This window comes from Streptomyces sp. NPDC048248, from assembly GCF_043201875.1.
Classification (GTDB): Bacteria; Actinomycetota; Actinomycetes; order Streptomycetales; family Streptomycetaceae; genus Streptomyces.
Window position 1 is genome coordinate 141,250 of the sequence record NZ_JBICZL010000012.1, and the last position, 114,586, is coordinate 255,835.

The 114,586-nt window shown below is 71.1% G+C and carries 96 protein-coding genes, 5 tRNA genes and 1 pseudogene (1 of these 102 cut by a window edge); 27 read left to right on the top strand and 75 right to left on the bottom strand.

Features of this window, described 5'->3' with window-relative positions; genetic code table 11:
• On the bottom strand, positions 1-250 hold the start of the coding sequence (locus ACGFZW_RS26280; protein WP_393895681.1) for a helicase-related protein. 2,915 nt of this gene lie to the left of the window's left edge; 250 of the gene's 3,165 nt are visible here — the first part of the coding sequence; its start codon is at positions 248-250; its stop codon lies beyond the left edge, outside the window.
• A 160-nt stretch (positions 251-410) separates the two neighbouring features.
• A complete protein-coding gene (locus ACGFZW_RS26285; protein WP_393895682.1) occupies positions 411-2,078 on the bottom strand; it encodes a DAK2 domain-containing protein in 1,668 nt (555 codons plus the stop codon).
• A 233-nt stretch (positions 2,079-2,311) separates the two neighbouring features.
• Between ACGFZW_RS26285 and rpmB the strand changes: the two genes are divergently transcribed.
• Positions 2,312-2,497, top strand: coding sequence for a 50S ribosomal protein L28 (rpmB, locus tag ACGFZW_RS26290; protein ID WP_018087178.1), 186 nt, complete (start codon positions 2,312-2,314; stop codon positions 2,495-2,497).
• A gap of 126 nt (positions 2,498-2,623) precedes the next feature.
• Here the strand turns inward: rpmB and thiD are convergent, their stop codons facing one another.
• Together thiD and ACGFZW_RS26300 are read right to left on the bottom strand one after the other, a co-directional pair.
• The gene (gene thiD / locus ACGFZW_RS26295) at positions 2,624-3,445 is read right to left on the bottom strand and encodes a bifunctional hydroxymethylpyrimidine kinase/phosphomethylpyrimidine kinase (RefSeq protein WP_393895683.1); all 822 of its coding nucleotides are present in this window, start codon (positions 3,443-3,445) and stop codon (positions 2,624-2,626) included.
• Positions 3,446-3,519: 74 nt separating this feature from the next.
• The gene (locus ACGFZW_RS26300) at positions 3,520-4,488 is read right to left on the bottom strand and encodes a thiamine-phosphate kinase (RefSeq protein WP_393895684.1); all 969 of its coding nucleotides are present in this window, start codon (positions 4,486-4,488) and stop codon (positions 3,520-3,522) included.
• 161 nt (positions 4,489-4,649) lie between these two features.
• On the opposite strand from ACGFZW_RS26300, the gene ACGFZW_RS26305 reads away from it, so the two are divergent.
• Positions 4,650-4,883, top strand: a complete 234-nt coding sequence (locus ACGFZW_RS26305) for an Lrp/AsnC ligand binding domain-containing protein (protein WP_393895685.1) — start codon at positions 4,650-4,652, stop codon at positions 4,881-4,883.
• Between the two features lie 9 nt (positions 4,884-4,892).
• Positions 4,893-5,381, top strand: coding sequence for a DUF3515 family protein (locus ACGFZW_RS26310; protein WP_393895686.1), 489 nt, complete (start codon positions 4,893-4,895; stop codon positions 5,379-5,381).
• Between the two features lie 30 nt (positions 5,382-5,411).
• Here the strand turns inward: ACGFZW_RS26310 and ACGFZW_RS26315 are convergent, their stop codons facing one another.
• The 3 genes from ACGFZW_RS26315 to ACGFZW_RS26325 form a co-directional block, all read right to left on the bottom strand.
• Positions 5,412-6,548 carry a D-alanine--D-alanine ligase family protein gene (locus tag ACGFZW_RS26315; RefSeq protein ID WP_393895687.1) on the bottom strand — a complete coding sequence of 379 codons (1,137 nt, stop codon included), beginning with the start codon at positions 6,546-6,548 and terminating at the stop codon, positions 5,412-5,414.
• Positions 6,549-6,700: 152 nt separating this feature from the next.
• Complete coding sequence (locus tag ACGFZW_RS26320) at positions 6,701-7,702, bottom strand: NAD(P)H-dependent glycerol-3-phosphate dehydrogenase (RefSeq protein WP_393895688.1); 1,002 nt, start codon at positions 7,700-7,702, stop codon at positions 6,701-6,703.
• Positions 7,699-8,583: a lysophospholipid acyltransferase family protein gene (locus ACGFZW_RS26325; RefSeq protein WP_393895689.1), complete on the bottom strand. Its 885-nt coding sequence runs from the start codon at positions 8,581-8,583 to the stop codon at positions 7,699-7,701. Before ACGFZW_RS26325 ends, ACGFZW_RS26320 begins: the two co-directional genes overlap by 4 nt.
• Positions 8,584-8,722: 139 nt before the next feature.
• Between ACGFZW_RS26325 and cofC the strand changes: the two genes are divergently transcribed.
• Positions 8,723-9,448 carry a 2-phospho-L-lactate guanylyltransferase gene (gene cofC / locus ACGFZW_RS26330; RefSeq protein WP_393895690.1) on the top strand — a complete coding sequence of 242 codons (726 nt, stop codon included), beginning with the start codon at positions 8,723-8,725 and terminating at the stop codon, positions 9,446-9,448.
• Here cofC and ACGFZW_RS26335 read toward each other — a convergent pair.
• The 5 genes from ACGFZW_RS26335 to leuC form a co-directional block, all read right to left on the bottom strand.
• Entirely contained in the window at positions 9,429-9,632 is a 204-nt protein-coding gene (locus ACGFZW_RS26335; protein ID WP_393895691.1) for a hypothetical protein, read from the bottom strand. The genes cofC and ACGFZW_RS26335 overlap by 20 nt on opposite strands.
• Positions 9,633-9,746: 114 nt before the next feature.
• Complete coding sequence (locus tag ACGFZW_RS26340) at positions 9,747-10,418, bottom strand: HU family DNA-binding protein (RefSeq protein WP_393895692.1); 672 nt, start codon at positions 10,416-10,418, stop codon at positions 9,747-9,749.
• 125 nt (positions 10,419-10,543) lie between these two features.
• Entirely contained in the window at positions 10,544-10,789 is a 246-nt protein-coding gene (locus tag ACGFZW_RS26345) for a hypothetical protein (protein ID WP_393895693.1), read from the bottom strand.
• A 135-nt stretch (positions 10,790-10,924) separates the two neighbouring features.
• On the bottom strand, positions 10,925-11,518 hold the full coding sequence (leuD, locus tag ACGFZW_RS26350) for a 3-isopropylmalate dehydratase small subunit (protein ID WP_393895694.1): 594 nt from the start codon (positions 11,516-11,518) through the stop codon (positions 10,925-10,927).
• 5 nt (positions 11,519-11,523) lie between these two features.
• Positions 11,524-12,954 (bottom strand): 3-isopropylmalate dehydratase large subunit, encoded by a 1,431-nt coding sequence (gene leuC, locus ACGFZW_RS26355; protein WP_393895695.1) that lies wholly within the window; start codon positions 12,952-12,954, stop codon positions 11,524-11,526.
• Positions 12,955-13,126: 172 nt separating this feature from the next.
• On the opposite strand from leuC, the gene ndgR reads away from it, so the two are divergent.
• Positions 13,127-13,843 (top strand): IclR family transcriptional regulator NdgR, encoded by a 717-nt coding sequence (ndgR, locus tag ACGFZW_RS26360; RefSeq protein WP_393895696.1) that lies wholly within the window; start codon positions 13,127-13,129, stop codon positions 13,841-13,843.
• Positions 13,844-13,909: 66 nt separating this feature from the next.
• On the opposite strand, the gene ACGFZW_RS26365 is transcribed toward ndgR, so the two are convergent.
• Positions 13,910-14,389, bottom strand: a complete 480-nt coding sequence (locus tag ACGFZW_RS26365; RefSeq protein ID WP_393895697.1) for a DUF4188 domain-containing protein — start codon at positions 14,387-14,389, stop codon at positions 13,910-13,912.
• 77 nt (positions 14,390-14,466) lie between these two features.
• Here ACGFZW_RS26365 and ACGFZW_RS26370 point away from each other — a divergent pair, with 77 nt between their 5' ends.
• Complete coding sequence (locus tag ACGFZW_RS26370) at positions 14,467-15,108, top strand: MerR family transcriptional regulator (protein WP_393895698.1); 642 nt, start codon at positions 14,467-14,469, stop codon at positions 15,106-15,108.
• 70 nt (positions 15,109-15,178) lie between these two features.
• Here ACGFZW_RS26370 and ACGFZW_RS26375 read toward each other — a convergent pair.
• From ACGFZW_RS26375 to ACGFZW_RS26415, 9 genes are all read right to left on the bottom strand, one after another.
• Positions 15,179-15,251: transfer RNA gene (locus ACGFZW_RS26375), tRNA-Glu, on the bottom strand.
• Between the two features lie 42 nt (positions 15,252-15,293).
• Positions 15,294-15,365 (bottom strand) — tRNA-Gln (locus tag ACGFZW_RS26380).
• A gap of 16 nt (positions 15,366-15,381) precedes the next feature.
• A tRNA-Glu gene (locus ACGFZW_RS26385) sits at positions 15,382-15,454 on the bottom strand.
• Between the two features lie 63 nt (positions 15,455-15,517).
• Positions 15,518-15,590 (bottom strand) — tRNA-Glu (locus ACGFZW_RS26390).
• A 49-nt stretch (positions 15,591-15,639) separates the two neighbouring features.
• Positions 15,640-15,711 (bottom strand) — tRNA-Gln (locus ACGFZW_RS26395).
• Between the two features lie 87 nt (positions 15,712-15,798).
• The gene (locus ACGFZW_RS26400; RefSeq protein WP_393895699.1) at positions 15,799-16,524 is read right to left on the bottom strand and encodes an HAD family hydrolase; all 726 of its coding nucleotides are present in this window, start codon (positions 16,522-16,524) and stop codon (positions 15,799-15,801) included.
• A gap of 142 nt (positions 16,525-16,666) precedes the next feature.
• Complete coding sequence (gltX, locus tag ACGFZW_RS26405) at positions 16,667-18,154, bottom strand: glutamate--tRNA ligase (protein ID WP_393895700.1); 1,488 nt, start codon at positions 18,152-18,154, stop codon at positions 16,667-16,669.
• Entirely contained in the window at positions 18,147-18,920 is a 774-nt protein-coding gene (locus tag ACGFZW_RS26410; RefSeq protein WP_393895701.1) for a fumarylacetoacetate hydrolase family protein, read from the bottom strand. The genes gltX and ACGFZW_RS26410 overlap by 8 nt, the downstream gene beginning before the upstream one ends.
• A 79-nt stretch (positions 18,921-18,999) precedes the next feature.
• Entirely contained in the window at positions 19,000-19,194 is a 195-nt protein-coding gene (locus ACGFZW_RS26415; RefSeq protein ID WP_393895702.1) for a hypothetical protein, read from the bottom strand.
• Between the two features lie 607 nt (positions 19,195-19,801).
• Between ACGFZW_RS26415 and ACGFZW_RS26420 the strand changes: the two genes are divergently transcribed.
• From ACGFZW_RS26420 to ACGFZW_RS26455, 8 genes are all read left to right on the top strand, one after another.
• Entirely contained in the window at positions 19,802-23,482 is a 3,681-nt protein-coding gene (locus ACGFZW_RS26420) for a nitrate- and nitrite sensing domain-containing protein (RefSeq protein ID WP_393895703.1), read from the top strand.
• A gap of 9 nt (positions 23,483-23,491) precedes the next feature.
• Entirely contained in the window at positions 23,492-23,905 is a 414-nt protein-coding gene (locus ACGFZW_RS26425) for a roadblock/LC7 domain-containing protein (protein WP_249636908.1), read from the top strand.
• A gap of 100 nt (positions 23,906-24,005) precedes the next feature.
• The gene (locus ACGFZW_RS26430; RefSeq protein WP_030087818.1) at positions 24,006-24,416 is read left to right on the top strand and encodes a DUF742 domain-containing protein; all 411 of its coding nucleotides are present in this window, start codon (positions 24,006-24,008) and stop codon (positions 24,414-24,416) included.
• Complete coding sequence (locus ACGFZW_RS26435) at positions 24,397-24,981, top strand: ATP/GTP-binding protein (RefSeq protein ID WP_393895704.1); 585 nt, start codon at positions 24,397-24,399, stop codon at positions 24,979-24,981. Before ACGFZW_RS26430 ends, ACGFZW_RS26435 begins: the two co-directional genes overlap by 20 nt.
• A 401-nt stretch (positions 24,982-25,382) precedes the next feature.
• The gene (locus ACGFZW_RS26440) at positions 25,383-28,487 is read left to right on the top strand and encodes a nitrate- and nitrite sensing domain-containing protein (protein ID WP_393895705.1); all 3,105 of its coding nucleotides are present in this window, start codon (positions 25,383-25,385) and stop codon (positions 28,485-28,487) included.
• Positions 28,488-28,497: 10 nt separating this feature from the next.
• Positions 28,498-28,911 (top strand): roadblock/LC7 domain-containing protein, encoded by a 414-nt coding sequence (locus ACGFZW_RS26445; RefSeq protein WP_098749732.1) that lies wholly within the window; start codon positions 28,498-28,500, stop codon positions 28,909-28,911.
• 84 nt (positions 28,912-28,995) lie between these two features.
• On the top strand, positions 28,996-29,610 hold the full coding sequence (locus tag ACGFZW_RS26450) for a DUF742 domain-containing protein (protein ID WP_393895706.1): 615 nt from the start codon (positions 28,996-28,998) through the stop codon (positions 29,608-29,610).
• Positions 29,591-30,169 carry an ATP/GTP-binding protein gene (locus ACGFZW_RS26455; protein WP_073760799.1) on the top strand — a complete coding sequence of 193 codons (579 nt, stop codon included), beginning with the start codon at positions 29,591-29,593 and terminating at the stop codon, positions 30,167-30,169. The genes ACGFZW_RS26450 and ACGFZW_RS26455 overlap by 20 nt, the downstream gene beginning before the upstream one ends.
• A 782-nt stretch (positions 30,170-30,951) precedes the next feature.
• Here the strand turns inward: ACGFZW_RS26455 and ACGFZW_RS26460 are convergent.
• The 4 genes from ACGFZW_RS26460 to ACGFZW_RS26475 all read right to left on the bottom strand — a co-directional run bounded on the left by ACGFZW_RS26460 (position 30,952) and on the right by ACGFZW_RS26475 (position 36,346).
• Positions 30,952-31,605, bottom strand: coding sequence for a DUF4360 domain-containing protein (locus ACGFZW_RS26460; RefSeq protein WP_393895707.1), 654 nt, complete (start codon positions 31,603-31,605; stop codon positions 30,952-30,954).
• Positions 31,606-31,845: 240 nt separating this feature from the next.
• A complete protein-coding gene (locus ACGFZW_RS26465) occupies positions 31,846-32,055 on the bottom strand; it encodes an acyl-CoA carboxylase epsilon subunit (RefSeq protein ID WP_393895708.1) in 210 nt (69 codons plus the stop codon).
• A gap of 56 nt (positions 32,056-32,111) precedes the next feature.
• Entirely contained in the window at positions 32,112-33,695 is a 1,584-nt protein-coding gene (locus ACGFZW_RS26470) for an acyl-CoA carboxylase subunit beta (protein ID WP_393895709.1), read from the bottom strand.
• Between the two features lie 194 nt (positions 33,696-33,889).
• Positions 33,890-36,346: a polysaccharide lyase 8 family protein gene (locus ACGFZW_RS26475; RefSeq protein ID WP_393895710.1), complete on the bottom strand. Its 2,457-nt coding sequence runs from the start codon at positions 36,344-36,346 to the stop codon at positions 33,890-33,892.
• A 204-nt stretch (positions 36,347-36,550) separates the two neighbouring features.
• On the opposite strand from ACGFZW_RS26475, the gene ACGFZW_RS26480 reads away from it, so the two are divergent.
• The gene (locus tag ACGFZW_RS26480) at positions 36,551-37,174 is read left to right on the top strand and encodes a YceI family protein (protein WP_393895711.1); all 624 of its coding nucleotides are present in this window, start codon (positions 36,551-36,553) and stop codon (positions 37,172-37,174) included.
• Positions 37,175-37,266: 92 nt separating this feature from the next.
• On the opposite strand, the gene cimA is transcribed toward ACGFZW_RS26480, so the two are convergent.
• Together cimA and ACGFZW_RS26490 are read right to left on the bottom strand one after the other, a co-directional pair.
• Positions 37,267-38,907: a citramalate synthase gene (cimA, locus tag ACGFZW_RS26485; RefSeq protein WP_393895712.1), complete on the bottom strand. Its 1,641-nt coding sequence runs from the start codon at positions 38,905-38,907 to the stop codon at positions 37,267-37,269.
• A gap of 415 nt (positions 38,908-39,322) precedes the next feature.
• Entirely contained in the window at positions 39,323-40,663 is a 1,341-nt protein-coding gene (locus ACGFZW_RS26490; protein ID WP_393895713.1) for an MFS transporter, read from the bottom strand.
• Between the two features lie 157 nt (positions 40,664-40,820).
• Between ACGFZW_RS26490 and ACGFZW_RS26495 the strand changes: the two genes are divergently transcribed.
• Positions 40,821-41,849, top strand: coding sequence for a HEAT repeat domain-containing protein (locus ACGFZW_RS26495; RefSeq protein ID WP_393895714.1), 1,029 nt, complete (start codon positions 40,821-40,823; stop codon positions 41,847-41,849).
• Positions 41,850-41,898: 49 nt separating this feature from the next.
• Here ACGFZW_RS26495 and ACGFZW_RS26500 read toward each other — a convergent pair whose 3' ends face one another.
• Positions 41,899-42,903 carry a nucleic acid/nucleotide deaminase domain-containing protein gene (locus ACGFZW_RS26500; protein ID WP_393895715.1) on the bottom strand — a complete coding sequence of 335 codons (1,005 nt, stop codon included), beginning with the start codon at positions 42,901-42,903 and terminating at the stop codon, positions 41,899-41,901.
• Positions 42,904-43,310: 407 nt separating this feature from the next.
• Here ACGFZW_RS26500 and ACGFZW_RS26505 point away from each other — a divergent pair, with 407 nt between their 5' ends.
• A complete protein-coding gene (locus ACGFZW_RS26505) occupies positions 43,311-43,628 on the top strand; it encodes a hypothetical protein (RefSeq protein WP_393895716.1) in 318 nt (105 codons plus the stop codon).
• 167 nt (positions 43,629-43,795) lie between these two features.
• Here the strand turns inward: ACGFZW_RS26505 and ACGFZW_RS26510 are convergent, their stop codons facing one another.
• From ACGFZW_RS26510 to ureA, 4 genes are all read right to left on the bottom strand, one after another.
• Complete coding sequence (locus ACGFZW_RS26510; RefSeq protein WP_393895717.1) at positions 43,796-44,413, bottom strand: TetR/AcrR family transcriptional regulator; 618 nt, start codon at positions 44,411-44,413, stop codon at positions 43,796-43,798.
• Between the two features lie 32 nt (positions 44,414-44,445).
• The gene (locus ACGFZW_RS26515) at positions 44,446-45,486 is read right to left on the bottom strand and encodes an agmatine/peptidylarginine deiminase (RefSeq protein WP_393895718.1); all 1,041 of its coding nucleotides are present in this window, start codon (positions 45,484-45,486) and stop codon (positions 44,446-44,448) included.
• 160 nt (positions 45,487-45,646) lie between these two features.
• Positions 45,647-47,341 carry an urease subunit alpha gene (locus ACGFZW_RS26520; protein WP_393895719.1) on the bottom strand — a complete coding sequence of 565 codons (1,695 nt, stop codon included), beginning with the start codon at positions 47,339-47,341 and terminating at the stop codon, positions 45,647-45,649.
• The gene (ureA, locus tag ACGFZW_RS26525) at positions 47,338-48,048 is read right to left on the bottom strand and encodes an urease subunit gamma (RefSeq protein WP_393895720.1); all 711 of its coding nucleotides are present in this window, start codon (positions 48,046-48,048) and stop codon (positions 47,338-47,340) included. The genes ACGFZW_RS26520 and ureA overlap by 4 nt, the downstream gene beginning before the upstream one ends.
• 229 nt (positions 48,049-48,277) lie before the next feature.
• On the opposite strand from ureA, the gene ACGFZW_RS26530 reads away from it, so the two are divergent.
• Positions 48,278-49,753, top strand: a complete 1,476-nt coding sequence (locus tag ACGFZW_RS26530; protein ID WP_393895721.1) for a cytosine permease — start codon at positions 48,278-48,280, stop codon at positions 49,751-49,753.
• Positions 49,754-49,832: 79 nt separating this feature from the next.
• Here ACGFZW_RS26530 and ACGFZW_RS26535 read toward each other — a convergent pair whose 3' ends face one another.
• Together ACGFZW_RS26535 and ACGFZW_RS26540 are read right to left on the bottom strand one after the other, a co-directional pair.
• Entirely contained in the window at positions 49,833-50,918 is a 1,086-nt protein-coding gene (locus ACGFZW_RS26535; RefSeq protein ID WP_393895722.1) for a branched-chain amino acid aminotransferase, read from the bottom strand.
• A gap of 360 nt (positions 50,919-51,278) precedes the next feature.
• Entirely contained in the window at positions 51,279-52,319 is a 1,041-nt protein-coding gene (locus tag ACGFZW_RS26540; protein ID WP_393895723.1) for a 3-isopropylmalate dehydrogenase, read from the bottom strand.
• 129 nt (positions 52,320-52,448) lie between these two features.
• Between ACGFZW_RS26540 and ACGFZW_RS26545 the strand changes: the two genes are divergently transcribed.
• Complete coding sequence (locus ACGFZW_RS26545; RefSeq protein ID WP_393895724.1) at positions 52,449-54,056, top strand: fibronectin type III domain-containing protein; 1,608 nt, start codon at positions 52,449-52,451, stop codon at positions 54,054-54,056.
• Between the two features lie 98 nt (positions 54,057-54,154).
• Here ACGFZW_RS26545 and ACGFZW_RS26550 read toward each other — a convergent pair whose 3' ends face one another.
• From ACGFZW_RS26550 to ACGFZW_RS26560, 3 genes are all read right to left on the bottom strand, one after another.
• Positions 54,155-54,286 (bottom strand): hypothetical protein, encoded by a 132-nt coding sequence (locus ACGFZW_RS26550; RefSeq protein WP_099055466.1) that lies wholly within the window; start codon positions 54,284-54,286, stop codon positions 54,155-54,157.
• 370 nt (positions 54,287-54,656) lie between these two features.
• Positions 54,657-56,288 carry an L-glutamate gamma-semialdehyde dehydrogenase gene (pruA, locus tag ACGFZW_RS26555; protein WP_393895725.1) on the bottom strand — a complete coding sequence of 544 codons (1,632 nt, stop codon included), beginning with the start codon at positions 56,286-56,288 and terminating at the stop codon, positions 54,657-54,659.
• A gap of 149 nt (positions 56,289-56,437) precedes the next feature.
• The gene (locus ACGFZW_RS26560) at positions 56,438-57,364 is read right to left on the bottom strand and encodes a proline dehydrogenase family protein (RefSeq protein WP_393895726.1); all 927 of its coding nucleotides are present in this window, start codon (positions 57,362-57,364) and stop codon (positions 56,438-56,440) included.
• A gap of 320 nt (positions 57,365-57,684) precedes the next feature.
• On the opposite strand from ACGFZW_RS26560, the gene ACGFZW_RS26565 reads away from it, so the two are divergent.
• Positions 57,685-59,100, top strand: coding sequence for a PucR family transcriptional regulator (locus tag ACGFZW_RS26565; protein WP_393895727.1), 1,416 nt, complete (start codon positions 57,685-57,687; stop codon positions 59,098-59,100).
• A gap of 31 nt (positions 59,101-59,131) precedes the next feature.
• Here ACGFZW_RS26565 and ACGFZW_RS26570 read toward each other — a convergent pair whose 3' ends face one another.
• The 8 genes from ACGFZW_RS26570 to ACGFZW_RS26605 form a co-directional block, all read right to left on the bottom strand.
• Positions 59,132-59,743, bottom strand: a complete 612-nt coding sequence (locus tag ACGFZW_RS26570; RefSeq protein WP_393895728.1) for a TetR/AcrR family transcriptional regulator — start codon at positions 59,741-59,743, stop codon at positions 59,132-59,134.
• A gap of 162 nt (positions 59,744-59,905) precedes the next feature.
• Positions 59,906-60,898, bottom strand: coding sequence for a PRC and DUF2382 domain-containing protein (locus tag ACGFZW_RS26575; RefSeq protein WP_393895729.1), 993 nt, complete (start codon positions 60,896-60,898; stop codon positions 59,906-59,908).
• A 302-nt stretch (positions 60,899-61,200) separates the two neighbouring features.
• Positions 61,201-62,793, bottom strand: a complete 1,593-nt coding sequence (gene serA / locus ACGFZW_RS26580; protein WP_393895730.1) for a phosphoglycerate dehydrogenase — start codon at positions 62,791-62,793, stop codon at positions 61,201-61,203.
• A gap of 254 nt (positions 62,794-63,047) precedes the next feature.
• Entirely contained in the window at positions 63,048-64,046 is a 999-nt protein-coding gene (gene ilvC, locus ACGFZW_RS26585; protein WP_393895731.1) for a ketol-acid reductoisomerase, read from the bottom strand.
• A 147-nt stretch (positions 64,047-64,193) separates the two neighbouring features.
• Positions 64,194-64,718 (bottom strand): acetolactate synthase small subunit, encoded by a 525-nt coding sequence (gene ilvN / locus ACGFZW_RS26590; protein WP_393895732.1) that lies wholly within the window; start codon positions 64,716-64,718, stop codon positions 64,194-64,196.
• A gap of 44 nt (positions 64,719-64,762) precedes the next feature.
• A complete protein-coding gene (locus ACGFZW_RS26595) occupies positions 64,763-66,634 on the bottom strand; it encodes an acetolactate synthase large subunit (RefSeq protein ID WP_393895733.1) in 1,872 nt (623 codons plus the stop codon).
• 208 nt (positions 66,635-66,842) lie between these two features.
• Positions 66,843-69,770 (bottom strand): putative bifunctional diguanylate cyclase/phosphodiesterase, encoded by a 2,928-nt coding sequence (locus tag ACGFZW_RS26600; protein WP_393895734.1) that lies wholly within the window; start codon positions 69,768-69,770, stop codon positions 66,843-66,845.
• Between the two features lie 292 nt (positions 69,771-70,062).
• A complete protein-coding gene (locus tag ACGFZW_RS26605) occupies positions 70,063-71,040 on the bottom strand; it encodes a 2-hydroxyacid dehydrogenase (RefSeq protein ID WP_393895735.1) in 978 nt (325 codons plus the stop codon).
• Positions 71,041-71,128: 88 nt separating this feature from the next.
• Between ACGFZW_RS26605 and ACGFZW_RS26610 the strand changes: the two genes are divergently transcribed.
• The 3 genes and pseudogenes from ACGFZW_RS26610 to ACGFZW_RS26620 all read left to right on the top strand — a co-directional run bounded on the left by ACGFZW_RS26610 (position 71,129) and on the right by ACGFZW_RS26620 (position 73,798).
• Complete coding sequence (locus ACGFZW_RS26610) at positions 71,129-72,163, top strand: aldo/keto reductase (protein WP_393895736.1); 1,035 nt, start codon at positions 71,129-71,131, stop codon at positions 72,161-72,163.
• A gap of 201 nt (positions 72,164-72,364) precedes the next feature.
• Positions 72,365-73,546, top strand: coding sequence for a PQQ-dependent sugar dehydrogenase (locus ACGFZW_RS26615; RefSeq protein ID WP_393895737.1), 1,182 nt, complete (start codon positions 72,365-72,367; stop codon positions 73,544-73,546).
• Positions 73,547-73,609: 63 nt separating this feature from the next.
• A pseudogene (locus tag ACGFZW_RS26620) lies at positions 73,610-73,798 on the top strand (DUF6191 domain-containing protein).
• A gap of 48 nt (positions 73,799-73,846) precedes the next feature.
• Here the strand turns inward: ACGFZW_RS26620 and ACGFZW_RS26625 are convergent.
• From ACGFZW_RS26625 to ACGFZW_RS26645, 5 genes are all read right to left on the bottom strand, one after another.
• Positions 73,847-77,032, bottom strand: a complete 3,186-nt coding sequence (locus ACGFZW_RS26625) for an AAA family ATPase (protein ID WP_393895839.1) — start codon at positions 77,030-77,032, stop codon at positions 73,847-73,849.
• Positions 77,033-77,161: 129 nt separating this feature from the next.
• A complete protein-coding gene (locus ACGFZW_RS26630) occupies positions 77,162-77,362 on the bottom strand; it encodes a hypothetical protein (protein WP_393895738.1) in 201 nt (66 codons plus the stop codon).
• 207 nt (positions 77,363-77,569) lie between these two features.
• The gene (locus ACGFZW_RS26635) at positions 77,570-78,235 is read right to left on the bottom strand and encodes a hypothetical protein (RefSeq protein ID WP_393895739.1); all 666 of its coding nucleotides are present in this window, start codon (positions 78,233-78,235) and stop codon (positions 77,570-77,572) included.
• A gap of 96 nt (positions 78,236-78,331) precedes the next feature.
• The gene (locus ACGFZW_RS26640; protein WP_393895740.1) at positions 78,332-80,557 is read right to left on the bottom strand and encodes an MMPL family transporter; all 2,226 of its coding nucleotides are present in this window, start codon (positions 80,555-80,557) and stop codon (positions 78,332-78,334) included.
• A gap of 237 nt (positions 80,558-80,794) precedes the next feature.
• Entirely contained in the window at positions 80,795-82,906 is a 2,112-nt protein-coding gene (locus ACGFZW_RS26645) for a phosphocholine-specific phospholipase C (RefSeq protein ID WP_393895741.1), read from the bottom strand.
• A gap of 234 nt (positions 82,907-83,140) precedes the next feature.
• Between ACGFZW_RS26645 and ACGFZW_RS26650 the strand changes: the two genes are divergently transcribed.
• From ACGFZW_RS26650 to ACGFZW_RS26660, 3 genes are all read left to right on the top strand, one after another.
• Positions 83,141-83,416, top strand: coding sequence for a DUF2087 domain-containing protein (locus tag ACGFZW_RS26650; protein ID WP_393895742.1), 276 nt, complete (start codon positions 83,141-83,143; stop codon positions 83,414-83,416).
• Between the two features lie 269 nt (positions 83,417-83,685).
• Positions 83,686-84,345, top strand: coding sequence for an LPXTG cell wall anchor domain-containing protein (locus ACGFZW_RS26655; RefSeq protein WP_393895743.1), 660 nt, complete (start codon positions 83,686-83,688; stop codon positions 84,343-84,345).
• Positions 84,346-84,607: 262 nt separating this feature from the next.
• Positions 84,608-86,341 (top strand): chitinase, encoded by a 1,734-nt coding sequence (locus ACGFZW_RS26660; protein ID WP_393895744.1) that lies wholly within the window; start codon positions 84,608-84,610, stop codon positions 86,339-86,341.
• Between the two features lie 87 nt (positions 86,342-86,428).
• On the opposite strand, the gene ACGFZW_RS26665 is transcribed toward ACGFZW_RS26660, so the two are convergent.
• The 14 genes from ACGFZW_RS26665 to gdhA all read right to left on the bottom strand — a co-directional run bounded on the left by ACGFZW_RS26665 (position 86,429) and on the right by gdhA (position 102,590).
• On the bottom strand, positions 86,429-87,334 hold the full coding sequence (locus ACGFZW_RS26665) for an LLM class F420-dependent oxidoreductase (protein ID WP_393895745.1): 906 nt from the start codon (positions 87,332-87,334) through the stop codon (positions 86,429-86,431).
• A 173-nt stretch (positions 87,335-87,507) separates the two neighbouring features.
• Positions 87,508-89,016: an Asp-tRNA(Asn)/Glu-tRNA(Gln) amidotransferase subunit GatB gene (gene gatB / locus ACGFZW_RS26670; protein ID WP_393895746.1), complete on the bottom strand. Its 1,509-nt coding sequence runs from the start codon at positions 89,014-89,016 to the stop codon at positions 87,508-87,510.
• Between the two features lie 16 nt (positions 89,017-89,032).
• Positions 89,033-89,266, bottom strand: a complete 234-nt coding sequence (locus tag ACGFZW_RS26675; protein ID WP_393895840.1) for a hypothetical protein — start codon at positions 89,264-89,266, stop codon at positions 89,033-89,035.
• An 11-nt stretch (positions 89,267-89,277) separates the two neighbouring features.
• Positions 89,278-90,771 (bottom strand): Asp-tRNA(Asn)/Glu-tRNA(Gln) amidotransferase subunit GatA, encoded by a 1,494-nt coding sequence (gatA, locus tag ACGFZW_RS26680; protein WP_393895747.1) that lies wholly within the window; start codon positions 90,769-90,771, stop codon positions 89,278-89,280.
• Between the two features lie 5 nt (positions 90,772-90,776).
• On the bottom strand, positions 90,777-91,073 hold the full coding sequence (gatC, locus tag ACGFZW_RS26685; RefSeq protein WP_393895748.1) for an Asp-tRNA(Asn)/Glu-tRNA(Gln) amidotransferase subunit GatC: 297 nt from the start codon (positions 91,071-91,073) through the stop codon (positions 90,777-90,779).
• A gap of 397 nt (positions 91,074-91,470) precedes the next feature.
• Positions 91,471-91,824, bottom strand: a complete 354-nt coding sequence (locus ACGFZW_RS26690; protein ID WP_393895749.1) for a hypothetical protein — start codon at positions 91,822-91,824, stop codon at positions 91,471-91,473.
• Positions 91,825-92,048: 224 nt separating this feature from the next.
• The gene (locus tag ACGFZW_RS26695; RefSeq protein WP_393895750.1) at positions 92,049-94,157 is read right to left on the bottom strand and encodes a putative bifunctional diguanylate cyclase/phosphodiesterase; all 2,109 of its coding nucleotides are present in this window, start codon (positions 94,155-94,157) and stop codon (positions 92,049-92,051) included.
• Between the two features lie 156 nt (positions 94,158-94,313).
• On the bottom strand, positions 94,314-96,530 hold the full coding sequence (gene ligA, locus ACGFZW_RS26700) for an NAD-dependent DNA ligase LigA (RefSeq protein ID WP_393895751.1): 2,217 nt from the start codon (positions 96,528-96,530) through the stop codon (positions 94,314-94,316).
• A gap of 31 nt (positions 96,531-96,561) precedes the next feature.
• Positions 96,562-97,575, bottom strand: a complete 1,014-nt coding sequence (locus ACGFZW_RS26705; protein ID WP_393895752.1) for a methionine synthase — start codon at positions 97,573-97,575, stop codon at positions 96,562-96,564.
• A gap of 122 nt (positions 97,576-97,697) precedes the next feature.
• On the bottom strand, positions 97,698-99,116 hold the full coding sequence (locus ACGFZW_RS26710) for an MFS transporter (protein ID WP_393895753.1): 1,419 nt from the start codon (positions 99,114-99,116) through the stop codon (positions 97,698-97,700).
• Between the two features lie 151 nt (positions 99,117-99,267).
• Positions 99,268-99,708 (bottom strand): MarR family winged helix-turn-helix transcriptional regulator, encoded by a 441-nt coding sequence (locus tag ACGFZW_RS26715; RefSeq protein ID WP_393895754.1) that lies wholly within the window; start codon positions 99,706-99,708, stop codon positions 99,268-99,270.
• A gap of 58 nt (positions 99,709-99,766) precedes the next feature.
• The gene (locus ACGFZW_RS26720; RefSeq protein ID WP_393895755.1) at positions 99,767-100,456 is read right to left on the bottom strand and encodes an SDR family oxidoreductase; all 690 of its coding nucleotides are present in this window, start codon (positions 100,454-100,456) and stop codon (positions 99,767-99,769) included.
• 68 nt (positions 100,457-100,524) lie between these two features.
• Positions 100,525-101,067, bottom strand: coding sequence for a TIGR00730 family Rossman fold protein (locus tag ACGFZW_RS26725; protein ID WP_393895756.1), 543 nt, complete (start codon positions 101,065-101,067; stop codon positions 100,525-100,527).
• A gap of 146 nt (positions 101,068-101,213) precedes the next feature.
• Positions 101,214-102,590 (bottom strand): NADP-specific glutamate dehydrogenase, encoded by a 1,377-nt coding sequence (gene gdhA, locus ACGFZW_RS26730; RefSeq protein WP_393895757.1) that lies wholly within the window; start codon positions 102,588-102,590, stop codon positions 101,214-101,216.
• Between the two features lie 217 nt (positions 102,591-102,807).
• Here gdhA and ACGFZW_RS26735 point away from each other — a divergent pair, with 217 nt between their 5' ends.
• Complete coding sequence (locus ACGFZW_RS26735; protein WP_393895758.1) at positions 102,808-103,527, top strand: hypothetical protein; 720 nt, start codon at positions 102,808-102,810, stop codon at positions 103,525-103,527.
• A 29-nt stretch (positions 103,528-103,556) separates the two neighbouring features.
• Here the strand turns inward: ACGFZW_RS26735 and ACGFZW_RS26740 are convergent, their stop codons facing one another.
• The 10 genes from ACGFZW_RS26740 to ACGFZW_RS26785 form a co-directional block, all read right to left on the bottom strand.
• Complete coding sequence (locus ACGFZW_RS26740) at positions 103,557-104,096, bottom strand: shikimate kinase (protein WP_393895759.1); 540 nt, start codon at positions 104,094-104,096, stop codon at positions 103,557-103,559.
• A complete protein-coding gene (aroC, locus tag ACGFZW_RS26745) occupies positions 104,093-105,277 on the bottom strand; it encodes a chorismate synthase (RefSeq protein ID WP_393895760.1) in 1,185 nt (394 codons plus the stop codon). Before aroC ends, ACGFZW_RS26740 begins: the two co-directional genes overlap by 4 nt.
• Positions 105,274-106,461: a 3-hydroxybenzoate 6-monooxygenase gene (locus tag ACGFZW_RS26750; RefSeq protein ID WP_393895761.1), complete on the bottom strand. Its 1,188-nt coding sequence runs from the start codon at positions 106,459-106,461 to the stop codon at positions 105,274-105,276. Before ACGFZW_RS26750 ends, aroC begins: the two co-directional genes overlap by 4 nt.
• Before the next feature lies 1 nt (position 106,462).
• The gene (gene aroA, locus ACGFZW_RS26755; protein ID WP_393895762.1) at positions 106,463-107,806 is read right to left on the bottom strand and encodes a 3-phosphoshikimate 1-carboxyvinyltransferase; all 1,344 of its coding nucleotides are present in this window, start codon (positions 107,804-107,806) and stop codon (positions 106,463-106,465) included.
• Entirely contained in the window at positions 107,803-109,968 is a 2,166-nt protein-coding gene (tkt, locus tag ACGFZW_RS26760; RefSeq protein WP_393895763.1) for a transketolase, read from the bottom strand. Before tkt ends, aroA begins: the two co-directional genes overlap by 4 nt.
• A complete protein-coding gene (locus tag ACGFZW_RS26765) occupies positions 109,968-110,696 on the bottom strand; it encodes an SDR family NAD(P)-dependent oxidoreductase (RefSeq protein ID WP_393895764.1) in 729 nt (242 codons plus the stop codon). The genes tkt and ACGFZW_RS26765 overlap by 1 nt, the downstream gene beginning before the upstream one ends.
• A 213-nt stretch (positions 110,697-110,909) precedes the next feature.
• Positions 110,910-111,245, bottom strand: a complete 336-nt coding sequence (locus ACGFZW_RS26770; RefSeq protein WP_393895765.1) for a hypothetical protein — start codon at positions 111,243-111,245, stop codon at positions 110,910-110,912.
• On the bottom strand, positions 111,242-113,134 hold the full coding sequence (locus ACGFZW_RS26775; protein ID WP_393895766.1) for an anthranilate synthase family protein: 1,893 nt from the start codon (positions 113,132-113,134) through the stop codon (positions 111,242-111,244). The genes ACGFZW_RS26770 and ACGFZW_RS26775 overlap by 4 nt, the downstream gene beginning before the upstream one ends.
• Positions 113,127-113,774 (bottom strand): isochorismatase family protein, encoded by a 648-nt coding sequence (locus tag ACGFZW_RS26780; RefSeq protein ID WP_393895767.1) that lies wholly within the window; start codon positions 113,772-113,774, stop codon positions 113,127-113,129. The genes ACGFZW_RS26775 and ACGFZW_RS26780 overlap by 8 nt, the downstream gene beginning before the upstream one ends.
• A 30-nt stretch (positions 113,775-113,804) precedes the next feature.
• The gene (locus ACGFZW_RS26785; RefSeq protein ID WP_393895841.1) at positions 113,805-114,578 is read right to left on the bottom strand and encodes a 2,3-dihydro-2,3-dihydroxybenzoate dehydrogenase; all 774 of its coding nucleotides are present in this window, start codon (positions 114,576-114,578) and stop codon (positions 113,805-113,807) included.
• Positions 114,579-114,586: the final 8 nt, after the last annotated feature.

A 114,586-nucleotide genomic window follows, 5' to 3' on the forward strand; every position in this document is an offset into this window, starting at 1 on the left:
CCAGGCGCTGCCCTCTGCCGTGGTTGAACTTCAGCACCCTGGCGTCCGCGACCTGGGCGACGACGGTGACGTGTTCGTCCAGCGGCAGGTCCGCGAGCCGGGTCAGCTCACCGCGCTCGGCATAGCGCCGGGGGTAGTGGTGCAACAGGTCCCCGACCGTGTGCAGGTCGAGATGCTCGGCCATCACCTTCGCGGTGGTGCCACCGAGGATTTTCTTCAGGGGTTCGTCGAGCGCTGCCACGCCGTCCATTGCACACCACACCACTGACAACGGGCGACAATCGCCGCCTTGCCGCCTCGGCTGTTCGGCGGCGTCCTTCACCTTTCACCGCCCGGCGCGAAGAAGTGAGGAAGTTCGGCTTCCCCGCGCCCCGCTCGGCTCGTTCGGGCTTTCCGGCGCCGGGCAGGCGCTATTCGACGCCGATGAGCAGCGGAGCCGCGTACTGCCCGCCCTCGTAGACGACGGTGTCCACGGCGAGATGCCGCTCGCGCACATGCCGCTCCAGCCGCTCCCCGAGCGCCTCGGGGGCCTCGGCCCCCAGGACGAGGGTCACCATCTCCCCGCCCGCGGAGAGCATCCGGTCGAGCACCGTCATCGCGATCTGTGCCAGGTCGGCTCCGATGACCGCGACATCGCCGTCGATCAGGCCGAGGACGTCCCCGGCCTGGCAGACGCCCGCCATCGTCCAGGACTGCCGCTCGGCGACGGCCAGCTCGGCGTAGCGGGTGGCCCCCGCGGCGGACGTCATCGCCACCGCGTCCTCGTCGAAGCTGCGGCCCGGCTCGTGCACGGCCAGCGCCGCGAGGCCCTGGACGGCGGAGCGGGTGGGGATCAGCGCGACGCGTACGCCCTCGGTGCGGGCCTCCTCCGCCGCCGCGGCTGCGGTGTGCCGCAGGTCGGCGTCGTTGGGCAGCAGCAGCACCTCGCGGGCGTGCGCCTGGCGGATGGCCTGGACGAGTTCACCGCTGGCCGGCGGCTCCCCCGGACGCACGGACACCGTGGTGGCGCCGGCCTCCGCGCAGAGGCCGGCCAGTCCGTCACCGGGCACCACCGCGACGACCGCCCGGGCGGCCATCACGGGCTCCTTGACCCGGGAGGCGCCGCCGAAGTGGGTGATGCGGATGCGGTAGGGGCGACCGGCCTCGATGCCGGCTTCGACGGCGGCGCCCGCGTCGTCGACGTGCACATGGACGTTCCACAGGCCGTCGCCGCCGACCACCACGAGCGAGTCGCCGAGGTCGTCGAGCCGGGTGCGCAGACGTGCGACGGCGCTGTCGTCGGCCTCCAGGAGGTAGATCACCTCGAATGCGGGCCCGCCGTCGTCAGGAGCCGCGCAGCCGCCGGCGCCCCCTGCGTCGGGCACCTCGCAACCGGCCGCTTCCGGGAGCGGGGCGTCGGCCCGTACGACGACGGGCGCGGCGGACACCTCTCCCGACAGGGCATCGGCGAGGGCTCCCAGTACGGCGACCAGGCCGCAGCCGCCGGCGTCCACGACGCCGGCCCGGCCCAGGACCGCGAGCTGCCCCGGGGTGGCCCGCAGCGCGGCGCGGGCGCCTTCGTGGGCGGCCCGTGCGATGTCCGCGGCGTCGCCGTCGGCCCGCTCCGCGGCGTCTGCGGCGGCCGTCGCGACGGTCAGTACGGTGCCTTCGACCGGGTGCGCGACCGCCTCGTACGTCGAGGCCGCGGCCCGGCGCAGGGCCTTGCGCAGCGCCTCGGGTGAGGTGTCAGGTCCCTTGCCCCCGGTGGTGTCCGCGGCAGCGAGGACTTCCGTCATGCCGCGCAGCAGCTGGGCGAGGATGGTGCCGGAGTTGCCTCGGGCGCCGATCAGCGCGCCGTGTGCCATGGCGCCGATGGCGTCGGCGAGACGGGGCGCGGTGCCGGTGGAGGCGTGCCCGTCGAAGGCGGCTTCCACCGCGCGGGCGGCGGATTCGAGGGTGAGATAGAGGTTGGTGCCGGTGTCACCGTCGGCGACCGGGTACACATTGATCGCGTCGATGCGCTCGCGTTCCCGGCCGAGGGACTCCAGGGCCAGCCCGCACCAGGCGCGTACCGCGGTGGCGTCGAGCGGGTACGGCACGTTCGTCCTCCTGAGTCACGGGATGCACCGCACAGTAGCCGCGCTCCGCCTGGGAGGCCGGGGCGGGGCCCGGGGCGCTCATGGTAGTTTCGTTGTACGCGAGCGGTCGTTGTATGCTGCTCCGGTTGCCCGATGGAAATCGGGCCATTCCTCTCCTGGCGAAGCCGGTCGGTCAATGCACTCGGCTCGTCGGGATTTCACCGTAAGTGCATCTGAAGTCTTTGGAGTGACCCGTGGCTGCCAACTGCGACGTCTGTGGCAAGGGGCCGGGCTTCGGCAAGAGTGTCTCGCACTCGCATCGCCGTACCAACCGTCGTTGGAACCCCAACATCCAGACGGTGCGTGCAGTGATCGGGCGCACGCCGAAGCGGCTGAACGCCTGCACCTCGTGCATCAAGGCCGGCAAGGTCTCGCGCTGACGTCTTAGCCGTAGCGCAGCCCAGCCGGTTGCTTGGGAAAGCCGGTCCATCGAGAGATGGACCGGCTTTTGCCTTTCCCGGTGCGGGCGCACGCCGGGAGCGCCCGCACCGTTCCGCGCCCGGCCGTCAGTGCGCGTCGCGGGTGCGCCAGCCGTGGTCGACGGGGCCGATGCCCGCGCCCAGCCGGAAGCCGGCCGCGATGGCGCCGGTGACGTAGTCCTTGGCGGCTGCGACCGCCTGCGGGACGGTCTCTCCCTTGGCGAGCTGCGAGGCGATGGCCGCGGCGAGGGTGCAGCCGGTGCCGTGGGTGTGCCGGTTGTCGTGGCGAGGCGCGCGCAGCCAGTGCTCCTCGGTTCCGTCGGTGAGCAGGTCCACGGCGCTGCCGCCGTCCTCCTGCCCAGGGCCGGGCGGCAGGTGTCCGCCCTTGATGAGGGCCCAGCGCGGCCCGAGCTCCAGGATCGCGGTGGCCGCCTGCCTCATGTCGGCCTCCTGCGCGACCTGGACGCCGGTCAGCTGGGCGACCTCGTCGAGATTGGGCGTGGCGACCGTGGCCGTCGGCAGCAGTGCGGTGCGCACGGCGTCGAGGGCGCTTTCGGCCAGCAGCGCGTCGCCGTGCTTGGAGACCCCGACGGGGTCGACGACGACCGGCACCCGCAAGGCGGCGAGAAGTTCCGCCACGGTCTCGACCAGCACGGCCGAGGAGAGCATTCCGGTCTTCACCGCCTGGACGCCGATGTCGTCGACGACGCTGCGGAACTGCGCCCGTACCGCCTCGGCGGGCAACTCCCACGCGCCTTGGACGCCGAGCGAGTTCTGCGCGGTGACGGCGGTGAGCGCGCTCATGCCGTGGGCGCCCAGCGCCATCATCGTCTTGAGGTCGGCCTGGATTCCCGCGCCGCCGCCCGAGTCGGAACCGGCGACGGTCAGGACGCGTGGAGGTATCTGCATGCCGTCGAATCTACTCGGCGGCATACCGCCGCCCGACGGCCGCCCGGAGGGCCGGACGCCGCCGCGGCGGCGGGCTACTCGGCTTCCCCGTTGTCGCCGAAGTGGTCCCAGCCGGCCTTCGCCCAAGGTGCGCCGTCCACCGTCACCTGGGGCAGCGCGGAGGGGTTGAGCACCTCTCCGATGACCTTCCACCGGGCGGGCAGCTTCACATCGGGCGGGAAGGTGGCCACGATCGCGTGGTCCTCACCGCCGTTGAGCACCCACTGCATCGGGTCCACACCGCAGGCCGTGCCGATGTCGGACATCTGCGAGGGGATGTCGATCTGGGCGGAGCGCAGGTCGATCCGGACCTTGCTGGCCTCGGCGATGTGCCCGAGGTCCGCGACCAGTCCGTCGCTGACGTCCGTCATGGCGGTGGCGCCGAGTCCGGCGGCCGCGGGGCCCGCGTGGTACGGCGGTTCCGGCCTGCGGTGGGCCTCCACGAACGCCCGCGGTGAACGGAACCCGCGCGAGAGGACGGCGTGCCCGGCGGCGGACCAGCCGAGCCAGCCGGTCACCGCGACGACATCGCCGGGCTGGGCGCCGGCCCGCGTGACCGGCTCCTGGTTGCGCAGATCGCCGAGCGCGGTGATGGCCACGGTGATGGTGTCGCCGCGTACGACGTCGCCGCCGACCACAGCGGCGCCCGCCACCTGGCATTCGTCGCGCAGCCCGTCCATCAGCTCGGAGGCCCAGGTCGCGGGAAGTTCCGCGGGGACGACCAGGCCGAGGAGGATCGCGGTGGGCACCGCACCCATCGCCGCGATGTCGGCGAGGTTCTGCGCGGCCGCCTTGCGGCCGACGTCGTAGGCGGTGGACCAGTCGCGGCGGAAGTGCCGGCCCTCCAGGAGGATGTCGGTGCTGGCCACGACCCTTCGGTCGGGCGCGGTGACCACCGCGGCGTCGTCTCCCGGCCCGATCCGTACGGCCGGAGTGGTGGTGAGCCGGGAGGTGAGCTCCCTGATCAGCCCGAACTCCCCCAACTCGCCCACGGTGCCCTTCATGCTGTTGCCCTTCCCACGCGTACGGACGGTCCGTACTCCGCTGACGCCGGTGCCGCACTTGCCGTGTTCACCGCGCGGGTCTCCCCGCTCCGCTCGGTGACGCGGTACCGTGGCGTCCCTTCTTCCCACATGATCCTCGTAGCCGCCGCCCTGGAGGTCCCGTGGTACAGGCGTACATCCTGATCCAGACCGAGGTCGGCAAGGCCTCGGCGGTGGCAGAAGTGATCGCGCGGATCCACGGCGTGCTCCAGGCCGAGGATGTGACCGGTCCCTACGACGTCATCGTGCGCGCGCAGGCCGACACGGTCGACGAGCTGGGTCGCATGGTGGTCGCCAAGGTCCAGCAAGTGGAGGGCATCACGCGCACCCTGACCTGCCCGGTCGTCCATATCTAGCTCCCCCGTATGCTCGGCCGGGTGATCTCTTCGCGCCGCCGGTATGTGGCTTGGCCCCTGCTCACCGTCCTGTTCGCGGCGGTGGGCTGTTCCTCTTCGGACGTCTCCGTCCCCTCCCCCGAGGGTGAGGCCGCGCGGCACTGCAAGGCCCTGCACAAGGAGTTGCCCTCGGCTGTGAACGGCCTGGAGCGCGGTACCGCGGAGCCCGTCTCCGACTTCACTGCCATCTGGGGCGATCCTGCCGTGCAATTGCGGTGCGGTGTGCCGAAGCCCGACGTGTTGACGTACGGGAGTGAACATTACAACCCTCGCGCCGACGCCGCGGAAGTCGACGGCGTCGAATGGCTCTTCGAGAAGCAGGCCGACGGATATCGCTTCACGACGGTGTTGCGAAAGGCTTTCGTCGAGGTGACCGTTCCGGGAAAGTACGCCCCCGAGGTGAATGTGCTCACCGCGTTCGCGCCCGCCGTGAAGAAGAGCATCCCCAAGGGCGTGTAGGCCGGCGCCCTGACGGCGCCGGCACCGCGATCAGCGCAGGCCCGTGGAACGCTGCAGCGCCGCCTGGATGAGCCGGTCGATCAGCTCCGGGTAGCTCACACCGCTCTCCTGCCACATCCGCGGGTACATCGAGATGGGCGTGAAGCCGGGGAGCGTGTTGATCTCGTTGATCACGAACTCGCCGTTGTCCTGGAGGAAGAAGTCCGCGCGGACCAGGCCCTCGCAGGAGGCCGCCTCGAAAGCCGCGACCGCCAGCTCCTGGACCCGGGCGGTCTCCTCGGCGCTCAGCGGCGCCGGCACGATACCGGCGGCGGAGTCGATGTACTTCGCCTCGAAGTCGTAGAAGTCGTGCGCGGTGACCGGCGGGATCTCGGCCGGCACGCTGGCCCGCGGGCCGTCCTCGAACTCCAGCACCCCGCACTCGATCTCGCGGCCGCGCAGCAGCGACTCCACGAGGATCTTGGGATCGTGGCGCCGTGCCTCCTCGATGGCGTCGTCCAGGCCGGAGAGGTCGTCGACCTTGGTGATGCCCATCGACGAACCGGCACGGGCGGGCTTGACGAACAGCGGCCAGCCGTGTTCCCCGGCGAAGTCGATGATCTTCTTGCGGGCGGCGGCGGGGTCCTGCTCCCACTCCCGCGGGCGGACGACCTCGTACGGGCCGACCGGCAGCCCGAAGGAGGCGAACACCCTCTTCATGTAGTCCTTGTCCTGGCCGACCGCGGAGGCGAGCACGCCCGAGCCGACATAGGGCACTCCGGAGAGCTCCAGCAGCCCCTGGAGGGTGCCGTCCTCGCCGTACGGACCGTGCAGCACGGGGAAGACCACGTCGACCTCGCCCAGCGCCTTGGGCACCGAACCGGGCTCGCTGTAGACGATCTCGCGGTTGGTCGGGTCGACCGGGAGCACGACGCCGCCCTCGGTGGACTCGGCCAGCTCGGCCACATTGGGCAGCCGACGGTCCGAGATGGCCATCCGCGCGGGGTCGTCGGCGGTCAGCGCCCAGCGGCCGTCGGACGTGATGCCGATGGGCAGCACGTCGTACTTCTCACGGTCGATGGCGGCCAGCACGGCTCCGGCGGTGACCACGGAGATGGCGTGCTCGGAGCTGCGTCCGCCGAACACGACGGCGACGCGGGGCTTGTGGGAGAAGGTCTCGCTGCTCATATCGGGTCGAGGGTACCTGCTGACCGGCCCGGAGTCAGTGCTGCGGCGGCCGTTGGTGGCGCCGTGCCGCCGGCCGGGGGGCCAGGAGGGTGGGAACGCCGCTCCTCGGCTGCCCCTCCCGTGCGCTCCCCTGTCCATTCCGGACCGACGGCTCAGTGCCGCTCCGGCTTGGCGGTGCGCGACATCAGGTCCTTGAGAGCCACCATCGGCGGCTTGCCCTCGTGGACGATGTCCACGACGGTCTCGGTGAGCGGCATGTCGACGCCGTGCCTGCGGGCCAGGTCCAGCACGGACTCACAGGACTTGACGCCTTCCGCGGTCTGCTTGGTGACCGCGATGGTCTCCTCCAGCGTCATCCCCCGGCCGAGGTTCATGCCGAAGGTGTTGTTGCGCGACAGCGGCGAGGAGCAGGTGGCGACGAGGTCACCCATCCCGGCCAGGCCGGCGAAGGTGTGCGCGTCGGCGCCCATCGCCAGACCGAGTCGGGTGGTCTCGGCGAGGCCGCGAGTGATCAAGGAGGCCTTGGCGTTGTCGCCCAGGCCCATGCCGTTGGCGATGCCCACGGCCAGCGCGATGACGTTCTTCACCGCGCCGCCCAGTTCGCAGCCGACCACGTCGGTGTTGGTGTACGGGCGGAAGTACGGGGTGTGGCAGGCGGTCTGCAGACGGCGGGCGACCGCTTCGTCGACGCACGCGACGACGGCGGCGGCGGGCTGCCGGGCGGCGATCTCCTTGGACAGGTTGGGCCCGGTCAGTACCGCGACGCGCTCCGGCGGGACCTTGGCGACCTCTTCGATGACCTCGCTCATGCGCTTGGCGGTGCCCAGTTCGACGCCCTTCATCAGGGAGACCAGGACTGTGTCGGCGGGCAGCAGGGGCGCCCATTCGGCGAGGTTGGCACGCAGCGTCTGGGACGGCACGGCGAGCACGGTGAACTCCGCGCCGCGGGCCGCTTCAGCCGGGTCGGTGGTCGCCCGTACCGACTCAGGAAGCTCGACGCCGGGCAGGTAGTCCGGGTTGGTGCGGCCGTTGTTGACGGCGTCGACGAGGGCCGCGCGGCGTGCCCACAGGGTCACCTCGCATCCCGCGTCGGCGAGCACCATCGCGAATGCGGTGCCCCAGGACCCCGTGCCGTAGACGGCGCAGCGCGTCACTTGCCTTCATCCTCCTGTGCCTGCTGGGTGCTTCGGTTCTGCGATCCGGCGGGCGGTTCGGCGGCGCTCGCCGGCGTCGCGGCCCGCACTCCCCCGGCGGCTTCCGCTGCCCCGGCCTCCGCCGCGGTGGCGGCCTTGGCGGCCGCGCGGGCGGCCCGCCGCTCCCGGGCGATCGCCTTGCGGTGGTCGTACACCTCGGCGGGGACCGGCTCGCCGCGGATCTCGGCCAGCTGCTGGGTGACCGCGGCCATGATCGTCTCCGTGACGGCGCGCAGCACCTCGGCGGTGGGCTCCTGGCCGTAGAACTCGCTCAGGTCGACGGGCGGTCCCGCCTTCACCCGCAGCGTCTTGCGCGGCAGGAGCCGGAGCTTGTTCTCCTTGGCGTACGGCGGCATGGCGTCGTTGGCGCCCCACTGGGCGACGGGGATGACCGGCGCCTTGGTCAGCAAAGCGACCCGGGCGGCACCGGTCTTGCCCTGCATGGGCCACATCTCGGGGTCGCGGGTGAGGGTGCCTTCCGGGTAGAAGGCGACGCATTCGCCCCGGTCGATCGCGGTGACGGCGGCCCGGAAGGCCGTCGCGGCGTCGGTGGTTTCCCGGTAGACCGGGATCTGGCCGGTGCCGCGCATCATCACACCGACAAAGCCGCTCTTGAAGAGTCCGGCCTTGGCGAGGAATCGCGGGACCCTCCCGGTGTTGTACTGATAGTGCGCATAGGAGAGCGGGTCGAGATACGAGTTGTGGTTGACCGCGGTGATAAATCCGCCGTCGGCCGGAATGTGCTCCATTCCCTGCCAGTCCCGCTTGAACAGAACCAAGAGCGGCGGTTTGCAGATGACCGCGGCCAAGCGGTACCAGAAGCCGATTCTGCGGCGGGACACTGGGACACCCTCCTTGTGGGACTGCTGCGCTGCTGCGAGCCGGCAGCCGCACAAGTGTCGCCCCAGGTACCCGCTATGTCGAGAACACCGTAACCCCGCCGCTCCCGAACGGCGGCGGCAGCGGGTCAGAATGATGCCGATGCGAAGAGACGGAGCGGATGTGGGCTGGAGTCTGGTGGTGCCGTTGAAACCGCTGGTGCGAGCCAAGAGCAGGCTCTCCCGGGCCACCGGGGAGGAGTTTCGGCCCCGGCTGGCGCTCGCCTTCGCCCTGGACACCGTCACCGCGGCGCTGGCCTGCACGGACGTCCGCGATGTGGCGGTTGTCACGGACGATCCGCTGGCCGGTGAGCGGCTCGCGGCCCTGGGGGCGCGCGTCCTGCCCGACACCCCGGCCCGGGGCCTCAACGCCGCGCTGGCACACGGCGCCGCCGCCGTACGGGCGCGTCGGCCCGGCGCCGCCGTGGCCGCCCTGAACGCCGATCTGCCCGCGTTGCGCCCCGCCGAGCTGGAACTGGTGCTCCATTCCGCCGCGCTATTTCCGCGCGCATTTCTCGCAGATGCCGCGAATATCGGAACAACGCTTCTGACCGCGACTTCCGGGAAGGAATTGGAACCGGCATTCGGAGGGCCATCCCGGGCACGTCACCTCGCATCCGGGGCGCGGGAGATCGTCGCGGCGGGGGTGCCGTCGGTCCGTCGGGACGTGGACACCGGCGAGGATCTGCGCGCCGCACTGGCGCTGGGCGTGGGCCCCCACACCGCGCGTCAGACCTCGCAGCTGGGGGGCGGGGCGGCCACCGGGGCGGACGGCACGGCCGTGGCCGACGGGCAGCCGCCGTCGCGGCTCAGAACGTCTGGAGCGTGACGAGGACGACGCGTCGTCCGTCCCCTTCGCCCGCGACGTCGATACGGACCCGCTGGCCGGGCCGGAGCAGCCGCAGGCCGCCGGCGTCGAAGGCCGCCGCGTCGAAGGGCAGCGGGGTCCCGTCGTCCAGCAGCACGCTGCCGGAGTGGGTCTCGGAGTCGTAGGTGTACGCGGTGGCCTGCATGGGCCAAAGCCTAGACGCCGGGCCCGCCACGGGCCCCGCCCGGCCCCCGAACGCACCGCGGGCCGGGCTCCCCGAAGGGAGACCGGCCCGACGCGTGGCGTCGCCGCTGCCGCATTACCGCTTGCGGGCGGTGGTCTTCTTGGCGGTGGTCTTGCGCGCCGTGGTCTTCTTGGCGGGGGCCTTCTTCGCCGTCGCCTTCTTGGCGGGGGCGGTCTTCTTGGCGGTGGCCTTCTTCGTGGCCGTGGCCTTCTTGGCCGGGGTCGCCTTCTTGGCGGTGGTCTTCTTCGCCGTGGCCTTCTTCGCCGTGGTCTTCTTGGCGGGGGCCTTCTTCGCCGTCGCCTTCTTCGCGGTGGCGGTGGTCTTCTTCGCCGTGGTCGCCTTCTTCGTGGCGGCCTTCTTGGCGGTGGCCTTCTTGGCCGCGGCCTTCTTGACCGTCGTACGGGTGGAAGTTCCACCCGAGAGGCTGCCCTTGGGGGCCTTCTTGACGGCCACGTCGTTCTTGGGGAGCTTCTTCGAGCCGCTGACCAGGTCCTTGAAGCCCTGTCCGGCGCGGAAACGCGGCACCGAGGTCTTCTTGACCCGGACGCGCTCACCCGTCTGCGGGTTGCGGGCGTAGCGGGCCGGACGGTCGACCTTCTCGAACGAGCCGAATCCGGTGACCGAAACGCGGTCGCCGGAGACAACGGAACGAACGATTGCGTCCAGAACCGCGTCCACGGCGTCCGCGGCGTTCTGACGGCCGCCGAGCTTGTCGGCAATGGCTTCTACGAGCTGCGCCTTGTTCACGTCTTCCCCTTCGGAGACATTGCTGGAACGAAAGTGTCCAAGCTTTTTCGCACGTTAGGCAGATATATACCGCAAATCAAACACGAAACGGGCTAATCACCCTTGTGCCGCAACGAACTCGACCTTCACGGACTTCCGTCGGGGCGCACATCTTCGGGATAACGACCTTCGTCGAGGTCTGCCATGAACCACTCCAGACGCCTTGCCGCGTCCGCAAGATCGTGTTTAGCCGCGGCCGTGATGACGAGCAGCTTCCGGGTCAGCGCCATCCGTACGCCCTCCGGGACTTGCAGTGTCCGCACTCTTGCGTGTGCGACCTTGAGGCGGTCGGCGACGTCACCGTAGAGCTCGAGTTGGTCGTCGCGTTCCATGCGCTAATTGTGCCATCTGCGGCGAGTTGTCGCTTCACGGGGCCTCAACAGCCGCCTCCACAAGCGGATGCGCCCCCTGCCAACTGCACAGGGGGCGCATCGTACGCAATAACGCTTTGAGCCAAAAACCCGAGGTCAGACCTCTACCGTACGCGGCTTGAACGACGGCCTGTTCGCCTCGTACTCCACGATGGACGACTCCTCCCGAAGGGTGAGGCTGATGTCGTCCAGCCCCTCCAGCAGCCGCCAGCGGGCGTTCGCGTCCAACTCGAAGTCGGCGCTGACGCCCTCGGCGCGCACCTGCCGGTCGACCAGGTCCACCGTCACCTCGGCGGTCGGGTCGGCCTCCAGCAGCTTCTGCAGCGTGTCGACGGTCTCCTGCGGCAGGACCACCGTCAGCAGCCCGTTCTTGAGGGAGTTACCCCGGAAGATGTCCGCGAAGCGCGAGGAGATGACGGCCTTGAAGCCGTAGTTCTGCAGGGCCCAGACGGCGTGCTCACGCGAGGAGCCGGTACCGAAGTCGGGGCCGGCGACCAGCACCGTGGCGCCCTTGTACTGCTCCTGGTTGAGGACGAACCCGGGGTCCTTGCGCCAGGCCTCGAACAGCCCGTCCTCGAAACCGTCGCGGGTGACCTTCTTCAGCCAGTGCGCGGGAATGATCTGGTCGGTGTCCACGTTGCTGCGGCGCAGCGGGACGGCCCGGCCGGTGTGGGTGGTGAAAGCTTCCATGGTTCTCAGACTCCCGCGGGCACAGAGACGTCGGCGTCGGACAGGTCGGCCGGTGAGGCCAGATGGCCGAGAACCGCCGTTGCGGCGGCGACCTGCGGCGAGACCAGGTGTGTACGCCCGCCCTTGCCCTGCCGGCCCTCGAAGTTGCGGTTGGAGGTGGACGCGGCGCGCTCACCGGGGGCCAGCTGGTCGGGGTTCATACCCAGGCACATCGAGCAGCCCGCGTGCCGCCATTCGGCCCCGGCCGCGGTGAAGACCTTGTCCAGGCCCTCGGCCACGGCCTGGAGGGAGACCCGGACCGAGCCGGGAACGACCAGCATCCGCATTCCCTCGGCGACCGAACGGCCCTGCAGGATCTCAGCGGCGGCGCGCAGGTCCTCGATGCGGCCGTTGGTGCACGAACCTACGAAGACGGTGTCCACCTTGATCTCGCGCAGCGGCTGACCCGCCGTCAACCCCATGTATTCCAGGGCCTTTTCAGCGGCGTAGCGCTCCGAGGCGTCCTCGTACGAAGCCGGGTCGGGGACGTTCGCCGAAAGCGGCGCACCCTGGCCGGGGTTGGTGCCCCAGGTGACGAACGGCGCCAGCGCGGAGGCGTCGATGACGACCTCGGCGTCGAAGACCGCGTCGTCGTCGCTGCGCAGCGTCTCCCAGTACGAGACCGCCGCGTCCCAGTCCGCATCCTTGGGAGCGTGGTCGCGCCCCTGCAGGTAGTCGAAGGTGGTCCGGTCGGGGGCGATCATGCCGGCCCGGGCGCCCGCCTCGATCGACATGTTGCAGATGGTCATCCGGGCTTCCATCGACAGTTTCTCGATGGCCGAGCCGCGGTATTCCAGGACGTATCCCTGGCCGCCGCCGGTGCCGATCTTCGCGATGATCGCCAGGATCAGGTCCTTGGCCGTCACGCCGTCGGGCAGCTCACCGTCGACGGTGATGGCCATGGTCTTGAAGGGGGCCAGCGGCAGCGTCTGGGTGGCCAGGACGTGCTCGACCTGGCTGGTGCCGATACCGAACGCCAGGGCACCGAAGGCGCCGTGGGTGGAGGTGTGGCTGTCACCGCAGACCACGGTGGTGCCGGGCTGGGTCAGTCCCAACTGCGGTCCCACGACGTGGACAACACCCTGCTCGACGTCGCCGAGCGGGTGCAGCCGGACGCCGAATTCCGCGCAGTTCTTGCGCAGCGTCTCCAGCTGGGTACGCGAGACCGGGTCGGCGATCGGCTTGTCGATGTCGAGGGTGGGGGTGTTGTGGTCCTCGGTGGCGATGGTGAGGTCCGTGCGGCGCACCTGGCGACCGGCCTTGCGCAGGCCGTCGAACGCCTGCGGGCTGGTGACCTCGTGCAGCAGGTGGAGATCGATGAAGAGGAGGTCGGGCTCGCCTTCCGCGCGCCGGACGACATGGTCGTCCCAGACCTTCTCCGCGAGTGTCCGTCCCATCGCTTTCCCTCCGGCCGGCCGCATTGCCGGCCTAACTCGACTGTGCGCGTGCTGCCCGCAACCCCTTGCCGGGCCTTACGCCGGGCCCTGGTCGAGGGCCACACCTACAGATTGACGACTTCCCCGGAAAATTGAACTTGCGTTTCACACTGTGAGACGCGAGTATCGTTGCATGGACAACTCTAGCGGCGTCGGCGTTCTCGACAAGGCAGCTCTGGTATTGAGCGCTCTGGAGTCCGGTCCGGCCACCCTCGCCGGGCTGGTCGCGGCGACCGGGCTTGCACGACCCACGGCACACAGACTGGCCGTGGCTCTGGAACACCACCGGATGGTGGCGAGGGACATGCAGGGCCGGTTCATCCTCGGTCCGCGGCTCTCCGAGCTCGCGGCGGCAGCAGGCGAGGACCGCCTGCTGGCGACGGCCGGACCGGTGCTCACCCACCTGCGCGATGTGACGGGCGAGAGCGCCCAGCTCTATCGCCGGCAGGGCGACATGCGTATTTGCGTGGCAGCGGCGGAACGGCTGTCCGGACTGCGGGACACCGTTCCGGTCGGCTCCACGCTCCCGATGAAGGCGGGCTCCGCCGCGCAGATCCTGATGGCCTGGGAGGAGCCCGAGCGGCTGCACCGCGGCCTGCAGGGCGCGCGCTTCACGGCCACGGCGCTCTCGGGCGTACGGCGCCGCGGCTGGGCCCAGTCGATCGGCGAGCGCGAACCGGGCGTCGCGTCGGTCTCCGCGCCCGTACGGGGCCCCTCGAACCGCGTGGTGGCCTCCGTGTCGGTCTCCGGCCCGATCGAGCGGCTGACCCGCCACCCGGGCCGGATGCACGCCCAGGCGGTCATCGACGCCGCTGCGCGCCTCTCCGAGGGACTGCGCCGCAGCAGCTGAACCCACGGCCGGGCCCTGTCCGGCCGGCCCCCACGGGCCGGCTCGACAGGGCCCGGGCGCGTCCGCTCAGGCGGCCAGCCGGTCGGCGGCCTGTACCCCGTCCCGCAGCGGGACGACGCCATGGGCCTTGCCCAGTCCGTGGGGCGGCATGTCGCCGTAGATCGACTCGTAGGACCCCTCGGGCACCACATAGGTCTCGTGCCAGATGCCCACGTGCTGCTTGCTGTCGCGGGCGTGGCGGTTGAACTTGGCCCAGGCGGGCCGGTGCAGCTTGTCCGGCGCCGCGGCGTAGGCGAGCAACTTCTCCTTGGACTCCCAGTACTGGACGACGTAGTAGGTCCTGGGCGACCCGGACAGCAGCTGGTGGCCGAGCAGCCCCGCGGAGGGGTCGCGCGACAATTCCCGCAGCATCCGCGGCATGGCGAGGAAGACGGGCAGCCATCGGTGCACCGCCCAGAAGTGGTTGATCCGCATCCCGATGTGAAAGACCACGACATCGCCGCGTGCGGCCGCCGTGCTCCGGCCGGGTTGGGTCCTGCTGCGCATGACGACTCCCTGGCTTATTGGATAGTGGAGCTATCCGGTGGTTGGATAGTGACACTCTCCCAGCAGGAGGACAAGGGATGCGACTTTCCGAACTCAGCGCACGCAGCGGTATCCCCACCGCCACGATCAAGTACTACCTGCGCGAGCAACTCCTGCCGCAGGGACGGCGGATCACCGCGACGCAGGCCGAGTACGACGAGTCCCATCTGCGCCGGCTACGGCTGGTGCGCGCCCTGACCCAGGTCGGCAAGGTCCCGGTGGCGGCCGCCCGTGAGGTCCTCGCGGCCGTCGACGACGAGAGCCTGAGCCGCACCATCCGGCTCGGCGCGGCCCTGTGGGCGCTGCCGCAGCCCCCGGAGGCCGACCCCGAGGATCCGGCGACGACACAGGCGGACGAGGAGGCCCGGCACCTGCTGGGCGAACTCGGCTGGGACAACGCCCTGGAGATCGGCCCGCTCTCCCCCGCCTACCGCACCCTGGTCACCGCGATGGCGAGCCTGCAGCAACTGGGGTACGTCACCGGTGTCGCCGAACTCACCCCGTACGCACGGAAGATGGAGGAGGTGGCGGGCCACGATCTCGATGTCCTCGAAGCACTGCCGGAGGAGGTCGAGCAGGTCGAGGCGGCCGTCGCCGCGGCGGTGCTCTACGAGCCGGTGCTGCTCAGCCTGCGCAGGCTGGCCCAGGAGGAACTGGCCACCCGCCGCTACGGGCTGTGAGCCGAACGCTCGGGAAGGGCCGCCGCGAATGACAAAGGCCCCCGCCGAAGCGAGGGCCTTGCCGTTCACGTACCCCCGACCGGATTCGAACCGGCGCTACCGCCTTGAGAGGGCGGCGTGCTAGGCCGCTACACAACGGGGGCCTGTTTTCTTGCAGTTGAGTCGTGCCCTGAGGACACTCTGCGCTGGGCTACCAGGACTCGAACCTAGACTAACGGAACCAGAAACCGTCGTGCTGCCAATTACACCATAGCCCATGGTGGTTTAGACCAGTACCCCCGACCGGATTCGAACCGGCGCTACCGCCTTGAGAGGGCGGCGTGCTAGGCCGCTACACAACGGGGGCCCTAGCGATCCTTGCGTCGTTGCATCCGGGAGCGACCCGAAGGAAACGGAGAGAAAGGATCTGTACCCCCGACCGGATTCGAACCGGCGCTACCGCCTTGAGAGGGCGGCGTGCTAGGCCGCTACACAACGGGGGCCTGATACTGCGATCAAGAAAACTTCCGCGCTTGCGAAGAAGACTTCTTGCTGGGCTACCAGGACTCGAACCTAGACTAACGGAACCAGAAACCGTCGTGCTGCCAATTACACCATAGCCCACCAAAACTCAACCCCCGAGCGGGGGTTTGTTTGGTTTACGCTGTCCGGCCGGGCCTTTCGGCCCTCTCGGGCGGCGCAGGAAGAACATTACCCGATGGGAGACGGCGCACCAAAACCGATAAGCCCGCGCAGCAGGTCGGGCAGTTCCGCCAGACTCGCGATGCGGCGCACACCGTCGGGCAGGTCAGCGCCGGTGCCCGCGCGGTCCAGCCACACGGCGGCCAGACCGGCGTCCCGGGCGCCGAGCGCGTCGATGTCGAGCTTGTCGCCGACGTAGACGACCTCGGCGGGTGCCAGGCGGAGCGTCTCGCAGGCCACCAGGAAGGCCTCGGGCGCCGGTTTGGCGTGTCCCAGGGTGTCGGCGCACAGCACGGCTTCGAAGCGGGCGCGGATGCCCAGGGTGGTCAGCTTGCGCTCCTGGTTGGCCGTCGAGGAGTTGGAGAGCACGGCCTGGCGGACCAGTGGGGCGAGCGTTTCCAGGACCGGTCCGGCGTCCGGGAAGAGGGTCCAGGCCGCTTCGTACCGGGCGACGTAGCGGCCGAACCAGGCGTCCGCTTCGGCGTCGGAGAGCGGGGCGCCCAGGAACGTCCGGGCGCGGCCACGGCGGTGGTCGAGGAAACCGACCTCCCCGGCCAGGAAGCGGCCGAACTCGCTCTCCATGGCCGCGCGCCACCGCTCCAGGGCCGACTCCGCGCCGCCGTAGGTCTCCAGCAGGCCCTCAGCATGGAAGTGCCGCAGGGCGCCGGCGCGGTCGGAGCCGGTGTAGTCGAAGAGGGTGTCGTCGACGTCCCACAGGACGGCGTGGACGGGCATGGCGGTCTCCTCAGGATGTCCTGCCCATTGTGACGTTCGGGCTTCGCACGCGCCGCGTGTTTTTCCGGTGATCGCCCCGGCCGGGGAACGGCCGAGGGGGCGACCGCCGGATCGGCGGTCGCCCCCTGCGGGCGTCGGAACCTCAGGCGGTCAGCTTGGCCAGCGCCGCGTCGATACGGGCCAGGGTGCGCTCCTTGCCCAGGATCTCCAGGGACTCGAAGAGCGGCAGGCCGACCGTGCGGCCGGTGACGGCGACCCGGACCGGGGCCTGCGCCTTACCGAGCTTGAGGCCGTGCTCCTCACCGGCGGCCAGGACGGCCTCCTTGAGGGACTCGGGGCTGGACCAGTCCGCGCCCTCGAGCTTCTCGCGGGCCGTCCTCAGCAGGGCGTCGGAGCCCTCCTTCATCGCCTTGCTCCAGGACGCCTCGTCCTCCACCGGGGTGTCGAGGAAGAGGAAGTCGACATTGGGGGTGATGTCGGAGAGGACCGTCAGGCGGGTCTGCGCGTGCGGGGCGATGGCCTCGAACCGGGCGCGGTCGAACTTCTCCGGCGCCCAGGGGGCGTGCGGGGCCTGCAGCCAGGGCTCGCAGGCGGCGATGAAGTCCTTGACGTCCAGCATGCGCAGGTGCGTGCCGTTGATGGCCTCGCACTTCTTGAGGTCGAAGCGCGCCGGGTTGGCGTTGACGGCCTCGATGTCGAAGGCCGCGACCATCTCGTCCATGGTGAAGATGTCGCGGTCCTCGGACAGCGACCAGCCCAGCAGGGAGAGGTAGTTGAGCAGTCCCGCGGGGAGGAACCCGCGCTCGCGGTAGAGGTTGAGGGACGCCTGCGGGTCGCGCTTGGAGAGCTTCTTGTTGCCCTCGCCCATGACGTAGGGGAGGTGGCCGAAGGCGGGGGTCTCCTTGGCCACACCCAGCTCGATCAGCGCCTTGTAGAGGGCGATCTGCCGGGGGGTGGAGGAGAGCAGGTCCTCGCCGCGCAGGACGTGGGTGATCTCCATCAGCGCGTCGTCGACAGGGTTGACGAGCGTGTAGAGCGGCGCGCCGTTGGCACGGACGATGCCGTAGTCCGGGACGTTCTCCGGGGTGAAGGTCAGCTCGCCGCGGACCAGGTCGGTGAAGGTGATCGGCTCGTCCGGCATCCGGAAGCGGACGATCGAGGTGCGGCCCTCGGCCTCGTAGGCGGCCTTCTGCTCGGTGGTCACCACGCGGCACTTGCCGTCGTAGCCGGAGGGCTTGCCGGCCTTGCGGGCGGCGTCGCGGCGGGCGTCCAGCTCCTCGGTGGTGCAGTAGCAGCGGTAGGCGTGCCCGGCGGTGAGGAGCTTGTCGGCGATGTCCTTGTAGAGGTCCATCCGCTGCGACTGGCGGTAGGGGGCGTGCGGGCCGCCTACCTCCGGTCCCTCGTCCCAGTCGAAGCCCAGCCAGCGCATGGCGTCCAGCAGCTGGCCGTAGGACTCCTCGGAGTCGCGGGCCGCGTCGGTGTCCTCGATACGGAAGACGAGGGTGCCCTGGTGGTGCCGGGCGAAGGCCCAGTTGAACAGGGCGGTGCGGACCAGGCCCACGTGGGGGTTGCCGGTCGGGGAGGGACAGAAACGTACGCGGACGGGGGAGCCGGGGGTCGCGTTAGCCACGCTTGATCACCTTGTTGGTGAGAGTGCCGATGCCTTCGATGGTGACGGCGACCTCGTCGCCGACGTTGAGCGGGCCGACCCCGGCCGGGGTGCCCGTGAGGACGACGTCGCCGGGGAGCAGCGTCATCGCCTCGGTGATGTGGACGATGAGGTCCTCGACGGGGCGGACCATCTCGCTGGTGCGGCCGAGCTGGCGCTGTTCGCCGTTGACGGTGCACTGGACGGCGAGGCCGCCGCTGATGTCGGAGAGGTCCAGGCCGGTCTCGACCCAGGGGCCGAGCGGGCAGGAGCTGTCGAAGCCCTTGGCCCGCGCCCACTGCTTCTCCCGCTGCTGGACGTCCCGCGCGGTGATGTCGTTGGCGCAGGTGTAGCCGAGGATGACGTCCTTGACGCGCTCGCGCGGCACCTCGCGGCACATGCGGCCGATGACGACCGCGAGCTCCGCTTCGTGGTGCACCTCCTGGGAGAAGGAGGGGTACGCGACGGGGTCGCCGGGGCCGACCACCGAGGTGGAGGGCTTGAAGAAGGTGACCGGCGCGTCCGGGACGGTGTTGCCCAGCTCGGCGGCGTGGTCGGCGTAGTTGCGCCCGATCGCCACGACCTTGTTGGGCAGTACCGGCGGCAGGAGGCGGACCTTGTCGAGGGGGACCTTCTGGCCCGAGCGCTCGAATTCCGCGAAGGGATGCCCCTTGATGACGTCGAGTTCGTCGCCTTCGACGACGCCGAAGCCGACGTTGCCGTCGATGGAGAATCTGGCGATGCGCACGGGTTGCCGCTGCCCCTCATTGATCATTGGCCGGAGTTGACACTCCAGGCTATCGCGGGGGCGCGGCCGGTCCGCCGCGTTACGAGGCCGGGGCGCTCTGCTCGGGCGCGTCCATCAGGACGGTGCGGCGGGGGTTGGCGGTCTGGGCAGGCAGTTCGAGACCGTGTTCCGGCGCCTGGAGGGCCTCGGTGCCGAGCTCGTCGGCGTCCTTGAGGTGGGCCAGGGTGGTGCGCCGCGGGTTGGCTATGTTGCGGAACATCATCGTGGTCTTCACTGCGTCACGCCTCGCGTTGGTGAGATGGGGCCGGACCGCTTCGGGAAGGCAAAGCGGTGTCGCCTTGTCGTTTCAGGCAACTGTGTAAAGCGTCAGGCTAAGCGCGCTATTCCCCGTGACACGCTGCGAATCTCGATGATCTCCCTGTGAGTTTGCTCACGAAGTGTGTGACAAATGCCGCATTTCCCATGATCAACAACCATGGGCGAAAGGGACATTGGCGTATTGAAGCGCACGTTCCGCTCCCGATCACCGCACCTGGGACAGGGCCCGTGGGGGAACGACTCGCGGGCAAAAGTCCGTTATCTGGGGCGCAATCCTCTACGTGTCGTCACACGTTCCGTACATTGCGTCACCCATGTCACAGCCATTGGCTCCGCTCTTGTTGGAGATCCTGCACTGTGCTGGAATTCCACGGACCGCCGCACGTTTCAGCCGGCGCGCAGGGCGTTGAGAACAACGCCGCGCGGTGGTGCCGCTCTCTCGGCCAGAGAGGGCAGCCCGCCGGTCACTCACGACCGCCATGGGGGACTTAGCGGTCCCCTACGACTCGACACCGTCCCGCCGTTCACGCGGAGGGACGCCTGGTCCAGAGGTTGCGACGCTAGTGCAGGGACGTTTCAAGAGGGATGGCAGCGCTGCGGCGGACCCGGAGCTGCGCGGCGGGACCGACCGCGCCTCCTCGCCCCAGCGCGCCCAGGGCAACAAGCCGGTGGGCGGCAGCAACGTGCCGTCCGGCCGCAACAGCCAGGCGCCGGGCGACGGCTCCACGGAGAGCCCGACGCCCAAGCTGCCCAAGGGCAGTGGGCCGGGCAACCGCATGGCGCTACGCAATTGGCGCATCAGCACCCGCCTGGTCTCCCTGCTGGCGCTCCCTGTCGTCGCCGCCACCACCCTCGGCGGCATGCGCATCACCAGTTCGCTGGAGAACATCGACCAGCTCGACAAGATGCAGCTGCTCACCGAGATGACGCGGCAGGCGACCGAGCTCGCCGACGCACTCCAGGTGGAGCGGGACAAGTCGGCCGGTCCGCTGGCCGGCAGCGGCAACACCAAGGACGACGCGAACGTCGTCGCCCCGCGTGAGGCGACCGACCGCGCCAAGATCTCGTTCAACCAGGCCACCGGCGACATCCAGGGCGAGGACGCCACGATGGCCGGTGTCCGGGCCACCGTCCTGGAGATCGGTCGCCAGCTCAACACCCTCAACGAGATCCGCAGCAACGCCTACGAGGACGACGACAACACCGCGCGGACGGTCAACAGCTACAACCAGCTGATCACCTCGCTGCTGTCGCTCTCCCAGGACATGGCGCAGGCGACCAGCAGCCCCGAGATGATCCGCAGTACCCGTGCGCTGGCGGCGTTCTCGTCCGCCAAGGAGTACGCGTCGATCCAGCGGGCCATGGTCAGCGCCGGACTCGCCCACAAGGGCGGCCCCGAGCTCTCCGCCAACGACCGGGTCGCCGGCCACACCGCGGAGGAGAACGAGAAGGCCGCCCGGGACCGCTTCTCGCAGATCTACACCAACAACGCCGGCGCGCTCACCCGCGGCCTGGACGGCAACAACGACGAGATCAAGGCCGCGGTCGCGTTCGCGCACCGCGCCTTCGCAAGCGGCAGCGGCATCCGCAGCCAGGAGTACAAGTACCTCGACTGGTACGACTCCGACACCGTCAAGATCGACGAGATGTCGCGCATCGAGACGACGCTGCTGTCCGAGATGGAGCAGAAGTCCCGCGAGCTGCGCAACGACGCCACGCAGGACGCCATCCTCAACGGTGCGCTGATCCTGCTCGTCCTCGGTGTCTCGCTGGTCGGCGCCTTCGTCGTGGCCCGGTCCATGGTCCGCTCGCTGCGCCGGCTGCAGGACACCGCGCAGAAGGTCGCCCAGGACCGGCTGCCCGAGCTGGTCAAGCAGCTCTCCGACGCCGACCCGCAGGACGTGGACACCTCCGTCGAGTCCGTCGGTGTGCACAGCCGGGACGAGATCGGACGGGTGGCCGCGGCGTTCGACGACGTCCACCGCGAGGCCGTCCGGCTGGCGTCCGAGCAGGCGCTGCTGCGGGGCAACGTCAACGCGATGTTCACCAACCTCTCGCGCCGCAGCCAGGGCCTGATCCAGCGCCAGCTGTCGCTGATCTCCGAGCTGGAGTCCCGCGAGGCCGACCCGGACCAGCTGTCCTCCCTCTTCAAGCTCGACCACCTCGCCACGCGTATGCGCCGGAACGGTGAGAACCTCCTCGTCCTCGCGGGTGAGGAGCCCGGGCGCCGGTGGACGCGGCCGGTTCCGCTGGTCGACGTCCTGCGTGCCGCCGCCTCCGAGGTGGAGCAGTACGAGCGGATCGAGCTGAACGCCGTACCGCAGACCGAGGTCGCCGGCCGGGTCGTCAACGACCTCGTGCACCTCCTCGCCGAGCTGCTGGAGAACGCCACGTCGTTCTCCTCGCCGCAGACCAAGGTCAAGGTGACCGGCCACGCGCTGCCCGACGGGCGGGTGCTGGTCGAGATCCACGACACCGGTATCGGGCTGTCGCCCGAGGACCTTTCGGCGATCAACGAGCGGCTCGCAAGCCCGCCCACCGTGGATGTCTCGGTGTCGCGGCGGATGGGTCTGTTCGTGGTCGGCCGGCTGTCGCTGCGTCACGGCATCCGTATCCAGCTGCGCCCCTCCGACTCCGGCGGCACCACCGCGCTGGTCATGCTTCCGGTCGATGTCGCCCAGGGCGGCAAGAAGCCGGCACCCAGCAGCGCCAAGAGCAGTTCGTCCGACGTCGGTGGCGCACCCTCCAGCCGACTCGCCGGCCTCCAGCCGCGCGGTCAGGTCGGTGCGGGCCCCGGCCCCGGCGGGCGCCCCGCGCTGCCAGGTCGAGGCGGCCCCGGTGGCGGCGCGCCCAACGCCTTCGGTGCCCAGGCACCGGCAGGACGCGGCCAGGCCCCCGGCGCTCCGGCGCAGGGCGGCGGCTCCCGTCCGCCCGCCGGGCGCCCCGGCGGCGGCGACGGCCGTCCCTCTCTTCCCACCCGTGGCGCCGAGAACGCGCAGTCCCCGACCGTGGCGCCGCCCACCGGCGCGCCCCGGCGTGAGGACCGGCCGCAGCTGCCGCCGCGGGGACCCGCGGCGGAGCTGACCGGCGGTTCCGGTCCGGCCGGCGGTTCCGGCGACCAGAGCGATCCGGGCAACCAGCAGGGCACCACGAGCTGGGGTGCGCGCCGCGAGCGCGGCGCCGCCGACGACTGGCCGCTGGCCCCGCGCGACGCCCAGGACCGGCCGCGTGGTCACGAGGACCCGGAGACCTCCGGCAGCTTCGACCGGCCCGCCCCCGCCGGCGGCCCCGGCGACACCGCGGCGTTCGCCCGCCCCGACTTCGACGGCCCGCCGCCCGGCGCGGACGGCCCCCAGGGTGGACGCGAGCAGTCCGGCACCGGCGGCTACGGCCGCGGTGCGGGCAGCGGGTCCGCGGACACCGGCCAGTACGACACCGACCGGTCCCCGCAGCCCGACAGCGACACCGGGCAGTACGAGACCGGGCAGTTCCGGCAGGTCGACAGCGACACCGGCCAGTACGACACCGGGCAGTTCCCGCAGCCCGACAGCGACACCGGCCAGTACGACACCGGCCGGTTCCCTCAGCAGGACGCCGCGCGCGGTGCGTACGGCGAGGACTCCAGGGGCACCGGTCAGTACCCGTCGCGTCAGGACAGCGGTGCGCCGGCCCCCGACGTGCTCGGCAGCGGGGACGCGGGCCCCGGTGACGGCCGTACGCCGATCTTCGACACCATCGAGTCGAACTGGTTCAGCCACCCGGCAGCTGCCGCGGCCGGTGTGCCGCCGCAGCAGAGCGACGAGGCCGCGACGCCGCGTCTGCCGCGCCGCGGGTCCGCGCAGGACAACGCCGGGCGCGACGACACCGGGCGCACCGGCGCTCCGGCCAACGGCGCCCGCAACGGTGCGATGGCCGGCGGCGGCGCGGCCGAGAGCACGCCGCAGTGGCGTACCTCGCCGAACGATGAGCGATGGCGGCAGGCGGAGCAGGTCCGTCAGCCCGCCGCGGGCGGAGTCACCACCTCCGGACTGCCCCGGCGTGTCCCGCGCGCGAATCTCGTCGCGGGCACCGCGCAACAGCAGCAGTCCACCCAGACCGGTCCGCAGGTCTCGCGTGCGCCCAGTGACGTGCGCGGGCGGCTGACCAATCTCCGTCGGGGCATCCAGCAGGGCCGGCAGGCCGGAGGGACTTCCTCCACCGGCAATCACCACATTGTCGACCCCACTCACCAGCAGGAGCGTTAGTTGAGTCCGATGAGCCAGGCGGCGCAGAATCTGAACTGGTTGATCACCAACTTCGTGGACAACACCCCTGGGGTGTCCCACACGGTGGTGGTCTCCGCGGACGGGCTGCTCCTCGCGATGTCCGAGGGCTTCCCTCGTGACAGGGCCGACCAGTTGGCGGCGGTGGCCTCCGGCCTCACCTCGCTGACGGCCGGCGCTTCCCGCATCTTCGAGGGCGGGAGCGTCAACCAGACCGTGGTGGAGATGGAACGCGGTTTCCTCTTCATCATGTCCGTCTCCGACGGCTCCTCGCTGGCCGTTCTCGCACACCCCGAGTGCGACATCGGCCTCGTCGGTTACGAGATGGCCCTGCTGGTCGACCGCGCAGGCACCGTCCTGACGCCCGATCTGCGGGCCGAACTGCAGGGCAGCCTGCTGCACTGAGGCGGTCCCCAGCGTCTCGCCGCACACCGCCCACCGCCCACTACGCCGCACCCCCCACCGGCCCAACCCGACAACATCCGTTGTCCCGCCCGGAGGATCAATGACCCCGCCACCTGCCACTTCCGGCCCGTACGGCGCCTACAGCCAGGCGCCGTACGGGAGCGAAGGTGATCAGCCGCTGGTGCGTCCGTACGCCATGACCGGAGGCCGGACCAGGCCGCGCTACCAGCTCGCCATAGAGGCGCTGGTCAGCACGACCGCCGACCCCTCCCAGCTGCCCGGGCTGCTGCCCGAGCACCAGCGCATCTGCCACCTGTGCCGTGAGGTCAAGTCGGTGGCGGAGGTCTCGGCGCTGCTGCACATACCGCTGGGTGTGGCACGGATTCTCGTGGCGGACCTGGCAGAGGCCGGGATGGTGGCGATCCATCAGCCCGGCGGCAGCGGCGAGGCCGGTGGCACGCCGGACGTGACCTTGCTGGAGAGGGTGCTCAGTGGACTTCGCAAGCTCTGACGGCGGCTCCCAGGGCCGCGCGACGACCTCCGCCAAGATCGTGGTGGCGGGCGGCTTCGGCGTGGGCAAGACCACGTTCGTCGGTGCGGTCTCGGAAATCAACCCCCTGCGCACGGAAGCCGTGATGACTTCCGCGTCGGCGGGTGTCGACGACCTCAGCCACGTCCAGGACAAGACCACGACGACCGTGGCGATGGACTTCGGACGTATCACCCTGGACCAGGACCTGATCCTGTACCTCTTCGGTACGCCCGGTCAGGACCGCTTCTGGTTCATGTGGGACGACCTGGTCCGTGGTGCGATCGGCGCCGTCGTGCTGGTGGACACCCGCCGGCTCGCCGACTGCTTCCCGGCCGTCGACTACTTCGAGAACAGCGGCCTGCCCTTCGTGGTCGCGCTCAACGGCTTCGAGGGGCACCAGCCCCACACGCCGGAGGAGGTCCGCGAGGCACTGCAGATCGGCCCCGGGACACCGATCATCACCACCGACGCCCGGCACCGCAGCGAGGCCAAGAGCGCGCTCATCACGCTCGTCGAGCACGCCCTGATGGCCCGCCTGAAGTAGTCGCCGACGACGGCCCGCTGCGCCACGGCGCGGGCCGTCGGGCCCTCGGCTCCGGGCGGGCGCGTTCCCCCGCCCCGGGCCGGTTCCCCTTTGCCGCGAGTGGATCTGTGTCCTTCGACACGCCCGCGGAAGGCGTTCATAACGTTTCGACAGTGAATCAGGGCGCTTTCGACACCCCTCGCGCATGCCTGGCTTCGCTGTGCGCACATTTCGCTTGGCTTTTGGCGGGGCTCGCCCTTAACGCCCCTTTTATCTCGCGCATTTCCGTGCCCTCCCCAGCTTTAGCCAGTGTTTGGAGGGCACCGCCCTGACGTGCTGAAATTCGCTGAACTCCGGAGTAGTAACGCTCAGAAGAAACGGCACAGCAGGTCAGGTGCCGGCGCCGAGAGGTTGTTGGTCGAGTGAGGCGAAGCAAGTCGAGCCCCGAGCCGCAGGAACCGCGGCGGGGCAACTTCACCCCGCCGCCGCGAGGTGGCGTACCGGCTTTCGACGCGCCCGAGGATACGGTCGCGACGCCTCCGGTCAGTGGTGGGAAATGGTCCCCCGGCAACTGGCGGGTCGCCACCCGCCTGAACGCAATCCTGCTGATCCCCGTCCTGGTCGCGCTGGTATTCGGCGGCCTCCGGGTGAACAGCTCCTTCGCCACCTGGCAGGACGCGAAGGACGCGGAGGACACCGCGAAGCTCGTGCGGGCCGCCCTCTCCTACGGCAACGCCCTGATCGACGAGCGTGACCGCACCGCCGAGCCCCTTTTGAAGGGCCAGCGGAACGACCCGGTCGTCGAGGAGGCGCGCAACACCACCGACGACGCCGCGGACGCGTTCCGCAAGGCCGTCACGGCGATGCCGGACAAGGAGGGCCTCAAGCGCCGCCTCGCGGCGTTCGAGAAGGCCGAGCCCAAGCTGGAGGGTCTGCGCAAGGCCGCGTACACCTCGAAGCTGCGCGGCGCGCAGACCGAAGAGGGTTACGTCCAGATCCAGCACCCGCTGATGGAGTTTGCGAACGAACTCGGTCTGGGCACCGGCAACATCACGTCGTACGGCCGCACCGTCTACGCCGTCTCGCTGGCCAAGGCCGCCGTGTCGCTGCAGCGGGCCATCGGCTCCCACCTCCTGATCGACCCGGCGGCCCCGCAGGGCGGCCGGGAGCACAAGCTCCAGCTGACCGCGTTCGCGTCGTACCGCTACCTGGAGGGCATCGCCATCGGCGAGTACACCTCCGGTGGTACGCCCGAGGATGTGGCGCGGCTGAACCAGGACGCGGCCGCGCTGAAGAAGTCGGCGCAGCAGAAGGTCGCCCGGGCCAAGGAGCAGGCGCGAGCCGCGGGCCAGCCGTTCCGCACCCCGCCGTCCATCGACTCCATGTCCACCGCGATCGCCTCCGGCGCCGCACCCGAGCGACTGGGCCTCAAGGGCGTCACCTCCGAGACCTGGTTTGCTGCTGCGACGGCCAAGTTCGACATGTACCGGTCGATCGAGAGCGACCTGGCGGACAAGGCCGTGAACGAGGCGGCGCACATCTCCGCCGACGCCAGGCGGTCCACCTTCACCGACTCCGGCATCGTGCTGGCGGCGCTGATCATCGCCTTCCTCGTGGCCGGCATGATGGCCCGCCGGATGAGCCGCAACATGCGCCAGCTGCGCAACGCCGCCTTCGGTATCGCCGAGCAGCGGCTGCCGATGTTGGTCGACCAGCTCTCGCGTACCGACCCGGGCCGGGTGGACACGCGGGTCCAGCCGATCGACATCTCCACCACGGACGAGATCGGCGAGGTCGCCCGCGCCTTCGACCAGGTGCACCGCGAGGCCGTCCGGCTCGCCGCCGAGCAGGCGCTGCTGCGGGGCAACGTCAACGCGATCTTCACCAACCTCTCGCAGCGCAACCAGGGCCTCATCGAGCGCCAGCTGACGCTGATCACCGACCTGGAGAACAACGAGGCGGATCCGGATCAGCTGGAGAACCTCTTCAAGATGGACCACCTCGCCACGCGTATGCGGCGCAACGGCGAGAACCTCCTGATCCTCGCGGGCGAGGAGCCCGGCCGCCGCTGGAACCAGCCGGTGCCGCTGATCGACGTCCTGCGGGCGGCGACCTCCGAGGTGGAGTCGTACGAGCGAATAGAACTCACCGGCGTCCCCGAGAGCGAGATCCACGGCACCGCCGTGACCGACCTCGTGCACCTGCTCTCCGAGCTGCTGGAGAACGCCACCACGTTCTCCTCCCCGCAGACGAAGGTGCGGGTCGCCGCGACGCGGCTGCCGGACGGCCGCGTGATGATCGAGATCCATGACAAGGGCATCGGGCTCACTCCCGAGGACTTCGCGGACATCAACCACAAGCTGGCCAATCCGCCGAGCGTGGACGCCGCGATCTCCCAGCGCATGGGCCTGTTCGTGGTCGGCCGGCTGGCCGACCGGCACGGCATCCGGGTGCAGCTGCGCCCCTCCGGCGAGCAGGCGGGCACCACCTCGCTCGTCATGCTGCCCGAGGCGATCACCCATGGTGGTGGCGGCGAGGAGCAGTACGACGACGACTTCACGGTGTCGCGGATCGTGCCCGAGCATCAGCAGACGGCGTACGAGAGCAGCCCCCGCACCGCCGCGGAGCTGGGCTTCGACGACCACGGCTACGGCCAGTCAGCGGACGCCGCGGACCTGGACCCGGTGGGCCGCTCGCTGTTCCGTGAGGAGCGCCGTGCGGCACTGGAAGCGCAGGCAGGCGGCGAGCAGCAGGCCGAGCGCCCGCCCTTCCCGGGCGACCGGCAGTCCTTCGGTGGCTACCAGGACTACCCCGACCAGGCATATGCGGAAGCCGATCAACCGCTCTACGACGATCGGTCCTTCGGTGCCGATGCCTTCCAGCAGCCGGGCATCTCGGAGACAACTGGCCAGCAGCCGTACGTCTCGCACGATTCCGCCCGCCAGGACGACTGGTCCGAACGCCCCGCGTACAACAGCTACTTCGGGACCGAAGCGGAATCTGACCGGAATGCAACTGCGGCTCCCGCAGATGCGTCCGAGCGCGTAACATTCGAGCGTCCGGGCCCCTTCACGAGTGACTCCCGCTCGCGGACCGACGCCGGCCTTCCGCGCCGCGGAGGCGGCTCGCCGCAGGCTCAGCAGGAGTGGCAGCAGCACGAGGAGCCGGCGGCGCCCCCGCAACAGCGGAGCACGCCGGAGAACGGCCAGGACGGCTCCGCATGGCGCACGTCCAACGACGAGCGCTGGGAGCGCGCGGAGCGGCTGCGTGAGCCGGCGGCGGGCGGAATCACTTCTTCCGGCCTCCCCCGGCGGGTGCCCAAGGCCAACCTGGTCGAGGGCGCAGCGGAGCAGACCCCGCAGGGTGGCCCCCAGGTCTCCCGCGCCCCGGAGGACGTCCGCGGCAGGCTGAGCAATCTCCGCCGCGGTGTCCAGCAGGGACGCAGCGCCGGTTCCGATACCTCCGGAGCCCCCCAGAATGACCAGCAGGGCTTCGGCCCCGGCAGCACCTACGATCAGGAGCGTTAGTGTGAGCCCGATGAGCCAGGCGGCGCAGAATCTGAACTGGTTGATCACCAACTTCGTGGACAACACCCCTGGGGTGTCCCACACGGTCGTGGTCTCCGCGGACGGTCTCCTCCTCGCCATGTCCGAGGGCTTCCCTCGTGACAGAGCCGATCAGTTGGCGGCGGTGGCCTCCGGCCTCACCTCGCTGACGGCCGGCGCTTCCCGCATCTTCGAGGGCGGGAGCGTCAACCAGACCGTGGTGGAGATGGAACGCGGTTTCCTCTTCATCATGTCCGTCTCCGACGGCTCCTCGCTGGCCGTTCTCGCACACCCCGAGTGCGACATCGGTCTCGTGGGTTACGAGATGGCCCTGCTGGTCGACCGCGCAGGCAGTGTTCTCACGCCGGACCTGCGGGCCGAACTGCAGGGCAGCCTGCTCAACTAGCAGACAGGCAGTGCGTTTCCCGCCACCGCGCCATAGGGTGCGGTGGCGCGACCGGCGTCAGACAGGCAAGTTGGAGGAGGAGACGTGGCAACGCCCCCGAGCGGATACCCGTACGGTTCCGGACAGCAGTCCGAGCCCCAGGGCGAGACCCATAACAACCGCTTCAACTTCCCGTCTGCGCCGAGCCGCCGGCCGCAGCGGCCCCAGTCGCCGCATCCGCAGCAGCAACAGCAGCCCCGGCCCTACGGCTCCCAGCCGTACGAGCCGCCGGTGTACGACCAGCCGCAGCCGCCCCGCATCCAGCCGGTGCAGCCCCAGCGGCGCCAGCCCGAGCCGTCCGCCCCCACCGGGGGCGCGCACAACCCGCTCGTGCGGCCGTACGCCATGACCGGAGGCCGGACCAGGCCGCGCTACCAGCTCGCCATCGAGGCGCTGGTCAGCACGACCGCCGACCCCTCCAAGCTGCAGGGGCAACTGCCGGAGCACCAGCGCATCTGCCACCTCTGCCGCGAGATCAAGTCAGTTGCCGAGATCTCCGCTCTCCTCTCCATCCCCCTCGGCGTCGCCCGGATCCTCGTCGCCGACCTGGCAGAGGCCGGACTCGTCGCCATCCACCAGCCCGGCGGGGACGAGTCCGCCGGCGGACAGCCAGATGTGACACTGCTCGAAAGGGTGCTCAGTGGACTTCGCAAGCTCTAGCGGTGCAGCCCGCTCCACCACCTCCGCGAAAATCGTGGTGGCGGGCGGCTTCGGCGTGGGCAAGACCACGTTCGTCGGGGCCGTCTCAGAGATCAACCCGCTGCGCACCGAAGCCGTGATGACCTCCGCCTCGGCGGGCATCGACGACCTCACGCACGCGCCGGACAAGACCACGACGACCGTGGCGATGGACTTCGGACGTATCACCCTGGACCAGGACCTGATCCTGTACCTCTTCGGTACGCCCGGTCAGGACCGCTTCTGGTTCATGTGGGACGACCTCGTGCGCGGTGCGATCGGCGCCGTCGTGCTGGTGGACACCCGCCGGCTCGCCGACTGCTTCCCGGCCGTCGACTACTTCGAGAACAGCGGCCTGCCGTTCGTCATCGCCCTCAACGGCTTCGACGGTCACCAGCCGTACACGCCGGACGAGGTGCGTGAGGCGCTGCAGATCGGTCCTGACGCGCCGATCATCATCACCGACGCCCGGCACCGCAGCGAGGCCAAGAGCGCGCTCATCACGCTCGTCGAGCACGCCTTGATGGCCCGCCTGCGCTAGCCCATGTACGGGCTCCCCGTGCCCGTACGTGTCGCTTCACGACGAAAGGCCCCCACGCCGGTCCGGTGCGGGGGCCTTCGTCATGCGCGCGGGCGGGGGCACGGCTTGGGCGCGGGCGTGGCCGTTGGCGTGGGCACGGCACGGGCGGGGGCGGGGCCGCTTGGCGCGCGACCGCCGTGGGTAGCCCCCCGGTGGGGGGACCGCCACCCCGTACGGACCCGGCGCCCACCTCCCGTAGGGGCGCAGGCGCGCCTGGCACGCCCACCACGGAGCCGTCGGCGTCCGCCACGGAGCTGCTGGGGGCGCCACGGAGTCGCCGGACACGTACCGCAGGCGGTTACGGAGCCGCCGGCCACTCCCCCTGCGGAGCCGCCGGGCGTCCGCCACAGAGCTGCTGCGCGCGCCAAGGAGCCGCCGGGCACGTTCCGTCGCAAGCCGGCACGGAGCCGCTGCCGCCCCTGAGTCCCCGGTCCCACCACCGAGCCCCGCTCCCCGCCACGGAGCCCCCGATCCGCCGCTCAGTCGCCAGGCGCACCCCGCCGCAAGCCCGCCCGTCCCCCTCCCTCGCGTGCCTCCCCGCATGTCCTCCGACGCCGCCGCCGCAGCACACACCGGAGGAAACTCCGCGAAGGCTGAACACGGCGCGGGCGAGCAGAGCATGGCGAACACGGCCGGTAGTCGTCCGTAGCCACCCTCCCCCGTGCGGCCGGGATCGCGGCAGGGCCCGCACGCATGAAGCGTGCGGGCCCCTCTCTCAGCGGTCCATCAGCTCAGCCGCCCGCTCAGCGCCGTTCGGGACATTCCTTCCAGGCGAAGTGGTACAGCGTGTTGATGCTGCCGTCCGTGGAGTCCATGGCCATGTAGCTCGTGGCCCTGGGGTCCGCGGCCTTGGCGTCGACCCGCAGCTCGGTGTTGATGTTGAAGTAGCGCTCCTCGCCGCATGGCGCGTAGACCAGCGACTCCACATCGGTCTCGTCCGACGCCTGCCAGTTGGTGTCGTAGGGACCGGTGAAGGTGTGGCTCTTGCGGGCCGTCTCCGTCTGGCCCTGGAAGTAGTAACTCGCCTGTTCCAGGCCCTTGGCGCCGGTGGCCAGCGATGCGTAGCCGCGGTAGTCGGCTTTGGCGATCGCGTAGGTGAAGCCTTGCGGCACATGGACGTTCAGCGCGATCTGACAGTTCTTGCGGGAGTCGGTGGGTCTGCTTCCGGCCCCCGCCTGGGCGAGGTATTCGCTGTAGGTGACGGTGAACGCGGTGTTGTCGGGCGCGATGGCCACTGCCGCGCTGCCGGGCCGGCAGCCCGAGCCGTTGACGGTGGCGACGGTGATGGTGATCTTTCCGGTCGGCGGTTCGTCACCGATCCGTGCCGATGTGGGGGATGCCGATCCGGCGAGGAGCAACGATGCGACCGCGACACCAGCACTGAGGGTGCTGAGCATGGGCATTTCCTTCCGGTCGTCCTAGGGCCCGTCGTCCGGGAACCAGGAGAGGATGACCAGCGCATGCCAGCACGGGGATCTTCCGTTGAACAGCTGTTCGCCCACGGGTTGGGGCGAACCTACGCCTTGATCCGGCCGCCGACGGCACCCTGTGCCACCGTCGGGCGGCTAGGGCGCCCACGGACGTCGAAAGGTCCCGCACCCGCCCGGGTACGGGACCTTTCGACGTCGGTCAGCGGCTCAGCGCTGCCAGCTGGTGGCGCCGTGGAAGCCGTTCTGCCGCTCCAGGCGGCGCCAGCGGGCGGCGGTGGCGCGCGGGCCGACCGGGGCTGCGGCCGGCTGATGGGCGGCGCGGGCCAGGAGTACGGCGGTCAGGGCGGCCAGCTCTTCCTCGCTGGCCTGGCCCTTCTCCACGCGGATGGGGTCGGTGAGGCGGTCGGCAGAATTCACGGTGTCTTCTTCTCCGTCGTCGCGGTGGCGCGTGGCCGGGTGCGGGTGCGGTGGGACTACTGGGGCGGGTTGCCGTGCTTACGGGCGGGCAGGTCCGCGTGCTTGGTGCGGAGCATGTCCAGGGAGCGGATCAGCGTGTGCCGCGTCTCGGCGGGGTCGATGACGTCGTCGACCAGGCCGCGCTCGGCCGCGTAGTACGGGTGCATCAGCTCGGACTTGTACTCCTTGACCATGCGCACCCGCATGGCCTCGGGGTCGTCCGCCTCGCCGATCTGCTTGCGGAAGATGACGTTGGCCGCGCCCTCGGCGCCCATCACGGCGATCTCGTTGGTGGGCCAGGCGTAGGTCAGGTCGGCGCCGATGGACTGCGAGTCCATGACGATGTAGGCGCCGCCGTAGGCCTTGCGCAGCACGATGGAGATGCGCGGCACGGTGGCGTTGCAGTACGCGTACAGCAGCTTGGCGCCGTGGCGGATGATGCCGCCGTGCTCCTGGTCGACGCCGGGCAGGAAGCCGGGGACGTCCAGGAGGGTGATGATCGGGATGTTGAAGGCGTCGCAGAGCTGGACGAAGCGGGCGGCCTTCTCGGACGCCTCGATGTCCAGGACACCGGCCAGCGACTGCGGCTGGTTGGCGACGATGCCCACCACGCGGCCGTTCAGCCGGGACAGCGCGCAGATGATGTTGGTCGCCCAGCGCTCGTGGACCTCGAGGTATTCGCCGTCGTCGACGATCTCCTCGATGACCTTGCGCATGTCGTAGGGGCGGTTGCCGTCGGCCGGGACGAGGTCCAGCAGGGCGTCGCCGGAGCGGTCGGCGGGGTCCTCGCACTCGACCGTCGGCGGGTTCTCGCGGTTGTTGGCCGGCAGCAGGGAGAGGAGGTAGCGGACCTCCTCCAGGCAGGTCACCTCGTCGTCGTAGGCGAAGTGGGCCACACCGGAGGTCTCGGCGTGCACGTCGGCACCGCCCAGTCCGTTCTGGGTGATCTCCTCACCGGTGACCGCGCGGACGACGTCCGGGCCGGTGATGAACATCTGCGAGGTCTCGCGGACCATGAACACGAAGTCCGTCAGGGCGGGGCTGTAGGCGGCGCCGCCCGCGCAGGGGCCGAGCATCACCGAGATCTGCGGGATGACACCCGAGGCCTTGGTGTTGCGCTGGAAGATGCCGCCGTAGCCGGCGAGCGCCGAGACGCCTTCCTGGATACGGGCGCCGGCGCCGTCGTTGAGCGACACCAGGGGCGCGCCGGCCTGGATGGCCATGTCCATGATCTTGTGGATCTTGGTGGCGTGGGCCTCGCCCAGCGCGCCGCCGAAGATCCGGAAGTCGTGGGCGTAGACGAACACGGTCCGGCCGTGGACGGTGCCCCAGCCGGTGATCACACCGTCGGTGTAGGGCTTCTTCGCCTCCAGGCCGAAGCCGGTGGCCCGGTGCCGCCGCAGCGGCTCGACCTCGTTGAACGAACCCTCGTCCAGCAGCAGCTCGATCCGCTCGCGGGCCGTCAGCTTGCCCTTCGCACGCTGAGCTTCGGTGGCACGCTCGCTGGGGCCTCGCCGAGCCTGCTCGCGGATGGCATGCAGTTCGGCGACGCGCCCGCGGGCGTCGTTGGAGCCGGCGGGCACATCTTCGACAGTGGTCATGCATCGACGGTACGTGGGTCGGGGCCCGAGGACCGATGTCGGTTTCGTACAACGTCAAGTGCGATTTGGTGGGCAAGCAGCACAGATTCGTCCTGTGGGCTGCCTGCGCCCGAGGCTCCATACGGGTGGTTGGGCGCTGCCGGATCTGTGAGAGCCCGACAAACGAGCGGCCGGAGGTGCCCGGCGCGGGCGGGTCAGGGCAGGGCGACGGTGCAGCTGTGGGTGGCGCAGCCGGTGCCGGGGGTGACGCGCAGTCGCAGGGTGCGCCCGGTCGCCAGGACCGCTACGGAGGGGTCGTGCTCCAGGACCGCGCGTACCGGCCGGTTCCAGGTGATCTCCACCAAATCGCCGGTGCGTTCCGGAGCGGACACGCACAGTCGTGCCGTCCGGGCGTGTCCGCGCGGGTGGGCCGCCCCGCCGGGCGTGGCCCGGCGCTCGCGGAGGAGGACGCTCGCCGGGCCGCTGCTGGTGAGGGGGCCCGCGCTGCCGGCCCGCCAGAAGTTGGCGGCGATCACTCCGAGGGAGGCGACGGCGACGGCCTGGCGGTCGCCGTCGTTGGCCAGCAGGGTCAGCCAGTGCCGGTCGGCGGCGCGGGCGGCGAGGGTACGCGGTCCGGCGCCCGGCATGAGGAGGTAGGCGTAGCCGGCGTCGGTGGGGTCGGTGCCGTGGTCGTGCCAGAGGGTGAGGTAGCGGCGGGTGAGCGGCTCCGGGGAGGAGCCGGTGTTGATGTCGTGCCAGGAGCCGGTGCGGGCCTCGCGGAGCGCTTTCAGTGGCGCGCCGCCGGGGAAGACGTAGCCGCCGTGGCCGGCGAGGTGGGCCCAGTGGGCGCGTCTGAAGCTGGTGGTCGCGCCGAGCGCGCCGGGCTGTCGTACGCCGTCGACGGTGAGGGCGGCGGTGCCCGTCTCCCCCAGGGCGCGGTTGTCGACGATGGTCTCGGCGGGGACGCCGTCGGTGGCGGTGATGCCGGCACCGAGGCAGATGACGGTGTCCGCGAGGCAGAACCACGACTTCTTGGCGGTGAGGGTGGAGGCGAGGCCGCGTACGCCCTGTCCGATGGCGGCGAATTCGCCGTCGGTGGTGCCGCCGACCCAGCGTGCGGCGGGTTTCGGTTCGCCCCAGCCGCCGCCTTCGTTGTCGGCGAGCGGTGTGGTGGAGACGGTGGTGCCGGGGAGGCGGTAGGGGTCGACGGTGGGCCAGAAGGCGTCGGTGTACTGGTCGCCGCCGAAGTCGGCGCCCCACCAATAGAGCATTCCGGCGCCGGTGTGCCAGCCGCGTGGGTTCTCCCCGTTGCCGTTCTCGTAGTACGTGATCCGGTCCGAGGACATGGCCAGGCCCGCGGCCCATCCGGGGCGGCGGTGCACGGCGCGGTCCATGGCCGGGAAGAGGCGGTGGCCGACGGGTTCGGGGGCGGCGGGTGTGTCGCTGTCCGCGATGGCGCCGATCCGGGCGAGGTCGGCGACGGTGTACTGGCGGTCGGTGCGTACCGGCAGCGTGCGGTCGCGCTCGATCCAGCCTTTGACCATGGCGTTCCAGCGGGTGCGTTCGGCGGCGCTCGCGCCCTGGCCGAGCAGGGCGACGGCGGCGATCAGCGCGTGGCCGTGGAAGTGGTCGCTGCGCATGATGCGTCGTTCGTCGTTGCGCAGATATCCGCGGCTGACGGCGCGTCCGTTGACGCTGTCCATCATCAGGCCGTTGTGGAGCAGCGGTGCGTACGCGTGCTCGACGCTGTCGAAGATGACCTGGCGTGCGGGGTCGGTGACCTCCCAGTCCGAGCCGCGGAGCAGGGTGAACAGCCGGCCGAGTCCGTCGAGCAGGACGTAGCCGTAGGTGCCCGAGTAGGCGACCCAGGTGTGCTGGACGAAGGAGCCGTCGGCGTAGAGGCCGTCGCCCTTGGTGACGTAGGGGAAGACCGGGGAGAGGGCGTCGCGGGCGAGCGCGATCTTGGCGGGGGCGCGGCCGAGGACGCCGCGGAGCGCGACGACGCGGCAGAGGTCGACGCGGTTGGCGCCGGTGCTGGTGCCGGTGTAGTCGCCGAGCGCGGTGTCGGGCACGAAGTGGTCGACCGCGGCGAGGAAGCGGGCGCGCATGTCGTCGGTGAGTCCGCCCTCGGGCAGGCGCTCGTCAAGGATGGCGACGGTGTCCAGGAGGAGTCTGGGGCTGCCGATCTGCCACTCCCACCAGTTTCCGTAGCGGGTGGTGGTGGGGTTGTAGACGGTGGTGGCGAGGTGGTCGAGGCCGGTGATGATGTCGGCCGCCAGGCCGGCGTCGCCGGTGAGGCCGGTGCCGGGCTGGGCGTAGGCCTCGGCCATGGTGTTCAGCCGGTGGTAGCTCCGCGTGATGCCGGCGGGCGGGTCGTAGGCACAGTCCGGCCAGAGCGATCCGGCGGCCGGCCGCATGCCGGCGCGGAAGGTGGCGGCGAGGGTGCCGGTCTCCCGGAGGGCGGCGGCGTAGGGCGGGGCGGTGGGGTCGAAGCCGGTGCCGAGGGTGAGGTCGACCCAGCGGCCGCGCAGGTCGGCATAGGTGTCCGCGGGGGCGGCTCGTGCAGCCGCGGAGGCGGCGCCGGCGCCGAGCCCGAGGCCGAGCGCGCTAGCCGTCGAGGCGGTGAGGAATCCCCTGCGGGACCAGGCGGACGAGGCGGGCTCGGTCGGCACGGGCGGTCCTCTCGTTGACGTCAACCGGCTTGTGGCGCAGTTCACTTGAGGGCGTGCGGATGGTCTAGCACGGCGTCGCGCGCAGCGGCAATGACCGTGCGGGGGCCATTCACCACACTCCCCGGATGCACAGAGGTTGAAACTTGAACTAAAAGTGCTACGCTCAATCTCGTTGAACGTTAAACAACAACTCGAGGAGGAGCCATGGCTCTGTTCACCCGCAAGCGCACCGAGTCCGCCGACCGCACCGCGACCGCCGTGCTCCCGGCGGACCCCGCGCTGACCGCGCTGACCGGCGACTACGCGATCGACCCCGCCCACAGCAGCATCGGCTTCACCGTCCGCCACGCGATGGTCACCAACGTCCGCGGCGCGTTCGCCGGGCATGAGGGCACCCTGCACCTCGACGGCGCCGACCCGGCCCGCTCCACCGCCTCCCTCGACGTCACGATCGCGAGCATCGACACCGGGATCGCCGACCGCGACGCCCACCTGCGCGGCGCCGACTTCTTCGACGCCGAGACGTTCCCGCTGATGACCTTCCGCAGCACCGCCGCCGAGCGGCTGGACGGCGACCGCTACCGCATCACCGGCGACCTGACCCTCAAGGACGTCACCAGGCCGCTCACCATCGGCCTGGAGTTCCACGGCGCGGCCACCGACGTCTACGGCGCCGAGCGGGTCGGCTTCGAGGGCAGCGCCGAGATACTGCGCTCCGACTGGGGCCTGACCTGGAACGCGGCGCTGGAGACCGGCGGCGTGATGGTCAGCGACAAGGTCAAGCTCACCTTCGACATCTCCGCGGTCAAGGCGGCCCCGCAGGACTGAGGCCGCAGCGGTCCAGGACGCGACGACGGCCCCGCGCCGGCCCCTCCCCCGAGGGCCGTGCGGGGCCGCGGTCATGCCGTCCCTGCGGTGAGTTACTCCTGCGGTTCGACGCCGGCCCGCAGCAGGCCGTACGCGTAGGCGTCGTCCAGCGCCTGCCAGGACGCGGCGATGACGTTCTCCGCGACGCCGACCGTGGACCATTCGGCCCGGCCGTCGCTGGTGGAGACCAGTACGCGGGTGATCGAGCCGGTGCCCTGGGTGCCCTCCAGGATGCGGACCTTGTAGTCCACCAGCTCCATGTGGGCCAGCTGCGGGTAGATCCGCTCCAGGCCGACCCGCAGCGCCCGGTCCAGCGCGTTGACCGGTCCGTTGCCCTCCGCGGTGGTGACGATCCGCTCGCCCTTCGCCCACAGCTTCACGGTCGCCTCGTTGGCGTGCGTACCGTCCGGCCGGTCCTCGACGATCGCCCGCCAGGACTCGACCCGGAAGTAGCTGGGCCGCCGTCCGTCGACCTCGGCGCGCAGCAGCAGTTCGAAGGACGCGTCGGCGGCCTCGTAGGTGTAGCCCGCGAGCTCGCGTTCCTTGACCCGCTCGACGACGCGGCCGACCACCTCGCGGTCGCCGCTCAGGTCGATGCCGAGCTCCTTGCCCTTCAGCTCGATGGAGGCCCGGCCGGCCATGTCGGAGACCAGCATCCGCATGGAGTTGCCGACCAGCGCGGGGTCGATGTGCTGGTACAGGTCCGGGTCGACCTTGATGGCGGACGCGTGCAGTCCGGCCTTGTGGGCGAAGGCGGAGACGCCGACGTAGGGCTGGTGGGTGGAGGGGGTGAGGTTGACGACCTCGGCGATGGCGTGCGAGATCCGGGTGGTCTCGGCCAGCTTGCCCTCGGGCAGGACCCGGCGTCCGTACTTCAGCTCCAGCGCCGCGACGACCGGGAAGAGGTTGGAGTTGCCCACCCGCTCGCCGTAGCCGTTGGCGGTGCACTGGACGTGCGTGGCACCGGCGTCGACGGCGGCCAGGGTGTTCGCCACGGCACAGCCGGTGTCGTCCTGGGCGTGGATGCCCAGACGCGCCCCGGTGTCCGCGAGGACCGTCCGCACCACGGCCGTGATCTGCGCGGGAAGCATGCCGCCGTTGGTGTCGCAGAGCACCACGACATCGGCGCCCGCCTCACTGGCGGTCCGCACTACCTGCTTGGCGTAGGCGGGGTCCAGTGCGTAGCCGTCGAAGAAGTGCTCGCAGTCCAGGAAGACCCGGCGGCCCTGGGACCGCAGATACGCGACGGTGTCCCGCACCATCGCCAGGTTCTCCTCCGGCGTGGTGCGCAGGGCGAGCTCGACATGCCCGACGTGGGACTTGGCGACGAGCGTGATGACCGGGGCCTGGGATTCCAGGAGCCCGGCGACCTGCGGGTCGTCCTCGACGCGTACGCCGGCCTTGCGGGTGGCGCCGAAGGCGACCAGCTCTGCGTGGCGGAAGTCGATCTCCTCGCGGGCGCGCTGGAAGAACTCGGTGTCCCGGGGGTTGGCGCCGGGCCAGCCGCCCTCGATGAACCCCACGCCGAAGTCGTCCAGGTGCCGGGCGATGGTCAGCTTGTCGGCGACGGTGAGGTTGATGCCCTCGCGCTGGGCGCCGTCGCGCAGCGTCGTGTCGAAGACGTGGAAGGTGTCGGACACCGGGCCGTCGGACCGGGGGCTCGGGGACGGTGAGGGTTCGTGTGCGTCCGTCATGCTGGTCTGGCTCCTGTCGGGATCTCGGTCTACCGGAATGACCGGCTCCACCGTCCCTCCATGATCCCTCGCGCTCCGCCTCCGGTGACGGGTGGGCCGGAAACGAAAAAACCTCTCGCGGGTGCGAGAGGTCTGCGCGCGGGTCTGGGACGACGATGGCCGCGCCGTACTCGGTTCGTACGGGGCGGTCACTGCGGACCGGCGCGCCTGCTGCCAATAATCATGGCGAACGAGAGCACGGGGGCAGTCTGGCACGGGGGTGCGCCGCGGGGGTAACCGGTCTCACGATGCGGGCGGCGTTGTCCGGCGGCGGCTCCCCGAAGGGGCCGCCACCGGGCCCGCCGTGTCCGGAGCCGGCGGCTCATCCGCTCCGGACACGGCGGTCACTCACCCGGTCGTCTTCCCCTCGGGCAGCTCAGACCTTGGCTTCGCTCGCCGAGCCGGAACCGGCCGCCCGCGCGCCCGCCCCGGCAACCTCGTCCTTGCCGACCCGGTGCAGGTCGATGGTGCGCGTCTCGCGCATCGTGACGTAGACGATCAGCGAGACTGCGGCGCAGCCGGCGACGTACCAGTAGTAGCCGGACTCGATGCCACCCTCCTTGAACCACAGGGCGACGTACTCCGCGGTGCCGCCGAACAGGGCGTTGGCGATGGCGTACGGCAGGGCGACGCCCAGTGCGCGGATGCCGGTCGGGAACAGCTCGGCCTTCACACAGGCGTTGATCGAGGTGTAGCCGGTGACGATGACCAGGGCCAGCAGCGACAGGCCCAGCGCGGGCCAGAAGCTGCCGGCATGCTGCAGCAGCGTCATGATCGGCACGGTCAGGAACGTCGAGCCGACCGCGAAGGTGATCAGCAGCGGGCGGCGGCCGATCCGGTCGGAGAGCTTGCCCGCGAGCGGCTGGAGGCACATGAAGACGAACAGCGCGCAGAAGCTGACCAGCGACGCGGTCGGCTTCTCCATACCGGCGCTGTTGGAGAGGTACTTGGTGAGGTAGGTCGTGTACGTGTAGTACGCGACCGTGCCGCCCATGGTCAGCGCGATGACCAGGAACGCCTCGCGCTTGTGGGCGAGCAGCGCCTTGATCGTGCCGCGGTCCGGGTCGGTCCTTGCGCTGTCGTCCTCGGCGTAGACCTCGGTCTCCAGCATGTTGCGGCGCAGGTAGAAGACAATGCCGGCGCCCAGTGCGCCGACGATGAACGGGATACGCCAGGCCCAGCTGTGCAGCGCGTCCTCGGACAGGGTGCGCTGGAGCCCGATCTGCAGACCGAGTCCGAGCAGCTGCCCCGCGGTCATGGACACGTACTGGAAGCTGGAGGCGAAGCCCCGCTGACCGGGCGCCGAGGCCTCGGTGAGGTACGTCGCGCTGGCCGCGTACTCGCCGCCGACGGAGAGCCCTTGCAGCATCCGGGCGACCAGCAGGACCGCCACACCGCCGTAGCCCGCGACCGCGTAGGTCGGCGCGACGGCGATCAGGATCGCCGAGGCGGACATCAGCGTGACGGTCAGCGTGAGCGCCGCCTTACGGCCCTTGCGGTCCCCCACCCGGCCCAGCACCCAGCCGCCCACCGGCCGCATGAAGAAGCCCACCGCGAAGATCCCCATGGTGTTCATGAGGTTCGCGGTGTCATTCCCCTCGGGAAAGAACGAATCCGCGAAATACACCGCAAAGCTGGCATAAACAAACCAGTCAAACCACTCGACCATGTTGCCGGCCGAGCCGACCCAGATCTTTTTCCATTGCTCTCGTCCCATAGCCGCTCACGGTCTCCGACCCCGGGTCACACGGCAAGAGGCACCGGGGCAACGATCGCGATTACTTGCGTACGTTGTGGTCACGGGGTGGCCGGACCCGGAACCCGCTACGAGATCCGCGTCCTTGCCGCGCAGTCGAACGGCATAGGGTTTTTTCATGAACGACCGCATCGCAGACCTTGTGCAACAGATCCGCACGGGTGACCACGCTCAACGCCACGCAGCGGAAGAGCAGTTGACGGCTCTCGGCACTCCCGCGGTGGAGTACCTGCTACCCCTGTTCGAAGGTGCGAAGCCACCCCACGCGGCGCGTGCCGCTCGCTGCCTCACCGAGGTCGGTGAGCCCGCACTGGACGCGTTGCGGGATATCCGCCGCCACGGGCCGGGCCGACTGCGCCGCCCCGCACTGCACGCCCTCACAGAAGTGGGCGGCGGCGACGCGCTGAGCCCCGAGGACCGGCTGGCCGTCGAGCGACTGATCCGGATCAAGCTGATTGACGAAGAGAAGATCCGGCTGCCCGCCGGAAGCTGGATCGCCATCCCCGCCGATCAGGTCCCCGGCGCCGTCCGCGCCTTGGGCCTGCACGACCTCCGCCCCGCGACGTTGGCAATGGGCATCTCGGCCGCGCACAGCCATCACCAGGACGCGGTGACATACCGGGTACCGGACGGTGCGAAGAAAACCGCCTACCGAATCTTCATCACACCGGATATCGAGGGCTGGCGCCTGATATACGGCCGTCAGTTCCTCCACGACAGCAATGGCGTCGATATCGCCATCCAACTCAGCGCACAATGCGAACAAGCGCATTTCTTCGACATCGACGACGGCAACGACTCTCGCGTCTGGTGGGTTGCCGAAAACGGTGAAACCCGTCGCGGATACAGCAATCACTGGCACCCCGAAGGGGTCGGCGATCCGCTGCCGTTCGAGACCGGCTCTTCCATCTCCTGGGCCTGGGACGAGGAGGAGGATCCGGAAGACTGGGAAGAGGACGAGGAAGAGTCCGCAGAAGAAGCAGAGGAGGAAGAGGTGGTTCTGGAGACCGATCCGCACGAAGTGGCCATGAAGATCTCCGCCCATCCTGCTGAGCTGAGGAACGTCACGCTTCACGACCATGGCTGGCTGGCCACCACCCAGGCCGACTGCCCCAACTCCCGCTTCAAAGGAGCACTTTCACTCTGAGCGGGAGTTTCCGTGAGCCCCGAGGAGCGCCTTTACGGCACTCCCGGCATCAGGAAAGCTGACTCAGCAGGTCACCCTTCCAGACGCCTTCAAGGAAGCTGACGTGCCTGTTGAATTCGGCGGCCATGGCAGCTTCCTTCCTACTTCTGGTTTGCTCGACTCGCGCCTTGTATTCCTTCTCGATGATTTCAACCAGCGCGCTCTTGACCGCAGCTTCGTCCTTTTTGGCGAGCTTGGCCAGCTCACCTGCCGCACGCGTCGTATTTTCTCCAAATCGATCCTGGAGACGACGTACGATTTCCTCTTCGGCCTGCTGGCGAGTCAGCCCCGGAACTTGTGCGACCACTTCCTTCCGTTCGGCGCGGACACTATCCCTGAGATCCAGGCCGAATTCGTCTGTGCGATACGTCGTGCTGTAGTAGACCGGAACATTCTCGCCGAGCCGCGCCAGCTCATTGGCGCATCGTGCGTGCCCTTCGCCCTCGCCACACGGCTCTCGCTCCGTGTACAGCCCCAGAGGCTTGTAGCGCGGCTCCTTCCCGTCTTTCCCCTCGTCATCTCCCGTTTTGCCATTGGCTCGGTCAAGCCAATCGAGAAGATGCCTCTCGGAGTGCCGGGGGGAGACTTTCGGGTCGCCCGAAGGCACTGAGGAGTCGATGACGTACGTGATGCCGTCCGGTCCTGACACCTCAAGCACCGCGAAGTTCTTGCCCGTGAAGTCAGGCATATGCTTCTGTGCCCCGGCGGACGCCGCCCGAGTGTCTCCTTCCTTCAGGAGACTCTCCAGATAGTTCTTCCCATACTTCTCGTGCCCCTTTGCACCGAGAGACCTCTCCGCATTTTTTGCGTTGCTGTCCCTGGTGCCGGCTGCCGCAGGCTGCTCGCCCTCCGCACGGTACGGATGCGTGACCGCCAGAGGATTACGCCCCACCGAGTGTTGCTCGTGGACCCCGAGGCTGAGCCGGGCGAGGGACGACACCACAGCCATCTGCTCACCGCGCTCGAGCTGACCGAATCCGGGCAGGGCATCGCTGAGGCTCTGCCGCGAGAACACGACCGGTCCGTTCGGAGTGCCATCGGGCCTCGGCTCGCCGACCGCATCGCGCAATACGTTGGCCAGACTCCACGTCCGTCTGCAATCCACCTGACCGGCCCACAACATCCCCCGAACCACGAATGGTTACCCACAGCCATATGCACCCCCGAGCTTAACTCCGGAGGGCCGAGAGACAGACACAGCCCCCCGGAATGGCAGGAACATTCCGCGGCCCGGCCCTCCAACTGAGCGGTGTCCCGGCCACTGTGGTGTGACCCCTACCGCGACCGCCCTGTCATGGCACTCCACGAGTACCTTCAGCGCGGCAGCCTCACCCGGTGTCGTACCGTCAGGGCTGCCGGAGACGCGCCATCACCCCGGCCCGTTTCATGCCCGGGTGATGCGAGAAAAGAGAGAGAAGCGACATGTCAGAACCGCAACCGCAAGAAGGCCAACGCCCGATTCCCACCACCGCCGACGAGGCGCTGGAAATCGGGCGGGGTCATTTTCCGAGCGTCTGGCCGGACGGAGAAGAACCCACGCTGCATGTCCATGAGTTCGACATCGGCTATGTGGTGTACCCCGTATTCCCTCCCCGTGAGGACCCCACCGCATATCCGCGCGATCCGGGCGGCTCCCACATCGTGATCTCCAAGGCGGACGGGGAGGTCAGCGCGCTGCCCAACTATCCGCCCGAGCAGGCGGTCGAGCTGTACCGCAGCCATTTCCGCCGGGATGCCTGAGGCCACGACGAACCGGTCGCGCGCCGGGGCCCCTTCGTCGACGGAGCCCCGGCGCGGCTTGCTGTGATGAGTCGCACCGCAATGGCGCGGTCCGCATGGATGCTCCGGGCGCAGGGCGGGCCCCCGGGTACACAACAGGCGCGGCCCGGCGAGGGGCAGCGCAGGGGTCAGCCCTGCGAGACGGACAGCGACTCGTCCAGGAACTCCCGTACATGGCCGCGTACTTCCTCGCGGTCGGTTCCCGGCAGGCCGACGACGAGCTGGGAGCCGAAGCCGTCGAGCAGGGCGCGGGTGCGGGTGGCGAAGCGTTCGGCGTTGACGGGGCGGAACTCGCCCTTCGAGATGCCCTCGACGAGCAGGGCCACCAGGTCGCGGTGCCAGGCCAACTCCAGTTCGAGTTGGCGTTCGCGGGTTTCGTCGTCGGCGTTCTGCGAGCGGTTCCAGACCTCGAGCCACAGGGTCCAGCGCGGGTCGCGATGGCCTTCGGGGAGGTAGAGGTCGACGAGGGCGTCGAGGCGTTCGCGGGCCGGGACGCGGCGGGAGAGAGCGGCCCGGCGCTCGGCGCCGAGCTGCTCCTCGCTCCACTGCAGGGTCTGGAGCAGCAGCTCGTCCTTCGTACCGAAGTAGTACAGGATGTGGCCGCTGCTCATGCCGACCTCGCGGCCGAGCCCCGCCATGGTCAGCCGGTCCAGGCCCTCCGCGGCGATGGTGGTCATCGCGGCGGCGAGGACCTGTTCGCGGGGCTGGGTGAGCCGCCGCCGGGGGCGGCGCACGGGACCGGACACGGTGACCTCCGGGGTCGGCGGGGCCTGCTGGGTCAGACCTTGGGCTGCTGCTGGGTGATGCAGTGGATACCGCCACCCGCTGCGAAGATCGTACGGGCGTCCACAAGGGTCACGGTGCGGTCGGGGAAGAGCCGGCGGAAGATCCCTGCGGCGTGCTCGTCGCGGGGGTCGTCGAAGCCGCAGAGCACCACCCCGTCGTTGCAGAGGAAATGGTTGATGTAGGAGTAGTCGACGAGCTCGCCGTCCTCCTCGATGACGGTGGGCGCGGGGACCTCGACGACCTCCAGCTGCCTGCCGCGGGCGTCCGTCGCGGAGCGCAGCAGCTTGGCGATCTCGGCGCAGATCGCGTGGTCGGGGTGGTCGGGGTCGGGCTGGGTGTGGACGAGGACGACGCCGGGGCGGGCGAACGCGGCGACGATGTCGACATGGCCTCGGGTGCCGAACTGGCCGTAGTCGGCGGCCAGACCGCGCGGCAGCCAGATCGCCTTGGTGGTGCCGAGGTGGGCGTGGATCTCGGCCTCGACCTCCTCGGCGGTGCGGTCGGGGTTGCGGCCCGGGTCGAGCTGGACGGTCTCGGTGAGCAGCACGGTGCCCTCGCCGTCGACGTGGATGCCGCCGCCCTCGTTGACGAGCGGGGTGGCGTAGCGGCGGGCGCCGGCGAGGGCGGCGACCTGCTCGCCTATCTTCGCGTCGTGCTCCCAGCGGGCCCATTCCTGGGCGCCCCAGCCGTTGAACACCCAGTCTGCGGCGGCGAGCCGGCCGTTGCCGTCGGTGAGGAAGGTGGGGCCGATGTCGCGCATCCAGGCGTCGTCGAGCGGCCGCTCGACGAGCTCGATGTCCGGGCCGAGCAGGGCGCGGGCGCTCTCGGTCTGGCCGGGTCCGGCGACGACGGTGACGGGCTCGAAGCGGCGTACGGCGCGGGCCACAGCGGCCCAGGCCCGGCGCGCCTCGGCCAGCGTCTCGCCGCCCTCTTCGCCGAAGGTGAAGTTGGGGCCGGGCCAGGCCATCCAGGTGCGCTCGTGCCGGGCCCACTCCGGGGGCATGCGGAAGCCGTCGGCGGCGGGGGTGTTCATGCGGGGGTCCTCACGGGTCGCGGTGACGGTTGGTGTGGGGGTGGCCGAGTGATGAGCCCGAGGCCACCGGGCAGCGGTCGCGCCGGGCGCACCCCCGGTGGGTACCGGGGGCGCGGAGGGCGGGCGGCCGGTGTGCGGGTGCGCGCCGGCGGTGCCTGCCTTAAAGGAAGTACAGGCGGGACAGCGAGACGGTGTCGGCCGGATCCGAGCGCATCGGGTCGCCGTCCAGGGTGACAAGTCCGCTGTGCCCGTCGACCTGTACCTGTCCGACACGGGAGTTGTGGACGAGGTCGCCAGGGCCGATGCCGCGGGTGCCGCGGACGGCGACGCGTCGGCGGCGGGTGGGCATGCCGTCGTTGCCGCCCTCGGCCGCGGCGCGGGCGACGAAGGCGACCGAGATCTCGGCGGGGGTGGCGCCGTGCGCGCCGAACTGCGGGCCGAGCACCAGGGGTTCGCAGGTGTCGGTGGCGGCGTTCGGATCGCCGGTGACGCCGTAGGCCGGGAAGCCGGACTTCAGCACCAGTTGCGGCTTGGCGCCGAAGAACTGCGGCTTCCACAGCACGATGTCGGCCATCTTGCCGACCTCGATCGACCCGATCTCGTGCGAAAGGCCGTGGGCGATCGCGGGGTTGATGGTCAGCTTGGCGACATAGCGCAGCACGCGCGCGTTGTCGTCGTGGGCGCCGTCGCCCTGCATGGGTCCGAGCTCGGCCTTCATCTTCCCGGCCATCGCGAAGGTACGGCGTACGGTCTCGCCCGCGCGGCCCATGCCCTGGGCGTCGGAGGAGGTGATGCCGATCGCCCCGAGGTCGTGCAGCACGTCCTCGGCGCCCATCGTCCCGGCCCGGATGCGGTCCCGCGCCATCGCGGCGTCGCCCGGCAGGTCGGTCTTCAGGTCGTGGACCGAGACGATCATGCCGTAGTGCTCGGCGACCGCGTCCCGTCCGAAGGGGAGGGTGGGGTTGGTGGAGGAGCCGATGACGTTGGGGACGCCGGCCATCTTCAGGACGTTGGGGACGTGTCCGCCGCCGCAGCCCTCGATGTGGAAGGCGTGGATGGTCCGGCCGTCGAGGACGCGCAGGGTGTCCTCGACGGAGAGGCATTCGTTGAGGCCGTCGCTGTGCAGGGCGACCTGGACGTCGTGTTCCTCGGCGACGCGCAGCGCGGTGTCGAGAGCGCGGGTGTGGGCGCCCATGTCCTCGTGGACCTTGAAGCCGCAGGCGCCGCCCTCGGCGAGCGCCTCGACCAGCGGGGCCTCGCCCGAGGAGGAGCCGCGGCCGAGGAAGCCGATGTTGACCGGCCAGGCATCGAAGGCGCTGAAGGCATGGCCGAGCGCCCAGGGGGAGTTGACGCCGACGCCCCAGACCGGCCCGAATTCCTGACCGATGATGGTGGTCACGCCGGAGGCGAGCGAGGCCTCCATGACGCGCGGCGACAGCAGGTGGACGTGGGTGTCGACGGCGCCCGCGGTGGCGATCATGCCTTCGCCGGAGACGATCGAGGTACCGGTGCCGACGACGACGTCGACGCCGTCGAGGGTGTCGGGGTTGCCGGCCCGCCCTATGGCGTGGATGCGGCCCTCGCGGATGCCGATGGACACCTTGCGGATGCCCTGGACCGCGTCGATGACCAGCACGTTGCTGATCACGACGTCGCACGTCTCGCGGAGCGAGGTGGCCTTGAGGTGCAGTCCGTCGCGGGCGGTCTTGCCGAATCCGGCGAGGAATTCGTCGCCGGGCTTCTGGGCGTCGGACTCGACGCGGACGACGAGTCCGGAGTCGCCGAGAACGACGCGGTCGCCGGCCCGCGGGCCGTGCACCGACGCGTACTCGTGGGGATCGATGCTGCCGGTCATGTCTGCTCCTCCGCTCCCAGGTAGCCGCAGGCGGCCGCCCGCCGCAGCGCTTCCGTCTTCGCGCCCGGCGCGTCCAGCGGCCCGTCGACGAGACCGGCGAAGCCGATCGCGATCCGGTCGCCGCCGATCGGCACCAGCCCGACCTCCGCGGCGCCGCCCGGGTCGAACCGCACGGACGAGCCGGCCGGTACGCACAGCCGCATGCCGTAGGCGGCACCGCGGTCGAAGTCCAGCCGGGGGTTGGCCTCGAAGAAGTGGAAGTGGGAGGTGACGCTGACCGGCACGGTCGCGGTGTTGCGCACGGTCAGCCGGAGCGCCGGCTCGGGCTCGGGGTCGGCCGGCCCTGGCAGCACCGCGCCGGGCACGGCCGTCTCCGCCCGCACGTCAGCGGGCACCGGGGCGCCGCCGTGGATCGGGTCGCTGACCACCGCGAGCCGGGAGCCGTCGTCGAAGACGGCCTCGACATGCACCTCGGTGACCACATCGGCCACCCCCGGCAGCACGTCGTCCGGGCCGAGCACGCCGCGTGCCGCCTCGATGGCCTGAGCGAGGCGGCGCCCGTCCCGCGCCGCCTCGCAGACTGTGTCCGCGATGAGCGCGGTCGCCTCGGGCACGTTCAGCTTCAGTCCGCGGGCCCGGCGCGTGCGCGCCAGCTCGGCCGCGTTGAACAGCAGCAGCCGGTCGCGTTCCGTCGGGGTCAGCCGCATTCCGTCACCTCCAGCTCGATTAGAGCAACACTCTAACCCGTGATCCGTCAAGCCGAAAGCATTGACCTCGGGCGTGGTGATGAGTCACATTGAGCGCTGCTCTAATTTATGCCGCGCTCGAAGCGCAGGCCCGGAGCCCTCACACACATCACACAGAGAAACGGGCGCTTCGAGACGCGCCCCGAGCACCGCTCACCCACCTGTTGTCCGGCCTCTCAGGGGAGCCCTCATGCCGATCGAACAACGCGGAGTCGACACCATTCCGGACGAGGAACGCACCAGCGGACCCCGCGACCTCGTCTCCATCCTGCTCGGCTCGAACCTCGCCCTCGGCGTAGTGATCTTCGGCTGGCTCCCGGTCTCCTTCGGCCTGGGTTTCTGGCCGTCGGTGAGCTCACTCGTCCTGGGCACCGTCCTCGGCACCGTGCTGACCGCGCCCCTCGCGCTGGTGTCGCTGCGCACCGGTACCAACCTCTCCACCAGCAGTGGAGCCCACTTCGGTGTCCGCGGCCGGCTGATCGGTTCGGTGATCGGGCTGCTGCTCTCGCTCGGCTACACCGCCCTGACCCTGTGGGTCGGCGGTGACGCGGTGGTCGGCACCCTCTCCCGGCTCCTCGGCCTGCCCGACAGCGGCTTCACCTACGCGGCCGTGTACGCCGTGCTCGCCGCGTGCACTGCGCTGGGCGCCGTCTACGGCTACCGGCTGCTGCTGCGGCTGAGCCGGGTCCTGGCCATCGGGATGAGCGCGCTGCTGGCCATCGGCCTGATCGCCTACGCCCCGGACTTCACCACCGCCGCACCGGCGGCCCCGGAGTACCTGCTCGGCGGCTTCTGGCCGACCTGGCTGCTGGCCGTGGTCTCGGCCGGGCTCAGCGGCCCGATCGCCTTCATCACCCTGCTCGGCGACTACACCCGCTACATCTCGCCCCGCCGGCACAGTTCGCGCAAGGTCTTCTGGTCCACCTGTCTGGGCCTGGTCGCCGGCCTGCTGGTGCCCCAGCTCTTCGGTACGTTCACCGCCGTAGCGGTGGGCGCGGGCGAGGACTACGCGGGTCCACTCGTCGCCGGGGCGCCGTTCTGGTTCCTCGCCCCGCTGTTCCTGGCCGCCTCCGCCGGTTCCGTCGGCAACGCCGGACTGATGCTGTACTCGATGGGCCTGGACCTGGACGCGATCCTGCCGCGCGCCAGCCGCACCCAGGCCACGTACGTCGTCGCGGCCCTCGCCACGGTCTTCGTCTTCCTCGGCCACTTCGCCTGGGCTGCGCAGGACGCCATGACGTCCTTCGTGCTGCTGCTGACGGCGGTCGGCACACCGTGGGCGGTGATCACCGTCATCGGCTTCCTGCGCTGCCGGGGAGAGTACGACCCGGACGCGCTTCAGGTCTTCAACCGCCGTACGCGCGGCGGGCGTTACTGGTTCCGTGCGGGCTGGAACCCGCGTGCCACGGCCGCCTGGGCCGCGGGCTCGCTGATCGGTGTGGCCGCCGTGGACACCCCGCTCTACACCGGCCCGCTGGTCGCCTGGACCGGCGGGATCGACTTCAGCTTCCTGCTGTCCGCTGGCGTCGCCGGCACCCTGTGCCTGCTGCTTTCGAGGCGGGAGCACCTCGCGCCGACGGCGGAGGTCGCGGCGGAAACGCGGACGGCGGAGGACGAGCCGGACAGCGAGCCGGACGCCGCCGTGGCCCCGGCGGGCCAGGGGTAACCACCCGGCGGTCGCGCACCGCACGCGAAGGGCCGCCCGGCAGATCATCCTGCGCCGGGCGGCCCTTGTGCGTCCTGGCTCAGCCGAGCGGGTGCATCCACCCGTGGGTGTCGGCGCCGGCGCCGGTCTGGATGTCCAGCAGCGCCTTGCGGAGCTTCATGGTGACCTCGCCCGGCTCCCCGTCCGCGATCGTCCAGGAGGCGCGGGTGGACTTCACCGAGCCCACCGGCGTGATGACCGCGGCGGTGCCGCACGCGAAGACCTCGGTGAGCGCGCCGTCCTCGGCCGCCGCCTTCCAGTCGCTGACGGAGATCCGGCCCTCGGCGACCTCGTATCCCAGGTCGGCGGCGATGCTCAGCAGCGAGTCACGGGTGATGCCGGGCAGCAGCGAGCCGGTCAGCTCGGGGGTGATGATGCGGTTGCCGAACACGAAGTAGAGGTTCATGCCCCCCATCTCCTCGATCCAGCGACGCTCGATCGCGTCCAGCCACACCACCTGGTCGCAGCCGTGCTCGGCGGCCTGGGCCTGGGCGACCAGGGAAGCGGCGTAGTTGCCGCCGGTCTTGGCCGCGCCGGTACCCCCCGGGGTGGCCCGGACGTACTCCTCCGACAGCCACACCGAGACCGGCTTCACACCGCCGGGGAAGTAGGCACCGGCCGGGGAGGCGATGACGATGAAGAGGTACTCGTTGGCCGGCTTGACGCCGAGACCCACCTCGGTGGCGAACATGAACGGACGCAGGTAGAGCGACTCCTCGCCGGCGGCCGGCACCCACGCCTTGTCCTGCGTGACCAGTGCGTCACAGGCGGCGATGAAGGTGTCGACGGGCAGCTCGGGCATGCCCAGGCGGCGCGCGGAGGACTGGAAGCGGCGGGCGTTGGCGTCCGGCCGGAAGGTGGCGACGGTGCCGTCGGGCTGGCGGTACGCCTTCAGGCCCTCGAAGATCGTCTGCGCGTAGTGCAGCGTCATGTTCGCCGGGTCGATGGACAGCGGCGCGTAGGGCACGAGCTCGGCGTCGTGCCAGCCGCGTCCCTCGGTCCACTTGATCGTCACCATGTGGTCGGTGAAGTAGCGGCCGAAGCCGGGGCCGGCCAGGATCCGCTCCCGCTCCGCATCGGACAGCGGGTGCGAGGAGGGCTTGAGCTCGATCGTGGGCGTCGTCATGAATGCGTGTCCTTCACTGCGTGTTCCGAATACCGCGGTCACCGGGCCGGCCCTCCGGCCGGGGGGCTGAGGGGTCCAGGAGGCACCCCCTGGGTTGTGCGGTACCGGTGCGGTTGTGAGGGCCGCGCTCACGACGTGCACAGGACGTACCCGGGTGGTTACTGGGACGTCCGAGTTTCCTCGCGGACAGCGGCCCCACGTCCGATTATCGCTCGTAGGGCTCCGCGGGGGGAAAACGTGTGCGCGGTCCGGGTCCGATGGTCGCACCCAACCGGGCGGTAGCCCAGGCCGGGACAACGCGACGGCGCCGGGACCCGTGGTCCCGGCGCCGTGCGTGATGCGGATCGGTGCGCTGCGGGATCAGCCCGCTACGCGCGCGGCGAGCACGTCGCCGATCTCGTCGGTGGTGCGGGCCGTGCCGTCCCGGGCCTCCAGGTCGGCCGCGACGGCCTCCTCGATACGGGCGGCCTCGGCGTCGAAGCCGAGGTGGCGCAGCAGCAGCGAGACCGAGAGGATCGTCGCCGTCGGGTCGGCCTTGCCGGTGCCCGCGATGTCCGGCGCGGAGCCGTGCACCGGCTCGAACATCGAGGGGAACTCGCCGGTCGGGTTGATGTTCCCGGATGCGGCCAGGCCGATACCGCCGGTGACGGCCGCGGCGAGGTCGGTGAGGATGTCGCCGAAGAGGTTGTCGGTGACGATCACGTCGAACCGCTCGGGCTGGGTGACGAAGAAGATCGTCGCCGCGTCGACGTGCAGGTAGTCGGTGGTGACCTCGGGGTACTCCTGGCCGACCTTGTCGAAGATGTTCTTCCACATGTGTCCGGCGTAGACCAGGACGTTGTTCTTGTGGACCAGCGTCAGCTTCTTGCGGGGGCGGTTGTTGGCCCGCTCGTAGGCGTCCCGGACCACGCGCTCGACGCCGTAGGCGGTGTTGAGGCTGACCTCGGTGGCGACCTCGGCGGGGGTGCCGGTGCGCAGGCTGCCGCCGTTGCCGGTGTACGGGCCCTCGGTGCCCTCGCGGACCACGACGAAGTCGATGTCGGGGCGGCCGGCGAGCGGCGTGGTGGTGTTCGGGAAGAGCTTCGAGGGGCGCAGGTTGACGAAGTGGTCGAACGCGAAGCGGAGCTTGAGCAGCAGACCGCGCTCCAGCACACCGGAGGGTACGGAGGGGTCGCCGATCGCGCCGAGCAGGATCGCGTCGTGGTTCTTGAGGGACGCCAGTTCCTCGTCCGGGAGCGTGTCGCCGGTCGCGTGCCATCGCTTGGCACCAAGGTCGTACTCCTTGGTTTCCAACTTGACGTCCTGCGGGAGGACAGCGGTCAGGACCTTCAGGCCCTGGGCCACGACTTCCTGGCCGATACCGTCACCGGGGATCACTGCGAGGCGAATGCTGCGAGACATGTCTGGACCCTACTCTCCGTCCCATTGATTGACACGTAACGTCCGTCATACGGACACATGGGGAACCGGTCAACCGGCGTTCACCCGGGCGCCCCGCTCCCGCAGGGTCGCGCTGGGACATTCGGGGGCATGACTGGTACTTCCCGGGGGGCCGGCCCCCTGCCCTCGCACACCCCTCGCGTCGGGATTCCGGAGCGGCTCGCGGCCCGGATGAGCATGCCCGAGCAGCACGAGTACCTCCGTACGAAGCTGACCCGGCGGGGGCTGCTGCGGAGTTCGGCCGCCACCGCGGGCGTCATCGCGGGCTCCGGTCTGCTGTCCGGTTCCGCGCAGGCCGGCTCCCCCGTTCTCCTGCCGTCGCCGGCCGCCGCGGCGGTGGACGGGTCGATGGTCGCGCCGTTCGGGCGGCATCTGGCCTTCGGCGCCGATCCCCGCAGCCAGATGCGGGTGGGCTGGCAGGTGCCGCTCGCGGTGCGCCGGCCGTATCTGCGGGTGGGCCTGAAGCCGTGGGACCTGGGGCGCAAGGTCGAGGCCGAGGTGCGTGACCTGCACACGCCGTCGCTCTCCGCGAAGCTGCCGGCGGTGCAGCAGTTCTACCTGCATGCGGCGCTGGACGGCCTGCGGCCCGGCACCACGTACTACTACGGCGTCGGGCACGACGGATTCGACCCGGCCGACCCGCGGCACTTCTCGACCGTCGGCACCTTCCGGACCGCCCCGGCACGCGCCGAGCCGTTCGTCTTCACCGCCTTCGGTGACCAGGGCGTGAGCTACGACGCCCTCGCCAACGACCAGTTGATCCTGGGTCAGAACCCGGCGTTCCACCTCCACGCGGGCGACATCTGCTACGCGGACTCCGACGGCCAGGGCACGGAGCACGACACCTATGACGCGCGGGTGTGGGACCAGTTCCTGGCCCAGACCGAGTCGGTGGCCAAGTCCGTGCCGTGGATGGTGACGACCGGCAACCACGACATGGAGGCCTGGTACTCCCCGCACGGCTACGGCGGCCAGAACGCCCGCTGGACGCTGCCGGGCAACGGTCCGGACGCCCGCAACGCCCCGGGCGTCTACTCCTTCACCTACGGCAATGTCGCGGTCGTCGCGCTGGACGCCAACGACGTGTCCTACGAGATCCCCGCCAACCAGGGCTACACCGGCGGTGCGCAGACCCGCTGGCTGGACCGCCGGCTCGGGGAGCTGCGGGCCGCCGACGGCATCGACTTCGTCGTGGTCTTCTTCCACCACTGCGCGTTCTCCACCACCAGCTCGCACGCCTCGGACGGCGGGGTGCGGGACGCCTGGCTGCCGCTCTTCGACAAGCACCGCGTCGATCTGGTCGTCAACGGCCACAATCACGTCTACGAGCGGACGGACGCCCTCAGGAGCGGCCGGGTGGCCAAGAAGGTGCCGCCGGGCGAGAGCGTCGACGCGGCCCGCGAGGGCATCGTCTACGTCACCGCGGGCGGCGCGGGCAAGGCGCTGTACGACTTCCCCGTACCGGACAGCTATGAGGGGCACGAGCACCACCTCGACGAGGTCGAGACCTACCACTGGACCAAGGACCGGACGAAGGCGAAGGACACCGTGGCCTGGTCGCGGGTGCGCTACACCGGGTTCTCGTTCATCGCCGTCGCCGTCGAGCCGGGACGCCACCCCCGGATGAAGGTCACCGCACTGGCCGAATCCGGCGAGCGCGTCGATCACTTCGAGGTGACCCGCTCGCGCGGGCGGTGAGGCGGGCACAGGTCGGCATGGCGGCCCGCCGCCGCTGACGGGCGGCGGGCCGAAGTGCTGACGAGCTGACGAGCTGACGAGCTGACGAGCGAGCGGAATCAGTGCCCGGTGGAGCCGCCGTTGTCGCGGCGGTCGAGCGCCCGCTGGAGGGCGGCTGCCGCGTTCCTGCGGTCGGCCTCGTTGGTCGTACGGGCGGAGTGACGGGTCCTGCGGACAGCAGTCTCGGCCATGATTCACGTCTCCAATGCCAAAGAGCCCCGAGAAAGGTGGGATGCGTCGATCCAGAAGCGGCCGTCAGGGGCGGGGGCCTCGGCGCGGCAGGGATCACCTGCGCTCGCGCACCGGGCCGCATCCGCCTTCGCTCGATGGAGCGATACGTTCGGCTCCTACAAAGCTAGGACAGCTCGGCCGTGATGTCTGCACAATTACTTGGGCTTCCTACTATCTGAGACGGCCACCCCCGCGAACAGCCTCTTTCGGGGGCGTACGGCAGCCCCCGGCGGCCCGGACCCGGACCACACACACGACGGACCGCCCCGGGCCTGGAGAGGCCCGGGGCGGTCCGTGCGGTGCTGCGGCGTGCGACGCCGCGGACGGGCGTCAGCCCATGTGCGGGTAGCGGTAGTCCGTCGGGGGCACCAGCGTCTCCTTGATGGAGCGGGTGGACGTCCAGCGCATCAGGTTCTGCTTGGCGCCGGCCTTGTCGTTGGTGCCGGACGCGCGGCCGCCACCGAAGGGCTGCTGGCCGACGACGGCGCCGGTGGGCTTGTCGTTGATGTAGAAGTTGCCCGCGGCGAAGCGCAGCTTCTCGCAGGTCGCAGCGGCAGCGGCACGGTCCTGGGCGATGACGCAGCCGGTCAGGCCGTAAGCGGAAGCGGACTCCATCTGCTCCAGCATCGCGTCGTACTCGGCGTCCTCGTAGACGTAGACACCCAGGATCGGGCCGAAGTACTCCTCCTTGAAGATCTCGTTCTCCGGATCGGTGGAGACCAGGACCGTCGGGCGGACGAAGTAGCCCTCACTGTCGTCGTACGTGCCGCCGGCGACGACCTCGACGCTCGGGTCGGCCTTGGCGCGGTCGATCGCCGCCTTGTTCTTGGCGAACGAACGCTCGTCGATGACGGCGGACATGAAGTTCGTCAGGTCGGACACGTCGCCCATGGTCAGGGAGTCGACCTCGGCCGCGAACTCTTCCTTGAGGCCGGAGTTCCACAGGGAGGCCGGGACGTACGCGCGGGAGGCCGCGGAGCACTTCTGGCCCTGGAACTCGAAGGCGCCACGGGTCATGGCGGTCTTCAGCACGGCGCGGTCCGCCGACGGGTGGCCGACGATGAAGTCCTTGCCGCCGGTCTCGCCGACGAGGCGCGGGTAGGTCTTGTACTTCTCGATGTTGTTGCCGACCGTCTTCCACAGGTACTGGAAGGTCTTGGTCGAACCCGTGAAGTGGATGCCCGCCAGGTCGGGGTGGTTCAGGGCCACCTCGGAGACGTCCTTGCCGTCGCCGGTGACGAGGTTGATGACGCCCTTGGGCAGTCCGGCCTCCTCCAGCACCTGCATGAGCAGCACGGCGGCGAGCGTCTGCGTCGGGGACGGCTTCCAGACGACGACGTTGCCCATGAGGGCGGGCGCGGTCGGGAGGTTGCCGGCGATCGCGGTGAAGTTGAACGGCGTGATCGCGTAGACGAAGCCCTCGAGGGGGCGGTGGTCCGAGCGGTTCCACACGCCGGGGGAGTTCACCGGCGGCTGCTCGGCCAGGATCTGGCGTGCGAAGTGCACGTTGAAGCGCCAGAAGTCGATGAGCTCGCACGGCGTGTCGATCTCGGCCTGCTGGGCGGTCTTGGACTGGCCCAGCATGGTGGCCGCTGCCAGCGTCTCGCGCCAGGGGCCGGAGAGCAGGTCGGCGGCCTTGAGGATGATCGCGGCGCGGTCGTCGAAGGCCATCTCGCGCCAGGCCGGGGCGGCGGCCAGGGCGGCGTCGACGGCGTCCTGGGCGTCCTTGTCCGTGGCGTTGGCGTACGTGCCGAGCTTCGCCGCGTGGTTGTGGGGCTGCACGACGTCGAAGCGCTCGCCACCGCCCAGCCGCCGCTCGCCACCGATGGTCATCGGCAGGTCGATCGGGTTTCCGGCCAGCTCCTTGAGCTTGGCCTCCAGGCGGGAACGCTCCGGGGTGCCGGGGGCGTAGGTGTTGACCGGCTCGTTAACCGGCACGGGGACCTGGGTCACAGCGTCCATAGCGGCCGTGTCTCCTTCGATTTCGCTCGTCGGTTTCGTACGTCGGTAAAGCTGCGGCCGTGGCCGCGTGGGTGGGCGGCTGCGGGCTCTGCTGTCCGGGGGTCGCCCCGGGCTTCCAGCATCCACCCCTGCCCGCCGCCGCGGGGGGATCAGCCGCGGGTCGCGAGCGATCGCAGGAAGAACGCCATGTTCGCCGGGCGCTCCGCGAGCCGCCGCATGAAGTATCCGTACCAGTCCGTGCCATAGGGGACATACACCCGCATGCGGTGTCCCTCGGCGACCAGTCGCGTCTGCTCGGCCTCCCGGATGCCGTAGAGCATCTGGTATTCGAAGTCGGCCGGCTTGCGTCCGTTGCGGTGCGCGAGCTCCTGGGCGATGGCGACCATCCGCGGGTCGTGCGACCCGATCATGGGATAGCCCTTCCCGGCCATCAGAATCTTCAGGCAGCGCACGTACGCCTTGTCGACCTCCCGCTTGTCCTGGAAGGCGACGGTCGCGGGCTCCTTGTACGCGCCCTTGACCAGCCGCACCCGGGAGCCTTCCCCGGCGAGCGCGTGACAGTCGTCCTCGGTACGGAAGAGGTAGGACTGCAGCACCGCACCCGTCCGGGGGAAGCGCTCACGCAGCTCGGCGAGGATCGCGAGCGTGGAGTCGACGGTGGTGTGGTCCTCCATGTCGAGGGTCACCGTCGTGCCGGCCTCGGCGGCGGCTTCGACCACCGGAGTGACGTTTTTGAGGGCCAGCTCGTGTCCACCGGGCAGGGCCTGGCCGAAGGCGGAGAGCTTGACGGACATCTCGGCCCGCTCGCCGAGTCCCTGCTCGGTCAGCGCCTCGGTCAGGTGCAGGTAGGCGTCGCGGTTGCGCAGCGCCTCCACGGGGTCCGTGATGTCCTCGCCGAGGTGGTCGAGAGTGACCTCCATACCGCGCGCGGCAAGGGTCCGGACGGCCGCCATGGACTCGTCCAGACGCTCGCCTGCGACGAAACGGTTCACCACGGGGCGGGTGACCGGAGCGGCCGCGACGATGCGGCGGATGCTGTCGCTGCGCGCTGCGGCGAGAAGCACGGGACCCAGCATGGGGCACCTCCACGATTCAGGATGACGAATGCCGGGCGGGCGCCGGGCTGGCGGGCAACGGCAAGATGAGCCACCTGAAACTTAAGGATCTCGCCATCTTCCTGCCATCGACAGCTGTCACGCCTTCGTGGTCGGGATCTCAGACAGATGTATGAGAATGGGAGCGGGAAGGGGCGGGATGCCCCTCGCGAGGCGTAAGAGGTGGGACAGGCGGGACGGACGAGAGGGGTAGGAGGGGCGAGAGCGCCGTCGATGTTCCGGTGCGATCGGTGGTACCAGTGGTGACGGCTGAGGCGACGGAAAGAGGGGCCTGGCGGCGGATGCGAGGCGACTACCAGCAGCTCGTGGACGAGATCTCGTCGGCGCTCAGCGCCCCGGCGACGCTGGAGGACCGGGACTTCGGGCTGATCGCCTTCGGCGCCCACGAGGGCGACGACGACGAGGTGATGGACCCGGTACGCACCCGGTCGATCCTCCAGCGGCGGTCGTCCGCGGCGGTCCGGGCGTGGTTCGAGGCGTTCGGTATCGCCCGCGCCAAGACCGCCCTGCGCATCCCGCCGGACCCGGCAGCGGGCGTCTTCAAGGGCCGGATCTGTCTGCCGGTGCGGCATCGCGGCATCGTGCACGGCTACGTCTGGCTGCTGGACGACGGGCACCTCACCGACCTCGCGCTCGGCGGCGAGGGCACGCCGCCCGACCCCCGGATCGCCCAGGCCATGGAGACCGCCGCACGGATCGGCGCCCTGCTGGCGGACGAGGCCCGGGCCGGATCCGAACTGGGCGATCTGCTGCGGGAGTTGCTGTACTCCGCGCCGGGCGGCCGGGCGGCCGCGGCCGCCGCCCTGGACGACGCCCTCCGGGACAGCCTGCGGTTCACACCCGGCGTCCCGCTCACGCTGGTCGCCGTGCTGCCGTGGGACACCACGGATACCGACGCGGCACCCCTGCCGAGCCTGCCCGGACTCCTCGCAGCCTGCGCGCTGCCCGCGGGCGCCGGGCTTCCCGACGCCGGGGGCGCGGCCCCTTCCGCCGCCGCGGCCACGGTCGCGCAGCCCCGCGACGGCCGCCCGGAAGGGCGGGGCACCGGGTCCGAAGGCGCCACGGGCGGCGCGGCGGCCGGCCGCACCCCATCGACGGCGCCAGCGCCGGTACTGGCCGCGCTGGTACGGCTCCGCTCGCCCAACTCCCTCACCCCGGCGCACACCGTGGCGGAGCATCTGCTGCGCTCGCCCCGGGCGAGCGCGGCTCGGGCAGCCGCGGGCCGGCCGGGCGGCGACGACGGCCGGACGAAGCGGGACACCGCGCGCAACGGCGCTGCGGCCGCCGGGTCGGGCGCGGCCGGTATCGGCACCGCCACGCAGGAGTTGACCGATCTGCCCGCCGCCTGGCGGGAAGCCCTCGACGCGGCCCGCGCGGCCCGCGCCGAGCCGCGCCTGGGTGCCGTCGCCCAGTGGGACACCCTCGGCGCGTATCGCCTGCTGACGGCCTTGCCGGACGCGACGGCCGACCCGGCCGTCAGGCCGCTGCTCGCCCCGGCCCACACCGAACTCGCCCGGACCGCCGAGGCGTTCCTCGACTGCGCGGGTCAGGCCGGGCGGACCGCGCAGCTGCTGGGCATCCACCGCCAGACCCTCTACTACCGCCTGGGCCGGGTGGAGAAGCTCACCGGCCTCGATCTCGCCGAGGGCGAGGACCGTCTGCTGCTGCACATGGCGCTCAAGTCGGCACGTCTGTAAGGGCGTCGGCCCGGACGGAGCCTCTCGGCGGCTACTCCCCTGCGGGCCGCGGTCGCCCGAGCACCTGACCGGCGGTGACCCGGCTCAGTGCGTCGGCCAGGTCGCGGCCGGTGGGCATCGCGTCCGGCGTGAGCAGCGACTGCACCATCAGGCCGGTGAGCAGCGCCTGATAGAAGGAGCCGACGACCTGGGCGGCCTCCGCGTCGACCTCGGTGTCCGGCACCCCTTCGAAGACCGCGACGAGTCCCTCGCCGCCCTCCGGTTGGGCCTCCCCAATCGCCGCGCGCAGCCCCTCGTCGCGCGGCAGCAGTCCCAGCACCTCGACCTGCGAGGCGATGAACTCCCTTTCGGTGGCGATGTGTCGCAGGATCCGGTCCCAGACCGCCGCGAACCGCTCCAGGGGTTCGGCGTCCGGGGCCGCCACGGCGTCGAGCGTGGAGGCCTCCGCCACTCCGGCGCCCCACTCCTCGATGGACGCGATGAGCGCCTTGCGCATCAGGGCGTCCTTGGAGCCGTAGTGATAGCCGATGGAGGCGAGGTTGGCGCCGGACGCGGCCACGATGTCGCGGGCGGTGGTGCGGGCGTACCCCTTCTCCACCAGGCACCGCTTGGCGCCCTCCAGAAGATCTTCGCGGTGTCCCATACGGGCAGCCTACCGGGGCGCCATACGCTCGTACCAGACGGTTGTATTAAACGCACGTACAGGTGCGGTGGGCGAGCGGGATGCCTCCACGGGAGGTTGCCGGCGGAGGCCGGGAATGCCGCCCGGCCTCCGCCGCTCCCCCGGTCGAGACGCCCCCAGGGATCACCGGAGCCGATCGGGCCCAGGCCCCTTCTTGCCGCCCTTGGGGTGCTGCAGGCCGTCGTCGAACTCCAGCTCCTCCTTGCGGATCTCGGTGTTGATGTCCTGCTGCTCGGTCACCCGCTCGGTCTCCAGGTGAACGCGCTCGACCGGTACGGTCCGCTTGCTGATCACGGCCTGTTCCTCGTGCAGGACGACCTCCACCTCACCGTCGCCGAGCTTCGACGTGGTGCTTCCGGCCTCGCGCTCCTCGTCGGTGATGCGCTCGCGGACCATGCGCACTTCCTCGTGGGACACCGGGACCGTCCGGTGCACCTCCTCGGTGACCACGTGCTTGCGCAGATGCGCCCGGCCGCTCTCGTGCTCCTCGGTGCCGATCTGCATCTGCTCCTCGGAGAGCACGATCTCCTCCATCTGCTCCTTGCTCATGGCGTCCCCCTCGTCACGCCCGCGCGACGTGGCCATCGACCCGGCACCCGCCCCGGCCATCGGGCGATCCGTGCGTGCCGGCGGCTCGGTCACCAGCTTGTTGCGCTCGCCCTCCATCGGACGGCCCTGCGGACTCTCCCCCATGGACTTGCCCCGCGCGCCGGCGCTCATCCCGGCCTCGGGGCCTGCGGTCATGACGGTGTCGGAACGCGAGGTGTCGCCGCCCGCGGCGGGCCCGCCGGCGCCTGGCCTGGTCAGTCCGTAGTGGCGATAGAGCTCGGCCTCCTCGGAGGGATCGAGATGGCCTTCGGCGTCGATCCGCGGCGCTTCCTTGATCCGGTCCTTGGTATGCGGCACGCGCAGTTCGCCCTCGGTCCGCCGCGCCCCGGCGAGCGGCACGAACGTCTCCTTCATCCCGAAGAGCCCGGTACGCACCGTGATCCACTCGGGGGCGTTGGTGGCGTCGTCGCGGTAGACCTGCTGGACCGTGCCGACCTTGGCGCCCTCCTCGTCGACCACATGCAGACCTGTCAGGTCCTGAGGGGTGTCACCCAGGGGTGCATTCATGGCGTCTCGTCTCCTTCCGCACGCGTCGGCGGGGGCGCGCGCAGTTCCCATTGCGCGACGCGAAGACCCCCTCAGCGAGTCGGGACGTGCGGTGCCCGGCGGGCTCCGTCGGCCCCTGGACGGTGTTGGAGGGCCCCGCACCTTCGACACCGGATACGCCATTCGGGTGAATGGTTGGTCCTGTCATCCATAGCGGGCGGGCGGAGAGATATTCACCGGACCGGAGTACACCCCGACACGCACACGGGCCCGGACTCCGCCGAAGCGGGGCCCGGGCCCGTCGAGCTGCTGGATCCGGCGGATCAGCCGCCGAGGTTCACCGCACGCACGGAGGTCGCACCGATCTCCTCCGCGATCTCGGTGAGCACACTCGCCGGGATCGTGTCGTCGATGGTCAGCGCGACCAGCGCCTCGCCACCGACATCGGCACGGGAGACCTGCATGTTGCCGATGTTGATACCGGCCTCGCCCAGGATCCGGCCGACGGTGCCCACGACACCCGGACGGTCGCTGTAGCGCAGGAACGCCATGTGGTCGGCGAGCGCCAGGTCGATGGAGTGCTCACCGACCGCGACGATCTTCTGGGTGTTCTTGTGGCCGGACAGCGTGCCGGAGATCGAGATCTCGTCGCCACCGGCGAGGGTGCCGCGCACGGTCACCACATTGCGGTGCTCGGGCGACTCGCTGCTGGTCGTCAGCCGCACCTCGACGCCGCGCTCCTGCGCGAACAGCGGGGCGTTGACGTACGACACCGTCTCGTCGACGACGTCCTCGAACACGCCCTTGAGCGCGGACAGCTCCAGCACCTTGACGTCGTGCTGGGTGATCTCGCCGTAGACCTCGACGTCGAGCCGCAGCGCGACCTCGCCGGCCAGCGCGGTGAAGATCCGGCCGAGGCGCTCGGCCAGCGGCAGACCCGGCTTGACGTCCTCGGCGATCACGCCGCCCTGGACGTTGACCGCGTCCGGCACCAGTTCGCCGGCGAGCGCCAGGCGCACCGACCTGGCGACCGAGATACCGGCCTTCTCCTGTGCCTCGCCCGTCGACGCGCCGAGGTGCGGGGTGGCGACGACCTGGTCGAACTCGAAGAGCGGCGAGTCGGTGCAGGGCTCGGACGCGTAGACGTCCAGGCCGGCGCCGGCGACCCGGCCCTCCTTCAGGGCGGTGGCCAGCGCCGCCTCGTCCACGATCCCGCCACGCGCGGCGTTGACGATGCGGACCGAAGGCTTGACCTTGTGGAGCGCCTCGTCGCCGATCAGACCGACCGTCTCGGGGGTCTTGGGGAGGTGGACGGTGATGAAGTCCGCGACCTCCAGCAGCTCGTCGAGGGTGAGGAGCTTGACGCCCATCTGCGCGGCGCGGGCCGGCTGGATGTAGGGGTCGTAGGCGACGACCTTCATGCCGAAGGCGGACATCCGCTGGGCGACCAGCACGCCGATCCGGCCCAGGCCGACCACGCCGAGGGTCTTCTCGCTCAGCTCGACGCCGGTGTACTTGCTGCGCTTCCACTCGCCGTTCTTCAGGGCGGTGTTGGCCTGCGGGATGTTACGGGCCGTGGCGACCAGCAGACCGCAGGCGAGCTCGGCCGCGGTGACGATGTTGGAGGTCGGGGCGTTGACGACCATCACGCCGGCCTTGGTGGCGGCGGGCACGTCGACGTTGTCCAGGCCCACGCCCGCACGGGCGACGACCTTCAGCTTCCCCGCGGCCGCGATGGCCTCGGCGTCGACCTTCGTCGCGCTGCGCACGAGGATGGCATCGACATCGGCGATCGCGGGCAGCAGCTCGGCGCGGTCCGCGCCGTTGCAGTGCCGGATCTCGAAGTCCGGACCGAGAGCGTCGACGGTGGCGGGCGACAGTTCTTCGGCGATCAGTACGACAGGTTTCGAGCTCACGTGGTCTTCAGTCCTCACTAGTCCTTCGCGGACGGCCGTCCCGACGGCCGAAGGCGGTGAAGGGGGCAGCCGCGTGGAAGACGCACGACGCTGTGAGCCTGACGCGCTTGTGGTTTGAGTGTAGTGGCGGTTCGGGGCACGTCCTGCGCCTCGGCGTCAGGATCACCCATGCGTGTTCGACGCGGTGGACAAGGCGGTGGCGCCTCATGGACGAGGGGGCCGCGAGGTGCGTCGCGGCCCCCTGTCCCACGGGCTCACGCCTCGTCGTCGACCCAGCTCATCAGCTTGCGCAGCTGCTTGCCCGTGGTCTCCAGGAGGTGGTCCTCGTCGGCCTTCTTGTACTCGTTGTACTTCGGCAGACCGGCGTTGTACTCCGCCATCCAGTTGTTGGCGAAGGTGCCGTCCTGGATCTCGGCGAGCACCTTCTTCATCTCGGCCTTGGTGTTCTCGTTCACGATCCGCGGGCCGGTGATGTAGTCACCCCACTCGGCGGTCTCCGAGACCGACCAACGCATCTTCTCCAGGCCGCCCTCGTACATGAGGTCCACGATCAGCTTGAGCTCGTGCAGGCACTCGAAGTACGCGATCTCGGGCTGGTAGCCCGCCTCGACCAGCGTCTCGAAACCGGCCTTGACCAGCGCCGAGGCGCCACCGCACAGGACCGCCTGCTCACCGAACAGGTCGGTCTCGGTCTCCTCGGTGAACGTGGTCTTGATGACGCCGGCACGGGTGCCACCGATGCCCTTGGCGTACGACAGCGCCAGCGCGAAGCCCTTGCCCGTCGCGTCCTGCTCCACCGCAGCGATGCACGGCACACCACGGCCTTCCTCGTACTGACGGCGCACGAGGTGACCGGGGCCCTTGGGGGCGACCATGCACACGTCGACACCGGCCGGGGCCTTGATGAAGCCGTAGCGCACGTTCAGACCGTGGCCGAAGAACAGCGCGTCGCCGTCCTTGAGGTTGTCCTTGATGGACTCCTCGTAGACCTTGGCCTGGATCGGGTCCGGCACCAGGATCATGATGACGTCGGCCTCGGCCGCCGCCTCGGCGGGCGTCACCACACGCAGGCCCTGCTCCTCGGCCTTGGCCTTGGACTTCGACCCCTCATGCAGACCGACGCGCACATCGACGCCCGAGTCGCGCAGCGACAGCGCGTGGGCGTGGCCCTGGCTGCCGTAGCCGATCACCGCGACCTTGCGGTTCTGGATGATGGACAGGTCGGCATCGTCGTCGTAGAACAGCTCGGCCACTTCGGGTATCTCCTTGGATCTAGCTGGTTGCCCACACAGTACGTCGGGCGGGGTGAGGAAGGTTCGCGGGTCTCGCCATGCGAGCGGCGGGGCGGCGCCGTGTCACTCGGACACGACGCCGTGCGGTCCACCAGGGGGGACCGTGGGTCAGGCCGAACGGTCCAGGGCACGCAGCGAGCGGTCGGTGATGGACCGGGCGCCACGCCCTATCGCGATGGTGCCGGACTGCACCAATTCCTTGATGCCGAACGGCTCCAGCATCTTCAGCATCGCCTCCAGCTTGTCGCTGGAGCCGGTGGCCTCGATGGTGACGGCCTCCGGGGAGACGTCGACCGTCTTGGCGCGGAAGAGCTGGACGATCTCGACGATCTGCGAGCGGGTCTCGTTGTCGGCGCGGACCTTGGCGAGGACCAGTTCCCGCTGGATCGCGGAGCCCGGCTCCAGCTCGACGATCTTCAGAACGTTGACGAGCTTGTTGAGCTGCTTGGTGACCTGTTCGAGCGGCAGCGACTCGACGGTGACCACGATGGTGATGCGGGAGATGTCGGGGTGCTCGGTGACACCGACCGCGAGGGAGTCGATATTGAAGCCGCGGCGGGAGAACAGGGCGGCGATCCGGGCCAGGATGCCGGGGGTGTTCTCCACCAGGACGGAGAGCGTGTGCTTGGACATGGTCGGTCTTCTCTCTTCTTCCGTGCGTCCGTGACGTCCTGGGATCAGTCGTCTTCGTTGTCGCCGAAGTCGGGACGCACGCCCCGGGCGGCCATGACCTCGTCGTTGGACGTGCCGGCGGCGACCATCGGCCACACCTGCGCGTCCTCGTGGACGATGAAATCGACCACGACCGGGCGGTCGTTGATCGCGTTGGCCTTGGCGATGACCGCGTCCAGCTCGGCCGGGTCCTCGCAGCGCATCGCGACACAGCCCATGGCCTCGGACAGCTTCACGAAGTCCGGGACGCGGGTGCCGCCGCTGGACTTGCCCGCCGTCACGAGCCCGTCGGACTCCGGGCCGGAGTGCAGCACGGTGTTGGAGTAGCGCTGGTTGTAGAACAGGGTCTGCCACTGGCGGACCATGCCCAGCGCACCGTTGTTGATGATCGCGACCTTGATCGGGATGTTGTTCAGCGCGCAGGTGACCAGTTCCTGATTGGTCATCTGGAAGCAGCCGTCACCGTCGATCGCCCAGACCGTCCGCTCCGGCTGCCCGGCCTTGGCGCCCATCGCGGCCGGCACGGCGTAGCCCATGGTCCCGGCGCCGCCGGAGTTCAGCCACGTCGAGGGCTTTTCGTAGTCGATGAAGTGGGCGGCCCACATCTGGTGCTGGCCCACGCCCGCCGCGTAGATCGTGTCGTCCGGGGCGAGCCGGCCGATCCGCTCGATGACCTGCTGCGGCGACAGGCTGCCGTCCTCGGGCAGGTCGTAACCCAGCGGGTAGGTCTCCCGCCAGCGGTTGAGGTCCTTCCACCAGGCGGTGTAGTCGCCCTTGTGGCCGGCGTCGTACTCGGCCTTGACGGCCACGATCAGGTCGGCGATGACCTCGCGGGCGTCACCGACGATCGGCACGTCCGCGGCGCGGTTCTTGCCGATCTCCGCCGGGTCGATGTCGGCGTGCACGACCTTCGCGAACGGCGCGAAGGAGTCCAGCTTGCCCGTGACCCGGTCGTCGAAGCGGGCGCCGAGCGTGATCAGCAGGTCCGACTTCTGCAGCGCGGTGACGGCGGTGACCGCGCCGTGCATGCCGGGCATGCCGACGTGCTGCGGGTGGCTGTCGGGGAAGGAGCCCAGCGCCATCAGGGTGGTCGTCACCGGCGCGCCGGTCAGCTCGGCCAGCACCCGCAGCTCGGCGGTGGCGCCGGCCTTCATGACGCCGCCGCCGACATAGAGCACCGGGCGCTTGGACTCGACGATCAGCCGGGCCGCCTCGCGGATCTGCTTGGCGTGCGGCTTGGTCACCGGGCGGTAGCCGGGCAGGTCGGTGTGCGGCGGCCAGACGAAGGTGGTCTGCGCCTGCAGCGCGTCCTTGGCGATGTCGACCAGGACCGGACCCGGGCGGCCGGTGGCGGCGATGTGGAACGCCTCGGCGATCGTCCGCGGGATCTCGGCCGGGTCGGTGACCAGGAAGTTGTGCTTGGTGATCGGCATCGTGATGCCGCAGATGTCCGCCTCCTGGAAGGCGTCCGTGCCGATCGCCTTCGAGGCGACCTGGCCGGTGATCGCGACCAGCGGGACGGAGTCCATGTGGGCGTCGGCGATCGGCGTGACGAGGTTCGTGGCACCGGGGCCTGACGTCGCCATGCACACCCCGACCCTGCCGGTGGCCTGCGCGTAGCCCGTGGCCGCGTGACCGGCGCCCTGCTCGTGGCGCACCAGGACGTGCCGCACCTTCGAGGAGTCCATCATCGGGTCGTACGCCGGGAGGATCGCACCGCCGGGGATACCGAACACGGTGTCGGCCCCGACCTCCTCCAGCGAACGAATGAGGGACTGCGCACCCGTGACGTGCTCGACGGTGGTGGGCTGCTGCGCCCCGCCGGAGTTACGGGCCCGCGGCTGCGGATGGTGGGCCCCGGAGGCCTGCTCGGTCATCTGCGTCTCTTCTCGAAGCTGAGGGTTTTGACGGGATTTGTGAGGTTGCTGTGCAACAAAAAACCCCCCGTGCCAGGTGGCAAGCGAGGGGAGCGCGTCGGTGCGGTAGCTGGGGCTTCGTCAGGGCCCAGCGTCAGCCGACGCGCTGTCCAAGTACGAGAATTCGGGTGCGCATGGCACTGACCCTCCCCCCGGCGCGCCATGAGTGTCAAGTGGGTGGGACGGAGGTCTCACTATTTGAGCGCAATGGCGGATGGGCGAGGGTATCCGGCCCTGCGGCACCGCCCCGCCGAACCGGCAGACCGGTGCCGCTGAGGACCACCGCCCGGTCCTCTCCGGGGACGTCCGGTACGGGATAGCCGCCGACCGTCAGGGCACGCCGCAGCCGGTGCTCGTCCAGCGGCCCGGAGAAGGCCATGCCCTGGCCGTGTGTGCAGCCCATGGAGCGCAGGGCGAGGACCTGTTCGGGAAGATCGACGCCGTCCGCGACGGACTGCATCCCCAGGTCCGCGGCGATCCGCAGCAGACCAGCGGTGATCTTGTGCAGCCGGGCGGACTCCACGACGCCGTCGACCAGCCCCCGGTCCAGTCTCAGGACGTCCACGGGGAGCCTGCGCAGTGCGCTGATGGCGGCGTATCCGCTGCCGAAGCCGTCCAGGGCGATCCGGACGCCGAGCCTCCGCAGCGCGGCAAGCCGGCGCTCCAGTTCGTCCAGCGGGATACGGGGGTCACTTTCGGACAGTTCCAGGACGAGCGCGCCCGAGGGCAGGCCGTGCCGGGTGAGCAGTGCCTCGATGGTCTTGGGGGGCAGGCCCGTCCGGTCGTCGTCCAGCAGCCGGCGGGCGGAGAGCCGAACGGCCACCGGGACCGAATGCCCGGCGCGGTGCCGCGCCGCGGCCTGCTCGACGGCCTCCTGCAGCTGCCAGCGGCCCAGCTCGGCGGTGCGCTCGCCGTCCTCGGCGAGCCGGCCGCGCTCGCCGGATCTGAGGAGTTCGGCGGGGGTGAAGAGGATGCCCTGCGCGGAGCGCCAGCGGGCGTGCGCGGCGACGGCGGTCACCCGCCCGGTGGCCAGTTCCACCACCGGCTGGTGCAGCAGCGCGAATTCGCCTTCGTGCAGCGCCGTACGGAGCTTGGTGGCGAGTTCGGCGCGGGGTGTCACCTCGGTCTGCATGTGTGGGGCGTAGAGCTCCACGCGGCCCTTGCCGGCCTGTTTGGCGCGGTACATCGCGAGGTCGGCGTTGCGCAGCAGGCCGGCCGGGGTGACGCCGGGCTCGGCGAAGGCGACGCCGATGCTGGCCGCGACGCGGACGTCGCGGTTCTCGATGCGGTAGGGCTCGGAGAGCTTGATGCGCAGCCGGTCGGCGATCTCCAGGACGCGCAGCTCACGGGCGGCGTGATCATGGGTGCCGTCGCCCGTGATGAGCGCGGCGAACTCGTCGCCGCCCAGCCGCGCCGCTATGTCCCCCGAGCGCACGGACTCGCCCAGCCTGCGGGCGGCCTGGATCAGCAGTTCGTCGCCCGCCTGGTGCCCGATGGTGTCGTTGACCTGCTTGAAGCCGTCGAGGTCGATGTAGAGGACTGCGGTGTCGTGGTCGGTGGAGCGGCGGCCGGTGACGGCCTTGCTGACGCGTTCGGTGAACAGCGCCCGGTTGGGCAGGTCGGTGAGCGCGTCGTGCGAGGCGTTGTGCTGGAGCTGGGCCTGCAGGCGGACGCGTTCGGTGACGTCGCGGGAGTTGAAGATCAGGCCGCCGTGGTGGCGGTTGACGGTGGACTCGACGTTGAGCCAGCCGTCTCCGCCGGATCGCTGCTCGCCGGCACGGAAGCGGCACTCGATGCGGGTGGTCGGTTCGACCTCCGGCGGCGCGGCGAGGAATCTGCGGACCTCGTGCACCACCCGGCCCAGGTCCTCGGGGTGGATCAGGGAGGCGAGCTCGGAGCCGACCAGTTCCTCGGCGTCGCGGCCGTAGACACCCGCCGCGGCGGGGCTCACATAGCGCAGGACGCCGGTGGGGGCGGCGATCATGATGACGTCGCTGGAGCCCTGGACGAGGGAGCGGAAGTGGTTCTCCTTCTGCGCCAGCTCCTGGGTGAGCGTGATGTTGTCGAGCAGCATGATGCCCTGGCGGACGACGAGGGCGAGGACGACCGTGCAGCCCGTGAAGAGCACCACGCGGTCGATGCGCCGCCCGTCGAGGACGTTGGTCAGGATGCCCAACGTGCAGACGGCGGCGGCGAGATACGGGGTCAGCGCGGCGAGCGACCCCGCGATGGGGCGGCTGCCGGAGGGCTGGGCACGGCGCGCCGCGCGCTTGAAGTCGTCACCGGCGAACTCCGAGGGCGTCCGGCGGGCGACCCATGGCGCGTACGCGAGGAGTATCGACCCGGCGAACCAGCCGGCGTCCAGGATCTGGCCGGAGCGGTAGTGGTCGCGCAGCAGCGGTGAGCTGAACAGTGCGTCGCACAGCACCGTCAACGCCAGTGCGGCGATGGCGGTGTTGACGGCTGAGCGGTGCACGGAGGAGCGCCGGAAGTGGAGCGCGAGCACCATGCTGACCAGCACGATGTCCAGCAGCGGGTAGGCGAGCGACAGGGCGCTCTCGGCGACGCTCCGGCCCTGGAAGTGGGTGGTGTGGGCGAGCGCGAGGCTCCACGAGAGGGTGAGCAGGGAGCCACCGATGAGCCAGGCGTCCAGGCTGAGGCAGACCCAGCCCGCTCTGGTCACCGGGCGCTTGGCGAGGACCAGCAGGCCGACGATGGCGGGCGGCGCGAACAGCAGGAAACAGAAGTCGGCGAGGGAGGGGCTGGGAACTCGCGCCTCCAGGACGACCTCATACCAGCCCCATACGCCGTTGCCGATGCCGGCCATGCCCGAGGAGACGGCGAACAGCACCCAGGCAGGGCGGAAGCGGCTCTCGCGCTTGCGGGCGTACAGACCGCAGGAGACGGCCGCCACCAGGGCGGCGACGCTCAGCCCGAAGTCCCCCATGAAGACGGCGACTTCGCGTGATCCCCAGCCGAACGCGGCACCGACGGCATAGCCGCCGCAGACTCCGGCAAGGGCGATCTGGGGGACCACGCTCGGTGGGCCGCCGGCCTGTGCCGGCGGCCTGGAGAGCACCGCTCCCGGGGCGCTCACCGCGCTCTCCCTGCCGTCCGTCCGCAGCGGCGTCGTGCCCGGCGGACCCGAGGGTCCCGCATTCTCTCCGTGGGTGCTTGTGGATCGCGCGTCTCGCGAATCAACCATCGGCCGTACATCGCCCGTCGCCCCCCTCGAGTTCCGGATCCTTCGCTCGGCGCCGCATACGCACCGACGTCGTCCCCGCTCGGGACGATACACCAGTTCCGTCACTCAGGGACATAGTCTCTCTACGGAGCGTGACTACCTGCGGGATTGCGGATACACCCTGCAGTCGTACGGCCTCGGAGAGCTACCCGCAACCGTTCCCCTCAGCCGTGGCGACCACGTTCCGCACGGCCTCTCCGGCCGCGAAAAGCGTCAACTGCTCGCGCAGGAGCCGCTTCGCACGGGGCAGGAAGGCAGAGCTGGGGCCACCGACGTGTGGAGTGATGAGTACGCCCGGAGCGTGCCACAGCGGGTGGCCGGCCGGCAGCGGTTCCGGATCGGTGACGTCGAGTGCCGCCCGGAGCCTGCCCGACTCCAGCTCGGCGAGCAGCGCCGCGGTGTCGACGATCCCGCCGCGTGCGATGTTCACCAGCAGTGCGCCGTCCTTCATCCGCGCCAGGAAATCGCGTCCGACCAGGCCACGGGTCTCTTCCGTGAGCGGGGTGGCCAGCACGACGACGTCCGCGTCGGGCAGGAGGGCGTACAACGAGGAGAGTGGATGCACGGGGCCGCGCAAAGTCTCACGTGCGGTGCGCGCGACGCGCGCCACCCGCGCACACTCGAAAGGAGTGAGCCGGTCCTCGATGGCACTGCCGATCGAACCGTAGCCCACAATGAGGACCGACTTGTCAGCGAGCGCCGGCTGGAAGCCCTGCCGCCACTCCCCCGCGTCCTGGCCCCGTACGAAGTCGGGGATGCCGCGCAGCGCCGCCAGCGTCAGGGTGAGGGCGAGTTCGGCGGTGCTGGCGTCGTGCAGCCCGCGGGCGTTGCACAGGCGGGCGCCGGACGGCATCTGCGGCAGCGCGGGCAGCATGTGCTCGATTCCCGCCGTCAGTGTCTGCACGACCTCGACCCGGTTCATCGTCGGCAGCGGGTCCAGGCAGCGCGCGGCGCTCTTCATGTAGGGGACGGCGTAGAAGACGCACCGGGCGGGGTCGGCCGGATAGTCGGGTCCGGCGTCCCAGTGGACGTAGTGGAGCCCCTCGGGGAGGCCCTCGATCTCGTCGGGCGGGATGGGGAGCCATACGTCGTTCGCGCCGCTGCGCTGTTCTGCGGAAGCCATGGCCAGAGGCTATGCGAAGAGGCGTTCGCCTCAGACGTTAGTTTGGACAGGCCCTTGACCGGGGGCGAGGGGACGGAGGCACGACCAGGTGGAGCGCAGGACAATCGGTGCGGTGGCGCTCGAAGTGGGTGCTATCGGGCTCGGCTGTATGCCGATGAGCTGGGGATACAGCGAGTCGCAGCGCAGCGGGGAGGGCTCGCTGCGGGCCGTGCACGCCGCGCTCGACCGGGGCTGCAGCCTGCTCGACACCGCTGACATGTACGGGCCTTTCACCAATGAGCTGCTGGTGGGGCGGGCACTGAAGGAGCGGCGCCAGGACGCGTTCGTGTCGACCAAGTGCGGTCTGCTGGTCGGCGAGCAGCACATCGTCGCCAATGGGCGGCCCGGCTATGTGAAGCGGGCCTGCGACGCGTCGCTGCGGCGGTTGCAGACCGACTGCATCGATCTCTACCAGTTGCACCGGGCCGATCCCGAGGTGCCCGTGGAGGAGACCTGGGGGGCGATGGCGGAATTGGTGGCGGCCGGAAAGGTGCGGTCGCTGGGGTTGTGCGCGGTGGGCGCGCGGGCGGTACGGCCGACCCGTGCGGCCCGGCAGTCGATGGCCGGCGGCGGGGTGCGCGCCGGCTCGCGGATGCATGACGGCACGCTGCGCCAACTGGAGCGCATGCAGCAGGTCTTCCCGGTGAGCAGCGTGGAGGCGGAGCTGTCGGTGTGGTCACCGGAGGCGCTGGAGGCGCTGCTGCCCTGGTGCGAGTCGCGGGGGGTCGGTTTCCTGGCGGCGATGCCGCTGGGCAGCGGCTATCTGACCGGCACCCTCACCCCGGGGCAGGGCTTCGAACCGGAGGACCTGCGGGCCCGCCACCCCCGTTTCACCGCCGAGATGATGGCGGCGAACCAGCCGGTGGTGGCCGGGCTGCGGCGGGTCGGCGCCCGGCACGGCGCGACGCCGGGGCAGGTGGCGCTGGCGTGGGTGCTGGCGCAGGGACGCCATGTCGTACCGGTGCCGGGCACGAAGAAGGAGCGGTGGGCGGCGCAGAACGCCAAGGCCGCCGATCTGGTGCTCGGCCCCGAGGACTTGGCGGAGATCGCGACGCTGCCGCCGGCCCGGGGGTCCTGGTACTGAGCACGGCGGGGCCCGACGGGGGATCGCCGTACCCGCGGCTCCCCCGTGCGGCCCCGCGGCCCGCCTCCCGGCCGGGTCGCGCCGCTCCGGCTGTCGGCAGATCATGGCTGGTGGAGGTGGGCCCGGAAGCCAGAAGGCGCGGCGGTGGGGCGCGCGATGTGGTGTCCTTGTCCACGCCCTGCCGACGAGAGGACCCCTGCCGTGCAACGCCGTTCCCAGACCGCCGTGTTGGCCGCCGCTTCGCTGCTCCTGGCGGCGGGCTGCTCGTCGGGTGGTGAGAAGTCCGAGAACGGCGGGGGTGCCTCCTCCGCCCCGCCCCGGAGCCCCGGCGCCTCCGCGCCGCCCTCGCCGAGCGCGTCACCGGCGCCGTCGGTGGCCGCCAAGGGGTCGGTGAAGGTGACCGCCACGCTGACCACCGGCCTGGAGTCACCGTGGGGCGTGGCGCCGCTGCCCGGTGGTGATCTGCTGGTCGCCTCCCGGGACTCCGGCAAGATCGTCAAGGTGGCGGCGGACGGCGGGAAGAAGACCGAGCTGGGTTCGGTGCCGGGGGTGGAGCCCGGCGGCGAGGGCGGCCTGCTGGGAATCGCGGTGTCCTCGACGTTCGGCGCTGATCACCAGGTGTACGCGTACTTCACCACCGCGTCCGACAACCGCATCGCGCGGATGATCTACGACGAGAAGCGGCCCGCGGGCAATCAGCTCGGCGCCCCGGACACGATCTTCAAGGGCATTCCCAAGGGGCAGATCCACAACGGCGGGCGGATCGCGTTCGGCCCGGACAAGATGCTCTACGCAGGTACGGGCGAGACCGGCGACACCGGGCTGGCGCAGGACAAGGACTCTCCGGGCGGCAAGATCCTTCGGATGACGCCGGACGGCGAGCCCGCGCACGGCAATCCCCAGGCGGATTCGGTGGTCTACGACTACGGCCACCGCAATGTGCAGGGGCTGGCCTGGGACGGCGACAAGCGGCTGTGGGCATCGGAATTCGGGCAGGACACCTGGGACGAACTCAATCTCATCGAGCCGGGCAAGAACTACGGCTGGCCGGGGGTGGAGGGCAAGGGCAAGGGCGACGCGGGATCGGAGTTCGTGGATCCGATCGCCCAGTGGAAGACCGCGGACGCCTCGCCCAGCGGCATCGCCTACGCCAAGGGCTCGATCTGGATGGCGGGGCTGCGCGGTGAACGGCTGTGGCGGATCCCGTTGGACGGGAAGAAGGCGGCGGCGCAGCCGCAGGCGTTCCTCGACGGCGAATACGGGCGGCTGCGGACCGTCGTGGCGGCCGGGGACGGCGGGTTGTGGCTGGTCACCAGCAACACCGACGGGCGGGGTGAGCCGAACGAGGGCGATGACCGGATTCTCCACCTCAAGGTGAGCTGATCCCTTTTCGCCGGGCCTGCCTACACTCGGAGCGGGGGACGGGCCACGTCGCGAGGGGACACGGTGTTCAACGTCGTCGAGGAACTGTTCGCACCCGGCCGCAAGCACACGGACGAGTAGCGGCGGAAGATGTCGCTCGTCGTCGACGACGTGGGGGACGGCGACCCCGGGGAGGGGCCGATAGACCTCGCCTCCGGCACGGTCGTCGTCCGCGCGCCGCGGAGCCGGGAGGCCCCGGACGACGCGAGCTGATCTCGTCCCGGAGGCCGCGGCCCCCGGTGGCGTGTGGGTCCGGGGCCGCTACTGCGCGGCCGCGGCGCCGTCCCGTGCCGGCTCGCCGAACAGCCGCAGCCGGTGGGCCACCGCCCCCGCCTCGCCGCGGCCGGATACGCCGAGCTTGGCGAGGATGTTGGAGACGTGCACGCTGGCGGTCTTCGGGGAGATGAAGAGGGCGTCGGCTATCTGGCGGTTGCTGCGGCCGTCGGCGACCAGGCGCAGCACGTCCCGTTCGCGGGGGGTCAGGCCGAGTGATTCCGCGGGCACGGCGCCGGTGGGTGCTCCGGCCGGCGCGGCGTCGTTCCGTGCGGCGTCCGGTGCCGTGGCCGTGGCAAGCCCCGGGAGCGGCACTCTGGCGCGCTGGGCGAGGAGTTCGAGTTCGTCGGCCAGCGGGCGGGCGCCCAGCTTTCCCGCGGCGGTGTGTGCCTGGGCGAGCAGGAGGACGGCGGCCTCCCGGGGCGTACGGCCCTGCAGGCCGGCGGTGGCCCGCTCGGTGCCGTGCAGCAGGGACTCGGCCCAGCGGTAGCAGGCCCAGGCGAGTTCGTGCGGGCGCTCCAGGGGTTCGTAGGCGGCGACCGTCTCGGCCCAGGCGTCCGGCGCCTCCCGGCCTTCGGCGCGCAGCAGTTCGGCGTCGACCGCGAGGCCGTGGGCGCGGCACACGGGGGACAGCCGGGGCAGTTTCTTGGCGGCGTCCCGGATCCTGGCGAGGATGTCGGCCCGGCCCGGCTCGGCGGCGGGCAGGCCGCGCGCGTCGGACTCGGCGGCGGTTGCGGACCACAGCAGCGGCCAGGCGTAGCGCTGGATGCCGGGCGGGAAGCCGGTGTCCAGGGTCTGCCGGAGGATGGCGCGGGCGTCGAGGACGCGGCCCTGGCGGGCGGCGATGCGCAGGGCGTGGCGGGCCATGGGGACGACGTGTTGCGGCTGGGGGTCGTGGGTGCCGTAGTGCTCTTGGGCGACTGCGAGCTCCCGCTCGGCGTCGGCCAGCTCGCCCCGGTCCAGGGCGAGGGAGGCGAGGCGGTTGGCGGCCAGTGCGAGCGGCCGTGCGCTCTGGGCGAGGTTGCGGGCCTCGGCCGCGGCCCGGCCCGCCTCCTCCCAGCGTCCGAGGGACTGCAGCGATTCGGCGCGGTTGCCGGCCACCCAGCTGGTGCTGTCCTTGAGGCCGTAGTGGGTGGTCAGTTCGAGGCCGCGGTCGGTGACCTCGACGGCTTCGCGGGAGCGGCCGACGCCTTCCAGCAGGGACGGGAGGTTGACATGGCCGCGCCCGATGACGGCGAAGTAGCCGCGGTCGACGGCGAGGTCGAGTGCGGTACGGAAGTCGGCGAGGCCGTCCTCGACCTCCCCGGATTCGATCCGCAGGCCGGCCAGGGTCAGCCGGGAGTTCAGCTCGGCCTCTTCGTCGCCGACCGACTTGGCGAGTTCCACGGCGCGTTCGGCCTTGGCGAACGCGCCGGGGCCCGGTTCGTGGAGCACCGCCCAGCTGGCGACATGGGCCATCACGGCGGCGTGGACGGAGGACGGCGGCAGGCCGCGCATCAGCTCCTGGGCGGTGCCCAGGTCCTCCCAGCCGTCGCCGCGACCGGTGCGCTGGACGAGCCGGGAGCGCTGCACCAGGAACCAGGCGGTGCGAAGTGGGTCGCCCCTGCTCGCGCCGTGCTGAGAGCTTCCGGGAGCGTCGCCGCTCTCGCGCAGTGAGCGCAGGGCGCGCTTGGTGATGGTGAAGGCGCGCTCGCTGTCGCCGGAGAGCCGGGCGGCAACGGCGATCTCGGCGAGCAGGTCGAGGAACCGCAGAGCATCGTCGTCGCAGCCGCAGGCCGGGTACGCCTCGGCGTAGTCGACCGGACGCACCGCGCCGCGGACCTCCTTGGGGGCGTCGTCCCACAACTCCAGGGCGCGGTCGAGCAGCCGGAGCTGTTCGGCGTAGGCGTGGCGGCGGCGGGCCTGGACGGAGGCGGCGAGGACGGCGGGCAGCGCCTTGGCGGGGTCGTGGGCTTTGTACCAGTAGCTGGCCAGGCGGGCGGCGCAGACGTCGGAGCGGACGAGTGAGGGGTCGGCTTCGAGGGCCTGGGCGTAGCGGCGGTTGAGGCGGGTGCGTTCGCCGGGCAGCAGGTCGTCGACGACGGCCTCGCGGACGAGGGCGTGCCGGAAGCGGTAGCCGGTGCCGTCCTGGGTCGGTACCAGGGTGTTGCTGCCGACGGCGATCCGCAGTGCCTCGATGAGGTCGTCCTCGGGCATCTGGCAGACAGCGGCGAGGAGTTCGTGTTCCACGGTGGAGCCGCCCTCGGCGGCGATGCGGACCACGCGCTGGGCGTGCTCCGGCAGCGCCTCGACCCGGACCAGCAGCAGATCGCGCAGTGGGTCGCTGAGGCCGTGCAGACAGCCGTCGGCGATGCTTCGGGCGAGCTCCTCGACGAAGAAGGCGTTGCCCTCGGAGCGTGCGAAGACCCGGTCGACGGTGGCTTCTTCCGGGTCGCTGCCGTTGATTCCGGCGATCTGGGAGCGGACCTCCGCCCGGTTGAAGCGGGCCAGCTCCACCCGGCGGACCGTGCGCATCCGGTCGATCTCGGCGAGGAAGGGGCGCAGCGGGTGGCGGCGGTGGATGTCGTCGGAGCGGTAGGTGGCGACGAGGAGGACGTTGGCGTCGTGCAGGGCGCGCAGGAGGTAGGCGAGCAGTTCGCGGGTGGAGCGGTCGGCCCAGTGGAGGTCCTCGATGACGATCACGATGACGCGGTCGCGGTCGCGGTCGCGGTTTCCCTCGCGGGTGCGGCGTGCGGCGAGCCGCTCCAGCAGGCGGGCGGTCAGCTCGAACAGGCGGGCGCGGCCGGTCTCCTCGTCGTGGGTCTCGGCGGTGTCCCCCAACTCGGGCAGGATGCGGGCGAGTTCACCCTCCTGTCCGGCGACGGCCGCGGCGAGTTCGTCGCGCAGGTGCCAGTTGAGGATGTGCAGGATCGCGGAGAACGGCGCGTAGGGCAGCCCCTCGGAGCCGATCTCGATGCAGCCGCCCGTCGCGACGAGTGCGCCCTGTGCGCGGGCGCTGTCGGTGAATTCCTCGATGAGCCGGGTCTTGCCGACCCCGGCCTCGCCGCCGATCAGCAGGGCCTGGGGCTCGCCGGATGCCCTGGCGTGGGCGAGCGCGTCGCCCAGCGCGGCGAGTTCGGCCGAGCGGCCGACGAACACGGGACTGACGGACCTGGTCTCCACGTCGCCGAGCATGGCACACGGGTCCGACAATCCGGCACCGTATTTCGGCAGGCGAAACGCCCGGCCCGGTGCGCGGAGCACCTGGGGCCGGGCGTGCGGTGGCCGGGTCGGCCGGGAGCGGGTGGGCACCTGCGGCCCGGGTCAGGCGGCGGCGCGGCGGACGCGCGTGCGCCGGCCCCGCTTGCCCCTCACCCGCCCTTCGGTTTCGTTCGGTCCGGAGCGGGCGGCGGCGCCGTGTCCGGCGCGCTGCCCTTCGGTCGCCTGGCGTACCAGGCGCTGCCGGTCGGCTTCGCGGCGCAGTTCCTCGTAGCGGACGCGGATCTCGAGTTCGGAGGTGTACACGGTGTCTCCCTGGCGTGGTGAGGCGGTGCCCCGACGGCCTGTCGCTCGTCGGTGGCCCCAAGCCTCGTCGCCAAGGGGGGTCCGCCACATCGGGAGGGTGCCCGATCTCCGTGCCCGCGCGTCCTTAGATTCCAGCGCCGAGGGGCGGGGGCTCCTTAGGAACCGGCCCCCGCGCCCGCGAGCGGCTTAGCCATAAGAAACGGCTTCTTACTGGCCGGGGGCGGCACCCTTAGGAATGCTCGGCATGCTGCCGAACAGGTCGAGGTACATGCCTCCGGAGATAAGGATGCCGAGGACGCCGAGCGCCAGTCCGCCCCAGGCCACGGCCCGCACCCAGGTGCTGCGCGGCCGGGTCAGCACCACGGCGGCGACGATCACGGCGAGCAGCGCGAAGACGCCGTTCACCAGGGCGGTGGTGTGCCACGGGGTGCCGTAGACGGCGGAGATCTGGTCGGTGGCCTTGCCCGACTGGAGTTTGATCTGCCCCATCAGGGTCTGCCGCTCGGCCATCAGCGTGCCCAGCCAGGTGCCGGTCACGGAGGCGAGGCCGAGGCCCGCGGCGACGACGGCACCGGCGCCGGCGGCGACCGCCGCGGTGCCCACGGGCGCGGTGCGCTCCTCGTGCGCGTCCTCCCGGGCGTCGAGCGCGTCGAGGTCGCTGTCGTCGTCGTGCTCGGTCAGGACGTCGGTCTTCTCGCCGGCGTCGGCGGTGTCCGCGGTGCTCTTGGTACGTGTGTCGACCTTGGTGTCCTTGGCGGCCTCACCGGTCACGTCGGTACCGGCTGCCTCCGTGGTCCCATCGGCCGCCGCGGCGGCCTGGGCCGGCACGGTCTCGTCGTCGGTTCGCTTGTCGGTCGTCCTGGTCGTTCCCATGGTCGCGACCGTAGGGGCCGCGTCTGAGAGTCCGATGAGAACCGCCGGTCCTGTCGGCCGACCTGCGCTCGCAGCGACCCGCGGCCCGCTGGCGCGCTAGGCCCTGACCAGGGGTTTTTCGGTCTCCCTCGGGCTTGGCAAGGAAACCGGATCGAGTGGTTCCGGCGGCGGTTCGATGCTGAGGCGGGGCAGCCGGCGATCCAGCCAGACGGGCAGCCACCAGTTGGCGCCGCCGAGCATGTGCATCAGGGCGGGAACCAGCAGGGTACGCAGGACGAAGGCGTCCAGGGCGACGGCGGCGGCGAGGCCGATACCGAACATCGCGATGATCCGGTCGCCGCTGAGCACGAACGCGCCGAACACCGCGATCATGATGACCGCCGCGGAGTTGATCACGCGGCTCGTCTCGGCCAGCCCGACGCGCACCGCCCGGCGGTTGTCACGCGTCAGCTGCCACTCCTCGTACATCCGGCTGACCAGGAACACCTGGTAGTCCATGGAGAGGCCGAAGAGCACCGACACCATGATGACCGGCAGGAAGGGTTCGATGGGGCCCGCGCTGCCCAGACCCAGCAGTTCGCTCCCCCAGCCCCATTGAAAGATCGCGACGACGATCCCGAAGGACGAGGCGACGGCCGCGACGTTCATCACCGCGGCCTTGAGCGGAATGCCGATACTGCGGAAGGCCAGCAGCAGCAGGACCGAGCCGAGGCCGATCACCACGCCGACGAAGAGGGGCAGCTTGCCGACGATGACGGTCGCGAAGTCGTCGTAGCTCGCGGTGACACCGCCGACATGGACATCCATCGTCGTCGCGCCCTCGGCTTCGGGCAGCACCTCGCCGCGCAGCCGTTCCACCAGGTCGGAGGTCTGCTGGGACTGCGGCGAGCTGGTCGGCACCACGGTGATCACGCCGGTGCTGCCGCTGCCGTCGTACTCCGGGCCGCCGACCCGGTCGACCCCGGGGGTGGTGCGCAGCTCGTCCGGCAGTCTGTCGAAGGCCAGCCGGTCCTTGGCGCCGTCGAGCGAGCCGACGAGCGTCAGCGGACCGTTGACCCCGGGGCCGAAGCCGCTCCCGGAGCCGCCGTCGCCCGCCAGCAGGTCGTATGCCTTCCGGGTGGTGGACGTGGCGGGGTTGTTGCCCTGGTCGGAGGTGCCCAGGTGCAGGCCGAAGGTGGGCAGGGCGAGGACCAGCATGACCGCGGCCGCCACCGCGCCGAGCAACTTGGGGTGCCGCTCGACGAAGCCGGACCAGCGGGCGGCGAAGCCGGTGGGGTGCTCGGGCCGCGGCCCGTGCTCGGCCAGCTGCCGTCGTTCGCGGCGGCTGAGCGCCCGGGCCCCGATCACTCCGAGGAGCGCGGGCAGCAGGGTGATGGACGCGGCGACGGTCAGCAGGACGGTGAGCGAGGCGGCGAGCGCGACACCGTTGAGGAAGTTCAGCTGCAGGATCAGCATGCCGAGGAGGGCGATGCAGACGGTGGCGCCGGCGAAGACGACGGCCCGCCCGGACACCGAGATGGCCCGTTCGGCCGCGTCCTGGACGGACAGGCCCTCCCGGAGACCCTTGCGGTGCCGGGTGACGATGAACAGGGCGTAGTCGATACCGACGCCCAGGCCGATCAGCATGCCGAGCATCGGTGCGAAGTCCGCGACGGTCATGGCATGGCTGAGCAGGGTGATGCCGGCCGAGGCGGTGCCGACGGCGGCGAGCGCGGTGATGATCGGCAGGAAGGTCGCGGCGAGCGACCCGAAGGCAAGGAAGAGCACCACGGCGGCGGCGCCCAGCCCGATGATCTCCGCCAGCTGGGCCTCCGGGGCCTCGGTCAGAGCGACGCCGGCGCCGCCCACCTCGACCTGGAGACCGTCGCCCGACGCGGCCTGCGCGGTGTCGACGACCTTTTCGACCTGGGCGGCGTCCAGCCGGTCGGTGGGGACGTCGAAGACGACGGAGGCGTAGGCAGTGTGCCCGTCCTGGCTGATCTGCTGCTCACCCTGCGGCCCGTAGGGCCCCTGGACGGTGGCGACGCCCGGCAGCCCGGCGATCTCGTCGAGGGTGTGCGCCATCTTCTTCTCGACCGCGCCGGCGCGGACCGTTCCGGAGTCGGTGTGCCACACGAGGGTGTCGCTGTCGCCGGAGCGGTCGGGGAACGCCTGAGCCATCAGGGCGGTGGCCTGCCCGGATTCGGTTCCGGGGACGTCGTAGTTGTTGGAGTAGGCGGACCCCGCCACCCCCGCCGCCGCGGCGACCCCCGCGAGGGCGGCGAGCCAGAGCACGATCACGACGATGCGGCGCCTGAGACACCACCGAGCCAGAGCGGTCACGGACCTCGTCTGCTTCCCGGGGTTGTGCGTCGATAACTCCCGGGTGACGGGTGGTGCCGAGCGCGTGATGAACGGGGGCTCGGCGGGCCCTGGCCCCGGAGGGTGTCCGGGAGGTCTCATCGCGGTGACGAAAGAGTGGCGGCCCGCCTCTCTTGCAGGGTGACAGCCCGAAAAGATCCTTTGTCCCCTTTGTGGACTTCCCCACAAAGGGGACAGGACGGGGAACTCCGTCGCGGGTCAGCCCGTGACCGACTCCTTGCCGTTCTCGATGTGGCCCATCAGCCGGCGGTGGAAGGCACCGTCCTCGGCGATCTCCAGGGCCAGGTCGTACCACCCGTGCGCGTCCGCCGTGGCGTGCGCGACGGTGCGGGTGCTGCCCGCCTTGACCTTGAGCGTGCGGGGCGAGCTGTCGGCGTAGGCCAGCGGCGCGAGGGTGACGGTGAGGTCCGTGACGCCCCGGTTGACGACGGTCAGATGGATCTCGCGCCGGCCGGCGTCGATCCAGGAGCTGACCTTGACGGCCGCCGCGGCGCCCGTTCCCGTGCCGGCGAACTCCCGGCGGAAGCCGTTCGGCCCGGTCACCGTGAAGCGGTAGGCGCCGTCCTTGACCGGCACCGCCCACTCCGCGGCCCCCGCCACGTCACGGTGCTGCGGCGCGTCGTACTCCTTCGCGTACGGATAGAGGGCCAGGTGCGCGGCGGCCTTCCCGGTGTTGCGTACCGCCAGGCGGAAGAGCGAGGCTCCCGCGTCGAAGCCTCCGTCCGCGTCCGGCTGGTACGGCAGCGCGCGGGCCGGCCGGCTGCCGTGCTCCTGCTGCGGCAGCGCCTGCCGCAGCGGCGGGCGCGGCGCCCACCGCCCGCTGAAGGCCGGGATCTCGCCCGGCTGCTCCACCGACGGCTGCCGGTGGCCGCGGGAGAAGTCGAAGGCGCTGGTCAGGTCCCCGCAGACGGTCCGCCGCCAGGGGGAGATCTGCGGCTCCTCGATGCCGGTCCACCGCTCCAGGAACCGGGTGATCGAGGTGTGGTCGAAGACCTGCGAGCAGGCGTATCCGCCGACCGTCCAGGGCGAGATGACGATCATCGGCACGCGGATGCCGAGCCCGGTCGGCCTGCCGTCCCAGAACTCCCCGTCCGTACCGGCCGGCGGTACCGGCGGCGGCACATGGTCGAAGAAGCCGTCGTTCTCGTCGTACGTCAGGAAGAGCGCGGTGTGCCGCCACACGTCGGGGTTCTTGCCGAGCGCGTCCAGGACCTTGTAGACGATGGTGGCGCTCTCGACGGGTGAGGACGAGCCGGGGTGCTCGGAGTCTGCGGCCGACGGGACGATGTAGGAGACCTCCGGCAGCTCGCCGGAGGCGACGTCGGCGGCGAAGGCGGTCGCCGTCGTGTCCGGCTCACCGCGCCGCAGTGCGCGCTCGAAGAGGCTCCGCTCGGCGCGGCTCAGCCCCCGCACACCTTCCTCCAGCAGCCCCTGGAGCCGTGCGCGCTCGGCCGCGTCGGCGCCGGCCACCTTCCCGTAGAAGGCGGTCATGTTCACCGCGCCGTCCACCTTGGCGAGCGCCTTCTTCGCGACCGCCTTGAAGGTCGCGTAGAACTCCAGGTTGTTGTCGGTGAAGTTGTCCCACTCCTGGTAGACGCGCCAGCTGCGGCCGGCCTTCTCCAGGCGCTCGGCGTACGTCGTCCAGGTGTAGCCGGTGTGGGTGTCCTCCTCGTAGGCGTCGTTGCCCACCGCGCGCTTGCCGGTGCCCGGCTCGAAGCCGGTCCAGCCGCTCACGAGGTGGTTGCGGTTGGGGCTGGTGGAGGAGTGGATGGCGGAGTGGTAGGCGTCGCAGACGGTGAAGGTGTCGGCGAGTTCGTAGTGCAGAGGGACGTCCTGCCGGTCGTAATACGCCATGGTCGCGGCGGTCTTGGCGGTGACCCAGTTGTTCATCCAGCCGCCGTTCCACGCCTTGGCACCGCCGTCCCACCCGTGGTCCAGCGCCCCGATGTACTGGAGCTCCTTCTTCTGGGCGGCGGCCGCGGCCCGCACCGGGAAGGGCAGCACCGTGCCGAGACCGAGCAGCCCCGGCTGCTCGTACACACCGGCGCCGGAGGGCAGCTCGATCGCGTTGCGGTCGGCGAAGCCGCGGACCCCGCGGAGCATGCCGAAGTAGTGGTCGAAGGAACGATTCTCCTGCATCAGCACCACGACATGTCTGATGTCGCCGAGCCCGCCTCTCCCCCGCGCCGGCCGCGCCGCGTCGGCCGCCAGGGCCTGCTGCAGCGACGGCGGCAGCAGCGACCCGGCCATCGCGGCGCCCGCCGCCGCGCCCACTCCCAGCACCCGCCTACGAGATACCTCCGGTGCCACGCCCGACCTCCCACTCGACAGCCCTGCCCGAAGCCCCGTCACCAATGGTCGCCGTGCAGGCCATTGAGGGGGCGCGAGGGGACGGTAGTGGACGGTTGTGGACCGCGATAGGTACCCGGGTGACAACTTTGGGAACAGATGACCCGCGGGGCGACACACCTGGCGGCGGCCCCGCTCGCCTGCGACGCGGAAAATGCGTTGCCGGCGCACGGGCGGCACGTAAGGCTGCCCGCCATGTCGGAAAACAGTGCGGGCGGCGCCCACGGGGTGGCCGCCCTCTTCTCCGGGGGGCGGCTGACCGCCATCCCCCGCAAGGCCGCCCGCCGCGAGCAGTTGCTCGTCCACCTCACCGAGACCCTGTTCGAGCGGGACCGGGAGTACGGCGAGCGGGAGGTCAACGAGACGCTGTGCACGGTCCACGAGGACTGTTCGGCGCTGCGCCGCTATCTGGTCATCGCCGGACTGCTCTCCCGGAACAGGGATGGCAGCTGCTACAAGCGGGTCCACTGAGGGGTGCGCCGGGGCGGCTGCGGCCGGCCTGTCGAGGGGGCAGGCAGGGCAGCCAGGGGTGGAGTCGTAGGTGGCCGGCGCTCCGAAAGCCCGCTCCCCAGGGGCACTCGGGCCGCGGGATCACCGTTCCCAATCGTTACCCGGGACTAATGGTGCGTGTGACGCCTTCTGCGGCATAAGTGTTCTGCCGAGCCTTGACCGCCCCCTGAGGCGGCAGGAAGCTGAGCCGCCCCCCACGGCAACCCACCTCCTTCACCGTTGGACTGCCCATGCGCCCACTTGTCTCCGCAGGTCTGCTCGCTGCCCCCGTCGCCGTGGCCCTGCTCCTCGCCCCGTCCGCCCACGCCACTCCCGGCGATAACGGCACCGTGAAGATCCACGATGCCACCACGGGAGAGGAGCTTCGCAAGAACGAACCTCACGTGTGCACCTTCTACCTCGACGCCTTCGGCTTCGACAGCGGCCAGGAAGTCGACTGGCGCATCGAGGCGTGGGCCCCGACCGCAGAGGTCAAGGGCGCGACCGTGAAAACCGGTTCGCTGACGCTCGGCAGCCACGGGCACGGCCGCACGCCGGACCAGTCGCTGCCCGACGGCCACTACAAGCTTTTCTGGAACTTCGACGGCGAGCACGGCCGGGCCAAGCACAAGGTCTTCTGGACCGACTGCGAGGACGACGGCCCGAGCGGCACGCCGTCGCCGTCCGCGACCCCGTCCGGCTCGTCCCGGCCGACCGCCACACCCACCGCGTCCGCTCCCGCCGGCACCGTTCCCTCGTCGTCCGGATCGCCCACGGCCTCCGCGCCGGCCGGCGACCTCGCCGAGACCGGCAACGGCGCACCCGTCGGGCTGCTGGCCTCCGCGGCCGCCGCACTCGTCGCTGCCGGGGGCTACCTGGTGGTCCGCCGCCGCAAGGCACAGCAGCACTGACCTCGCGACGTCGGCTCAGCATGCCCCCGCGTTCAGTACGAGCGCGGGGGCACGGCCGCGTGCGGACCCGACCGGGCGCGCGCTCCGCTCCGACACCGCCGACCCGCCCGCCGCTCGCGCCGGATGCGGCACGCAGGCCCCAACGCCCGTCACTGCGCGACCACTTGACAACGGCGTTGGTCTGAACCATTTTGTGCGCAGAAGCGGTGGCCACCGTCTCGTGCAGTTCTCCCTGCGTTTCCCTTCGGCACCGGAGACAGCCATGCCACGCACAGAGCGCACCAGACCCTCCCGTCACAGACGCGTCTTCACCGCATCGCTTGCGGCCCTCGCCGCCGTGGTGCTGGGCGCCGCCGGCGTCCAGGCCACCGCGGCCCCGGCGAGCGCCGCCGCCCTGGCCGACGTCAACGTCGCGAAGAACGCCGGATACGAGTCCGGGCTCAGCAACTGGACCTGCTCCGGGGCGAGCGGGGCGTCCGTCAGCAGCCCCGTCCGCAGCGGGACGAGCGCCCTGAAGGCCACCCCGACCGCGTCGGACCACGCCAAGTGCTCCCAGACCGTCGCGGTCAAGCCCGGCGCGACGTACCGGTTGAGCGCCTACGTCCAGGGCTCGTATGCCTACCTGGGCGTATCCGGAACCGGCACCACGGATGTCTCGACCTGGACGCCGGGCAGCACCGGCTGGCAGCAGCTCGCCACCAGCTTCACCACCGGCCCCGGCACCACCTCGGTGACCGTCTACACCCACGGCTGGTACGGGCAGGCCGCCTACCACGCGGACGACCTCAGCGTCTTCGGCCCGGACGGCGGAGGCGGCACCGACCCCGACCCGGAGACCCCGTCTGTTCCCGCCGGTCTCACCGTCGGCGCCGTGACCTCCTCCTCCGTCGCCCTGTCCTGGAACGCGGTCGCCGGAGCAACCGGATACACCGTCTACCGCGACGGCGCCAAGGCGCAGGCCGTGAGCGGCACCTCGGCCACCGTCACCGGCCTGACCGCCGCCACCGGCTACCGATTCCAGGTCTCCGCCACCAACGCGGCGGGCGAATCGGCACGTTCGGCGGAGATCACCGCCACCACCTCCCCCTCCGGCGGAAACCCCGACCCGTCCGTCCCCAAGCACGCGGTCACCGGCTACTGGCAGAACTTCAACAACGGCGCGACAGTCCAGAAGATCAGTGACGTGCCGGGGCAGTACGACATCATCGCCGTGGCCTTCGCCGACGCGACCACCACACCCGGCGCGGTGACCTTCAACCTCGACTCCGCGGGCCTGGGCGGCTACACCGTCGACCAGTTCAAGGCAGACATCAAGACCAAGCAGGCAGCCGGCAAGTCCGTCATCATCTCCGTCGGCGGCGAGAAGGGCACCGTCTCCGTCAACGACGCGGCCTCCGCGAACAACTTCGCCAACAGTCTTTACAGCCTGATGCAGCAGTACGGCTTCGACGGCGTCGACATCGACCTGGAGAACGGGCTCAACCCGACCTACATGACGCAGGCCCTGCGCGCCCTGTCGCAGAAGGCGGGCAGTGAGCTCGTCATCACGATGGCCCCGCAGACCATCGACATGCAGTCCACCTCAGGCGGCTACTTCCGTACGGCGCTGAACGTCAAGGACATCCTCACCGTCGTCAACATGCAGTACTACAACAGCGGTTCGATGCTCGGCTGCGACGGCAAGGTCTACTCCCAGGGCACCGTCGACTTCCTCACCGCGCTTGCCTGCATCCAGCTCGAAGGCGGCCTCGACCCCTCACAGGTGGGTCTGGGCCTTCCCGCATCGACCCGTGGCGCGGGCAGCGGCTATGTCTCCCCCGCGGTCGTCAACGCCGCCCTGGACTGCCTGACCCGCGGCACCGGTTGCGGATCCTTCAAGCCCGCCAGGACCTATCCGGGGCTGCGCGGCGCTATGACCTGGTCCACCAACTGGGACGCGGCGAGCGGCAACGCGTGGTCGAACGCGGTCGGCCCGCACGTCCACGGTCTGCCGTAGCCGGTACGCACACCGGCCGCCGCGCCGGTTCCGCGTTCGCCGGCACCCCACATGCCGGCGAACGCACGCCGCACAGAGCGGCCGGGCCTACGCAGCGGTCAACACCGGTGCCAGTTCACGCAGTTGGCTCAGCCCCAGGTCTCCCGGAGGCGACAGCGGCTGGATCGCCACATGATCGGCGCCCGCCGCGTGGTGCTGGCGTACCCGCCGCTGAATCGCCTCCACATCACCCCAGGCCACGACCGCGTCGACCAGCCGATCGCTGCCGCCACCGGCGAAGTCCTCGTCCCCGAAGCCCAGTCGGCGCAGGCTGTTCACATAGTTGGGAAGCGTGAGATAGAAGCGGGTGTGGTGCTCACGCGCCAGCGCGCGAGCCGCCGCGGGGTCGGTCTCCAGCAGCACGGCCTGCTCGGGGGCGAGCAGCGGCCCGGACCCGAGGACCTCGCGGGCCTGCGCGGTGTGTTCGGGCGTGACGAAGTAGGTGTGCGCCCCCGCGGCTCGCTTCCCGGACAGCTCCAGCATCTTGGGCCCCAGAGCGGCCAGCACCCGCGGCGGCGGCCCGTCGGGCAACGGCGCGTCGTACTCCGTGGCGTCCATGCCCTCCAGATACGACCGCATGGCCGCAAGCGGCTTCGCGTAGACATGCCCGCGCTGGTCGACCTGCGGCGCGTGACTGGCTCCCAGCCCGAGGACGAACCGCCCGGGGTACGCCTCGGCGAGGGTGTTGGCCGCGGCGTTCATCGCCGTCGCGTCGCGCCCCCAGATGTTCGCGATGCCGGTGGCGACGACCATCCGCCGCGTCGCCGCCAGCAGCAGTCCCGCGTGCGTCAGCGCCTCTTTGGTCGCGCGCCCCTCCCCGAACCACAGAGCGCCGTACCCCAGCCCCTCGATCTCCGCCGCCGCCTCCCGGGCCACCTCGGCCGTCACCCGGCCGAGCCCCGCGTGCCAGACCCCGACCCGGCCGAGTCGTGCGGCGAGAGTGTGCTGCTGCATCGTGCGTCCTCCACTGTGCGGTCAAGATCGTTGCACTCGTATCAGCACGGGACTCCGCTCGGGCATTCCTGGCGTACGGCCCCTCCTCCGCATGCTCAAAGTCCCCGAAACGGCTCGATGCGGCCCCCGCGACGGGGACCGCATCGAGTACGCCGCTGCGCGGCAGCCGGAGGTCAGCCTTCGACGCCCAGCTTCTCCAGGATCAGCTCGCGCACACGCGCCGCGTCCGCCTGGCCGCGGGTGGCCTTCATGACCGCGCCGACCAGGGCGCCCGCCGCGGCGACCTTGCCGCCGCGGATCTTGTCGGCGATGGCGGCGTTGCCCGCGATCGCCTCGTCGACGGCGGTGCCCAGCGCGCCCTCGTCGGAGACGACCTTCAGGCCGCGCTTCTCGACGACGGTGTCCGGGTCGCCCTCGCCTGCCAGCACACCCTCGATGGTCTGGCGGGCCAGCTTGTCGTTGAGGGAGCCCTCGGCGACCAGTGCGGCGACCCGGGCGACCTGCTCGGGGGTGATCGGCAGGGTGGCCAGGTCCACGCCGTCCTCGTTGGCACGGCGGGCCAGTTCGCCCATCCACCACTTACGGGCCGAGGCGGAGTCCGCGCCGGCGTCGACGGTGGCGGTGATCAGGTCGACCGCGCCGGCGTTGAGGATCGACTGCATGTCGTGCTCGGAGATGCCCCACTCCTCGCGCAGCCGGTTGCGGCGCACGCGCGGCAGTTCCGGCAGCGCGGCCCGCAGTTCCTCGACCCACGCGCGCTCGGGGGCCACCGGCACCAGGTCCGGCTCGGGGAAGTAGCGGTAGTCCTCGGCGTTGTCCTTGATGCGGCCGGCGGTGGTGGAGCCGTCCTCCTCGTGGAAGTGCCGGGTCTCCTGCACGATCGTGCCGCCGGAGGAGAGCACCGCCGCGTGGCGCTGGATCTCGAAGCGGGCGGCGCGTTCCACCGAACGCAGCGAGTTGACGTTCTTGGTCTCCGAGCGGGTGCCGAACTTCTCGGTGCCCTGGGGACGCAGCGACAGGTTCACGTCGCAGCGCATCTGGCCCTGCTCCATACGGGCCTCGGAGACGCCCAGCGCCTTGATGAGCTCGCGCAGCTCGGCGACGTACGCCTTGGCGACCTCGGGGGCCCGCTCGCCCGCGCCCTCGATGGGCTTGGTGACGATCTCGATGAGCGGGATACCGGCGCGGTTGTAGTCCAGGAGGGAGTGCGAGGCACCGTGGATACGGCCCGTCGCGCCACCGACGTGCGTGGACTTGCCGGTGTCCTCCTCCATGTGGGCGCGCTCGATCTGAACGCGGAAGACCTCGCCGTCCTCCAGCTGTACGTCGAGGTAGCCGTCGAAGGCGATCGGCTCGTCGTACTGGGAGGTCTGGAAGTTCTTCGGCATGTCCGGATAGAAGTAGTTCTTCCGGGCGAAGCGGCACCACTCGGCGATCGAGCAGTTCAGGGCCAGGCCGATCTTCACGGCGGATTCGACGCCGATCGCGTTGACGACCGGCAGCGAGCCGGGCAGGCCCAGGCAGGTGGGGCAGGTCTGCGAGTTGGCGTCGGCGCCCAGGGTGGTGGAGCACCCGCAGAACATCTTGGTCTTGGTGCCGAGTTCGACGTGCACCTCAAGACCCATCACGGGGTCGTAGGTGGCCAACGCGTCCTCGTACGACACCAGTTCGGTGACTGTCACGGTGAAACTTTCCCTCTCAGCCCAGCAGGACGTCGTCGTCGCCCAGACGCTTCAGTTCGCGATAGAGGATCGCAAGGCCCGTGACGATCGCGGCGGCCGAGACGGCGGCGTCGACCAGGCGGAGCGTGTCGCTCTCCTTGCGGGCCAGCTTGGCCTGCTTGGCGACGCTGATGACGCCGAACGCGGTGCTGCCGATCGACAGGTACAGGCCGCCCTTGGACTTCTTGAAGTTCTTGGCCTTCTTGGTCATGGCGTTCGCGCTCACAGTGAAGGTGCCTCCTCGAGCAGTGGGTGGCCCCACTTGGCGGTGAACGCGGCCTCGACCGCGGCACCGACCTTGTAGAGCCTGTCGTCGGCCATAGCAGGGGCGATGATCTGCAGACCCACCGGCAGCCCGTCCTCGGGAGCCAGTCCGCAGGGCAGCGACATGGCCGCGTTGCCTGCCAGGTTGGTGGGGATGGTGCACAGGTCCGCGAGGTACATCGCCATCGGGTCGTCGGCGCGCTCGCCGATCGGGAAGGCGGTGGTGGGCGTGGTCGGCGAGATGATGACGTCGACCTGCTCGAAGGCCTTCTCGAAGTCGCGCGTGATCAGCGTCCGCACCTTCTGGGCGGAGCCGTAGTACGCGTCGTAGTAGCCGGAGCTGAGCGCATACGTGCCGAGGATGATGCGGCGCTTGACCTCGTCGCCGAAGCCGGCCTCACGGGTGAGGGCGGTGACGTCCTCGGCGGACTTCGTGCCGTCGTCGCCGACCCGCAGGCCGTAGCGCATGGCGTCGAAGCGGGCCAGGTTGGACGACGCCTCGGACGGCGCGATCAGGTAGTACGCGGCGAGCGCCAGGTCGAAGGACGGGCAGTCCAGCTCGACGATCTCGGCGCCCAGCTCCTTCATCAGCGCGACGGACTCGTCGAACCGCTGGAGCACACCGGCCTGGTAGCCCTCCCCACGGAACTGCTTGACCACACCGACGCGCATGCCGCGGACCTCGCCGCTGCGGGCCGCCTCGACGACCGGCGGGACCGGCGCGTCGATGGAGGTGGAGTCCAGCGGGTCGTGGCCGGCGATGACCTCGTGGAGCAGCGCCGCGTCCAGGACCGTACGGGCACAGGGCCCGCCCTGGTCGAGGGAGGACGAGAAGGCGACCATGCCGTAGCGGGAGACGCCGCCGTAGGTGGGCTTGACGCCGACCGTGCCGGTGACGGCGGCGGGCTGACGGATGGAGCCGCCGGTGTCCGTGCCGATGGCGAGCGGGGCTTCGTACGAGGCGAGGGCGGCGGCGGAGCCGCCACCGGAGCCGCCGGGGATGCGGGTGAGGTCCCAGGGGTTGCCGGTCGGGCCGTAGGCGCTGTTCTCGGTGGAGGACCCCATGGCGAACTCGTCCATGTTGGTCTTGCCGAGGATGACGACGTCGGCGGCCTTGAGCTTCTTGGTCAGCGTCGCGTCGTACGGCGGGATCCAGCCTTCGAGGATCTTCGAGCCGACGGTGGTGGGGACACCTTCCGTCGTGAAGATGTCCTTGAGCGCGAGCGGGACGCCGGCCAGCGGGCCGAGCTTCTCGCCGCGGGCCTTCTTCTCGTCCACGGCGCGGGCCTGGGCGAGCGCGCCCTCGCGGTCGATGTGCAGGAAGGCGTTCACCTTCTCGTCGACGGCCTCGATGCGCGCCAGGTGGGCCTCGGTCACCTCGACGGCGGTGACCGCGCCGGAGGCGATCTTGTCCGCGATCTCGGCGGCGGTGAGCTTGATCAGGTCGGCCATGTCGGTCACTCCTCCCCCAGGATCTGCGGCACCTTGAAACGCTGCTGCTCCTGGGCCGGGGCGCCGGAGAGCGCCTGCTCGGGGGCCAGCGACGGACGGACCTCGTCCGCGCGCATGACATTGGTCAGGGGCAGCGGGTGGGAGGTCGGCGGTACGTCTTGGTCGGCGACCTCGGAGACGCGGGCGACCGCGCCGATGATGTCGTCGAGCTGTCCGGCGAAGTGGTCGAGCTCTTCGTCCTTCAGCTCCAGACGTGCCAGCCGGGCGAGGTGGGCGACCTCCTCGCGCGTGATGCCAGGCATGCAGCGATCCTCTGGTGTTCTTGGCGGAGTGTTTCTATGGACTTTTTCGGCCCAATCCTATGGCGTCGGTGACAGCTCCCGCGAAACGCTTCTCCGCGGGCCGCCGCCGGGTCCCTGCCACGCTCCCGCCGGCGGGTCGCGGAAGACCCGCAAGCAGGCCGCAAGGGGCTGAAGAGGGCGGAAGACGGCAGAGGGCGGCGGACGGCCGCGAGGGCGAAGGGCGACGGCGGAGGGACCGCGCCGGGGCACCGCCGTCCGGGCCGGGACGCGGCCGGCCCCCGGGCGCGCCGGCGGCCCCTGACCACCGATCCGACCCCGTGGCCCAGGCCCGGCGGCCGTGGCCCAGGCCCGGCGGCCGTGGCCCGGCTGCCCCGCCCGGCGCGGCTCCGTTCGCCCCCTACGAGCCCTCGGCGGGCGGCGGGGGCTCGGCGACCGGGGCCTCGGCGCGGGACGACTCGGCTGCCTCAGTCGGCTCGGCGGGTTCTGCGGGGTCGGCCGGCTCGACGGGAGTCGGCGCGCGGTCGGGAGCGGGGGCGGACACGGCGGCCCCGGGCCCGGACTCCGGCCAGGACTCGGCAGCCGTCCCGGCGTCGGGCGCGGCGGGCGCGGCGCCAGGCAGGGCTTCTGCCTCGCTCCGGGCCCCGGACGCACCCCCGGCCTCCGGCTCGGGCTCAGGGGCAGCCTGCTCCCGTTCGGCATGCCCGTCCGTGGGCCCGCCCGCCTCGTCGGGCACGTCGGGTTCATCGGGCACTTCCGGCCCGTCCGGCTCATCCGGCTCGGAGCTGAGGGGGCCGTGCGGAGTCGCCTCCTGTCCGCTCGGCGCGTGGTCGGGCGGCGGCGACTGCGGTGTGCCGGGCTCCGTGGGCCCGTGAGGTGCGTCGTGGTTCCCCGGCGGGCGCCGGGGAACCGGGGGCGGGAGTGCCGGGGGCTGTGCGGGGGTGTCGGAGCGTGGACACGGGACGGCCGATGGCCGGGTCAGTTCAGGACCTGTCCGGAAGGGCTCTCTGCTGCCTTCTCCGCCGCCAGGGCGGCCGTCTCCGACTCGCGGTGCCAGCCGTGCTCACCGCGGGCCCTCAGCCATGCCGTGGTCTCGTCCGGTGGCATCGCCGCGGCCACCAGCCAGCCCTGGACGGCGTCACAGCCGAGGTCGCGCAATCGCTCCCAGGTCTCGTCGTCCTCGACGCCCTCCGCGACGACCACCAGGCCGAGCGAGTGCGCGAGGTCGAGGGTGCAGCGGACGATCTCGGCGTCCTCGTTGTCCACGGCCAGCCGCGCCACGAACGAGCGGTCGATCTTGAGTTCGCTGACCGGCAGGCGCCTGAGGTGGACGAGGGAGGAGTAGCCGGTGCCGAAGTCGTCGAGGGACATCTTCACGCCGTGAGCGGTCAGCCCGGCGAGGGTGTCGGCAGCCCGCTGCGGATCTTCCAGCAGGACGTGCTCGGTTATCTCCAGCTGGAGCGAGCCGGGTGGGACCCGGTGGCGGGCGAGGCGCGCGGCGACCGCTCCGGCGAAGCCCGGGGAGTGCACGTCGCGGGGTGAGACGTTGACGGCGACGGGCACCTCCAGGCCCATCGCGCGCCAGCGCGCCACCTGGGCGAGCGCTGTCTCCAGGACGTACTCCGTCAGCCGTGGCATCAGGCCGGAGGACTCGGCGATGGCGATGAATTCGTCCGGTGGCACTCTGCCGCGGTCCGGGTGCACCCAGCGGACCAGTGCCTCCAGGCCCGCGACATGGCCGTCGAAGCCGACCTTGGGCTGGTAGTGCAACTCGACGTCGCCGGCGTCCAGGGCGCGGCGCAGGTCGCCCAACAGGCCGAGCCGGTCGGGGGTGTTGCCGTCGCGCTTGGCTTCGTAGAGCTCCACGCCGCTGCGGTCGCGCTTGGCCTGGTACATCGCCACATCCGCGCGGCGCAGCAGCCCTTCGGCGTCGAGGGCGTGGTCGGGGAAGACGGCGACGCCGGCGCTGGCTTCCAGCACGAGCGTCAGGCCGTCGAGGTCCAGCGGGGACCCGAGGGCGGCGACGAGGTTGCGCGCCACCCGCTGGGAGCTGGTGAGGGAGTCGGTGGTCGGCAGCAGGACGGCGAACTCGTCGCCGCCGAGCCGGGCCGCCTCGGCGCCGCGCGGCAGGGCGTGCCGCAGTCGGTCGGCGATCTGCAGCAGCAGGCGGTCACCGGCGAGGTGGCCGAGGGTGTCGTTGACGGAGCGGAAGCGGTCCAGGTCGATGAGGACCAGCGCCGAGCGGGCGCCGACCCGTTCGGCCTCGTCCAGCGCGGTCCAGGTGCGCTCCAGCAGCCACTGGCGGTTGGGCAGACCGGTGAGTGGATCGCGCAACTGCTCCTCGGCGCGGGCCCTGGCGATCCAGAGCGTGGAGTCCAGGGCGATGAGCGGGACGGCGAACAGGGGCAGCAGGAGCGGTGCGTGGACGGCGCAGATGGCGATCAGCGGGGAGATCCCGAGCAGCGCGACGCCGACGAGGGCCTGCCGGACAACGGCCGTCCGGGCGATGGTGGGCAGTCCGCCGGTGTGCGGCGTCAGGGTGAGCCACAACAGCCCCCGGCTGACGAGGAGATAGCCGCCGGCCGCGGTGACGACCTCCGGAAGCACCGACAGGTCCCAGGCGTCCGGCGTCCAGGGCTGCCGGACGCTGGAGACGACACCGAAAGCGGCCAGGCCGAGCGCCGCTGCGCCGATGCCGAGGAGGTCGACGGCGCCGTGCACCACGGCCTGTCGCCAGCGGTGCCGGCGGGCGGCGCCGACGAGCACGACGACGGCGAGGCTGACCAGGACCGCGGGCAGCCAGCCGTAGAGGAGCAGGACGGCGATGGCGAGGGCCGCGCCGGAGCCCGTGCCGCCCCACCAGCGATCGCGGCCGAGGGCGACCAGGTGGCCCACGATGACGCCGGTCAGGACCGCCAGCGACCAGCCGACGGAGCCTCCCGGGAAGAGCGCCTCACCGTCGCCGAGAGTCCGGACCACACCCGTGACGAGCGCGAGGCCCGCCACGGTGACGAGGGTCGCGGGCAGCGCGGGCACGACGAGCCGGCGCAGCCGCGACGCCGGAGCGGCGCTGTCGGTCGGTTTCATTCCGATACCTCTCACAGCCGGCTGTGCCCGCGCCACGGCAGGCGCACATCCCAACAGTAGGCCGCGGAAGGCCGCCGCGGGCAGCGATCGGCAGTGGTTGCCCGAATGCGACCTGGCCTCCCGGATCAATCTGATATGCGCCGATGGGCTGACTCCTCACTCCTCCTCAGGCGGAGTGACAGCTACCGCTCGTGCTGCGTCGGGGCCCTGCTCCAGCAGCACGGCGAAGCCGTCATCATCCAGCACTGGGACCTTCAACTGCATCGCTTTGTCGTACTTCGAACCGGGGTTGTCTCCGACCACCACGAAACCGGTCTTCTTCGAAACGGATCCGGTCACCTTCGCTCCGAGACTCTGGAGGGCCTCTTTCGCGCCATCTCTGGTGTGTGACTGAAGTGTGCCCGTTACGACGACGGTGACGCCTTCCAGGGGGCGTGGGCCTTCCTCACCCGATTGCTCCTCTTCCATCCGGACGCCCGCGGCCCGCCAGCTCTCGATGATTTGCTGGTGCCACTCCTCCGCGAACCACTGCTTCAACGAGGCGGCGATGGTCGCCCCGACGCCGTCGACGGCGGCCAACTCCTCCTCGCTCGCGTCCCGGATGCGGTCCAGCGAGCGGAATTCGCGGGCCAGCGCCTCCGCAGCCACCGGGCCCACATGCCGGATCGAGAGCCCTGTGATGATGCGGGCGAGCGGACGCTCCTTGGCGGCCTGGATGTTCTCCAGCATGGCGAGGGCATTCTTCTTCGGCTCGCCCTTTTGGTTGGCAAAGAAGGTGACGACCTTCTCCTCGCCGGTCTTCGGGTCGCGCTTGGGCAGACCGGAGTCCGGGTCGAGGACATAGGACTTGATGGGCAGCAGCTGTTCGATGGAGAGGCTGAACAGGTCGCCCTCGTCCCTCAGCGGCGGCTCGGCGGGCTCCAGCGGCTGGCTGAGAGCGGTGGCCGCCACATAGCCGAAGTTCTCGATGTCCAGGCACTTGCGGCCGGCCAGATAGAACAGCCGCTCGCGGATCTGGGCGGGGCAGGACCGGGCGTTGGGGCACCGCAGGTCGATATCGCCTTCCTTGGCAGGCTGCAGGACCGTCCCGCACTCGGGGCACTCGGCCGGCATCACGAACTCCCGCTCGGTGCCGTCCCGCAGGTCGACGACCGGGCCGAGGATCTCGGGGATGACGTCTCCGGCCTTGCGCAGCACGACGGTGTCGCCGATGAAGACGCCCTTGGCCTTGACCACGTCCTGGTTGTGCAGGGTCGCGAACTCCACCTCGGAGCCCGCGACCGTCACCGGCTCGACGACCGCGTACGGGGTGACCCGACCGGTGCGGCCGACGCCGACCCGGATGTCCACCAGCTTGGTGTTGACCTCCTCCGGCGGGTACTTCCAGGCGATCGCCCAGCGCGGGGCACGCGAGGTCGAGCCGAGCCGCCCCTGGAGCCGGATTTCGTCGAGCTTGACGACCACGCCGTCGATCTCGTGCTCGACGGCCGTGCGGCGGGTGTCGGCGTCGCCGTAGTGGGCGATGAACTCGCGTACCGCTTCGAGGGAGTCGACCACCCGGTTGTGGGCGGCGGTGGGCAGGCCCCATTCGTGCAGCAGGTCGTAGCCCTGCGACTGGCGGTCGATGTCGAGGCCCTCGCGGGCCCCGGTGCCGTGCACGACCATGTGCAGCGGGCGGCCGGCGGTGACCTTGGGGTCCTTCTGGCGGAGCGAACCGGCCGCGGCGTTGCGCGGGTTGGCGAACGGCGGCTTGCCCTCGGCCACCAGGCGTTCGTTGAGTTCGAGGAATTTCTCCATCGGGAAGTAGACCTCCCCGCGGACCTCGACCAGCTCCGGGATCCGCTCGCCCTTGAGGCGGTGCGGGATCTCGGCGATGGTGCGGACGTTGGGGGTGATGTCCTCGCCGGTGCGGCCGTCGCCGCGGGTGGCGGCCCGGGTCAGCCTGCCGTGCTCGTAGGTGAGGTTGACCGCGAGGCCGTCGACCTTCAGCTCGCACAGGAAGTGGTACCCGGCGCTCTTCGGATCGCCGCCCAGCTCTCCGGCGAGCCGCTCGGCCCAGGCCGCCAACTCGTCGTTGTCGAAGGCGTTGTCGAGGGAGAGCATCCGCTCGCGGTGCTCGACCTCGGTGAACTCCGTGGCGTACGCCCCGGCGACCTTCTGGGTGGGCGAGTCCGGGGTGCGCAGCTGCGGGTATTCGTCCTCCACGGCCTCCAAGGAGCGCAGCAGCTTGTCGAACTCCGAGTCGCTGACGACCGGGGCGTCCTTCACGTAGTAACGGAAGCGATGCTCCTCGATCTGCTCAGCGAGCTGCGCGTGCTTCTCCCGAGCCGCCGCGGGCACCTCGGATACCGCTGCGTGCTGTTCGCCAGCCACCGTCTTGTCCTCCCGTGGTCCTTGAGTGCCGTCACTCAGGGTTGTCTGCGAGCGATCTCGCCGCCCGGACGCAGTGGGCGAGGGCCGAGCGGGCATATCCGGGCGAAGCGCCCGCCAGTCCGCACGACGGGGTGACGACCACGGACTCCGCGAGGGTGTCCGGTGCCAGCCCCAGCCTGCGCCACAGCGTCCTGACACCCATGACGCTACCGGCAGGGTCTGACAATCGGGTGTCCACGCCGGGCACGACGCCGGCGAACAGTGCCGTACCGCCCTCGACCGCCTCTCCGATCGCCTCCTCCTCACGCTCGGTGAGCAGCGAGAAATCGAACGAGACGCCCGTGGCTCCGGCCCGCCGCAGCAGCCCGAAGGGCACCTCGGGGGCGCACGAGTGGACGACCACGGGGCCGCCGTCCGCGGCGCCGATGAGGTCGCGCAGGGCGCCTTCGACCACCACCCGGTCGACGGCCCGGTGGGTGCGGTAGCCGCTCGCGGACCGTACCCGCCCCTGGAGCACCGCCGTGAGCGACGGCTCGTCCAGTTGCAGGACGACCTGGGCGCCCGGCACCCGCCGCCGCACGTCCGCGACGTGCTCGCGCAGACCTTCCGTCAGGGACTCCGCGAGGTAGCGGCAGGCGCCGGGGTCGCTGAGTGCCGCCTCGCCGTTGCGCAGTTCCAGCGAGGTCGCCAGCGTCCACGGGCCGACGGCCGAGATCTTCAGCGGCCCTTCGTAGCCCTGGGTGAACTCCTCCAGGGCGTCGAGGTCTTCACCGAGCCAGGATCCGGCGCGCCGGGTGTCGCGCCCTGGTCGGTCGCTGATCCGCCAGCCGCTGGGCTCGACGTGGGCGTAGACCTCGACGAGCATGCCGATGGTCCGGCCGATCATGTCGGCGCCTGGGCCTCGGGCCGGCAGTTCGGGCAGGTGGGGGAAGGTCTCGACGGACCCGGTGACGGTTTTCGCCGCTTCGCGCGCGTCACCGCCCGGCATCGACCCGATGCCGGTCGCCGCGCCCGCGGCCCACTTGTACGTGCTGTTCTCGCTCACCCGGGAAGGGTATGCGGCGGGGTGAGGCCGGCAGGGCAGGCGGGGGTGGGAGAGATCGGGCGGGCGAGGGTGGGAGAGACAGGGCGGGCGGGGGTGGGAGAGGCAGGGCAGCAGGCGGGGTGTCAGTCGCGGGTGCGGATGCCCAGCAGGGCGACGGCAGCCGCGGCGGCCAGGGCGGCGGCAGTCAGTACGAAGGCGATGCCGGCGCCCTCGTATCCGCCGCCCGCCGCGGTGAGCACCGCGCCCATCCCGGCGATGCCGACCAGCGAGCCGACCTGCCGGTTGGCGTTGAGGGTGGCGCTGCCGATGTCGGCGTGCTCGCGGCCCGCGGCCTCCATCAGGACGCCGGTCAGGGCGGGGGAGCTGACGCCGCCGCCGATGTTGGCGACGGCGAGGACGACCGCGATCACCCAGTAGGGCAGGCCGGGCGCGAGGATCGCGACGAGCACGGCGTAACCGGCGGCGGAGAGGCCGAGGGAGGCGGTGAGCGCGGTGCGGTCGCCGAGTCGTGGCCCGATCCGGGCGTAGAGGATGTTGCCGAACGGGAGGACCAGGACCGCGGGCAGCATCTGCAGTCCGGCGGCCACCGGGGTGGCGCCCCGCGCGGTCTGGAGGAAGAGTCCGAGGACGAACAGCGTGCCGTAGAAGGCGAAGTTGAAGAGGAAGCCGACGAGGTTGGCCGCGGAGAAGCTGCTGTCCGCGAAGAGGGAGACGGGCAGCACGGGATGTCGCGCGGACCGTTCCCGTACCGCGAATCCGGCGCCCGCCAGCGCGGTGACCGCGAAGGCGCCCAGCACCCACGGATCGCTCCAGCCCTTGTCCGGCCCCTCGATGAGTCCGTAGCTGAGCGAGCCCAGGGTGAGCAGGCCCAGGAGGTGGCCGGTGCCGCCGAGCGCGGAGGGGCGCGCCGGTACGGCGGCGATGAAGCGGCGGGTGAGGAGCAGGCCGGCGAGGCCGATGGGGAGGTTGACGAGGAAGATGCTGCGCCAGCCGAGGGTGCCGACCAGGAGGCCGCCGATGGTCGGCGCGAGGCCGACGGAGGTGGAGACGATCGCGGACCAGACCCCGAGGATCCTGGCCCGGCGGCCCGGCTCGGGGAAGGCGTGCATCAGCAGCGACAGCGAGCTGGGCATGAAGAGCGCGGCGCCCGCGCCCTGGGCGACGCGGGCCGCCACCAGGACGCCGCCGCCGGGTGCCGCGGCGCCCAGGAGGGACGCGGCGGTGAAGACGGCGAGGCCGACGAGGTAGATCCTGCGGGCCCCGAACCGTTTGGCGAGCGAGCCGGCGAGCATCAGGAGCGAGGCGAAGGCGAGGACGTAGCCGTCGACGACCCAGGTGAGGCCGGACATGGTGAGGCCGAGCCGGGCGCGCAGGTCGCCCGCGGCGACGTTCATGATGCCGGTGTCCAGGCTGGCCATCACGAATCCGAGTGCCAGTACGAGGAGTTGGGCTCCGCCGCGGGGCTCCCCGCGGGGCCGCCGGGCTGCCGCGCCGTGCCGTTCATTCGCCGGCGCGTGCGGCACCGCGTTGTCGGTGATCATGAGATTTAGTTAAAGCTGTAGCTATCACCGAAGGCAATGGTTACAGCTATAACTTTGCGCAATGCAGACGCTTCACCGGGCGCGCACGAAAGGCCGGAGCCCCGGAGGGATGCTCCGGGGCCCCGGTCGGGTCGCCGGTGGGCGACGGGCGTCAGCCCGCCCGCCCCAGCGCCTTCAACAGGTCGTCGCGGAGCGCGGACCGCTCCCCGTCCGAGAGGTGGTCGAGCGGCGACTCGGTGCCCATCCGCCGCAGCAGGTCGAGCCGCAACTCCCGTCCCGCCTCGGTCAGTACGAGCTGCTTGGCGCGCCCGTCCAGCGGGTGCGGCTGCCGCACGACCATGCCCTGCTTCTCCAGCTTGGAGATGACGTAGGTGACGTTCGGCGGCTCGCAGCACAGCGCCGCGGCCAGCTCCCGCGCCGTCCGGGGCTCCCCGAGCTCCTCCAGCGCCTTGGCCTGCGTCGGTGTGAGGTCCAGCTCGGCGATCCGGCCGCGCTGATGGGCGTCGAGCCGGCGGCTCAGCTCGGTGACGAGACCCCGGATCTCCCGGAACCCGCACCCCGCCGCCGCGGTCGACTTCGCTTCAGTGGTCACCTGTGCAGCGTACGTCGCCGCGCCCGGAAACCACCGGGCCGTACGACGGCGGCGGGGCTCAGCGGCCCGGCCGCACCGACACGTCGTTGATCTCCGCGTCCCGCGGCAGGTCGATGGCGGCGAGGACCGTCGAGGCGACCGACTCCGGGTCGATCCAGCGGGACGGGTCGTACTCCTTGCCCTCCTGCTGGTGGGTGCTCTCCTGCATGGGCGTGGCGGTGCGCCCCGGGTAGACCGAGGTCACCCGGACGGCGTTGCCGTGCTCCTCCGCCCGGAGCGAGTCGGCCAGCGCCTTCAGCCCGTGCTTGCTCGCGGCGTACGCGCCCCACTGCGCGTTGGCGTGCAGCCCCGCGCCGGAGTTGACGAAGACGACGTGCCCCTGGGCGAGCCGCACCATCGGCAGCATCAGCCGGGTGATCTCGGCGGGCGCGACGAGGTTGGCCGCGAGCTGCCGCTGCCACGCCTTGGCGGGAAGGTCGCCGACCGCACCGAGTTCGATGACGCCGGCGATGTGCTGGAGCGAGTCGAGCCGGTCCGGCAGCGGCTGCTGACCGAAGGCCCAGGACAGCCGCTCGGGGGTGGCCAGGTCGCCCACGAGCATCTTGGCGCCGGGGAACTGCTCGGCGAGCTCCTTGGCCCGGACCGCGTTCCGCGCCAGCAACCACAGCTCCTCGCCACGCGCGGCGAGCCGCCGTGCGACCGCCGCTCCGATTCCCGACCCTGCGCCCGTGATCAAGTGCGTACCCATGCCACCGATCCTAACGAGGCATACGGGCGCGGCGGGGGCCGCGCCCGGCGCGGACGACCGCGGCGGCCTCAGCCCTGTACGCCCGCCTTCTCCTCCAGGTAGGCCAGGGCGCCGACGCCGTCCTCCGCGAAGAAGACGAGGTCGGTGAGCGGGATCGGCAGGAAGCCCTCCGCGTCCATCCGCAGGAACTGCTGCTTCAACCCGTCGTAGAAACCGGCCGCGTTGAGCAGCACGACCGGCTTGGTGTGCAGCCCGTGCTTGCGCAGTTCCAGGATCTCGGTGGCCTCGTCGAGCGTGCCCGTGCCGCCGACCATGACGACGACGGCATCGGCGCGGGCCAGCAGCTGCGCCTTGCGCTCGGCGAGGTCCTTGGTGACGACCATCTCGTCCGCGCCCTCGTACGCCTTGTGCGCGAGGAACTCCACGGAGACGCCGACCAGCTTCCCGCCCGCCGCGCGCACACCGTCGGCCATCACCTTCATCAGGCCGGTGTCCGAGCCGCCCCAGACGAGCGTGTGGCCGCCCTTGCCGAGCAGCGTGGCGAATTCGCGGGAGGGGGTGACGTAGCGCTCGTCGAGGTCGGCGGCGGAACAGAAGACGCAGATGTTCATACGCCGAACCCTACGAGTCGCGCGGGGGCCGCGGTACGGGCACCGGAGGGGTGCTGTACCGCGCCCCCTGCGGCGCCCGTCGCGCAGGCGGCCCGCGGAGGGCCAGGCCCGGGGTCGCCGGTCCTGGCAGGATCCAAGGGAAGGCCCTAGATCAGGCCCTGGTCCAGCATCGCGTCGGCCACCCGCTCGAAGCCGGCGATGTTCGCGCCCGCCACGTAGTCGCCGGGCAGTCCGAACCGCTCGGCGGTCTCGTAGCAGGTGTCGTGGATGGTGCGCATGATCGTCGCGAGTTCGCCCTCGGTCCGTTCGAGGGCCCAGGACTCCCGTGCGGAGTTCTGCCGCATCTCCAGCGCGCTGGTGGCGACGCCGCCCGCGTTGGCGGCCTTGCCCGGCCCGAAGGCCACGCCGGCCTCCTTCAGGAGCGTCACCGCCTCCGGGGTGGTCGGCATGTTGGCGCCTTCGGAGACCGCCTTGACGCCGTTGCGGAGCAGGACCCGGGCCGCGTCCGCGTCCAGCTCGTTCTGGGTGGCCGAGGGCAGCGCCACCTCGCACGGCACGTCCCACACCCGCCCACCGGGCACGTACGTGGCCGACACTCCCCGGCGCTCGGCGTAGTCGCTGATCCGGCCGCGCTCGACCTCCTTGATCTGCTTGAGCAGGTCGAGGTCGATACCCTTCTCGTCGACGACGTAGCCGCCCGAGTCCGAACACGTCAGGACATTGCCGCCGAGGGCCTGGACCTTCTCGATCGTGTAGATGGCCACATTGCCGGAGCCGGAGACGACGACCTGCTGGCCGTCGAGCTCCTCGCCGCGTCGCTTGAGCATCTCCTCGGTGAAGAGCACGTTGCCGTAACCGGTGGCCTGCGTGCGACCCGTGGAACCGCCCCAGGCCAGGCCCTTGCCGGTCAGGACGCCGGCCTCCCAGCGGTTGGTGATCCGCCGGTACTGCCCGAAGAGGTAGCCGATCTCACGGCCGCCGACGCCGATGTCCCCCGCGGGGACGTCGGTGTGCTCGCCGAGGTGCCGGTGCAGTTCGGTCATGAACGACTGGCAGAACCGCATCACCTCGGAGTCCGACCGGCCGTGCGGGTCGAAGTCGCTGCCGCCCTTGCCGCCGCCGATGTTCAGGCCGGTGAGGGCGTTCTTGAAGATCTGCTCGAAGCCGAGGAACTTCACGATTCCGAGGTTCACGGACGCGTGGAAGCGCAGTCCGCCCTTGTACGGCCCGAGCGCGCTGTTGAACTCCACCCGGAAGCCGCGGTTGACGTGCACCTTTCCGGAATCGTCCTGCCAGGGCACCCGGAACATGATCTGCCGCTCCGGCTCGCAGAGCCGCTCCAGGACCCTCGCCTCGGCGAACTCCGGCCGGGCGGTCAGCACGGGGGCCAGGGTCTCCAGGACCTCAAGAGCCGCCTGGTGGAATTCCGGCTCGCCGGGGTTGCGTCGCACCAGCTCCGCGTGCAGGGAGGACGGCCCGGTGGACACCGTTCGGCGGCCGGTCTCAGCTTGAACAGTCGACATTGACTTGCGTTCCCTTCGTGGCCCTACGAAAGGCCGCCCGCGGCCCGGATTGCCGAGGCATCCGGCGCGACGGCCCTCTGACGTCTGGTCGCTGGGCCGACCATACTTGCCGGTCCTCGACCCGCGAACGAGGGCAGGCACCCCCACCGAATGGCATGTTCATGCGGTGACAAGATGGGCCGTCCCTGCCATCGATCAGCCAAAGGGCCCGCCCACAGTGAGTCACCAGCCGCCGCAGACACCCCCGTACGGCCAGCCACAGCCACCGACCGGGATGCCGCTTCACGGCAGCGCCCCGCAGCCGCCGGCTCCCGGCGGGCCCCGTGGCCGCCCCGGAATCATCGTTGCCGTCGTCGCCGTTGTGGTGCTCATCACGGGTGGTCTCGTGGCGTGGTGGCTGCTCGGCTCCGAGGAGTCACCACGCGACGGCGCCGCGGCGCGCGGCCTCAGCGCGCCGAAAGTGGTGAAATCAGCCGCTACCGACCTCCTCTATGACAAGAACGCCACGCAACAGCTGTACCCGGCGGCGAAGCAGGACGCCTCGAAATACCCGGAGTTCAAGGGCCTGACGCAGGTCGACTCCGTCTACGTGCCGAAGGACGCGCCCGCCGACCGGCTGGCGGTGCACACCGCCGCGGGGGCGGTGTCCGACCCCGCTCAGCGAATCGAGGCCGCCTTCGGGCCCAACCGGATGGCCGCCGGGCCGAAGACCTTCTCCCTGCCGTCCGCGGAGGCGCGGGACGGGCTGCTGCGCTGCGGCGTCGTCGCCGGGGACGGCGACTACCTGCCGCTGTGCGTGTGGGCCGACAGCGGTTCGGTCGGTGAGGTGCTGCCGTTGGGCGAGGCGCCCACCTCCCTCAGGAAGGTCGACCTGAACGCGTTCGCACACCGGGCCGGCGACTTCTACCGCGCCATGCGGGGCGGCTCCGCGGGTTGAGCGGGCCCTCGTGCGCCCTTTCCCCGGTCTCAGCCGCGGGCCGGGGAAAGGGCGTCGAGGATCCGTTCCGCGACGGCGTCCGGGGTGCGCCCGTCGGAGCGCACCACCGTCCGGGCCACCTCTTCGTAGAGCGGCCGGCGCTCCGACATCAACCCCCGCCAGCGGGTACGGAGGTTGACGGCGAGCAGCGGCCGGGAGGCGTCCCCCGCCATCCGGCGCACCGCCTCGTCGGCGTCCACCTCCAGGAAGACCACCGAGAGGCCCGCAAGCAGCTTGCGGGTGCCGGTGTCGAGGATCGCGCCGCCGCCGAGGGCGAGCACACCGGTGTGGCTCTCCAGGGCGACGCGTACGGCTCGCCGCTCCAGGTCGCGGAAGTACGGCTCACCCTCGTCGGCGAAGATCCGCGCGATCGGTTTGCCCACCGCCGCGACGACGTCCGCGTCGGTGTCCCGGAAGGTGGTGCCCAGCCGTTCGGCCAGCGCCCGCCCCGCCGTGGTCTTGCCGGCGCCCATCGGGCCGACGAGCACCGCCGCCGGGCCGGGTCCGGTCGCCTGCGCGTCCCCGGTCACCGGACGGCCAGGTTGTCGAGGTAGCTGCGGACGTTGCGACGGGTCTCCGGCACGCTGTCGCCACCGAACTTCTCCACCACCGCATCCGCCAGCACCAAAGCCACCATCGCCTCGGCCACGATCCCGGCCGCCGGCACCGCGCAGACATCCGAGCGCTGATGATGCGCCTTGGTCGCCTCGCCCGTGCTCACGTCCACGGTGGCCAGCGCCCGCGGCACCGTCGCGATCGGCTTCATAGCGGCGCGCACCCGCAGCAGTTCACCCGTCGTCAGGCCGCCCTCGGTGCCACCGGAGCGGCCGGAGGTGCGCCGGATGCCGTCGTCCGTCGACACGATCTCGTCGTGTGCCTTGGAGCCCGGCACCCGCGCCAGATCGAAACCGTCGCCGACCTCGACACCCTTGATGGCCTGGATGCCCATCAGGGCGGCGGCCAGGCGGGCGTCCAGACGGCGGTCCCAGTGCACGTGCGAGCCCAGCCCGACCGGCACGCCGTACGCCAGCACCTCGACGACGCCACCGAGGGTGTCGCCGTCCTTGTGGGCCTGGTCGATCTCCGCGACCATCGCCTTGCTCGCATCCGCGTCCAGGCAGCGCACCGGATCCGCGTCCAGCCTCTCCACGTCCGAGGGCTCGGGGACGACGCCGTACGGCGCCTTCGCCGCCGCCAGCTCCACGACATGCGAGACGATCTCGATGCCGGCCGTCTCCTTGAGGAAGGAACGCGCCACCGCGCCCAGCGCCACTCGCGCCGCGGTCTCGCGGGCGGAGGCGCGCTCCAGGATCGGGCGGGCCTCGTCGAAGCCGTACTTCTGCATGCCGGCGAGGTCGGCGTGGCCGGGACGGGGGCGGGTCAGCGGCGCGTTACGCGCGAGCGCGGCCAGCTCCTCCTCATCCACCGGATCGGCCGCCATCACCTGCTCCCACTTGGGCCACTCGGTGTTGCCCACCATGACCGCCACCGGCGAACCCAGCGACAGGCCGTGCCGCACCCCGCCCAGGAACGTGATCTCGTCCCGCTCGAACTTCATCCGGGCACCACGGCCATACCCCAGCCGCCGCCTGGCCAACGCATCCGCCACCAACTCCGTGGTGATCGGGACGCCGGCCGGAAGGCCCTCCAGCGTCGCCACCAATGCGGGGCCGTGCGACTCCCCCGCCGTCAGCCAGCGCAACCTGCTCAACGTGCCACCCCGGTCCCGAAGTCCCTTTCGCCGTGCAGCCATTGGACGGTGTCGTACAGGTCTTCCGCGGTCATCGCGGCGAGCATCGCGTTGCGCTCCTGCGCGGCCTCGCCAGCCGGGTGGTAGAGCTGCCGTCCCATCTCCCGGGCCACCAGCTGCGTCTTCGCGGTGCGCTCGATGCGGACGGCGGCGTACTTCTCCAGCCGCTGCACCACGTCGTCGGCCGGCCCGTCGAGCAGGTCACCGAGGGCCACCGCGTCCTCCAGTGCCTGGCAGGCGCCCTGCGCGGCGTATTGCAGCATCGGGTGGGCCGCGTCGCCGAGCAGCGCGACCCGGCCGTCGGTCCAGGTGTCGGCCGGGTCCCGGTCGCACAGCACCCAGGACTTCCAGTCCTCCCCCAGCTCCAGCAGCCGCCGGGCGACTTCGCCCAGGTCCGGGAACTCGCCGAGCACCCGGTCGCGTGCGGCGGGCACGCCGGCCACCGCCTCGGTGGCGCCGTCGTCGCGGGTCGCGGCGAGGTTGAGGAACTCGCCGCCGCCGATGGGGTAGTGGACGAAGTGCCACTTGGGTCCTGCCCACAGCGTGACGGTGTTCCAGCGCAGCTCTTCGGGGACGCGTTCCATCGGGATGACGGAGCGGTAGATCGTGTGGCCGGAGACCCGCGGTTCGCCGTCGCCCAGAAGCTGCGCGCGGACGGTGGAGCGGATGCCGTCGGCCCCGATGAGGGCGTCGCCGGTGACCCGTTCGCCGGTGTCGAGCACGGCCGTGGCCGAGCCGGCGTCCTGTTCGTAGCGCAGGACCCTGCTGTTCGCGCGCAGTGTGATGGCGGGGTGCGTCCGGCATGCCTCCAGCAGCGGCGCGAACAGGCAGGTGCGGTGCACCACGGCGTAGGGGTTCCGGAAGCGAGCGCGGTAGGCGCCGGTGAGCGGCATCGACTGCACCCGGCGGTCGGTGGTGCCGTCCATGAAGCGCAACTCGTCGATGAAGACGGCGCGTTCGCGGACCGCGTCACCCACGCCGAGCCGGTCCAGGGCGTGGAAGGCGTTGGGGCCGAGCTGGATGCCGGCGCCGAGTTCGGTGAAGTCCCAGCGCTCCAGGACGGTCACCCGGTGTCCGTGCCGCGCCGTGGCCAGCGCCGCAGCGAGGCCGCCCACGCCGCCCCCGGCGATGAGTATCTTCGCCATGTCATGCCTTTCGTTGCGTAGTCGTCCGCGCGCCGTGTTCCTCCGGGTGTCCCGGAACGGCTGCGCGGGGCGCGGCGGACGCGGTGAACTCGTGTGGATACGCGGTGTGTTCCGCGAAGCAGCGCCGCAGTGCCGTGTGGAATCCGGGGAAGGTCTTGGTGACGCAGCCCGGGTCGTCGAGGGTGAGTCCGGGGGCCCGCAGGCCGAGGACGGAGAAGGCCATCGCGATCCGGTGGTCGCGGTGGCAGGTGATCGGGGCCGCCCGCACCCGGCCGGGGTGCACGGTGATCCGGTCCGGCCCGGTCTCGGCGGTGATGCCCAGCGCCCGCAGGTTTCCGGCGACCGCCTCGATGCGGTCGGACTCCTTGAGGCGGGCGTGCCCGATGCCGCGGACGGTGATGGGGGCGTCCGCGAGCGGGGCGATGGCCGCCAGGGTCATGAAGGTGTCGGAGATCTCGCCCATGTCGACGGTGAAGCCGCCGCGCAGGGGGCCGGCGCCGGTGACGGTGGTGGCATGCTCCGCGATGTCCACCCGGGCACCCGTCCTGCGCAGGACGTCGACGAAGCGCAGGTCGCCCTGGAGGCTGCCGCGGCCGAGGCCGGGGACGGTGACGGTGCGTCCGGTGACGGCGGCCGCGGCGAAGAAGTACGAGGCGGTGGAGGCGTCCGGCTCGATGCGCAGCGCCGTGGCGCGGTAGCGGCCGGGGCGGACGGTGAACGTGCCGGCGGCGTCCTCGGTGTCCCCGGTGACGTCGGCACCGAAGTGCCGCATCAGGGCCAGCGTCAGGTCGATGTAGGGGCGGCTGACCAGTCCGGTCACCCGCAGCGTCAGCGGGGTGCGCAGCAGCGGCGCGGCGAGCAGCAGTCCGCTGAGGTACTGGCTGCTGAGGGAGCCGTCGAGGGACAGCTCGCCCCCGTCCGTACCGGCGGCGTCGACGGTCAGCGGCAGTCCACCGCCCGGCGCGAGGGTGACCTTCGCGCCGAGCTCGCGCAGGGCGTCGGCGAGCGGGCGCAGCGGGCGGGCCCGCAGTTGGGCGCTGCCGTCGAAGGTGTAGCGTCCGGTGCCCGCCGCCGCGAACGGCGGCAGGAAGCGGGCGGCGGTGCCGGCGTCCGCGCACCGGATGTGTCCGCCGACGGCCGGTCCGCGGCCGATGCCGCCGACGCCCCAGGCGCCGTCCTGCTCGTCGGTGGTGATCCGTGCGCCCAGTGCGGTGAGCGCGTCGCGGAAGGCGACGGTGTCGTCGCTGACCAGCGGGGCGTGGAGGGTGGAGTGGCCATCGGCGGCCGCGGCGAGGAGCAGTGCCCGGTTGGTGATGCTCTTGGATCCGGGGAGGACGACCTTCATCGTGCGGCCCTCCGGTCGCGGGCGCGCACCCGGGCGAGGGAGGCGCGGGCGGCCGCGGCGACCCTGACCGCGGTGAGTCCGTAGCTCTCGTAGAGGGCGCGGTAGGGCGCGGAGGCGCCGAACCGGTCCAGGCCCATGGTCTCCCCGGCGTCGCCGACCAGGGCGTGCCAGCCCAGGACCGAACCGGCTTCGACGGAGACCCGGGCGGTGACGTCGGGCGGGAGCACCTCGTCGCGGTAGTGGCTGCTCTGTTCGCCGAACCACTCCAGGCAGGGCAGGGAGACCACGCGGGCGGCGATGTTCTCGGCGTGCAGCAGGCGTTGGGCCTCCAGGGCGATGTGCACCTCGCTGCCGGTGCCGAGCAGGAGGACGTCCGGGGTGGTGGGGGTGCCGTCCGCGGTGCGGGCCTCGGCGAGGACGTAGCCGCCACGGGCCGCACCGGCGGCCGGTGCGAGGCCGCTGCCGGGCGCGCGGTCCAGGACCGGCAGATTCTGCCGGGTGAGGCAGAGCCCGGCGGGGCGGTCGGTGTGCTCCAGGACGGTGCGCCAGGCGACGGCGGTCTCGTTGGCGTCGGCCGGGCGGACCACGTCGAGCCCGGGGATGCCCCGCAGGGACCACAGGTGCTCGACGGGCTGGTGGGTGGGACCGTCCTCGCCGAGACCGATGGAGTCGTGGGTCCATACGTAGGTGACGGGCAGGCGCATCATGGCGGCGAGCCGGACGGCGGGGCGCATGTAGTCGGAGAAGACCAGGAAGGTGCCGCCGTAGGGGCGGGTGCCGCCGTGTAGGGCGATGCCGTTGAGTACGGCGCCCATGGCGTGTTCGCGGATGCCGAAGTGCAGGGTGCGCCCGTAGCGGTGGCCGGGGAAGGCGGCGGTGGCCAACTCCTCGGGTATGAAGGAGGGTTCGCCGGCCATCGTGGTGTTGTTGGATTCGGCGAGGTCGGCGGAGCCTCCCCACAGCTCGGGAAGTGTCCCGGCCAGCGCGCTGAGGACGGCGCCGGATGCCTTGCGGGTGGCCATCTCCTGGCCGGGGGTGAATTCCGGCACGTCGTCCGACCAGCCGGGCGGCAGGGTGCGGGCGGTGATCCGGTCGTATGCGGCGGCCCGCCGGGGGAAAGCGGACCGCCAGTCCTGGTGGCGCTTCTCCCATGCGGCGCGGTCCGCGCGGGCGCGGACGGTGACCTGGCGGGCCCGTTCGAGCACGTCGGCGGGCACCTGGAAGGAGCGGGCGGGGTCGAGCCCCATGGCGGCCTTGGTGGCGGCCGCCTCGTCGGCGCCGAGCGCGGCGCCGTGGATCTTACCGGTGTTCTGCTTGCCCGGGGAGGGCCAGCCGATGACGGTGCGCAGCGCGACGAGCGAGGGGCGGCCGGTCTCCGTGCGTGCGGCGCTCAGCGCCGTGTACAGCGCTGGTACGTCCTCGCGGTAGCCGCCCGGCGTCGTCCAGTCCACGCGCTGGACGTGCCAGCCGTAGGCGGCGAACCGGGCGAGGACGTCCTCGGACTGGGCGATCTGCGTGTCGTCCTCGATGGAGATGCGGTTGTCGTCGTAGAGGACGACGAGGTTGCCCAGCTTCTGGTGGCCGGCGAGGGAGCAGACCTCGTGGCTGAGTCCTTCGGCCAGGTCGCCATCGGAGGCGAAGGCCCAGATGGTGTGGTCGAAGGGGCTGTCACCCTCCGGGGTGTCCGGGTCGAACAGTCCGCGTTCGCGGCGCGCGGCCATCGCCATGCCGACCGCGTTGCCCAGCCCCTGGCCGAGCGGCCCGGTGGAGGTCTCCACACCCGGGGTGTGGCCGTATTCGGGGTGTGCGGGCGTCAGACTGCCTTCGGTACGCAGGGACTTGAGGTCCTCCAGCGTGAGCCCGTAACCCGAGAGGTAGAGCTGGGTGTAGAGGGTGAGGGCGGCGTGTCCGCAGGAGAGCACGAAGCGGTCGCGGCCGGCCCATGCGGGGTCGGCGGGGTCGTGCCGCAGCAGCCGCTGGAAGAGCAGATACGCGGCCGGGGCGAGGCTCATGGCGGTGCCCGGGTGGCCGTGGCCGGCCCGCTCGACGGCGTCGACGGCCAGGCCTCGGGCGATGTCCACAGCGCGGCGGTCGAGTGCGGTCCACTCCAGCGGGGCGGGAGCGGCGGGGGCCGGGTTCGGGGCGGGGGGAGCGGTGGTCATCAGGCGGCTCGCTTCCGGTCGAGTACGAGGTCGTGTCCGACGACGAACGCCGACTCGTCGGAGCAGAGCCAGACGACGGAGTCGGCGACCTCGTCGGCGGTGGCGTGCTCCTGGCCGGCCGGCCGGGGCCCGGTGGCGCCCGTCTCCTCGGTGGGGCCGGGGCTGATGGCGTTGATGCGGATGCCGTCGGCGATGTACTCCCCGGCGGCGGCGCGGGTGAGGGTCGTCAGCGCGGCCTTGGAGGCGGCGTACGCGCCGAGGCCGGGGCGGACGCCGTTGCTGAGGAGGTTGCAGGCGGTGTTGACGATGACGCCGCCCCGGTGCTCCTTCATGTAGGCGATCTCGTGCTTCATGGACGTCCACACACCGGTGAGGTTGTGGGCGAGCAGCTCGGTCCAGACGGTCTCGCAGGTGTCGGCGACCGATCGGGCGGGGCCGGTGACGGTGACGTTGTTGAAGGCGATGTCGAGTCCGCCGCAGCGCTCCACCGTGACCGCCACCATGTGGGCGGCGGCGTCCTTTCCGTCGCGGGTCACATCGGTGACGATGCTCTCGGCGCGGCCGCCTTCGGCGCGGATCGTGCGCACCGTGGCGTCCAGTTTCCGGGCGTCGGTGCCGGCGACCACCACGGTGGCACCCTGGCGGGCGAAGGCGAGTGCGCCGGCCCGGCCGATTGCGTCATCGCCGCCGGCGACGAGCGCGACCTTGCCCTCGAATCGTGCAGGCATTGTCCTTCTCCTGTTTCCGCTGGGCCGGCGTCAGCCGCCGGTGTGCGTGGTATGAACTCTCGCCGTGGGACGCCTTTCCGGACAACGACGACGACGGCACTTCGTCAAAAGCGCGTTACTTGATCAGATCGGCCCGCCGGGGGCGCCGGAATTCCCCGGTGCGCCGCGGCGGGCCGGGTGCGGGGAATCCCGGAGTCCGGGATTCCCCACGGGTCATGACGGGGCGTAGGCGAGCCCGAGGCCCATCAGGTCGGGGATGGTGTGGACGCCCTCGGTGGCCGCCTCGACGTCGAATCGGTGCACCACGGTGGGCGGATAGCCGATGAGGTCGGCGGCCCGGGTGGGCAGCGGGATGCTCGCGGCCGCCTCCGATTCCCACAGGAAGACCGCGCCCCAGCCCCCGCCGCCGGCCTCCGACATCCAGAATTTCAGCCGGAGACCGGGGACGTGGGAATAGCGTTCCACCGCCTCCGTCCGCAGGAATTCCCGCAGTGTTTCCGGGGTCTGATCCGATTCCGCGAGATCCCACCAGGCGATGACCGCTTTCATGAGGCGGTCACCTCCTCGGTCCGCAGGACGTCCTGGAGGAGTCCGCCGACGATACGGAGGCCGTCCTCGGTCAGCACGGATTCGGAGTGGAATTGCATCGACGCGAATCCCTGGCCGCGCAGGGCGTGGATCTCACCGGATTCCGGGTCCCGGCTGACCTCCACCACTCCGGCGCGGGCGGTCTCCGCCTTGTCCTCGGTGCTGTGGGCCGCGAAGGTGTTGTAGAAGCCGACCCGCACCCGGGAGCCGAACAGGTCGATGGCGCGCTGCGCGCCCTGGTTGGGCACCTCGCGGCGGACCAGGTCGAAGCCCAGCAGCGTGCTGAGGACCTGGTGGCTGAGGCAGACCGCGAGGAACGGCCGTTGCTCGTCGAGGAGTTGGCTGATCGCCGTGCGCAGATGGGCGATCTTGGGGTGGCGGGCGTCCCGGGGGTCGCCGGGGCCGGGCCCCATGACGACCAGGTCGTAGCCGTCGAAGCCGTACGGCTCGTCGAAGCGGCGCACGGTCACTTCCAGCCCCATCGACCGCAGTTGGTGGTCGATCATGGAGGTGAAGGTGTCCTCCGCGTCGACGACGAGGACCCGTCGCCCGGTGAGGCCGGCGACGGCGTTGACCGCGCGTTCCTCCTCCCCGGCCAGCCAGAAGCCGGCGATGGTGGCGTTGCGTTCGGCGAGCGCGGCACGCACCGTCGCGTGGCCGCCGAACCGTCCCCGCCCCGGTTCGGCGAGCGCGGCGAGCAGTCCGGCGGCCTTGGCGCGGGTCTCGGCGACCTCGGAGAGCGGGTCGGAGTGGCGTACGAGGGTCGCCCCGACGCCGATCCTGAGCCGCCCGCCCCGGTCGATCTCCGCGGTTCGGATCAAGATCGCCGAGTCCAGGGTGCGGGCGCCGTCCGCGTCCCGTCCGATGAGGGCGGCGATGCCGCTGTAGTAGCCGCGTCCCTCCGGTTCGTAGCGGGCCAGCACCCGGGCGGCGCTCTCCAGGGGGCTGCCGGTGACGGTGGGGGCGAAGAGCGTCTCGTGCAGGATCTCGCGCACGTCCCGGGTGGTGTGGCCCTCGATGAAGTACTCGGTGTGCGCGAGCCGCGCCATCTCCCGCAGGTACGGCCCCACGACCCGGCCGCCGCTCTCACAGATCCGGGCCATCATCTTCAGCTCTTCGTCGACGACCATGTACAGCTCGTCGGCTTCCTTGCGGTCGGCAAGGAAGTCCATGACCTCGGGCAGGCTGGGCCCGGCGGGCGGGTAGCGGTAGGTGCCGCTGATCGGGTTCATCACGGCCTTGCCGCCGTGCACGCTGATGTGCCGCTCGGGCGAGGCGCCCACGAAGGTGCGCTCGCCGGTGTGCACGAGGAACGTCCAGTACGCGCCGGCCTCCCGCTCCAGCAGGCGCCGGTAGAAGGTCAGCGCGCTGTGCGGGCCGTAGCCGGTGATGTCGGCGACGAAGGACCGCTTGATGACGAAGTTCGCGCCCTCGCCGGTTCCGATCTCCTCCGCGATGACCCGGCGGACGGTGTCGGCGTAGGCGTCGTCGTCGACGTCGAAGTCGCCGTCGGCCAGCTCGATCGGGGCGTCGGGGATCCGGGACAGCACCTCGGCGACCGCCACCGTCTGCTGCTCCTCGATGGCGAGGGTGAGCAGCGGCGCGCCGTCGTCGGGGGCCTCGAAGCCCCGCTCGGCGAGCTGGCGGTAGGGGACGACGGCGAGCACTTCCTGGCGCCGGCCGGTGTCCGCCGGCCGGTCCGGCAGGGGGATGTCGGCGATGGTGCCGGCCTCCGACGCCGTTCCGGTGAAGACCTCCAGCAGGCCGCGGCCGGTTGCCTCGGGACGGTGCAGCAAGGCGAACGCCGGTGGCCCGGCGGCCAGGACGCGCGCCAGCAGGTCGTCAGTCATGGGCCCCCCTTTCGAGTTGGGTGACGATCTCTTTGGTGGTGGCGACGGCGGCGCAGCGCCGCGCCGCGTACTCCAGCGCCATCCGGTGGTCGGCGGCCGAGAAGTCGGCCACCGCGTCCGCGGCGAGGAACGGCTGGATGTCGCGGGTGAAGGCGTCGACGGCGCTCATCAGCACTCCGACGTGCGCGTACACCCCGCACACCACGAGCTGGTCGCGGCCCGACTCCCTCATGCGGTCGAGCAGGGGGGACTTGTGGAAGGCGCTGTAGCGCCATTTGGTGAAGACCCAGTCGCCGGGCCGCGGGGTCAGCGGCTCGACCACGGTGCGGTCCTCGGGCCCCGGGGTCATGCCGGATCCCCAGAAGTCCCGTAGCAGACCGCGCTGTTGCTCGGTCATGCCGCCCGGCTGTGCGGTGTAGGCGACCGGCATGCCCAGTTCGGCGGCGCGCTCGCGCAGCAGGGCCGCGTGGTGGACCAGCGCGTCGCGGACCGTCTCGGGGAACGGCCGCAGGAAGTAGCGCTGCATGTCGTGGACGAGCAGGACGGCCCGGTCGGGGTCCGCCGTCCAGCCGACGGTGTTCTCGGGCAGATCGCCGGGGCCCGGCATCGGGTAGGGCTCGATCGGGGGGATTCCCGCCATGTTTTCCTCCAGGGGCTCCATGGCCGCGGGTCAGACGCCGAGCGCGGCGCCGCCGTCGACGGTGAGGTCGTGCATGGTGATGTGGGCGGCCTGGTCGGAGAGCAGGAAGGCCACCGCGTCCGCCACGTCCTCGGGGCGGGCGATCTTGCCCAGGGGGATGCCCACGCGGTACGCCTCGGGCCGGCCGTCGATGGTGCCCCGCGGGCCGGACTCGTCCTGCCACATCGAGCTGAGCATCGGCGTCTCCGTGGAGCCGGGGGCGACCAGGTTGCAGCGGATGCCCTCCTTGGCCACCTCCAGGCCCAGGCATTTGGTGAACATCGTGGCCGCGGCCTTGGAGGCGGCGTAGGCGGCCATCTCGACCCGCGCGGTGCCGGCGGCGTTGGACGCGACGGTGACCAGCGCCCCGCCGCGGCCACGCCGGATCATCCGGTTGACCACCGCGCGGGAGACGAAGAAGACGCCGGTGGTGTTGACCGCGAAGGTGACGGCCCAGTCCTGGTCGGTGAGGGCGCGGGCCTCCGAAAGCCGCAGTACTCCCGCGGCGTTGACGAGGAAGTCCAGCGGGCCGAGGGTGTTCTCGACCCGGTCCACGACCGCCTCGACGTCATCGCTCGAGGTGACGTCGCCGGCGAACGCGGCCGCCTCCAGGCCGTCGGCCCGCAGTTTGTCGACCACATCGGCGAGCCGTTCGGCGTCCCGGTCCACCGCGGCCACCTTCGCGCCACGCTCGCCCAGCGCGCGGACGACCGCCGCGCCTATCCCGCCGGCCGCCCCCGTGACGAGGGCGACCCTGCCTTCCATTTCCATTT

Bases quoted from the DNA above. Each gene is read 5' to 3' on its own strand.
- thiD (WP_393895683.1), bottom strand. From the start codon at position 3,445: ATGCAGATACCTCCACGCGTCCTGACCGTCGCCGGTTCCGACTCGGGC.
- ACGFZW_RS26300 (WP_393895684.1), bottom strand. From the start codon at position 4,488: ATGAAGGGCACCGTGGGCGAGTTGGGGGAGTTCGGGCTGATCAGGGAG.
- ACGFZW_RS26310 (WP_393895686.1), top strand. From the start codon at position 4,893: ATGCTCGGCCGGGTGATCTCTTCGCGCCGCCGGTATGTGGCTTGGCCC.
- ACGFZW_RS26315 (WP_393895687.1), bottom strand. From the start codon at position 6,548: ATGAGCAGCGAGACCTTCTCCCACAAGCCCCGCGTCGCCGTCGTGTTC.
- cofC (WP_393895690.1), top strand. From the start codon at position 8,723: ATGCGAAGAGACGGAGCGGATGTGGGCTGGAGTCTGGTGGTGCCGTTG.
- ACGFZW_RS26335 (WP_393895691.1), bottom strand. From the start codon at position 9,632: ATGCAGGCCACCGCGTACACCTACGACTCCGAGACCCACTCCGGCAGC.
- ACGFZW_RS26345 (WP_393895693.1), bottom strand. From the start codon at position 10,789: ATGGAACGCGACGACCAACTCGAGCTCTACGGTGACGTCGCCGACCGC.
- leuD (WP_393895694.1), bottom strand. From the start codon at position 11,518: ATGGAAGCTTTCACCACCCACACCGGCCGGGCCGTCCCGCTGCGCCGC.
- leuC (WP_393895695.1), bottom strand. From the start codon at position 12,954: ATGGGACGGACACTCGCGGAGAAGGTCTGGGACGACCATGTCGTCCGG.
- ndgR (WP_393895696.1), top strand. From the start codon at position 13,127: ATGGACAACTCTAGCGGCGTCGGCGTTCTCGACAAGGCAGCTCTGGTA.
- ACGFZW_RS26365 (WP_393895697.1), bottom strand. From the start codon at position 14,389: ATGCGCAGCAGGACCCAACCCGGCCGGAGCACGGCGGCCGCACGCGGC.
- ACGFZW_RS26370 (WP_393895698.1), top strand. From the start codon at position 14,467: ATGCGACTTTCCGAACTCAGCGCACGCAGCGGTATCCCCACCGCCACG.
- ACGFZW_RS26400 (WP_393895699.1), bottom strand. From the start codon at position 16,524: ATGCCCGTCCACGCCGTCCTGTGGGACGTCGACGACACCCTCTTCGAC.
- ACGFZW_RS26425 (WP_249636908.1), top strand. From the start codon at position 23,492: ATGAGCCAGGCGGCGCAGAATCTGAACTGGTTGATCACCAACTTCGTG.
- ACGFZW_RS26430 (WP_030087818.1), top strand. From the start codon at position 24,006: ATGACCCCGCCACCTGCCACTTCCGGCCCGTACGGCGCCTACAGCCAG.
- ACGFZW_RS26445 (WP_098749732.1), top strand. From the start codon at position 28,498: ATGAGCCAGGCGGCGCAGAATCTGAACTGGTTGATCACCAACTTCGTG.
- ACGFZW_RS26460 (WP_393895707.1), bottom strand. From the start codon at position 31,605: ATGCTCAGCACCCTCAGTGCTGGTGTCGCGGTCGCATCGTTGCTCCTC.
- ACGFZW_RS26470 (WP_393895709.1), bottom strand. From the start codon at position 33,695: ATGACCACTGTCGAAGATGTGCCCGCCGGCTCCAACGACGCCCGCGGG.
- ACGFZW_RS26480 (WP_393895711.1), top strand. From the start codon at position 36,551: ATGGCTCTGTTCACCCGCAAGCGCACCGAGTCCGCCGACCGCACCGCG.
- cimA (WP_393895712.1), bottom strand. From the start codon at position 38,907: ATGACGGACGCACACGAACCCTCACCGTCCCCGAGCCCCCGGTCCGAC.
- ACGFZW_RS26490 (WP_393895713.1), bottom strand. From the start codon at position 40,663: ATGGGACGAGAGCAATGGAAAAAGATCTGGGTCGGCTCGGCCGGCAAC.
- ACGFZW_RS26495 (WP_393895714.1), top strand. From the start codon at position 40,821: ATGAACGACCGCATCGCAGACCTTGTGCAACAGATCCGCACGGGTGAC.
- ACGFZW_RS26505 (WP_393895716.1), top strand. From the start codon at position 43,311: ATGTCAGAACCGCAACCGCAAGAAGGCCAACGCCCGATTCCCACCACC.
- ACGFZW_RS26515 (WP_393895718.1), bottom strand. From the start codon at position 45,486: ATGAACACCCCCGCCGCCGACGGCTTCCGCATGCCCCCGGAGTGGGCC.
- ACGFZW_RS26520 (WP_393895719.1), bottom strand. From the start codon at position 47,341: ATGACCGGCAGCATCGATCCCCACGAGTACGCGTCGGTGCACGGCCCG.
- ureA (WP_393895720.1), bottom strand. From the start codon at position 48,048: ATGCGGCTGACCCCGACGGAACGCGACCGGCTGCTGCTGTTCAACGCG.
- ACGFZW_RS26530 (WP_393895721.1), top strand. From the start codon at position 48,278: ATGCCGATCGAACAACGCGGAGTCGACACCATTCCGGACGAGGAACGC.
- ACGFZW_RS26535 (WP_393895722.1), bottom strand. From the start codon at position 50,918: ATGACGACGCCCACGATCGAGCTCAAGCCCTCCTCGCACCCGCTGTCC.
- ACGFZW_RS26540 (WP_393895723.1), bottom strand. From the start codon at position 52,319: ATGTCTCGCAGCATTCGCCTCGCAGTGATCCCCGGTGACGGTATCGGC.
- ACGFZW_RS26545 (WP_393895724.1), top strand. From the start codon at position 52,449: ATGACTGGTACTTCCCGGGGGGCCGGCCCCCTGCCCTCGCACACCCCT.
- ACGFZW_RS26550 (WP_099055466.1), bottom strand. From the start codon at position 54,286: ATGGCCGAGACTGCTGTCCGCAGGACCCGTCACTCCGCCCGTACGACC.
- pruA (WP_393895725.1), bottom strand. From the start codon at position 56,288: ATGGACGCTGTGACCCAGGTCCCCGTGCCGGTTAACGAGCCGGTCAAC.
- ACGFZW_RS26560 (WP_393895726.1), bottom strand. From the start codon at position 57,364: ATGCTGGGTCCCGTGCTTCTCGCCGCAGCGCGCAGCGACAGCATCCGC.
- ACGFZW_RS26565 (WP_393895727.1), top strand. From the start codon at position 57,685: ATGCGAGGCGACTACCAGCAGCTCGTGGACGAGATCTCGTCGGCGCTC.
- ACGFZW_RS26570 (WP_393895728.1), bottom strand. From the start codon at position 59,743: ATGGGACACCGCGAAGATCTTCTGGAGGGCGCCAAGCGGTGCCTGGTG.
- ACGFZW_RS26575 (WP_393895729.1), bottom strand. From the start codon at position 60,898: ATGAATGCACCCCTGGGTGACACCCCTCAGGACCTGACAGGTCTGCAT.
- ilvN (WP_393895732.1), bottom strand. From the start codon at position 64,718: ATGTCCAAGCACACGCTCTCCGTCCTGGTGGAGAACACCCCCGGCATC.
- ACGFZW_RS26595 (WP_393895733.1), bottom strand. From the start codon at position 66,634: ATGACCGAGCAGGCCTCCGGGGCCCACCATCCGCAGCCGCGGGCCCGT.
- ACGFZW_RS26605 (WP_393895735.1), bottom strand. From the start codon at position 71,040: ATGGCTTCCGCAGAACAGCGCAGCGGCGCGAACGACGTATGGCTCCCC.
- ACGFZW_RS26625 (WP_393895839.1), bottom strand. From the start codon at position 77,032: ATGCTCGGCGACGTGGAGACCAGGTCCGTCAGTCCCGTGTTCGTCGGC.
- ACGFZW_RS26635 (WP_393895739.1), bottom strand. From the start codon at position 78,235: ATGGGAACGACCAGGACGACCGACAAGCGAACCGACGACGAGACCGTG.
- ACGFZW_RS26650 (WP_393895742.1), top strand. From the start codon at position 83,141: ATGTCGGAAAACAGTGCGGGCGGCGCCCACGGGGTGGCCGCCCTCTTC.
- ACGFZW_RS26655 (WP_393895743.1), top strand. From the start codon at position 83,686: ATGCGCCCACTTGTCTCCGCAGGTCTGCTCGCTGCCCCCGTCGCCGTG.
- ACGFZW_RS26660 (WP_393895744.1), top strand. From the start codon at position 84,608: ATGCCACGCACAGAGCGCACCAGACCCTCCCGTCACAGACGCGTCTTC.
- ACGFZW_RS26665 (WP_393895745.1), bottom strand. From the start codon at position 87,334: ATGCAGCAGCACACTCTCGCCGCACGACTCGGCCGGGTCGGGGTCTGG.
- ACGFZW_RS26675 (WP_393895840.1), bottom strand. From the start codon at position 89,266: ATGACCAAGAAGGCCAAGAACTTCAAGAAGTCCAAGGGCGGCCTGTAC.
- gatA (WP_393895747.1), bottom strand. From the start codon at position 90,771: ATGGCCGACCTGATCAAGCTCACCGCCGCCGAGATCGCGGACAAGATC.
- gatC (WP_393895748.1), bottom strand. From the start codon at position 91,073: ATGCCTGGCATCACGCGCGAGGAGGTCGCCCACCTCGCCCGGCTGGCA.
- ACGFZW_RS26695 (WP_393895750.1), bottom strand. From the start codon at position 94,157: ATGAAACCGACCGACAGCGCCGCTCCGGCGTCGCGGCTGCGCCGGCTC.
- ACGFZW_RS26710 (WP_393895753.1), bottom strand. From the start codon at position 99,116: ATGATCACCGACAACGCGGTGCCGCACGCGCCGGCGAATGAACGGCAC.
- ACGFZW_RS26720 (WP_393895755.1), bottom strand. From the start codon at position 100,456: ATGGGTACGCACTTGATCACGGGCGCAGGGTCGGGAATCGGAGCGGCG.
- ACGFZW_RS26725 (WP_393895756.1), bottom strand. From the start codon at position 101,067: ATGAACATCTGCGTCTTCTGTTCCGCCGCCGACCTCGACGAGCGCTAC.
- gdhA (WP_393895757.1), bottom strand. From the start codon at position 102,590: ATGTCGACTGTTCAAGCTGAGACCGGCCGCCGAACGGTGTCCACCGGG.
- ACGFZW_RS26750 (WP_393895761.1), bottom strand. From the start codon at position 106,461: ATGGCGAAGATACTCATCGCCGGGGGCGGCGTGGGCGGCCTCGCTGCG.
- aroA (WP_393895762.1), bottom strand. From the start codon at position 107,806: ATGAAGGTCGTCCTCCCCGGATCCAAGAGCATCACCAACCGGGCACTG.
- tkt (WP_393895763.1), bottom strand. From the start codon at position 109,968: ATGACCACCGCTCCCCCCGCCCCGAACCCGGCCCCCGCCGCTCCCGCC.
- ACGFZW_RS26765 (WP_393895764.1), bottom strand. From the start codon at position 110,696: ATGCCTGCACGATTCGAGGGCAAGGTCGCGCTCGTCGCCGGCGGCGAT.
- ACGFZW_RS26770 (WP_393895765.1), bottom strand. From the start codon at position 111,245: ATGAAAGCGGTCATCGCCTGGTGGGATCTCGCGGAATCGGATCAGACC.
- ACGFZW_RS26775 (WP_393895766.1), bottom strand. From the start codon at position 113,134: ATGACTGACGACCTGCTGGCGCGCGTCCTGGCCGCCGGGCCACCGGCG.
- ACGFZW_RS26780 (WP_393895767.1), bottom strand. From the start codon at position 113,774: ATGGCGGGAATCCCCCCGATCGAGCCCTACCCGATGCCGGGCCCCGGC.
- ACGFZW_RS26785 (WP_393895841.1), bottom strand. From the start codon at position 114,578: ATGGAAGGCAGGGTCGCCCTCGTCACGGGGGCGGCCGGCGGGATAGGC.